116 protein-coding genes and 1 tRNA gene (2 of these 117 running past the window's edge) are annotated in these 111,806 nt (G+C 59.0%); 75 read left to right on the top strand and 42 right to left on the bottom strand.

The window, feature by feature from the left end; translation table 11 throughout:
• Positions 1–1,140 carry the 3' portion of an MFS transporter gene (locus AC2FF8_RS03730; protein WP_170343752.1) on the top strand. It extends 3 nt beyond the left edge of the window, so 1,140 of the gene's 1,143 nt are visible here — the last part of the coding sequence; the start codon falls outside the window, past its left edge; the stop codon is at positions 1,138–1,140.
• A 1-nt stretch (position 1,141) separates the two neighbouring features.
• On the opposite strand, the gene AC2FF8_RS03725 is transcribed toward AC2FF8_RS03730, so the two are convergent.
• From AC2FF8_RS03725 to AC2FF8_RS03715, 3 genes are all read right to left on the bottom strand, one after another.
• On the bottom strand, positions 1,142–2,122 hold the full coding sequence (locus AC2FF8_RS03725) for an ABC transporter permease (protein WP_425078581.1): 981 nt from the start codon (positions 2,120–2,122) through the stop codon (positions 1,142–1,144).
• Positions 2,115–3,122, bottom strand: coding sequence for an ABC transporter permease (locus tag AC2FF8_RS03720; RefSeq protein ID WP_170343754.1), 1,008 nt, complete (start codon positions 3,120–3,122; stop codon positions 2,115–2,117). Before AC2FF8_RS03720 ends, AC2FF8_RS03725 begins: the two co-directional genes overlap by 8 nt.
• Positions 3,123–3,216: 94 nt before the next feature.
• Positions 3,217–4,923, bottom strand: coding sequence for a peptide ABC transporter substrate-binding protein (locus AC2FF8_RS03715; RefSeq protein WP_257599057.1), 1,707 nt, complete (start codon positions 4,921–4,923; stop codon positions 3,217–3,219).
• Between the two features lie 285 nt (positions 4,924–5,208).
• Here AC2FF8_RS03715 and AC2FF8_RS03710 point away from each other — a divergent pair, with 285 nt between their 5' ends.
• Genes AC2FF8_RS03710 through AC2FF8_RS03690 form a run of 5 tightly spaced genes read left to right on the top strand, consistent with a single transcriptional unit; the run spans position 5,209 to position 11,776 of the window.
• Positions 5,209–7,029, top strand: coding sequence for an ABC transporter ATP-binding protein (locus AC2FF8_RS03710; RefSeq protein ID WP_496878942.1), 1,821 nt, complete (start codon positions 5,209–5,211; stop codon positions 7,027–7,029).
• Positions 7,030–7,034: 5 nt separating this feature from the next.
• On the top strand, positions 7,035–8,204 hold the full coding sequence (gene argE, locus AC2FF8_RS03705; RefSeq protein WP_425078578.1) for an acetylornithine deacetylase: 1,170 nt from the start codon (positions 7,035–7,037) through the stop codon (positions 8,202–8,204).
• Between the two features lie 40 nt (positions 8,205–8,244).
• The gene (locus AC2FF8_RS03700) at positions 8,245–9,411 is read left to right on the top strand and encodes a M20 aminoacylase family protein (RefSeq protein ID WP_425078577.1); all 1,167 of its coding nucleotides are present in this window, start codon (positions 8,245–8,247) and stop codon (positions 9,409–9,411) included.
• A gap of 15 nt (positions 9,412–9,426) precedes the next feature.
• Positions 9,427–10,590, top strand: coding sequence for a M20 aminoacylase family protein (locus AC2FF8_RS03695; RefSeq protein WP_496871871.1), 1,164 nt, complete (start codon positions 9,427–9,429; stop codon positions 10,588–10,590).
• Positions 10,591–10,612: 22 nt separating this feature from the next.
• Positions 10,613–11,776, top strand: coding sequence for a M20 aminoacylase family protein (locus tag AC2FF8_RS03690; protein ID WP_170343760.1), 1,164 nt, complete (start codon positions 10,613–10,615; stop codon positions 11,774–11,776).
• Between the two features lie 71 nt (positions 11,777–11,847).
• Here the strand turns inward: AC2FF8_RS03690 and AC2FF8_RS03685 are convergent, their stop codons facing one another.
• Together AC2FF8_RS03685 and moaA are read right to left on the bottom strand one after the other, a co-directional pair.
• Positions 11,848–13,146 (bottom strand): 3-deoxy-D-manno-octulosonic acid transferase, encoded by a 1,299-nt coding sequence (locus AC2FF8_RS03685; RefSeq protein WP_496878941.1) that lies wholly within the window; start codon positions 13,144–13,146, stop codon positions 11,848–11,850.
• Position 13,147: 1 nt separating this feature from the next.
• The gene (moaA, locus tag AC2FF8_RS03680; protein WP_171631101.1) at positions 13,148–14,155 is read right to left on the bottom strand and encodes a GTP 3',8-cyclase MoaA; all 1,008 of its coding nucleotides are present in this window, start codon (positions 14,153–14,155) and stop codon (positions 13,148–13,150) included.
• A 91-nt stretch (positions 14,156–14,246) separates the two neighbouring features.
• On the opposite strand from moaA, the gene AC2FF8_RS03675 reads away from it, so the two are divergent.
• A complete protein-coding gene (locus tag AC2FF8_RS03675; RefSeq protein ID WP_425078574.1) occupies positions 14,247–14,678 on the top strand; it encodes a hypothetical protein in 432 nt (143 codons plus the stop codon).
• Here AC2FF8_RS03675 and AC2FF8_RS03670 read toward each other — a convergent pair.
• From AC2FF8_RS03670 to glmU, 4 genes are read right to left on the bottom strand one after another with little or no spacing between them, the layout of a single operon-like run.
• Positions 14,666–15,352, bottom strand: a complete 687-nt coding sequence (locus AC2FF8_RS03670) for a DNA alkylation repair protein (protein WP_496878940.1) — start codon at positions 15,350–15,352, stop codon at positions 14,666–14,668. The two genes, AC2FF8_RS03675 and AC2FF8_RS03670, sit on opposite strands and share 13 nt — an antisense overlap.
• Before the next feature lie 5 nt (positions 15,353–15,357).
• The gene (locus tag AC2FF8_RS03665) at positions 15,358–15,900 is read right to left on the bottom strand and encodes a pyridoxamine 5'-phosphate oxidase family protein (RefSeq protein ID WP_425078572.1); all 543 of its coding nucleotides are present in this window, start codon (positions 15,898–15,900) and stop codon (positions 15,358–15,360) included.
• Positions 15,901–15,903: 3 nt separating this feature from the next.
• Entirely contained in the window at positions 15,904–17,727 is a 1,824-nt protein-coding gene (gene glmS, locus AC2FF8_RS03660) for a glutamine--fructose-6-phosphate transaminase (isomerizing) (RefSeq protein ID WP_170343765.1), read from the bottom strand.
• A 3-nt stretch (positions 17,728–17,730) separates the two neighbouring features.
• Positions 17,731–19,083, bottom strand: a complete 1,353-nt coding sequence (gene glmU, locus AC2FF8_RS03655; RefSeq protein ID WP_170343766.1) for a bifunctional UDP-N-acetylglucosamine diphosphorylase/glucosamine-1-phosphate N-acetyltransferase GlmU — start codon at positions 19,081–19,083, stop codon at positions 17,731–17,733.
• A 134-nt stretch (positions 19,084–19,217) separates the two neighbouring features.
• Here glmU and AC2FF8_RS03650 point away from each other — a divergent pair, with 134 nt between their 5' ends.
• From AC2FF8_RS03650 to AC2FF8_RS03640, 3 genes are all read left to right on the top strand, one after another.
• Positions 19,218–19,889: an HAD-IA family hydrolase gene (locus AC2FF8_RS03650; RefSeq protein WP_496878939.1), complete on the top strand. Its 672-nt coding sequence runs from the start codon at positions 19,218–19,220 to the stop codon at positions 19,887–19,889.
• A gap of 39 nt (positions 19,890–19,928) precedes the next feature.
• Entirely contained in the window at positions 19,929–21,119 is a 1,191-nt protein-coding gene (locus tag AC2FF8_RS03645; protein WP_496878938.1) for a DegT/DnrJ/EryC1/StrS family aminotransferase, read from the top strand.
• A 163-nt stretch (positions 21,120–21,282) separates the two neighbouring features.
• Positions 21,283–22,446 (top strand): isovaleryl-CoA dehydrogenase, encoded by a 1,164-nt coding sequence (locus AC2FF8_RS03640; RefSeq protein ID WP_170343769.1) that lies wholly within the window; start codon positions 21,283–21,285, stop codon positions 22,444–22,446.
• 52 nt (positions 22,447–22,498) lie between these two features.
• Here AC2FF8_RS03640 and AC2FF8_RS03635 read toward each other — a convergent pair whose 3' ends face one another.
• Positions 22,499–23,101: an OmpW/AlkL family protein gene (locus AC2FF8_RS03635; RefSeq protein ID WP_257599046.1), complete on the bottom strand. Its 603-nt coding sequence runs from the start codon at positions 23,099–23,101 to the stop codon at positions 22,499–22,501.
• Between the two features lie 136 nt (positions 23,102–23,237).
• On the opposite strand from AC2FF8_RS03635, the gene AC2FF8_RS03630 reads away from it, so the two are divergent.
• The 33 genes from AC2FF8_RS03630 (at position 23,238) to AC2FF8_RS03470 (ending at position 52,364) form a co-directional block, all read left to right on the top strand.
• The gene (locus AC2FF8_RS03630) at positions 23,238–24,764 is read left to right on the top strand and encodes an AMP-binding protein (RefSeq protein WP_496878937.1); all 1,527 of its coding nucleotides are present in this window, start codon (positions 23,238–23,240) and stop codon (positions 24,762–24,764) included.
• The gene (locus AC2FF8_RS03625) at positions 24,761–25,237 is read left to right on the top strand and encodes a hypothetical protein (protein ID WP_257599044.1); all 477 of its coding nucleotides are present in this window, start codon (positions 24,761–24,763) and stop codon (positions 25,235–25,237) included. Before AC2FF8_RS03630 ends, AC2FF8_RS03625 begins: the two co-directional genes overlap by 4 nt.
• Positions 25,234–26,838, top strand: coding sequence for a carboxyl transferase domain-containing protein (locus tag AC2FF8_RS03620; protein WP_496878936.1), 1,605 nt, complete (start codon positions 25,234–25,236; stop codon positions 26,836–26,838). Before AC2FF8_RS03625 ends, AC2FF8_RS03620 begins: the two co-directional genes overlap by 4 nt.
• A gap of 1 nt (position 26,839) precedes the next feature.
• Positions 26,840–27,265 carry an ASCH domain-containing protein gene (locus tag AC2FF8_RS03615; RefSeq protein ID WP_170343774.1) on the top strand — a complete coding sequence of 142 codons (426 nt, stop codon included), beginning with the start codon at positions 26,840–26,842 and terminating at the stop codon, positions 27,263–27,265.
• Positions 27,266–27,270: 5 nt separating this feature from the next.
• Positions 27,271–29,205 carry an acetyl/propionyl/methylcrotonyl-CoA carboxylase subunit alpha gene (locus AC2FF8_RS03610; protein ID WP_496878935.1) on the top strand — a complete coding sequence of 645 codons (1,935 nt, stop codon included), beginning with the start codon at positions 27,271–27,273 and terminating at the stop codon, positions 29,203–29,205.
• 78 nt (positions 29,206–29,283) lie between these two features.
• A complete protein-coding gene (locus AC2FF8_RS03605; RefSeq protein WP_170343776.1) occupies positions 29,284–30,135 on the top strand; it encodes a hydroxymethylglutaryl-CoA lyase in 852 nt (283 codons plus the stop codon).
• Position 30,136: 1 nt separating this feature from the next.
• Positions 30,137–30,919 carry a crotonase/enoyl-CoA hydratase family protein gene (locus AC2FF8_RS03600; RefSeq protein WP_171167310.1) on the top strand — a complete coding sequence of 261 codons (783 nt, stop codon included), beginning with the start codon at positions 30,137–30,139 and terminating at the stop codon, positions 30,917–30,919.
• 194 nt (positions 30,920–31,113) lie between these two features.
• Entirely contained in the window at positions 31,114–31,479 is a 366-nt protein-coding gene (locus AC2FF8_RS03595; RefSeq protein WP_050602775.1) for an NADH-quinone oxidoreductase subunit A, read from the top strand.
• On the top strand, positions 31,470–32,003 hold the full coding sequence (locus AC2FF8_RS03590) for a NuoB/complex I 20 kDa subunit family protein (protein WP_010442777.1): 534 nt from the start codon (positions 31,470–31,472) through the stop codon (positions 32,001–32,003). Before AC2FF8_RS03595 ends, AC2FF8_RS03590 begins: the two co-directional genes overlap by 10 nt.
• A gap of 11 nt (positions 32,004–32,014) precedes the next feature.
• Positions 32,015–32,620 (top strand): NADH-quinone oxidoreductase subunit C, encoded by a 606-nt coding sequence (locus AC2FF8_RS03585; protein ID WP_170343779.1) that lies wholly within the window; start codon positions 32,015–32,017, stop codon positions 32,618–32,620.
• Positions 32,620–32,793, top strand: coding sequence for a hypothetical protein (locus AC2FF8_RS03580; RefSeq protein ID WP_496878934.1), 174 nt, complete (start codon positions 32,620–32,622; stop codon positions 32,791–32,793). Before AC2FF8_RS03585 ends, AC2FF8_RS03580 begins: the two co-directional genes overlap by 1 nt.
• A 1-nt stretch (position 32,794) precedes the next feature.
• Positions 32,795–32,917 carry a hypothetical protein gene (locus tag AC2FF8_RS03575; protein ID WP_480683959.1) on the top strand — a complete coding sequence of 41 codons (123 nt, stop codon included), beginning with the start codon at positions 32,795–32,797 and terminating at the stop codon, positions 32,915–32,917.
• Positions 32,917–34,140: an NADH-quinone oxidoreductase subunit D gene (locus AC2FF8_RS03570; RefSeq protein WP_170343780.1), complete on the top strand. Its 1,224-nt coding sequence runs from the start codon at positions 32,917–32,919 to the stop codon at positions 34,138–34,140. The genes AC2FF8_RS03575 and AC2FF8_RS03570 overlap by 1 nt, the downstream gene beginning before the upstream one ends.
• Positions 34,140–35,279 (top strand): NADH-quinone oxidoreductase subunit E, encoded by a 1,140-nt coding sequence (locus tag AC2FF8_RS03565; protein WP_425078563.1) that lies wholly within the window; start codon positions 34,140–34,142, stop codon positions 35,277–35,279. Before AC2FF8_RS03570 ends, AC2FF8_RS03565 begins: the two co-directional genes overlap by 1 nt.
• Positions 35,280–35,309: 30 nt before the next feature.
• Positions 35,310–35,531 carry a DUF5337 domain-containing protein gene (locus tag AC2FF8_RS03560; protein WP_171092174.1) on the top strand — a complete coding sequence of 74 codons (222 nt, stop codon included), beginning with the start codon at positions 35,310–35,312 and terminating at the stop codon, positions 35,529–35,531.
• A 12-nt stretch (positions 35,532–35,543) separates the two neighbouring features.
• Positions 35,544–36,842, top strand: coding sequence for an NADH-quinone oxidoreductase subunit NuoF (nuoF, locus tag AC2FF8_RS03555; RefSeq protein WP_496878933.1), 1,299 nt, complete (start codon positions 35,544–35,546; stop codon positions 36,840–36,842).
• A 5-nt stretch (positions 36,843–36,847) separates the two neighbouring features.
• Positions 36,848–37,264 (top strand): MAPEG family protein, encoded by a 417-nt coding sequence (locus AC2FF8_RS03550; RefSeq protein ID WP_257599037.1) that lies wholly within the window; start codon positions 36,848–36,850, stop codon positions 37,262–37,264.
• Positions 37,265–37,301: 37 nt separating this feature from the next.
• Positions 37,302–37,652 (top strand): hypothetical protein, encoded by a 351-nt coding sequence (locus AC2FF8_RS03545; protein ID WP_425078561.1) that lies wholly within the window; start codon positions 37,302–37,304, stop codon positions 37,650–37,652.
• 98 nt (positions 37,653–37,750) lie between these two features.
• A complete protein-coding gene (locus AC2FF8_RS03540; RefSeq protein ID WP_170343786.1) occupies positions 37,751–38,155 on the top strand; it encodes a DUF5333 domain-containing protein in 405 nt (134 codons plus the stop codon).
• 5 nt (positions 38,156–38,160) lie between these two features.
• On the top strand, positions 38,161–40,182 hold the full coding sequence (gene nuoG / locus AC2FF8_RS03535) for an NADH-quinone oxidoreductase subunit NuoG (RefSeq protein ID WP_496871896.1): 2,022 nt from the start codon (positions 38,161–38,163) through the stop codon (positions 40,180–40,182).
• 207 nt (positions 40,183–40,389) lie between these two features.
• Positions 40,390–41,427, top strand: coding sequence for an NADH-quinone oxidoreductase subunit NuoH (gene nuoH, locus AC2FF8_RS03530; RefSeq protein WP_496878932.1), 1,038 nt, complete (start codon positions 40,390–40,392; stop codon positions 41,425–41,427).
• A 1-nt stretch (position 41,428) separates the two neighbouring features.
• Complete coding sequence (gene nuoI, locus AC2FF8_RS03525) at positions 41,429–41,923, top strand: NADH-quinone oxidoreductase subunit NuoI (protein WP_496878931.1); 495 nt, start codon at positions 41,429–41,431, stop codon at positions 41,921–41,923.
• Positions 41,920–42,189 (top strand): hypothetical protein, encoded by a 270-nt coding sequence (locus AC2FF8_RS03520; protein WP_496878930.1) that lies wholly within the window; start codon positions 41,920–41,922, stop codon positions 42,187–42,189. The genes nuoI and AC2FF8_RS03520 overlap by 4 nt, the downstream gene beginning before the upstream one ends.
• Entirely contained in the window at positions 42,186–42,596 is a 411-nt protein-coding gene (locus tag AC2FF8_RS03515; RefSeq protein ID WP_170545589.1) for a carboxymuconolactone decarboxylase family protein, read from the top strand. The genes AC2FF8_RS03520 and AC2FF8_RS03515 overlap by 4 nt, the downstream gene beginning before the upstream one ends.
• The gene (locus tag AC2FF8_RS03510; protein WP_496878929.1) at positions 42,593–43,195 is read left to right on the top strand and encodes an NADH-quinone oxidoreductase subunit J; all 603 of its coding nucleotides are present in this window, start codon (positions 42,593–42,595) and stop codon (positions 43,193–43,195) included. The genes AC2FF8_RS03515 and AC2FF8_RS03510 overlap by 4 nt, the downstream gene beginning before the upstream one ends.
• An 8-nt stretch (positions 43,196–43,203) precedes the next feature.
• On the top strand, positions 43,204–43,641 hold the full coding sequence (locus AC2FF8_RS03505; protein ID WP_496878928.1) for a hypothetical protein: 438 nt from the start codon (positions 43,204–43,206) through the stop codon (positions 43,639–43,641).
• Positions 43,638–43,943, top strand: a complete 306-nt coding sequence (gene nuoK / locus AC2FF8_RS03500; protein WP_005984024.1) for an NADH-quinone oxidoreductase subunit NuoK — start codon at positions 43,638–43,640, stop codon at positions 43,941–43,943. The genes AC2FF8_RS03505 and nuoK overlap by 4 nt, the downstream gene beginning before the upstream one ends.
• 6 nt (positions 43,944–43,949) lie before the next feature.
• Positions 43,950–46,103, top strand: coding sequence for an NADH-quinone oxidoreductase subunit L (nuoL, locus tag AC2FF8_RS03495; protein ID WP_496878927.1), 2,154 nt, complete (start codon positions 43,950–43,952; stop codon positions 46,101–46,103).
• On the top strand, positions 46,103–47,647 hold the full coding sequence (locus tag AC2FF8_RS03490) for an NADH-quinone oxidoreductase subunit M (RefSeq protein WP_496878926.1): 1,545 nt from the start codon (positions 46,103–46,105) through the stop codon (positions 47,645–47,647). The genes nuoL and AC2FF8_RS03490 overlap by 1 nt, the downstream gene beginning before the upstream one ends.
• Positions 47,648–47,662: 15 nt before the next feature.
• Complete coding sequence (gene nuoN, locus AC2FF8_RS03485) at positions 47,663–49,105, top strand: NADH-quinone oxidoreductase subunit NuoN (RefSeq protein ID WP_117868412.1); 1,443 nt, start codon at positions 47,663–47,665, stop codon at positions 49,103–49,105.
• Positions 49,106–49,159: 54 nt separating this feature from the next.
• Positions 49,160–49,909 carry a biotin--[acetyl-CoA-carboxylase] ligase gene (locus tag AC2FF8_RS03480; protein WP_496878925.1) on the top strand — a complete coding sequence of 250 codons (750 nt, stop codon included), beginning with the start codon at positions 49,160–49,162 and terminating at the stop codon, positions 49,907–49,909.
• 11 nt (positions 49,910–49,920) lie between these two features.
• Positions 49,921–50,700 carry a type III pantothenate kinase gene (locus AC2FF8_RS03475; RefSeq protein ID WP_117868414.1) on the top strand — a complete coding sequence of 260 codons (780 nt, stop codon included), beginning with the start codon at positions 49,921–49,923 and terminating at the stop codon, positions 50,698–50,700.
• Positions 50,697–52,364, top strand: a complete 1,668-nt coding sequence (locus tag AC2FF8_RS03470; protein WP_257599029.1) for a ribonuclease J — start codon at positions 50,697–50,699, stop codon at positions 52,362–52,364. The genes AC2FF8_RS03475 and AC2FF8_RS03470 overlap by 4 nt, the downstream gene beginning before the upstream one ends.
• 10 nt (positions 52,365–52,374) lie before the next feature.
• Here the strand turns inward: AC2FF8_RS03470 and AC2FF8_RS03465 are convergent, their stop codons facing one another.
• Both AC2FF8_RS03465 and AC2FF8_RS03460 read right to left on the bottom strand, forming a co-directional pair.
• The gene (locus AC2FF8_RS03465) at positions 52,375–53,076 is read right to left on the bottom strand and encodes an NUDIX hydrolase (protein ID WP_496878924.1); all 702 of its coding nucleotides are present in this window, start codon (positions 53,074–53,076) and stop codon (positions 52,375–52,377) included.
• 25 nt (positions 53,077–53,101) lie between these two features.
• Positions 53,102–53,500 carry a DUF983 domain-containing protein gene (locus AC2FF8_RS03460; protein ID WP_496878923.1) on the bottom strand — a complete coding sequence of 133 codons (399 nt, stop codon included), beginning with the start codon at positions 53,498–53,500 and terminating at the stop codon, positions 53,102–53,104.
• Positions 53,501–53,718: 218 nt separating this feature from the next.
• On the opposite strand from AC2FF8_RS03460, the gene AC2FF8_RS03455 reads away from it, so the two are divergent.
• From AC2FF8_RS03455 to AC2FF8_RS03440, 4 genes are read left to right on the top strand one after another with little or no spacing between them, the layout of a single operon-like run.
• A complete protein-coding gene (locus tag AC2FF8_RS03455) occupies positions 53,719–54,189 on the top strand; it encodes an EF-hand domain-containing protein (protein ID WP_496878922.1) in 471 nt (156 codons plus the stop codon).
• 6 nt (positions 54,190–54,195) lie between these two features.
• A complete protein-coding gene (locus AC2FF8_RS03450) occupies positions 54,196–54,813 on the top strand; it encodes an RNA polymerase sigma factor (protein ID WP_425078551.1) in 618 nt (205 codons plus the stop codon).
• Positions 54,803–55,156, top strand: a complete 354-nt coding sequence (locus AC2FF8_RS03445; protein ID WP_170343799.1) for a hypothetical protein — start codon at positions 54,803–54,805, stop codon at positions 55,154–55,156. The genes AC2FF8_RS03450 and AC2FF8_RS03445 overlap by 11 nt, the downstream gene beginning before the upstream one ends.
• Positions 55,153–55,626: a periplasmic heavy metal sensor gene (locus tag AC2FF8_RS03440; RefSeq protein ID WP_496878921.1), complete on the top strand. Its 474-nt coding sequence runs from the start codon at positions 55,153–55,155 to the stop codon at positions 55,624–55,626. The genes AC2FF8_RS03445 and AC2FF8_RS03440 overlap by 4 nt, the downstream gene beginning before the upstream one ends.
• A gap of 5 nt (positions 55,627–55,631) precedes the next feature.
• On the opposite strand, the gene AC2FF8_RS03435 is transcribed toward AC2FF8_RS03440, so the two are convergent.
• Positions 55,632–57,032, bottom strand: a complete 1,401-nt coding sequence (locus AC2FF8_RS03435) for a diguanylate cyclase (RefSeq protein ID WP_496878920.1) — start codon at positions 57,030–57,032, stop codon at positions 55,632–55,634.
• Positions 57,033–57,120: 88 nt separating this feature from the next.
• Between AC2FF8_RS03435 and AC2FF8_RS03430 the strand changes: the two genes are divergently transcribed.
• The 5 genes from AC2FF8_RS03430 to AC2FF8_RS03410 all read left to right on the top strand — a co-directional run bounded on the left by AC2FF8_RS03430 (position 57,121) and on the right by AC2FF8_RS03410 (position 61,496).
• Complete coding sequence (locus AC2FF8_RS03430) at positions 57,121–57,405, top strand: DUF3572 domain-containing protein (RefSeq protein WP_170343802.1); 285 nt, start codon at positions 57,121–57,123, stop codon at positions 57,403–57,405.
• A gap of 25 nt (positions 57,406–57,430) precedes the next feature.
• Positions 57,431–58,123, top strand: a complete 693-nt coding sequence (locus AC2FF8_RS03425; RefSeq protein ID WP_496878919.1) for an HAD family hydrolase — start codon at positions 57,431–57,433, stop codon at positions 58,121–58,123.
• 118 nt (positions 58,124–58,241) lie between these two features.
• On the top strand, positions 58,242–59,801 hold the full coding sequence (locus AC2FF8_RS03420; RefSeq protein ID WP_170343804.1) for a trimethylamine methyltransferase family protein: 1,560 nt from the start codon (positions 58,242–58,244) through the stop codon (positions 59,799–59,801).
• A 118-nt stretch (positions 59,802–59,919) separates the two neighbouring features.
• Positions 59,920–60,507: a heme NO-binding domain-containing protein gene (locus tag AC2FF8_RS03415; protein ID WP_496878918.1), complete on the top strand. Its 588-nt coding sequence runs from the start codon at positions 59,920–59,922 to the stop codon at positions 60,505–60,507.
• A complete protein-coding gene (locus tag AC2FF8_RS03410) occupies positions 60,504–61,496 on the top strand; it encodes a diguanylate cyclase domain-containing protein (RefSeq protein ID WP_496878917.1) in 993 nt (330 codons plus the stop codon). Before AC2FF8_RS03415 ends, AC2FF8_RS03410 begins: the two co-directional genes overlap by 4 nt.
• A gap of 38 nt (positions 61,497–61,534) precedes the next feature.
• On the opposite strand, the gene AC2FF8_RS03405 is transcribed toward AC2FF8_RS03410, so the two are convergent.
• The 8 genes from AC2FF8_RS03405 to AC2FF8_RS03370 all read right to left on the bottom strand — a co-directional run bounded on the left by AC2FF8_RS03405 (position 61,535) and on the right by AC2FF8_RS03370 (position 69,108).
• Positions 61,535–62,233 (bottom strand): CbiX/SirB N-terminal domain-containing protein, encoded by a 699-nt coding sequence (locus tag AC2FF8_RS03405; RefSeq protein ID WP_496878916.1) that lies wholly within the window; start codon positions 62,231–62,233, stop codon positions 61,535–61,537.
• A gap of 61 nt (positions 62,234–62,294) precedes the next feature.
• Positions 62,295–63,227: an AEC family transporter gene (locus AC2FF8_RS03400; protein WP_496878915.1), complete on the bottom strand. Its 933-nt coding sequence runs from the start codon at positions 63,225–63,227 to the stop codon at positions 62,295–62,297.
• A gap of 54 nt (positions 63,228–63,281) precedes the next feature.
• Positions 63,282–64,079, bottom strand: a complete 798-nt coding sequence (locus AC2FF8_RS03395) for an MBL fold metallo-hydrolase (protein ID WP_170343809.1) — start codon at positions 64,077–64,079, stop codon at positions 63,282–63,284.
• Positions 64,076–64,882 carry a TatD family hydrolase gene (locus AC2FF8_RS03390; protein ID WP_170343810.1) on the bottom strand — a complete coding sequence of 269 codons (807 nt, stop codon included), beginning with the start codon at positions 64,880–64,882 and terminating at the stop codon, positions 64,076–64,078. Before AC2FF8_RS03390 ends, AC2FF8_RS03395 begins: the two co-directional genes overlap by 4 nt.
• Positions 64,879–66,000 (bottom strand): DNA polymerase III subunit delta', encoded by a 1,122-nt coding sequence (locus AC2FF8_RS03385; RefSeq protein WP_496878914.1) that lies wholly within the window; start codon positions 65,998–66,000, stop codon positions 64,879–64,881. Before AC2FF8_RS03385 ends, AC2FF8_RS03390 begins: the two co-directional genes overlap by 4 nt.
• Before the next feature lie 3 nt (positions 66,001–66,003).
• Positions 66,004–66,630, bottom strand: coding sequence for a dTMP kinase (tmk, locus tag AC2FF8_RS03380; protein WP_496878913.1), 627 nt, complete (start codon positions 66,628–66,630; stop codon positions 66,004–66,006).
• A complete protein-coding gene (locus AC2FF8_RS03375) occupies positions 66,627–67,793 on the bottom strand; it encodes a D-alanyl-D-alanine carboxypeptidase family protein (protein WP_170343813.1) in 1,167 nt (388 codons plus the stop codon). Before AC2FF8_RS03375 ends, tmk begins: the two co-directional genes overlap by 4 nt.
• Before the next feature lie 16 nt (positions 67,794–67,809).
• Positions 67,810–69,108, bottom strand: a complete 1,299-nt coding sequence (locus tag AC2FF8_RS03370; protein ID WP_496878912.1) for an SPOR domain-containing protein — start codon at positions 69,106–69,108, stop codon at positions 67,810–67,812.
• A 202-nt stretch (positions 69,109–69,310) separates the two neighbouring features.
• Here AC2FF8_RS03370 and AC2FF8_RS03365 point away from each other — a divergent pair.
• A tRNA-Ser gene (locus tag AC2FF8_RS03365) sits at positions 69,311–69,400 on the top strand.
• A gap of 659 nt (positions 69,401–70,059) precedes the next feature.
• Here AC2FF8_RS03365 and AC2FF8_RS03360 read toward each other — a convergent pair.
• The 3 genes from AC2FF8_RS03360 to AC2FF8_RS03350 all read right to left on the bottom strand — a co-directional run bounded on the left by AC2FF8_RS03360 (position 70,060) and on the right by AC2FF8_RS03350 (position 72,455).
• Positions 70,060–70,626, bottom strand: coding sequence for a TetR/AcrR family transcriptional regulator (locus tag AC2FF8_RS03360; RefSeq protein WP_170343815.1), 567 nt, complete (start codon positions 70,624–70,626; stop codon positions 70,060–70,062).
• Complete coding sequence (locus tag AC2FF8_RS03355; RefSeq protein WP_496878911.1) at positions 70,617–71,693, bottom strand: flavin monoamine oxidase family protein; 1,077 nt, start codon at positions 71,691–71,693, stop codon at positions 70,617–70,619. The genes AC2FF8_RS03360 and AC2FF8_RS03355 overlap by 10 nt, the downstream gene beginning before the upstream one ends.
• Positions 71,694–71,786: 93 nt before the next feature.
• Positions 71,787–72,455: a cupin domain-containing protein gene (locus AC2FF8_RS03350; RefSeq protein WP_496878910.1), complete on the bottom strand. Its 669-nt coding sequence runs from the start codon at positions 72,453–72,455 to the stop codon at positions 71,787–71,789.
• Between the two features lie 597 nt (positions 72,456–73,052).
• Between AC2FF8_RS03350 and AC2FF8_RS03345 the strand changes: the two genes are divergently transcribed.
• The 4 genes from AC2FF8_RS03345 to AC2FF8_RS03330 all read left to right on the top strand — a co-directional run bounded on the left by AC2FF8_RS03345 (position 73,053) and on the right by AC2FF8_RS03330 (position 77,736).
• The gene (locus tag AC2FF8_RS03345) at positions 73,053–74,003 is read left to right on the top strand and encodes an ABC transporter substrate-binding protein (protein ID WP_257599011.1); all 951 of its coding nucleotides are present in this window, start codon (positions 73,053–73,055) and stop codon (positions 74,001–74,003) included.
• A 78-nt stretch (positions 74,004–74,081) separates the two neighbouring features.
• Positions 74,082–75,119: a quaternary amine ABC transporter ATP-binding protein gene (locus AC2FF8_RS03340; protein WP_496878909.1), complete on the top strand. Its 1,038-nt coding sequence runs from the start codon at positions 74,082–74,084 to the stop codon at positions 75,117–75,119.
• Positions 75,112–76,701, top strand: a complete 1,590-nt coding sequence (locus tag AC2FF8_RS03335) for an ABC transporter permease (RefSeq protein ID WP_496878908.1) — start codon at positions 75,112–75,114, stop codon at positions 76,699–76,701. Before AC2FF8_RS03340 ends, AC2FF8_RS03335 begins: the two co-directional genes overlap by 8 nt.
• A gap of 54 nt (positions 76,702–76,755) precedes the next feature.
• Positions 76,756–77,736 (top strand): arginase family protein, encoded by a 981-nt coding sequence (locus AC2FF8_RS03330; RefSeq protein WP_496878907.1) that lies wholly within the window; start codon positions 76,756–76,758, stop codon positions 77,734–77,736.
• Here AC2FF8_RS03330 and AC2FF8_RS03325 read toward each other — a convergent pair.
• Together AC2FF8_RS03325 and AC2FF8_RS03320 are read right to left on the bottom strand one after the other, a co-directional pair.
• Positions 77,733–78,701, bottom strand: a complete 969-nt coding sequence (locus AC2FF8_RS03325) for an agmatinase (RefSeq protein WP_496878906.1) — start codon at positions 78,699–78,701, stop codon at positions 77,733–77,735. The genes AC2FF8_RS03330 and AC2FF8_RS03325 overlap by 4 nt on opposite strands.
• Positions 78,702–78,774: 73 nt before the next feature.
• Positions 78,775–80,295, bottom strand: coding sequence for a trimethylamine methyltransferase family protein (locus AC2FF8_RS03320; RefSeq protein WP_496878905.1), 1,521 nt, complete (start codon positions 80,293–80,295; stop codon positions 78,775–78,777).
• Between the two features lie 181 nt (positions 80,296–80,476).
• Between AC2FF8_RS03320 and AC2FF8_RS03315 the strand changes: the two genes are divergently transcribed.
• The 5 genes from AC2FF8_RS03315 (at position 80,477) to AC2FF8_RS03295 (ending at position 87,471) form a co-directional block, all read left to right on the top strand.
• Positions 80,477–82,912 (top strand): GcvT family protein, encoded by a 2,436-nt coding sequence (locus AC2FF8_RS03315; protein ID WP_496878904.1) that lies wholly within the window; start codon positions 80,477–80,479, stop codon positions 82,910–82,912.
• A gap of 90 nt (positions 82,913–83,002) precedes the next feature.
• Entirely contained in the window at positions 83,003–83,974 is a 972-nt protein-coding gene (locus tag AC2FF8_RS03310; protein ID WP_170343825.1) for a LysR family transcriptional regulator, read from the top strand.
• A 222-nt stretch (positions 83,975–84,196) separates the two neighbouring features.
• The gene (locus tag AC2FF8_RS03305) at positions 84,197–84,805 is read left to right on the top strand and encodes a carboxymuconolactone decarboxylase family protein (protein WP_496878903.1); all 609 of its coding nucleotides are present in this window, start codon (positions 84,197–84,199) and stop codon (positions 84,803–84,805) included.
• A 264-nt stretch (positions 84,806–85,069) separates the two neighbouring features.
• Positions 85,070–85,993, top strand: a complete 924-nt coding sequence (gene ppk2, locus AC2FF8_RS03300) for a polyphosphate kinase 2 (protein ID WP_170343828.1) — start codon at positions 85,070–85,072, stop codon at positions 85,991–85,993.
• Positions 85,994–86,112: 119 nt separating this feature from the next.
• A complete protein-coding gene (locus AC2FF8_RS03295; RefSeq protein ID WP_496878902.1) occupies positions 86,113–87,471 on the top strand; it encodes an MATE family efflux transporter in 1,359 nt (452 codons plus the stop codon).
• On the opposite strand, the gene AC2FF8_RS03290 is transcribed toward AC2FF8_RS03295, so the two are convergent.
• On the bottom strand, positions 87,468–87,869 hold the full coding sequence (locus tag AC2FF8_RS03290) for a hypothetical protein (RefSeq protein ID WP_257599005.1): 402 nt from the start codon (positions 87,867–87,869) through the stop codon (positions 87,468–87,470). The two genes, AC2FF8_RS03295 and AC2FF8_RS03290, sit on opposite strands and share 4 nt — an antisense overlap.
• Positions 87,870–87,871: 2 nt before the next feature.
• On the bottom strand, positions 87,872–89,074 hold the full coding sequence (locus AC2FF8_RS03285; protein WP_425078509.1) for a pyridoxal phosphate-dependent aminotransferase: 1,203 nt from the start codon (positions 89,072–89,074) through the stop codon (positions 87,872–87,874).
• Positions 89,075–89,166: 92 nt separating this feature from the next.
• Between AC2FF8_RS03285 and AC2FF8_RS03280 the strand changes: the two genes are divergently transcribed.
• From AC2FF8_RS03280 to AC2FF8_RS03270, 3 genes are all read left to right on the top strand, one after another.
• Positions 89,167–89,559, top strand: a complete 393-nt coding sequence (locus AC2FF8_RS03280; protein ID WP_170343832.1) for a helix-turn-helix domain-containing protein — start codon at positions 89,167–89,169, stop codon at positions 89,557–89,559.
• A 29-nt stretch (positions 89,560–89,588) separates the two neighbouring features.
• Entirely contained in the window at positions 89,589–89,813 is a 225-nt protein-coding gene (locus AC2FF8_RS03275) for a succinate dehydrogenase assembly factor 2 (RefSeq protein WP_170344713.1), read from the top strand.
• Between the two features lie 77 nt (positions 89,814–89,890).
• Positions 89,891–90,388 (top strand): MarR family winged helix-turn-helix transcriptional regulator, encoded by a 498-nt coding sequence (locus AC2FF8_RS03270; RefSeq protein WP_371807722.1) that lies wholly within the window; start codon positions 89,891–89,893, stop codon positions 90,386–90,388.
• Positions 90,389–90,505: 117 nt separating this feature from the next.
• Here the strand turns inward: AC2FF8_RS03270 and AC2FF8_RS03265 are convergent, their stop codons facing one another.
• Complete coding sequence (locus AC2FF8_RS03265; RefSeq protein WP_496878901.1) at positions 90,506–91,207, bottom strand: DUF1194 domain-containing protein; 702 nt, start codon at positions 91,205–91,207, stop codon at positions 90,506–90,508.
• Positions 91,204–91,632, bottom strand: a complete 429-nt coding sequence (locus tag AC2FF8_RS03260; RefSeq protein WP_170343834.1) for a VOC family protein — start codon at positions 91,630–91,632, stop codon at positions 91,204–91,206. The genes AC2FF8_RS03265 and AC2FF8_RS03260 overlap by 4 nt, the downstream gene beginning before the upstream one ends.
• Before the next feature lie 175 nt (positions 91,633–91,807).
• Here AC2FF8_RS03260 and thyX point away from each other — a divergent pair, with 175 nt between their 5' ends.
• Positions 91,808–92,716, top strand: coding sequence for an FAD-dependent thymidylate synthase (thyX, locus tag AC2FF8_RS03255; protein ID WP_170343835.1), 909 nt, complete (start codon positions 91,808–91,810; stop codon positions 92,714–92,716).
• 365 nt (positions 92,717–93,081) lie between these two features.
• On the opposite strand, the gene AC2FF8_RS03250 is transcribed toward thyX, so the two are convergent.
• Positions 93,082–93,288, bottom strand: coding sequence for a cold-shock protein (locus AC2FF8_RS03250; protein ID WP_152458488.1), 207 nt, complete (start codon positions 93,286–93,288; stop codon positions 93,082–93,084).
• 214 nt (positions 93,289–93,502) lie between these two features.
• Between AC2FF8_RS03250 and AC2FF8_RS03245 the strand changes: the two genes are divergently transcribed.
• Together AC2FF8_RS03245 and AC2FF8_RS03240 are read left to right on the top strand one after the other, a co-directional pair.
• On the top strand, positions 93,503–93,820 hold the full coding sequence (locus AC2FF8_RS03245; protein ID WP_257599003.1) for an ArsC/Spx/MgsR family protein: 318 nt from the start codon (positions 93,503–93,505) through the stop codon (positions 93,818–93,820).
• Positions 93,821–93,860: 40 nt separating this feature from the next.
• Positions 93,861–94,229 (top strand): hypothetical protein, encoded by a 369-nt coding sequence (locus AC2FF8_RS03240; protein ID WP_170343837.1) that lies wholly within the window; start codon positions 93,861–93,863, stop codon positions 94,227–94,229.
• Position 94,230: 1 nt separating this feature from the next.
• Here the strand turns inward: AC2FF8_RS03240 and AC2FF8_RS03235 are convergent, their stop codons facing one another.
• The 5 genes from AC2FF8_RS03235 to thrS all read right to left on the bottom strand — a co-directional run bounded on the left by AC2FF8_RS03235 (position 94,231) and on the right by thrS (position 98,916).
• Positions 94,231–94,749 (bottom strand): DoxX family protein, encoded by a 519-nt coding sequence (locus AC2FF8_RS03235; protein WP_170343838.1) that lies wholly within the window; start codon positions 94,747–94,749, stop codon positions 94,231–94,233.
• A complete protein-coding gene (locus AC2FF8_RS03230; protein WP_496878900.1) occupies positions 94,746–95,507 on the bottom strand; it encodes an HvfC/BufC family peptide modification chaperone in 762 nt (253 codons plus the stop codon). Before AC2FF8_RS03230 ends, AC2FF8_RS03235 begins: the two co-directional genes overlap by 4 nt.
• Positions 95,504–96,361 (bottom strand): MNIO family bufferin maturase, encoded by an 858-nt coding sequence (gene bufB, locus AC2FF8_RS03225; protein WP_171205527.1) that lies wholly within the window; start codon positions 96,359–96,361, stop codon positions 95,504–95,506. Before bufB ends, AC2FF8_RS03230 begins: the two co-directional genes overlap by 4 nt.
• A 72-nt stretch (positions 96,362–96,433) precedes the next feature.
• On the bottom strand, positions 96,434–96,736 hold the full coding sequence (locus tag AC2FF8_RS03220) for a BufA1 family periplasmic bufferin-type metallophore (protein WP_170343841.1): 303 nt from the start codon (positions 96,734–96,736) through the stop codon (positions 96,434–96,436).
• Between the two features lie 221 nt (positions 96,737–96,957).
• Positions 96,958–98,916, bottom strand: a complete 1,959-nt coding sequence (gene thrS, locus AC2FF8_RS03215) for a threonine--tRNA ligase (protein ID WP_425078505.1) — start codon at positions 98,914–98,916, stop codon at positions 96,958–96,960.
• 212 nt (positions 98,917–99,128) lie between these two features.
• Between thrS and AC2FF8_RS03210 the strand changes: the two genes are divergently transcribed.
• The 4 genes from AC2FF8_RS03210 (at position 99,129) to AC2FF8_RS03195 (ending at position 102,325) form a co-directional block, all read left to right on the top strand.
• Positions 99,129–99,878 carry an alpha/beta fold hydrolase gene (locus tag AC2FF8_RS03210; RefSeq protein WP_496878899.1) on the top strand — a complete coding sequence of 250 codons (750 nt, stop codon included), beginning with the start codon at positions 99,129–99,131 and terminating at the stop codon, positions 99,876–99,878.
• Positions 99,878–100,870, top strand: coding sequence for an alpha/beta hydrolase (locus AC2FF8_RS03205; RefSeq protein ID WP_496878898.1), 993 nt, complete (start codon positions 99,878–99,880; stop codon positions 100,868–100,870). The genes AC2FF8_RS03210 and AC2FF8_RS03205 overlap by 1 nt, the downstream gene beginning before the upstream one ends.
• A gap of 44 nt (positions 100,871–100,914) precedes the next feature.
• Entirely contained in the window at positions 100,915–101,529 is a 615-nt protein-coding gene (locus AC2FF8_RS03200; protein ID WP_496879272.1) for a hypothetical protein, read from the top strand.
• Positions 101,530–101,614: 85 nt separating this feature from the next.
• A complete protein-coding gene (locus tag AC2FF8_RS03195) occupies positions 101,615–102,325 on the top strand; it encodes an alpha/beta fold hydrolase (RefSeq protein WP_480684001.1) in 711 nt (236 codons plus the stop codon).
• On the opposite strand, the gene AC2FF8_RS03190 is transcribed toward AC2FF8_RS03195, so the two are convergent.
• Positions 102,322–102,909 (bottom strand): DUF6151 family protein, encoded by a 588-nt coding sequence (locus AC2FF8_RS03190; protein ID WP_496878897.1) that lies wholly within the window; start codon positions 102,907–102,909, stop codon positions 102,322–102,324. The two genes, AC2FF8_RS03195 and AC2FF8_RS03190, sit on opposite strands and share 4 nt — an antisense overlap.
• A gap of 5 nt (positions 102,910–102,914) precedes the next feature.
• The gene (gene phaZ, locus AC2FF8_RS03185) at positions 102,915–104,186 is read right to left on the bottom strand and encodes a polyhydroxyalkanoate depolymerase (RefSeq protein ID WP_170343846.1); all 1,272 of its coding nucleotides are present in this window, start codon (positions 104,184–104,186) and stop codon (positions 102,915–102,917) included.
• 111 nt (positions 104,187–104,297) lie between these two features.
• On the opposite strand from phaZ, the gene AC2FF8_RS03180 reads away from it, so the two are divergent.
• The 3 genes from AC2FF8_RS03180 to phaR all read left to right on the top strand — a co-directional run bounded on the left by AC2FF8_RS03180 (position 104,298) and on the right by phaR (position 107,364).
• On the top strand, positions 104,298–106,100 hold the full coding sequence (locus AC2FF8_RS03180) for a PHA/PHB synthase family protein (RefSeq protein WP_496878896.1): 1,803 nt from the start codon (positions 104,298–104,300) through the stop codon (positions 106,098–106,100).
• Positions 106,101–106,230: 130 nt separating this feature from the next.
• The gene (locus AC2FF8_RS03175) at positions 106,231–106,677 is read left to right on the top strand and encodes a phasin family protein (RefSeq protein ID WP_496878895.1); all 447 of its coding nucleotides are present in this window, start codon (positions 106,231–106,233) and stop codon (positions 106,675–106,677) included.
• A gap of 135 nt (positions 106,678–106,812) precedes the next feature.
• Positions 106,813–107,364 carry a polyhydroxyalkanoate synthesis repressor PhaR gene (gene phaR / locus AC2FF8_RS03170; RefSeq protein ID WP_152458474.1) on the top strand — a complete coding sequence of 184 codons (552 nt, stop codon included), beginning with the start codon at positions 106,813–106,815 and terminating at the stop codon, positions 107,362–107,364.
• A 64-nt stretch (positions 107,365–107,428) separates the two neighbouring features.
• Here the strand turns inward: phaR and AC2FF8_RS03165 are convergent, their stop codons facing one another.
• From AC2FF8_RS03165 to AC2FF8_RS03150, 4 genes are all read right to left on the bottom strand, one after another.
• Positions 107,429–108,643 (bottom strand): DegT/DnrJ/EryC1/StrS family aminotransferase, encoded by a 1,215-nt coding sequence (locus AC2FF8_RS03165; RefSeq protein WP_496878894.1) that lies wholly within the window; start codon positions 108,641–108,643, stop codon positions 107,429–107,431.
• Positions 108,644–108,755: 112 nt separating this feature from the next.
• On the bottom strand, positions 108,756–110,060 hold the full coding sequence (locus AC2FF8_RS03160; protein ID WP_496878893.1) for an NAD(P)/FAD-dependent oxidoreductase: 1,305 nt from the start codon (positions 110,058–110,060) through the stop codon (positions 108,756–108,758).
• Between the two features lie 8 nt (positions 110,061–110,068).
• Positions 110,069–111,427 carry a glutamine synthetase family protein gene (locus AC2FF8_RS03155; protein ID WP_171228038.1) on the bottom strand — a complete coding sequence of 453 codons (1,359 nt, stop codon included), beginning with the start codon at positions 111,425–111,427 and terminating at the stop codon, positions 110,069–110,071.
• A protein-coding gene (locus AC2FF8_RS03150; RefSeq protein ID WP_257598992.1) for a type 1 glutamine amidotransferase crosses the window boundary here: on the bottom strand, positions 111,427–111,806 show its 3' portion. It continues 301 nt past the right edge of the window; the window shows 380 of its 681 coding nt (coding positions 302–681); the start codon falls outside the window, past its right edge; the stop codon is at positions 111,427–111,429. The genes AC2FF8_RS03155 and AC2FF8_RS03150 overlap by 1 nt, the downstream gene beginning before the upstream one ends.

Below are 111,806 nucleotides of genomic sequence, written 5' to 3'. Positions count from 1 at the left end.
ATAAGCGTAGTTGCAGCATGGCGCGCTGTCGCTGCCATGTTCATTCTGAATGGCGCCCTGTTCGGAATCTGGGCGTCACGCATTCCCGCCATACGTGACAGGTTGGAACTGTCCCATGAGGCACTGGGATTCGGCCTGTTGTTCATGGCGGCGGGGGCTGTCTGCTCTTTCCCGATAACCGGGCGGCTGACGGATCGTTTCGGTGCTGTTGCAATCACCCGGATCATTGCAGTTCTGTACACTGGGTCGCTGATCTTGCTTGCCCTGGCTGATGGGCTTTGGGGGTTGGCTGTGTTCCTGTTTGTCTTTGGCGCCTTCCACGGATCGATGGATGTTGCGATGAATGCATGGGCCGCCGAGGTAGAGCAGGCATATGACAAACCCGTAATGTCCTCGTTCCACGCAATGTGGAGCCTTGGCGCCGGTCTTGGCGCACTCAGCGGGTATGTTGCGGTTCAGATGGGGCTGACGGTTCTTGTGCATTTCCTGCTGGCGGGCGGCGTGGTTGTCGGCCTTGCGCTTGCGTCATCCTGGGTAAGCTGGAGCTCGCGCCGATCCAAAGGGCCTCAGGGTACGGTTTTCGCCTTGCCATCCGGCGCGCTGATACTGGTTGGCATAGCCGCCTTGTGCGGAGCATTGGGCGAAGGGGCCGTCGCGGACTGGAGCGCGATATATCTGCGTGACATCACGGGGGCGACCGAAAGCGTCGCTGCCCTGGGCTATGCGGTGTTTTCAGTGACCATGGTGGCGTTTCGACTTGCCGGTGCCGTTGTTATCACCCGGTTCGGCCCGGTTGTTACGGCCCGGTTCGGCGGTATTTGCGCCGCGTTTGGTGTTTTTACGGTGGTTTCTGCGGCGACGCCTTTGACAGCGTTGCTTGGGTTTGCCTTGATGGGAATTGGCTATGCCGTGATCATGCCGCTGGCATTCAGCCGGGCGGCCAGCGATCCGAATGTGCCACCGGGGCAAGCCATCGCAAGTGTAGCGACATTGGGGTATGGGGGGCTGTTGATCGGTCCGCCGTTGATCGGTCTTCTGGCGGAGTTGTTCGGCCTGCGTTTGGCTTTTGCCGTACTGCTGCCATTGGCCGTTCTGATCGTGCTGTTGGCCGGCGCGCTGAAGCGCGCCGGCTCGGTTTAGTTCAACGACCGCGGATGCGCGGATCCAGCGCGTCGCGCAGACCGTCACCCAGATAGTTGACGCTGAGAACGGTCAGCGAGATTGCCAGACCCGGCCAGAAAACACGCTCGGGGTATTGCTGTAGATAATCGACACCGTCGAACAGCAGGCGACCCCATGTCGGGAAGTCGGGCGGAAAGCCCAGACCCAGGAAGGAAAGCGCGCTTTCGGTGATGATGGCCGTGGCAATGCCCAGCGTCGCCGATACCATGATCGGAGACAACACGTTCGGCAGGATATGCCGCGTGATGATCTGAGTGTTGCTGGTGCCGATGGACCGGGCTGCCAATACGAATTCACGCTCTTTGATGGCCAGCACGTCACCGCGTACGATCCGCGCCGTGGGCATCCACGAGGTGATGCCGATGGCGCAGACGATCAGGATGAAGATCCCGCGCTCCAGCCCGAACGCGGCCGACAGGGGCTCGCGGAACAGCAGCATCATGACCAGCAACAAGGGCAGCAGGGGCAGGGCCAGAAACAGGTCTGTCAGGCGCATAAGCGGACCATCCAGCCGTTTGAAGAACCCGGCCAGAACGCCGATGAACGATCCCAGAAACAGTGCCAGCAGCATCGCGGTGATGCCCACCGATACCGAGGTCTGACCGCCCGACATCATGCGGGCCAGAATATCCCGGCCCAGTTGGTCGGTGCCGAACGGATGCGCCCAGCTTGGCCCCTGATTGCGGGCCCGGATATCGATCTGCGTCGGATCAATGCTCCAGAGATAGGGGCCCAGATACACGCCCGCTACGATGAAGATGAACAGGATCGCCCCGATCATTGCGCCCTTGTGCGTCTTGAACTGATCCCACACATCGCGCCATTGGCTGCGTGGCGGGGTCGTGAGTTCCTCCATCACATCAGCGGTTGGCAGCGCGGTGGATGCCGGGGCCAGACCTTCGTCGGGGATCAGCGTGTCTGATTTGTCGTGATCAGTCATAGCGAATCCTCGGGTCCAGAATGCCATACAGGACGTCGGCGATCAGGTTGAACAGCACGATCAGCACGGCAAAGATGAAGGTCAGGGTTTGCACCATCGGCAGGTCATTGGCCTGGATGGCCCCGATCAGCAACTGACCGATACCATTCACCTTGAAAACCTGCTCGGTGATGATGGCGCCGCCGAAGATGGCCGGGATACCCAGTGCAATGACCGTGACCACCGGGATCATCGAGTTCCTCAGGACGTGGACCATGACCACGGTGTATTCGCTGAGCCCCTTGGCGCGCGCGGTGCGGACGTAATCCTGGTTGAGATTGTCCAGCATCGAGGCGCGCATGAATCGGCTGAGCTGCGCAGTGATCTGCAACGCCAGCACCATGACCGGCATGATCATCTGCTTCAGCTGCACGACGAAGCTGTCCCAGCTGTTGACCACATGCGTGGTGTCATAGATCGACGGGAACCAGCCCAGTTGGACCGAGAAAATCACGATCACCAGAACGCCCGAGAAAAACGGAGGGACCGAGAAGCCGACCATCGACACGAAGGTGCCCATCTGGTCGAACCAGGAATACTGACGATAGGCCGAATAGATGCCGATGGGCAGGGCGATCAGGATGGCGACCACATAGGCGGTGCCGACAACCCACAGAGTCTGCGGGATACGCTGAACAACGATGTCCATGACGGGCGAGCGGGTCTGCCAGGATATCACGCGCAGGTCGCCTTCGGAAAAGGTTGTACCGAACATCGAGTCGATCAGGACCTGCGGTTCGATCCAGAAGAACTGCACGATCCACTTCCAGAACCGGATATGCATCGGCTGGCCAAGGCCAAGCGCCTCGCGCATCTTTTCCTTGACTTCGGGGGGAACGGTGAGCGGAACCTGCGCCATCGGATCGCCGGGTGCGAGTTCGAGGAGCAGGAAGATGACGAGGCTGATGAACAGCAGCGTTGGAACGGCCAGCACCAGTCGTCTGATTGTGAAATTAAGCATTAAGAGGCGCCTTTATATGCGTCTTCTTGTTGGGGTGGGATGCAAATGACCGCGCCCCGATAACGATCGGGGCGCGGTTTTGCAAGGTCAGTGCTTAGGAACCGGTCTTGCGGTACCAGTCCGCAATGTTCCACAGCTCGCTGTCCCAAACGTTCAGGACAACGCCACCCAGGGTGTTTGCGTGCGCCGACAGACGACCACGGTGAACCAGCGGGATCATGCCACCGTTTTCAACCATGATGTCGTTCAGCTTTTTCGCGATCTCGGCACGTTGCTCAAGACCCGCGGTTTCAGCCAGCTGAGCGTGCAGCTTGTCGAACTCTTCGTTGCAGAAGCGGCTGATGTTCTCGCCCTGCCACTGCGTCTCGGGGCGCGGTGCCTTGTCGCACAGGCCGTTGCCCAGATAGGATTGCGGGTCGGTGCCGTTGAAGGTGTTGGCGTACATTTCAACGTCGGCATAGAACTTCTGGAACGTATCGGGCGAGCCCGGGTCACCACCGAAGAAGACCGATGCGTTGATGTTGCGCAGTTCGGTTTCAATGCCGATCTGGCTCCACCATTCCTTGATCAGCGCCTGGAAGTCCTGGCGGACGGCGTTGGTCGAGGTCTGATAGACGATCTTCAGCGGAACGCCGTCCTTCTCGCGGACGCCGTCGCCATCGGTGTCGACGATGCCGGCATCATCCAGCAGTTTCTTGGCGCCTTCGATATCCTGCGTGTCGCAGGTCATCGAGGTCGAGTTGAATGCGGCAGGGGCCGGAACCCAGTTGCAGGTCACTTTACCAGCCTGACCATAGCCGATTTCCACCAGCAGCGGACGGTCGATGGCCATCGACATGGCTTTGTAAACGGCCGGATCCTTCAGGAACGGGTGCGGGTGCTTGGCCGTCGAACGCTCGCCTTCCGGCAGCTCGGGCGACGGGTTGGTCTGGTTCAGCATGATGCGCTCGACCAGCGGGCCGAAGCCTGCAACCGGCGTGCCTTTGCCGCCTTCCTGCATCTGTGCGATCACTTCCGGAGCCAGTTGCAGGTTCCAGGCATAATCAAACTCACCGGTTTCCATGACGGCACGACCAGCAGCTGTCGCGTCACCGCCGCCTTTGAAGGTCACGGTCGCAAAGGCCGGTTTTGCCGGATCACGATAGTTGTCGTTGGCCTTGAATGTAATCACGTCGTTCGGTTTGAACTCGGTGACGACAAAGGGGCCGGTGCCGATCGGGTTGAAGTTCTGGTCGGTGCATTCAGGTGCTTTCGCACCAAGGCAATCGGCGAACTGTGCGGCCTGAATGATCGGGCTTTCACCGCCGACGAACGGGCCATAGGGGAAGGGGGTCGGTGCGTCGAAAGTGACTTTGACGGTCAGGTCATCAACAGCTTCGACCGAGGTGACGCCTTCGAACTTGGTCACCTGCGCGCAGCCACCTTCCGGGTGCATGCAGTAATCAGCGGTGAACTTCACGTCAGCAGCGGTGAACGGAGTGCCGTCCGACCATTTGATTCCCGGCGCGATTTTCCATGTGATCGACGTCAGATCTTCGCTGACACCGCCATTTTCCACGGTCGGGATTTCAGACGCCAGATATGGCACCATGTTGCCGTCCTGGTCGTAGCGGGCAAGCGGCTCGATCACCAGCGAGGCTGATTCCACGTCTTTCGTGCCGCCGGACAGGAACGGGTTCAGGATCGACGGGGCCTGCCAATAGATGATGCTGACATTGCCGTCCGAACCGCGCTCGGCAAAGGCCATCGGGGCCATTGCCGTGCTTGCGATCGCACCTAGCAAAAGGGTTTTGATTTTCATAAGTCACTCCCGAATTGGACACGTTCGTGTCTCGATTATCTCCGCAAGGCCTGCGGGTTTGGCGTTGCCGCTTCGGGGTAAGGTTTTGATCATTCGTGATAATAGCGCTAACGGTTTCCGTCGGCGCTGCCTCCCCAAGGCGGTTACGCTGGGTATCGAAACAGAACTTGAGAAAAATGCAAGTGGTGCCGTCGCGAAAATGTGTAATGGGTTTGACTTTTCCCGGTGGCCCGCCGTAGCGTTCGGCATTCAGAACAAGAACAACGTCGTCAAGGGAGCGCGCACGTGCTGGATCAGCCTATTGCTCAAATCAAAAAACTGCGGGTGGAGTTTCAGACAAAGGACGGTCCCGTTGTTGGTGTTGAGGACGTCTCGTTCGAGGTCAAGCCAGGCGAAACCGTTTGTATCGTTGGCGAATCGGGCTCGGGGAAGTCGGTTTCATCGTTGTCCTTGATGCGCCTGGTCGAGTTCGGTGGCGGCGAAATCGCGGGCGGCGAACTGCTGTTTGATCGTCGCGATGGCGAAAAAATGGACCTGGCCAAGGCCGATCAGGATCTGATGAAGCAGATTCGCGGCAACGAGATCGGGATGATCTTTCAAGAGCCGATGACCGCGCTGAACCCCGTTTTCACCGTGGGCCGCCAGTTGACCGAAGGTCTGCGTATCCACAAGGACATGACGAAAGCGCAGGCAGAAGCGCGGGCGCTTGAATTGTTGCGCCAGGTTCGCATACCTGAACCTGAGCGGCGTCTGAAACAATATCCTCACGAGTTGTCGGGCGGGATGCGCCAACGCGTCGTCATTGCGATGGCGATGGCCTGCGAGCCGCGCCTGTTGATCGCCGACGAACCCACCACAGCGCTGGACGTGACCATTCAGGCCGAGATCCTGGCCTTGATGGACCGCCTGAAGCGGGAAACCGGAACTGCGGTGATGTTCATCACCCACGATATGGCCGTGGTTGCACAGATGGCTGACCGTGTCGTTGTCATGTACCGCGGCAACAAGGTCGAAGAAGGCACCGTCAAGGAAATCTTTGAAAACCCGCAGCACGACTATACCAAGGCGTTGCTGGCCGCAGTGCCGAAACTGGGCGAGATGCAGGGGAAATCTGCGCCCGAGCCGATGAAGCTGCTGGGGGTCGAAGGGCAGAATATTGCACCAATTCCGGGTACGGAAGAGGTTCTGCTGACCGTCAAGAACCTGACGACCCGGTTCCCGGTCAAGGGCGGGCTTTTGCGGCGCACGATCTCGAACGTTCATGCGGTCGAGGATGTCTCGTTCACACTGAACAAAGGTCAGACGCTCAGCCTTGTCGGCGAATCCGGGTGCGGCAAGTCTTCGGCGGGGCGTTCGATCCTGCGGCTGGTTGAGCCTCTGGCGGGCGAGATTGATCTGGACGGTGTCGACATCATGAAGCTTGACCCATCTGGTTTGCGCAAGGCGCGGCTGGACATGCAGATGATTTTCCAGGACCCGTTCGCGTCCTTGAACCCGCAGATGCAGCTGGTCGATCAGGTGGCCGAGCCGATGCGCAACTATGGCGTGGCGTCGGGATCCGAGCTTCAGGACCGCGTGGCACAATTGTTCGACAAGGTGCAATTGCCGCGCAGCTTCATGCGTCGGTTCCCGCATGAAATGTCGGGCGGTCAGCGGCAACGGATTGCCATCGCGCGGGCTCTGGCCCTGAACCCCAAGCTGATCATCGCGGATGAGGCGGTCTCGGCCCTCGACGTGTCGGTGCAAGCGCAGGTTCTGAACCTGATGATGGAATTGCAGTCCGAACTGGGCCTGTCTTATCTGTTCATCAGTCACGATATGGCCGTGGTTGAAAGGGTCAGCCATTATGTCGGGGTCATGTATCTGGGTCGTATTGTCGAACTTGGGCCCCGGGCGCGGGTGTTCGAGAACCCGCAGCATCCCTATACACAGGCGCTGATGAAGGCGGTTCCGATCGCGGACCCGAACAAGCGGAAATCGGAAAAGGATCTGAATTTCAAACCGATCCCTTCTCCGATTCATCCCACTGACTACAGGCCGGAACCTTCGCAATATCGAGAGGTTGAGGCAGGGCACTTCATCCTGACCACCGACAGCGGGTATTGACCCCAATGGCGAAACGCCTGACGCCGCTTGAGATCATGACAAAGCTGATCTCATTTCCGACCGTAAGCCGCGACACCAATCTGCCGCTGGTGGATTGGGTCGAGGAATATCTGCAAGGTCATGGAATCGCGCCCCATCGGTGGCCGGACCCGGATCAACCGCACAAGGCCGCGATCTTTGCGCATGTGGGTCCGCTGGAAGAAGGCGCGGTGGTTTTATCTGGCCACACGGATGTCGTGCCGGTGGACGGTCAGCCGTGGGATACCGATCCTTTCACGGTGACCGAGAAGGACGGCAAATACTTCGGTCGCGGCACCTGCGACATGAAGGGGTTTGACGCCCTGGCGATCTGGGCCCTGGTCGAAGCGCATTACGCTGAAATAAAGCGGCCGCTGCAACTTGCGCTCAGCTTTGACGAAGAGGTCGGATGCACCGGTGCGCCGCCCATGATTGAGGCAATGCAACAGGTTTTGCCCAAGGGATCGGCAGTGATCGTGGGTGAGCCGTCGATGATGCAGGCAGTGACGGGGCACAAGGGCGGGTTCGGCATTGATACACATATTGTCGGGTTCGAAGTGCACAGCTCGATCATGCATACCGGCGTGAATGCGATCATGGCGGCGGCGCCTTTGATCGATTGGGCAAATCATAGAAACGCCGAGAGCATGGCCGCTGAGCCGAGCGAAATCGCGGCTGTTTTTGACCCGCCGTGGACCACCTGTCATGTCGGCATGATCGAAGGCGGGACAGCCCACAACATCACTGCCAAAGACTGCAAGTTCATGATGGATTTCCGCACGGTGCCGGACGAAACGCAGGCTGAATGGCGCGAGGCCTATATCGAACAGGTTCGCCAGGTCGAAGCACGGATGCAGGCCGTTCACCCCGATGCGCGTATCGAACTGTCTGAGCATTTCGCGATCCCGGGGCTGGTGCCTGAACAGGACGGAGAAGCCGAAGCTTTGGTGCGCGCCCTGACCGGGGACAACGCAAGCCACGTCGTCAGCTACGGGACCGAGGCGGGGCAGTTTCAGGAGGCCGGGTATTCAGCCGTGATCTGCGGCCCCGGCGATATCGCGCAGGCGCATCAGCCGAACGAGTTCATATCAATCGCGCAGTTCGATGCGGGGCACAGGTTTATGCAACGACTGGTTGAAAAGCTCGGCGCAGAGTAGCATTCAACACAGCATCAATTGTTCAGAGGAAGGTCTTGAGATGCCTGTCAAAAACAGACTTGCGGAAATGCACGGCGATATTGCCGCGTGGCGCCGCCATCTGCATGCGCATCCTGAATTGATGTATGACGTGCACGAAACCGCTGCTTTCGTTGTCGAGCGCCTCAAGGAGTTTGGTGTTGATGAGATCACTCCGGGAATTGGCAAGACCGGTGTCGTGGCCGTTATCCGGGGGCGGCAGGATACGACCGGGCGCGTGATCGGACTTCGTGCAGATATGGACGCATTGCCGATCGAAGAGGCGACGGGGTTGGATTATGCGTCGACCGTATCGGGCAAGATGCACGCCTGCGGGCATGACGGGCATACCTCGATGCTGCTTGGGGCCGCCCAGTACCTGGCCGAAACGCGAAACTTCGATGGCACTGTGGTTCTGATTTTCCAGCCGGCAGAAGAAGGCGGCGCGGGTGGCTTGGCCATGTGTCAGGATGGTCTGATGGACCGCTGGGGCATTGATGAGGTCTATGGTATGCACAACATGCCGGGCTTGCCGGTGGGCGAATTCGCGATCCGACCCGGCGCATTGCTGGCCTCATCTGATGAATTCGAGATCACGATCACCGGCAAGGGCGGACACGCGGCTGCACCGCATGACGCGGTAGACACCACGCTGGTAGCCTCGCATATCGTTGTGTCGTTGCAATCCGTCGTGTCGCGCAACGTCGATCCGATCAAACGCGTGGTGCTGACTGTGGGCACGTTCGAAACGGACAGCGTCGCGTCGAACGTGATCGCGCATACCGTCCGTTTGCAGGGGACCGTCCGGACACTCGACCCAGAATACCGCGCGATTGCAGAAGAGCGCGTGCGCAGGATCGCCGAGGATACGGCCTCGGCCTTCGGCGCAAAGGCGGATGTCGTCTGGACGCCCGGCTATCCGGTTACGGTCAACTCCGAGGCTGAGACGGCGTACGCTGCCGAGGCGGCCGAGGCCGTAGCGGGCAGGGTCAACGACGGCACTGATCCGATCATGCCCTCGGAAGATTTTGCCTACATGCTTGAAGAACGGCCCGGAGCTTACATCTTTATCGGGAACGGGGACACGGCCATGTGCCATCACCCGGAATACAACTTTGACGACGACGCGATTCCCGCCGGTTGCAGTTGGTTTGCCGAGATTGTGGAACGACGATTGCCGGTCGTATAAATCAGGGAGAGTGCCATGCCGATCAAGAACCGCCTTGCAGAGATGCACGAAGAGATCACAGGCTGGCGGCGTGACATTCACCAACACCCGGAAATTCTGTACGACACGCACCGCACCAGCGCGCTGGTGGCGGAAAAGCTGAAGGAATTCGGCTGTGATGAGGTCGTGACAGGCATCGGTCGCACCGGAGTGGTCGGGGTCATTCGCGGCAAAAGCGACACGCAGGGCCGCGTGATTGGCCTGCGCGCCGACATGGATGCCCTGCCGATGCAGGAACAGACCGGGCTGGACTATGCCTCGAAGACACCTGGCGCGATGCATGCCTGCGGGCATGACGGGCATACCGCCATGGTTTTGGGAGCGGCAAAGTACCTGTCTGAGACGCGCAATTTCGATGGCACTGCAATCGTGATCTTTCAGCCCGCCGAAGAGGGCGGGAATGGTGCCGAGGCCATGTGCAAGGACGGTCTGATGGACCGGTTCGGCATTCAGGAAGTCTATGCGATGCACAACGTACCGGGCCTGCCCACCGGGCAGTTCGCGATCCGTTCGGGCCCATTGCTGGCTGCGGCGGACGAATTTGACATCCATCTTGAAGGGCGCGGAGGTCACGCTGCGAAACCCCATGAGACGGTCGATACGACGGTGATGCTGTCGCAAATGATCGTGGCATTGCAGACGATCGTGTCGCGCAATGCGGATCCGATCCTGCAAGCCGTGCTGTCGGTGACGTCCGTTGAGACGTCTTCGACAGCGTTCAACGTGATCCCGCAATCGGCGCGGATACGCGGCACGGTCCGGACCCATTCCAACCAGATGCGTGATCTGATCGAACAGCGCCTCAAAGAGGTCGCCGAAGGGATTGCTGGAACATTCGGTGGTTCCGTGAACGTCAATTACACGCGTGGCGTTCCGGTGACGATCAACGCCGAAACTCAAACGGGATATGCGGCAGAAGCCGCGGTTTCGGTCGGGGGCAGCTGCATCGAGGCGCCGATGGTCATGGGGGGCGAGGATTTCTCGTTCATGCTGGAGGAACGGCCCGGAGCCTTCATCGTTCTGGGCAACGGTGACAGCGCCGGGTTGCACCACCCTGAATACAACTTCAACGACGAGATCATCCCGATCGGATGCTCGTGGTTTGCAGAAATGGTCGAGCGCCGAATGCCGGCGGCTTGAACTGAATTAGGAGAGAGAAGACATGCCAGTCAAAAACCGCTTTGCCGAGTTGCAGGATGAGATCACCGCCTGGCGACGGGATCTGCACGAAAACCCGGAAATCCTGTTCGAAACGCACCGCACCAGCGCAATGGTGGCCGAGAAACTGCAGGAGTTCGGTTGCGATGAGGTCGTCACCGGCATCGGGCGCACCGGCGTTGTTGGCGTGATCAAGGGCAAATCGGACAGCAGCGGCAAGGTGATCGGTCTGCGGGCGGATATGGACGCGTTGCCGATTCATGAGGCGACGGGATTGGACTATGCCTCGAAAACACCGGGCGCGATGCATGCCTGCGGCCATGATGGCCACACGGCGATGCTTTTGGGTGCTGCGAAATACCTGTCGGAAACCCGAAACTTCGATGGCACGGTCGTTGTGATCTTCCAGCCTGCCGAAGAGGGCGGCGGCGGTGGTCGTGAAATGTGTGAAGATGGCATGATGGACCGCTGGAATATTCAGGAAGTCTACGGCATGCACAACTGGCCGGGACAACCTGTGGGCAAGTTCGCCATCCGTCCCGGTTCCTTCTTTGCCGCAACCGATCAGTTCGACATCACTTTTGAAGGGCGGGGTGGTCATGCGGCCAAGCCGCATGAAACAGTAGATACCACGGTTCTGGCTGCGCAGGCGGTGTTGGCGCTTCAGACCATTTCCTCGCGCAATGCCGATCCGATCGATCAGGTCGTGGTGTCGGTGACGTCGTTCGAGACCTCGTCGAAAGCGTTCAACGTGATCCCGCAAACCGTTCAGATCAAAGGAACCGTACGCACCATGAGCAAGGACATGCGGGATCTGGCCGAAAAGCGGATCAATGAGATCTGCAATGGAATCGCGGCCACGTTCGGAGGCACGGCAAACGTGACCTACATCCGCGGGTACCCGGTGATGGTGAACAGTGAAGAACAGACCGAGTTCGCCGCAGCTGTTGCCCGGTCGGTATCCGGCGATTGCGACGATGCGCCTTTGGTCATGGGAGGCGAGGACTTTGCCTTCATGCTGGAGGAACGTCCCGGGGCCTATATTCTAGTGGGTAACGGCGATACGGCCATGGTTCACCACCCGGAGTACAACTTCAACGATGAGGCGATTCCCGCCGGGTGCAGTTGGTGGGCAGAGATCGTTGAGCAGCGGATGCCGGCGGCCTGATCGGACGAGTGGGGGCTCTGCCCCCACACCCCCGGGATATTTTCGGCCAGATGAAGAGGGATCCTGCACTGTCAAGTCAGGTTGAGCGAGCTGCACAGTGTTTCCACGACGGAGTCCAGCGCGTTGCTTTGGGTCTTGACGCAGGATTGGGCGGCGTTGCGGGCCTGGGTCAGGGCTTGGTCGTCTGAAAGCCAATGCTCGACCGCCGCAGAGAGATCCTTTTCGGTTCGAACCTCGATGGCGCCACCGGTTTTGATCAGCGGTGCGAACGTTTCTGCAAAATTGAAGTATCCGGGGCCGGTAACCACGGCGGCTCCGGCCTGTGCCGGTTCGAATGGGTTGTGACCGCCGATGTCTTTCAGGGAGCCGCCCAGGAACACGATGGGACACAGCGCGTACCATGTGCCGGTCTCGCCCAATGTATCTGCAACATATACCTGGGTTTCGGTTTTGATAGGGGAAGTTTCGGATCGGAACGCGGCGTTGAGATCGGAGGCTTCCAGTAGTTTGGCGATATCGCCGCGTCGCTCGGGGTGGCGCGGGATCAGCAACAGCAGCAGATCGGGCCAGCGTTCCAGAAGTGATTGGTGCGCGGCCAGAACGGTTTCCTCTTCACCGGCATGGGTTGAACTGGCGATCCACACAGGTCTGCCGGAAATCTGAGAACCGATGTCATCCAGCGTGCCGTGGTCTATGGGAAGGGGGTCTGACATGGCCTTGAGATTGGTGCCGGGCCGGACGCGGCCGGCAGGGGCACCCATGGCTGTCAGGTTGGCTGCGGTTTTGTCGTTCTGCGTCAGGAACAAGTTGAATTTGTTCAGAATGAACCGCGCCGTTTCGGGGCGTTTTTTCCAACCGGCAACAGACTTGTCCGACAGTCGTGCATTCAGAATGGCCAGCGGAATGCCCCGTTTGGCGCTTTCGACGATCAACCGGGGCCAGATTTCGCTTTCGACGAAAACCCCGCCTTCTGGTTGCCAATGGTTCAGAAAGCGTCGGACCGGACCTGCCGTGTCAAGCGGCGGGTATTGATGCCGTGTGCGGGGCGGCAGGCGTTTTTCGATCAGAGCCGCTGAGGTCGGGGTGCCGGAGGTGATCAGAAACTCGGCTTCGGGCAGGCGGTCTGCGAGCCGTCTGATCAGGCTGAGGACCGAAAGGCTTTCGCCGACGCTGGCGGCATGGAACCAGATCAAACGCCCATTTGGCCTGGGCAGGCTGGCATGGCCAAGGCGTTCTTGTTGTCGCTTGACAGGTACGTTTGCTGCCCGCAGCTTGTTCCGCACGACCCGCCATACCAGGGGCGCGGCAAGAGACGTGAGGGCGCAGTACGCATGGTACAACGCCGTGGGGCGGCCGTCGTGATCCGGCATATCAGCCGCCTGTGTGACTCATGTGACGGCTCATCCGGCCATCGACGGCTTGGCGGGAATAGTCGAAGTCATGCCCTTTGGGCTTGAGATTTATGGCGGACCGGATCGCGTCTTCAAGTGGCTGTTCGGTATCGGGATGATCGCGCAGGGCGCCGCGCAGGTCGGCCATGTCTTCCTGACCCAGGCACATGTAAAGTTCGCCCGTGCAGGTCAGCCGGACCCTGTTGCAGCTTTCACAGAAATTGTGCGACAGCGGCGTTATGAAGCCGATTTTCTGGCCGGTTTCCTCGAGCCGCACGTAACGGGCCGGGCCACCGCTGCGTTCGGCCAGATCGGTGACCGAATAGTGGTTTTCGTATTCTTTCCGCACGTCTTTGAGTGACCAGTACTGATCCAGGCGGTCTTCGTTGCCGATATCACCCATCGGCATGACTTCGATCCAGGTCAGATCCATATCCCGCTGGGCGCACCATTCCGTGATTTTCGGAAGTTCGGGTTCATTGAACCCTTTCAGGGCGACGGCGTTTATCTTGATCCGCAGTCCAGCCTTTTGCGCGGCGTCAATTCCGTTCAAAACCTGTTTCAGGCGCCCCCAGCGTGTGACCTTGGCGAACTTGTCATCATCCAGAGTGTCCAGCGAGACATTCACCCGGCGCACACCGGCCGCATACAGATCATCGGAAAATCGGTGCAGTTGCGACCCATTGGTTGTCAGCGTCAGTTCCTTCAATGCACCGCTGTCCAGGTGGCGTGTCATCGAGTTGAAGAACGTCATGATGTTGCGACGCACCAACGGCTCACCACCCGTAATGCGCAGCTTTTCGACCCCCATCCTGACGAAGGTCGAACACATCCGGTCCAGTTCCTCCAATGTCAGCAGGTCTTTTTTGGGCAGAAAGGTCATGTTCTCGGACATGCAATACACGCAGCGGAAGTCGCAGCGGTCCGTGACGGAGACGCGGAGATATGTGATGGCGCGGGCAAACGGGTCGATAAGCGGAGCTGTCATGATGCAATAAGTAAAGCTGGAACATGGCCGCGACAAGGGCGAACTGTGCTTTGCGCTGGAACAGGTGGGCGCGGGGCTGTAGGTTTCCGGCATGAAGAAAATACTTGTTTTGACATGCGCAATGACGGCCGGATGCGACGCCGTGCAGTCAACGACTGACCGAGTGTTCGGCGGGGGCGACACGCCCGTCCAGACGGTGCCTGACGCGGAAACTGGCACCGCAGTTGCCGAAGAGGTGCTGCAACCCGAACCGGTTTCCGCGCGCCCGAACTGGGTTGGAGCGAAAACCACCATCGCCGGGCTCGGGGATCCGACCACTCCGGGGCGCTGGATGCAGACTCCGCTGGTGGACAGCGAAGTTACGGCGCGTGTCGTCGTGCCGCGAACTGGGGCGCAGGCCTATATCACATTGGTCCCGGTTTCCGGTCCGGACAGCAGCGGCAGTCGCTTGTCTCTGGACGCCATGAGGGCCCTGCTGGTGCCCCTCGACGAACTTGTCGAGCTTGAGGTCTATATGGACTGATTTTTCAGGTATTTGCCTGCCTCGCGGCGGGCAAATGGCTTCATGGCATCACCGTGCTGTTTCAGAAAGGCGATCACGCGTTCCGGGTCATGTTTGGACAGTTCGCGGAGCCACCAGGCGATGGATTTCTGAATGAACCAGTTGCGGTCCGGAACATATCCGGCAGCCCAGCCAAGGATGCGGTCACGGCGGCGCAGGTCGTCAGGCTTGGGGTGGTTCTGTTTGGTCCAGGGCAGGGTTGCGACCAAGGCTGCGCGCCGGGTCCACATGTGATCGGACCGGGTCCAATGCTCTACCTGATCCAGTCGGTCAGGATCTGCTGAAAGTCGCTTTTGCATCGCCATGCACGCGTGATCCGCAACGGCCCACGCATCGAAATCCGGCAGCCAGCTTTGAAGCAAGTCCCAAACCGCCGCGTCTGGTCTGATGCGCGCCTGAGTCAAAAGCTTGGATGCAGCAAGACGCCCTTCGTGGATGTTCGTTTTCCATAATGCGTCCGCCAATGCGATCCGCGCCGGCACATCCAGTTCTTGCCGCCACGCCTTGGTCAGGTCGTTGAGAACCGGGTTCGCGACGCCCAGATAGATGCGATCCGCCTTGTGGTAACTGGCCATCTGGGTCGCCCGTTCGGGGTCACCATGCGCGTTGATCTGATCGAGATATCCACTCAGCATCGGACTCACATCGGTACGCCGGTTGGCTTTCCATCAATTGTCTGGCCGTTCCTTTCCACCCAGTAGGTACGGATTTCCTCGTCTGATTTTCCATCCACCCATTTCTGCATCGTGTCGCGGTCGGATTGGAATTCCATGAAAGGCACGGCATAGCCGCAAGAGGTCTGCACCATGTCGATCGACTGGTCATAGATTTGTCGTGCGCTTCGGTGATTTGGGAACAGGCCGGCAAGGTCGTTCCATCCATCATCCCCGACATGCAGGCAACGTGCCGTGCCATAGGTGCGCAGGATCATCGGACGTGTGGTGAAGGAACACCACATCAGCGTCATCCTGTTGACCTGCAAAAGATGCCCCGCCGTTTCATTGCCACTGCCGGTCAGGTTCATCCAGACGATGCGGTTCGGCCCCAGTACCCGCAGCGAATCCATTCCCTTGGGGGAAATATTGACCCGACCTTCGGCCCCGGCGGTGCCGACGAAGAACATATGCTGGTCTTCGATGAACCTTTGATGCGCTTCATCAAGCTGCGGGAACTGCTTGGCCATAAATCACTCCACCGTGACCGACTTTGCCAGATTGCGCGGCTGATCCACATCCGTGCCCTTGGCAACAGCCGTGTGATAGGCCAGCAATTGCGCGGGAATCGAGTAGAGGATCGGTGCAAGGCTGGTGTGAACATGTGGCATGCGGATGCTGCTCCAGACACCGTCGCCGGCCTCGTCAATGCCATCATCATCAGAGACAAGGATCACTTTGCCCTTGCGCGCCATCACTTCCTGCATGTTCGAGACGGTCTTGTCGAAAACCGTGTCACGCGGGGCCATGACGACCACAGGCATATGCTTGTCGATCAGGGCGATGGGGCCGTGTTTCAACTCTCCCGACGCGTATCCTTCAGCGTGGATATAGCTGATTTCCTTCAGCTTCAGCGCGCCTTCCATTGCCAGCGGATACATCAGACCACGGCCCAGAAACAGGACGTCGCGCGCCTCCGACAGGCGTTGGGCGGCCTTGCGGATCGCCCGGTTCTGATCGAGTGCCGCGTTCAGTACAGTCGGCAACCCACGCAGCGCGGCGGCATGATCGGCGATGTCCTCATCCGTCAGCGTGCCCCGGTCTGCGGCAGCCTTGAGCGCCAGCATCAGCAGCACGCTCAACTGGCAGGTGAAGGCCTTGGTCGAGGCGACACCGATCTCGACACCGGCATGGATCGGCAAGGCGATATCGCTTTCTCGTGCAATCGAGCTTTCGGGCACGTTGACGACCGAAACGATCTTGTCTGCCTTGCCCTCGCAATAGCGCAACGCGGCCAGCGTGTCGGCGGTTTCGCCCGACTGGCTGACGAACAGCGCCAGTGTTCGGTCGGTGATCGGCGGTTCGCGATAGCGGAACTCGCTGGCGATATCGACTTCAACGGGCATCTTCGCCAGTTGCTCGAACCAGTATTTCGCGGTCAGGCAAGCGTAAAACGCGGTGCCGCAGGCCACCATGGTCAGACGGTCCAGTTTGCTGAAATCCAGATCCGTGTCCGGCAGGACCACGCGGTCGCCGCCCGTGGGCAGGTAGGACCGGATCGCCTCTGCCACGACAATGGGCTGTTCAGCGATTTCCTTGGCCATGAAATGCTTGTGCTCGCCCTTGTCCGCGCGTGCGTGATCCAGCTTGATCTTGCGCTTTTCCCGGTTTGCCAGCTCACCGGCCTCGTTGCGGATTTCAAGTGACGTCCGGGTCAGAACCGCGCGGTCGCCTTCTTCCAGATATGTAATCTGATTGGTCAGCGGGGCCAGCGCAATGGCATCAGAACCCACATACATCTCACCATCCCCATGGCCGATGGCCAGTGGTGATCCCTTGCGGGCCGCCACGATCAGGTCGTCCTCTCCGTCGAACAGAAAGGCCAGTGCAAACGCGCCTTCCAACTGGTCGATCGTCCTGAACGCGGCCTCAACCGGGGACAGGCCCGAGTTCAGGTGGTGTTCCGTCATGAGGGCAACCGTTTCCGTGTCGGTTTCGGTCTGGAAATCAACACCATGTTCGGCCAGTTCGGCCCTCAGGTCGCGATAGTTTTCGACGATGCCGTTATGAACGACGGCCACAGGGCCCGCCTTGTGCGGATGTGCATTGTTGACCGACGGGGCACCATGTGTGGCCCAGCGGGTGTGGCCAATGCCCGATTTTCCGGGAAGAGGATCATGCACCAGAAGGTCGCTGAGATTGACCAGCTTGCCAACCGCGCGCCGCCGGCCCAATGCGCCGTCGTTGACGGTCGCAATCCCGGCGCTGTCATAGCCGCGATATTCCAGCCGTTTCAGGGCTTCTACCAGAATGGGGGCGGCCTCGTGCTGCCCCAAAACACCTACTATTCCACACATATCTCAGGCCTTTTTATCGCGGCGAGCCTTCTTCGCCTTCAACATGTCAAACAATTTACGCGCATATCCGGGCTTGTTTTCCTGCTTGGCGCGGGCCACGGCCAATGCCTCGGGGTCCACATCCCTGGTCACGACGGTGCCCGTCGCGGTCATCGCGCCGTCGCCCACAGTGACCGGGGCCACCAGCATGGTGTTCGAGCCGACAAAGACGTTCGCACCAATCGTGGTTTTATGCTTCATCACGCCGTCATAGTTGCAGGTGATCGTCCCCGCGCCGATGTTGGTCGCAGCGCCAACCGAAGCGTCTCCGATATAGCTGAGGTGATTGACCTTCGCGCCTTCGGCGATTTCGGCATTCTTGATCTCGACGAAATTGCCGACCCGCGTGTTTTCAGCGAGTTCGGCGCCGGGGCGCAGGCGCGCGTAGGGGCCGACGACAGCGCCCCGGCTGACATGGCAGCCCTCAAGATGCGAAAAGGCCCGGATCGTCGCGCCGCTTTCAACGGTGACGCCCGGTCCGAACACCACATTCGGTTCGATCACCGTATCGCGCCCGACCACCGTATCCGCAGCCAGGTACACCGTCTCTGGGGCCATCAATGTGACGCCCAGGTCAAGAAGCTCAGCTCGCGCGCGCGCCTGAAACACGGCATCTGCGGCGGCCAGATCAGCGCGAGAGTTCACGCCCAGCGTCTGCGCCTCGTCGCACGCGACAGCGGTCACGTTCAGCCCACGGCGGCGCGCAATTTCAACCACGTCGGTCAGATAGTACTCGCCCGCAGCGTTGTCGTTTCCGACCTCGTCGATCAACGAGAACAGCAGCTGCGCATTGCAGGCCAAAAGCCCTGAATTGCAGAAAGTTATGGATCGTTCTTCATCTGACGCATCTTTGAACTCGACAATGCGTTCCAGCACATCGCCATTCATGACCAGCCGGCCATAACGGGCAGGGTCGACCGCTTCAAAGCCAAGAATGACCAAGTCATTCCCGGACCGCGCCTCGATCATCCTTTCCAGCGTGTCGGGCTGCAAGAACGGGGTGTCGCCGTAAAGAACAACCACATCGCCATCGAAGCCGTTCAATGCGTTCCGGGCCTGGGCGACCGCATGGGCCGTACCCAACTGGTCTTCCTGAACGGCGATTTGCACATCTTCATCCTCGGCCATTGCGGCCTTTGCCACAGCTTCGGACCCGTGGCCGGTAACGATCACAGTACGTTCGGGCGACAGGACAGATCCGGCGCGCATCGCATGGATCAGCATCGGAACCTGAGCGATGGGATGCAGGACTTTGGGAAGATCCGAATTCATCCTGGTGCCTTTTCCGGCGGCAAGGATGACAAGGGCATTGCTCATGAAATCGTTTTCTCTTTGTGTTTTGTTGCCGTCCGTTTTATCCGCTGAGGTCAAAGGCGCAAGCCGTTCGGCCATCAAACAAGATTGCCGATTGAAACAGGACACGGCGAAAACCTGCCGAGCAAGGGGGCGAAATGCGCACCGTCATCTTCGATCTGGATGGTACTTTGGCGGATACATCCGGCGATTTGCTGGCTGCCGCGAACCATTGTTTCCGCGAGATGGGGCACGGGGATGTCCTGGTCCACGGTGCAGATTCAGGTATAGCGCTGCGAGGCGGACGCATGATGCTGACCCACGGGTTGAAACGTGTCGGGGCCTATGACGAGGATACGGTCCAGGCCTACTATCCGGTTCTGCTTGAAGCTTATGCTCGGGACATCGACACCCACACCAGTTTCTACCCCGGTGCACTACAGGCGGTCGAGATGCTGAGTGACGCGGGTTACGGTGTGGGCATTTGCACGAACAAACCGGAACATCTGGCAGAATTGTTGCTGACGCGCATGGGGGTGCGGGACCGTTTTGCATCTTTGGTCGGGGCCGATACGCTGCCGGTCCGTAAACCGGACCCGGCGCCGCTGCGGGAAGCTGCGCGTCGTGCCGGGGGCGATCCGGACTGTTGCGTGCTGGTCGGAGATTCGGATACCGACCGCAACACCGCCAGGGCGGCGGGCGTTCCTTCGGTGCTGGTTACCTTCGGACCATCGGGGGATGACATGGCGGCTTTGGAACCCGACGCCCTGCTGCATCATTTTGATGATTTGCCCGACCTCGTGCCTGATCTGATCGGTGCGGCAGCCTGAAACCTTGACCGGACCCTTTCGGAGCCTCAGAACAAGATCATGACCGACATATTCTCTGGCAGCTTTACGCAGCAGGAACCCCTTCCGGAAGATGCAATCGAAGCGGCATTGGCCGTTCTGCGCCATGGGCGTCTGCATCGTTACAATGTCGTCCCCGGAGAGTTGGGGGAAACAGCCCTGCTGGAGCAGGAATTTGCGGCGCAGATGGGGGCAAAATACTGTCTGGCGGTTTCGTCTGGCGGTTACGCTCTGGCCACGGCCCTGCGTGCGGTTGGCGTGCAGCCCGGTGACCCGGTTTTGACAAATGCGTTTACGCTGGCGCCGGTCCCGGGGTCGATTGCCTCGGTCGGAGGGCGGGCAATTTTTGTCGGAGTGACGGAAGACCTGACCATTGATCTGGATGATCTTGAGGCCAAGCTGGATCAGGCGCGTGTGTTGATGCTCAGCCATATGCGCGGACATCTGTGTGATATGGACCGGCTGATGCAGATGTGTGACGCAGCCGGGGTGATCGTGATCGAGGATTGCGCGCACACGATGGGTGCAGCCTGGCGCGGTCAGTTGTCGGGGCGGCAGGGCGCGATCGGGTGTTATTCCTGTCAGACCTACAAGCATGTCAATTCGGGCGAAGGGGGCTTGCTGGTCACCGATGACGAGGAACTGGCGGCCAAGGCCACGATGTTGTCGGGATCCTACATGTTGTATGAACGCCATCTTGCGGCGCCGGGGCCGGACGTGTTCGAACGGATCAAATATACCACGCCCAACGTCTCGGGCCGGATGGACAATTTGCGCGCGGCGATCCTGCGCCCGCAATTGCGGGATCTTGACCGGCAGGTGGCCCGGTGGAACGAGCGCTATCGCGAGATCGAAACCGGGTTGCGCGGCACTCCGGGTCTGACGATCGTCGAGCGGCCCGAGGCGGAAACCTATGTCGGGTCTTCGATTCAGTTCCTGCTGCTGGATTGGTCGCCTGAACGGATAGCCGAAGTCATCAGCCGTTGCGCGGCGCGTGGGGTTGAGCTGAAGTGGTTCGGCGGTGCCGAACCGACAGGTTTCACGTCGCGCTATGACAGTTGGCGGTATTTTGAAAGCGAGCGGATGCCGGAAAGTGACCGCGTTCTGGCCGGCGTGATGGATATGCGCGTGCCTTTGACGTTTTCCCTGGAGGATTGTCGATTGATCGCACGGATCATCCGGGCCGAAGTGAGCGCGGTTTATCAGTCTTGACCAAGCGGAGTGCGCCTGCGGCGCACGCTCGATCTTTTGAAACGCCGCCCTTTTGGGGCGGCGTTTTCCGTTTCGGACGCGCTGTCACAAAGATTGACCGGCAGCAGATTCGCTGCTAGAGATTTATTGAACACTTGTTCATTAAAGCGGAGGGAAGACGCAGATGTTCATGGCCACGATGAAGTTTGATCTGGGTGAGGATGTGAATGCCCTGCGCGAGATGGTGCATCGCTGGGCGCAGGAGCGTGTCAAGCCGATGGCGGCCGAGATCGACGCCACGAATGCCTTTCCGAACGAGCTGTGGAAAGAAATGGGAGAGCTTGGTCTGTTGGGTGTCACCGTGCCGGAAGAGTACGGCGGTGCAGGCATGTCTTATCTGGCGCATACGATCGCCGTGGAAGAGGTTGCGCGTGCGTCGGCCTCGGTTTCCTTGTCATACGGGGCGCATTCCAACCTGTGCGTGAACCAGATCAAGCTGAACGGCAATGAAGAGCAGAAGCAGAAATACCTGCCGCGCCTGGTTTCCGGTGAGCATGTAGGGGCGCTGGCCATGTCAGAGCCCTCGGCCGGCTCGGATGTGGTGTCGATGAAGCTGCGCGCCGAAAAGCGGAACGATCATTACCGCTTGAACGGCAATAAATACTGGATCACCAACGGGCCGGACGCGGATACTCTGGTGGTTTATGCCAAGACGGACCCCGATGCCGGATCGAAGGGCATTACCGCATTCCTGATCGAAAAAGAGATGAAGGGTTTTTCGACCTCGCCCCATTTCGACAAGTTGGGTATGCGCGGGTCGAACACGGCTGAGCTTATCTTTGAAGACGTCGAGGTGCCGTTCGAGAACGTGTTGGGCGAAGAGGGCAAGGGTGTTGCCGTGCTCATGTCCGGGCTGGATTATGAACGTGTCGTACTGGCAGGCATCGGGACCGGCATCATGGCCGCTTGCCTGGACGAAGTGATGCCTTATGTGGCTGAGCGCAAGCAGTTCGGCAAACCCATCGGTAGCTTTCAGTTGATGCAAGGCAAGATTGCCGACATGTACACCGCGATGAACTCGGCGCGGGCCTATGTCTATGAAGTCGCCAAAGCCTGTGACCGCGGTGACGTGACCCGGCAGGATGCGGCGGCGTGCTGCCTTTACGCGTCGGAACAGGCGATGGTTCAGGCCCATCAGGCGGTTCAGGCGCTGGGCGGGGCGGGCTTCCTGTCGGATGCGCCGGTCAGCCGGATTTTCCGGGATGCCAAGTTGATGGAAATCGGCGCAGGCACCAGCGAGATTCGCCGGATGCTGATCGGCCGCGAAATGATGAATGAAATGCTCTGAAAGAAAGAACGCCCTGCGGACGAGGAAACCGCAGGGCGTTTTGGAAACGGGATCAGAACCGATGGACGTAGGAAACACCGACCAGCCAGGGATCGATTTCCGCGGTGCCGATGGGGGCGCCGTTGAGCGAGACGTCCGAGTCGATGTCGAACCAGCGCACGTTCAGGCGGATCGCCCCGTTGTCGGTGACCATGTAATCCAGACCGGCCTGCAACGAGACGCCGAAGGAGTCATCGACCTTGATATTGCCCAGGGGCGATTGCTCGTCGAAGAAGATCGTATAGTTGAGACCGGCGCCGACATAGGGTTTCCAGGCGCTGTTGGTCGGGAAGTGATAGTTCAGCGACAGGGTGGGCGGCAGGTGCTTGACCGTGGCCGCGTCCGTACCGCCAAGGGAAACGGTGTGTTTGAACGGGGTCGCCGCCAGAAGCTCGATACCCAGGTTGTCGCGAATAAAGTACTCTGCGGTGAAGATCGGGCGGGTGTCCGCGTCGATCGTCGCTGCCGCACCGGCCAGCGTACCGTTGTCGGATTTCGGATCCAGATAGCCAACACCGATACCCAGCGTCCAATCCCCTTGCGACTGGGCCAAAGCCGGAGCCGCCAGTGCGACCAACGCGGTAGACAGTGTCAAAGCGGCGAGTTTCTTTGTCATATTCTTGCCTTTGGTTATGTTGATGCTCTTGGTTTTGCAAAGGCGGTGTCCGGCCACTCTGATCTGCATCAAGTTTGCGTGATGTGTCCGCCCAAGGTCAGGTCGCGAAGCATCAGGAAAACAAGGGGAATTCGCGTTGCTGCACGCTGAGCGCATACCGGGTTTGCTCTCAGGACGAGGCTGGGACATACCGGACCGGCTGAACATGGCGCAGCAATGTCTGAACCATCCGGGTGAACAGGTGGCGCTTGTTGATCTGACCGGATCAGGGCGGCGGCTGATAACCTATGGGCAACTGGCACAGATGGCTGATGGGATCGCCCGCGCCCTGCTGGCCCGCGTCCAGCCCGGTGATCGGGTCGGAGTGCTGCTGAGCCAGTCTCCCTGGTGTGCGGCAGCTCATTTGGCGATCTGGAAGATCGGCGCGATTTCGGTGCCCTTGTTCAAGTTGTTCAAGCAGGATGCGCTGCGATCGCGGGCGGGCGATGCAGGCGTTCAGATTGTGCTGACCGATGCCGAAGGGGTGGATTTGCTGGGCGATCTGGCTGAACCTCTGATCGCATCCGAAATTGGCGTGGCGGGTCCTGCTCTGCCCTATGCCGCGACCGGGCCCGAGGATCCTGCCGTATTGATCTACACCTCTGGTACAACCGGCAGCCCGAAAGGCGCACTGCACGGGCACCGGGTTCTGACCGGGCATTTGCCGGGCGTCTCGATCAGCCACAATCACCTGCGCGACGGAGACTGCCTGTGGACCCCGGCGGATTGGGCGTGGATCGGTGGGTTGTTCGATGTGCTGATGCCGGGCCTTGCGCTGGGCATCCCGGTTGTCGCGGCACGGCTTGAGAAGTTCTCTCCCGAAGCCTGCGCCGAGATCATTGCGCGGGGCGGGGTGCGGAATGTCTTCTTCCCACCAACAGCGCTGCGGATGCTCAAGGCTTCGGATCAGGCGATCCCCGGGCTGCGCTCGGTGGCGTCCGGCGGCGAGCCGCTGGGGGCCGAGATGCTGGCCTGGGGACAGCAAGCGTTTGGCCTGACGATCAACGAGTTCTACGGCCAGACCGAATGCAATATGGTCGTATCCTCCTGCGCCGAGGATTTCCCCGTTCAACCCGGCTGCATCGGCAAGCCGGTGCCCGGGCATGAAGTCGCGGTTATCGACTATGACGGCAACCCGACCAGCGAGGAAGGCGATGTCGCCATCCGGCGCGGCTCGGCCTCGATGCTGCTGGAATACTGGAACAATCCGCAAGCGACGGCTGAGAAGTTCCGGGGTGACTGGCTGATCACCGGCGATCGCGGCGTGTGGGAGGGCGACTATCTGCGCTTTGTCGGTCGTGATGACGACGTGATTACCTCCGCCGGATACCGGATCGGCCCGGCTGAGATTGAGGACTGCCTGCTGACCCACCCGGCGGTGGCAACGGTAGGTGTGGTCGGAAAGCCTGATCCTTTGCGAACCGAGATCGTGAAGGCCTATGTCGTGCTGAAACCGGGAGCCGAGGCTTTGGAGGCCGAGTTACAGGAGTGGGTCAAGGACCGTCTGGCGCAGTATTCCTATCCGCGCGAGGTGGCGTTTCTGGAGGAGTTGCCGATGACGGTGACGGGGAAGGTGATCCGGAAGGAATTGAAGGCGCGGGCGGCGGGGGAGGTACATGAATGAAGCGACTGCTGACACTGTGTGTATTGACCTTTGGTGCTACCGCTCCGCTAGCTGCTGAGGAAACGATAGAAACGCTGGATGTCCCTACTTGGTTTGACGGTTGCACAGCGCTGTCCGGCACCCTCATAGCTAACGAAATGGATACTCGATGTATGTCTTCGGCATATGACTACTGCGAACTTGGACATCCGCCCGTGGAAAGGCGCGTTTGTATTGAGAAATTGAACGCTCATCTTCTGGCAAAAACCAAAGAAATCGCAGAGGGCTTGCCTGATCAAGTGGCAGGTTTGAGCGGCTTTGAGAAATGGTCTTACCCGCGTCGTTTGGAGAAATTCAGAAATGACGAATTCGATCCAGACTGTTCTCAAATGACAGAATTTATGTGTGAAACTTTCAATATCATAGTGCGATGGAGCGCCGCCAGAGATCTTGAACGATTGTCAAATGCGCCTAGAGGATCAGACGAAGAATGAAACTCACATCCAAAGCCATGCCCGCCTCCGAGGGCTTCAAACAAAACCGCACCGCCCATCTCGACGCGCTGGCGCAAATCTCTGCTGCTGCCGAAGCCGCCCGCATGGGCGGTGGCGAGAAATCCCGCGCGCGGCATGAATCCCGTGGCAAGATGTTGCCTCGGCGCAGGGTGGCGAATTTGCTGGACCCGGGGTCTCCGTTACTTGAAATCGGGGCGACGGCGGCGCATGGGATGTATGGCGATGCCGCGCCTTGTGCCGGCGTCATCGCGGGCATTGGCCGGGTGCAGGGGCGCGAGGTCATGGTGGTGTGCAATGACGCCACCGTGAAGGGCGGCACTTACTATCCGATGACCGTCAAGAAGCACCTGCGCGCGCAGGAGATCGCCGAGGAAAACCATCTGCCCTGCATCTATCTGGTGGACAGCGGTGGCGCGAACCTGCCCAATCAGGATGAGGTTTTCCCCGACCGCGACCACTTTGGCCGCATTTTCTACAACCAGGCGCGGATGAGCGCGAAGGGTATCCCTCAGATCGCTGTGGTCATGGGCTCCTGCACGGCCGGTGGCGCCTATGTGCCGGCGATGTCGGATGTGACGATCATCGTCAAGGAACAGGGCACCATCTTTCTGGCCGGGCCGCCTCTGGTCAAGGCCGCGACCGGAGAAGTGGTCAGCGCCGAAGATCTGGGCGGCGGCGACGTGCACACCCGCCTGTCCGGCGTGGCGGATTATCTGGCCGAGGATGACGCCCACGCGCTGGCCTTGGCGCGACGGGCTGTGGGCTCGCTGAACCTGCGCACACCGCAGACGGTCGATTGGGCCAGCCCCGAGGACCCGGCCTATGACCCCGAGGAAATTCTGGGCGTTGTTCCCGCGGATCTGCGCACGCCCTATGACATCCGTGAGGTGATTGCGCGTCTGGTCGATGGCTCGCGCTTTGACGAATTCAAGCCCCGTTTCGGGGAAACACTGGTGACCGGCTTTGCCCATGTCAAAGGCTGTCCGGTTGGCATTATTGCCAATAACGGCGTGCTGTTTTCCGAGGCGGCGCAGAAGGGCGCCCATTTCGTCGAGCTGTGTTCGCAACGCAAAATCCCGCTTGTGTTCCTGCAAAACATCACCGGGTTCATGGTCGGCAGGAAATACGAAAACGAAGGTATTGCGCGGCACGGGGCCAAGATGGTGACGGCGGTGGCGACCACCTCGGTGCCCAAGATCACGATGCTGGTCGGCGGCTCGTTTGGTGCTGGAAACTATGGCATGGCCGGTCGCGCCTATCAGCCGCGATTCCTGTGGACCTGGCCGAACTCGCGGATTTCGGTAATGGGTGGAGAGCAGGCCGCTGGCGTTCTGGCCACCGTCAAACGCGACGGGATAGAACGGCAGGGTGGAACTTGGTCGGCCGAAGAAGAGGCCGAGTTCAAACGCCCGACGCTGGATATGTTCGAGGAACAGTCGCATCCGCTCTATGCCTCGGCCCGTCTGTGGGATGACGGCATCATCGACCCACGCAAAAGCCGCGACGTGCTGGCGCTGTCGTTGAACGCCGCGCTGAACGCTCCGATCGAGGAGACACGCTTCGGCGTGTTCAGGATGTAAAATGAGCGTGACTTTGAAAGACCTTATGGCCCGCTATCCAGGTGCGCAAACCTTCAAATTCGGCGACAACCCGGTGCTGAGTGCAGAGCTTCTGGCTTTGGTCCGTTCTGGCCGTAAAACAGCGACCTGCGATGCGCTCGGCAACTATCCGGACGGCAGCCCTGAAATGCCGAAGCCCGGTCGACGCGATATTGCGCTGAACTGGGATGACACACCGGCTTTGGTCATTGAAACCGTCGGTGTCTCGATCCAGCGCTATTGTGATGTGACCGAGGAATTCGCTTTGGCTGAAGGTGAGAATGAAACGCTTGAAGGATGGCGGGAAGATCATCGCCGTTATTTCCAACGAAACGGCGGCTTTGATCCTGAGATGAAACTCGTGTGCGAACGGTTCCGTCTCGTCGAAGATCTGGCAGTGGAAGGGTGAAAGACATGTTCAACAAAATCCTGATTGCCAACCGGGGCGAGATCGCCTGCCGGGTCATGGAAACGGCCCAGTCCATGGGCGTGTCCTGCGTTGCTGTCTATTCCGATGCGGACGCGGCGGCCAAACACGTTCAGATGGCGGACGAGGCGGTTCATATTGGCGGCCCCGCCCCGGCGGACAGCTATTTGAAGGGCGACGTCATCATTCAGGCCGCGCTGGATACCGGTGCACAGGCGATCCATCCGGGGTATGGCTTTCTGTCCGAGAACCCCGGTTTCGTGGATGCCGTGCAGGCGGCGGGGCTGACGTTCATCGGCCCTTCGGCGGATGCGATCCGCAAGATGGGCCTCAAGGACGCGGCGAAGGTTCTGATGGAGAAGGCCGGCGTTCCGGTCGTACCCGGCTATCACGGCGACAATCAGGACCCCGAGCATCTGGCCGGTGCGGCGGATGCGATCGGCTATCCGGTTCTGATCAAGGCCGTTGCGGGCGGCGGCGGCAAGGGGATGCGCCTTGTTGAACGCCCTGAGGATTTCGCGACCGCGCTCGACAGCGCGCGGGGCGAGGCCCGGACCGCCTTCGGCAATGATGCCGTACTGGTCGAAAAATTCGTGACCAAACCCCGCCATATCGAAGTGCAGGTGTTCGGCGATGGTACTCATGCCGTGCATCTGTTCGAACGCGACTGCTCGTTGCAGCGCCGCCATCAGAAGGTGATCGAAGAAGCCCCCGCCCCGGGCATGACGTCTGAGATGCGCGAGGCCATGGGTCAGGCCGGCGTGCGCGCCGCCGAGGCGATCGGCTATAAGGGCGCGGGCACGGTCGAGTTCATCGTCGATGCCTCTGACGGGCTGCGCCCCGACAGGTTCTGGTTCATGGAAATGAACACGCGCCTTCAGGTGGAGCACCCGGTGACAGAGGCCATCACGGGGATCGATCTGGTCGAGTGGCAGCTTCGCGTGGCCGCAGGCGAGAGCCTTCCCAAGAAGCAGGATGATCTTGCGATCTCGGGCCATGCGTTTGAGGCCCGGCTTTACGCCGAGGACGTTCCGAAAGGGTTCCTGCCCGCGACGGGAACGCTGACTCATCTGGTTTTCCCAGCCAATTGTCGCGCCGATAGCGGCGTTCGCGCCGGGGACACGATCAGCCCGTGGTACGACCCCATGATCGCCAAGGTGGTGGTGCATGGTTCGACACGTGCCGTTGCACTTGAGACGTTGAACCGGGTGCTGCAACAGACTGAAGTTGCGGGTACCGTTACCAATCTGGCTTTTCTCGGTGCGTTGACGCGTCACAAAGGATTTGCCTCGGGCGATGTCGATACGGGTCTGATCGGGCGGGACCTTGAAACGTTGGTACAGGAAGCCGAGCCGTCGGATGTTACCGCGGTTGCGGCGGCGATGTCGGCACTGGACCTGGTGGATCTCGATCCGGAAACCGGGTTTTCGCTGTGGGCGCCGCTGCATCGCGCCGTGCAATTGTCCCGCCGTGACGAGGTGCTGGATCTGGACGTGCAGGTCGACGGGTCGGATCGCCAGATTTGGCAGATTGGCGAAAACCGCGTCGTTGCGGAACGCACCGCCGGGCGCTGGAAGTTGAACGGCGCGCCGATGCCTCGCGTTGCCGCACATAACGGGACCCTGACGGTTTTCACCGATTACGGTCAGAGCTTCGACGTCATCGACCCGCTGGACCGGGATGCCAGCGCGACCGGCGACACCAATGTGATCGAGGCGCCTATGCCCGGTCTGGTCAAGGCCGTCTTTGCCACAGCGGGACAAACCGTGCAGAAAGGCGATCGTCTGGCCATTTTGGAAGCGATGAAGATGGAGCATTCGCTGCTTGCGGCGCGGGACGGGATCGTTGCCGAAGTGCTGGTCGAGGATGGTTCGCAGGTCGAAGCCGGGGCTGCCCTGGTGAGGTTGGAGGAAGAAGCTTGACCTGTACCCGCGCAACGCGGCGTGCCAAGGTCAGACGATCTTTGCTTGAAACGACAACAATCCAGAAGAGGGGCGGACATGGGTGAGCTGGTCGAAATCTACGAGGTCGGGCCGCGCGACGGGCTGCAAAACGAAAAGCGCGAAATACCGGTCGCGGACAAGATCGCCTTGATCGACTGTCTCAGCCGTGCGGGGTTTCGCCGGATCGAAGTTGCAAGCTTCGTGTCCCCGAAATGGGTGCCGCAGATGGCGGGATCGGCTCAGGTGCTGGGCGGAATCACCCGAGTGGATGGGGTGCGCTATGCCGCGCTGACGCCGAACATGCATGGCTATGGTGACGCGCTGGCAGCCAAGGCGGACGAGATTGCCGTGTTCGCCTCGGCCTCCGAAGGATTCTCGAAAGCCAATATCAATGCCTCCATCGCCGAGTCGATCGAGCGGTTCACGCCGATTCTGGAGGCGGCGCGCCATATCGATCTGCCGGTTCGTGGCTATGTCTCATGCGTGACGGATTGCCCGTATGACGGTCCGACGCCGCCGGAAAAAGTTGCTGAGGTTGCTGATCGGCTTTTTGCGCTGGGCTGTTACGAGGTTTCGCTGGGCGACACGATTGGGCAGGGAACTCCGGACAAGGTCGCGCATATGCTTCTGGCGGTGCGCGAAAGGGTTCCGGTGACGCGGCTGGCGGGGCATTTCCATGACACCAACGGGCGCGCGATCGACAATATCGATGCGGCATTGGCGCTGGGCGTTCGGGTGTTCGACGCGGCCGTGGGCGGGTTGGGCGGTTGCCCCTACGCACCGGGTGCGGCCGGAAACGTGGCCACCGAGGACGTTGCGGCACATTTGCAGCGGCTGGGATACGAAACCGGGCTGGATATCGACGTCATTGAAGAGGCCGCGCAGATGGCCAGGGCTTTGAGGGGCTGACATGTTTGAAACGATCACGATCTCGACGGATATGCGTGGTGTCGCGACGCTCACCCTGAACCGGCCGGAAAAACACAATGCCATGTCGGGGCAGATGATCACGGAATTGACCGAGGCCGCATCGCAACTTGGTCAGGATGACGCGGTCCGGGCGGTCGTTCTGGCCGCGGCGGGCAAGACGTTCTGTGCCGGCGGCGATCTGGGGTGGATGCAGGACCAGATGGCAGCCGACAAAAAGACGCGTTTTGTCGAGGCGCGCAAGCTGGCCGAGATGTTGCAGGCTCTGAACACGATGCCGAAGCCTCTGATCGGGGCGTTGCAGGGCAATGCCTTTGGGGGCGGGGTAGGCATGGCGGCCGTGTGCGATGTGGCGATCGGGGTCGACAGTCTGAAGATGGGGCTGACCGAAACGCGCCTGGGGCTGATCCCTGCAACAATTGGCCCCTATGTCATCGCCCGCATGGGCGAAGCCCGCGCGCGCCGGGTGTTCATGTCTGCCCGTTTGTTCGATGCGTCCGAGGCCGTTGATCTGGGCCTGCTGGCGAAAACCGTTTCGGCAGATCGGCTTTTGGACGCGGTTGAGGACGAAATTCGCCCCTATTTGTCTTGCGCGCCCGGGGCGGTTGCCTCTGCCAAGGCGCTGGTACGCGCTCTGGGTCCGCGCATCGACGATGCCGCGATCGATCAGACCATAGGCGAACTGGTCGAACGCTGGGAAACGCAAGAGGCACGCGAAGGGATCGCGGCGTTTTTTGAAAAACGAAAACCTGCATGGAATAAGTAGGTTTTACCAGGGTCCGCCACGCCAATGCCAAACGCCGGTGCTGCGATTCTATGCCGCGCTGTCAAGCGCAGGTTTGATCGCGAAGGGGGCTGTGTTCGGTTGACCCTCTGACCCCGCAGGGATAGAGAATGTCCAGTCAACACGCCAATTGACGGCGCACCCGACAAGATGCGTGCGCAGGAAAGGAGCTATTCGTGGAAGACCTGCTGCGGGAGTACCTCCCGATTCTGGTGTTTCTGGCCGTTGCCGTGGGCCTTGGGATCGTCTTGATCCTGGCCGCCGTCGTACTGGCCGTCCGCAATCCCGACCCCGAAAAGGTCAGCGCATATGAATGTGGTTTCAATGCCTTCGACGATGCGCGGATGAAATTCGACGTCCGATTCTATCTGGTCTCGATTCTATTCATCATCTTCGATCTTGAAATTGCCTTCCTGTTTCCCTGGGCCGTGGGCTTCAAGGACATCAGCGATGTCGGGTTCTGGTCCATGATGGTGTTCCTGGGCGTTCTGACCATCGGCTTTGCCTATGAATGGAAGAAAGGGGCCTTGGAATGGGAGTGATGACGGGTGCCAACACTGCCGGTGTCGACAAGGAGGTCGCCACCCAGGCCCTGAACGCCGAGTTGCAGGACAAAGGTTTTCTGCTGACCTCGACCGAAGACATCATCAACTGGGCGCGCACTGGCTCGTTGCACTGGATGACTTTTGGCCTGGCCTGCTGCGCGGTCGAAATGATGCACACCTCGATGCCACGTTATGATGCGGAACGGTTCGGCATCGCACCCCGGGCGTCCCCGCGCCAGTCTGATGTGATGATCGTGGCGGGAACACTGACCAACAAGATGGCCCCGGCGTTGCGGAAGGTGTATGATCAGATGCCCGAGCCGCGCTATGTGATCTCGATGGGGTCCTGCGCGAATGGCGGTGGGTATTACCACTATTCCTATTCCGTCGTGCGTGGCTGTGACCGGGTTGTTCCGGTGGACATCTACGTGCCCGGCTGCCCTCCGACTGCTGAGGCATTGCTTTACGGGCTGATGCAGTTGCAACGCAAAATCCGCCGTACCGGCACAATTGTCCGCTGAGGAGAGATCTGATGAGCGAAGAACTCAAGGAACTCGGCACGCAGTTGGAGCTGAAACGGACTGATTGCGTCCTGTCATGGGACGTGACCCACGGCGAACTGAACGTGGACGTGGCTCCGTCGAATCTTGTGGAATTCGTCGAATTCCTGAAATCTGATCGCAGCTGCCAGTTTTCGACGCTGGTGGATATCACCGGCGTGGATTACCCCGAACGCGCCAAAAGGTTCGATGTGGTGTATCACTTCCTGTCGATGTACCAAAACCAGCGTATCCGGCTGCGGGTCTCGATCCGTGAAGAAGACATGGTACCGTCGATCGTTGACGTGCATCCCTCGGCCAACTGGTTCGAGCGTGAGGTGTTCGACATGTTCGGCATCCTGTTCTCGGGCCATCCGGACCTGCGCCGCATCCTGACCGACTATGGGTTCCGCGGGTATCCGCTGCGCAAGGATTTCCCGACTACAGGTTATACCGAGGTCCGCTATGACGAGGCGCAGAAACGCGTGGTCTACGAACCCGTCAGCCTGGTGCAGGAATACCGTCAGTTCGATTTCATGTCCCCGTGGGAGGGTGCGAACTACATTCTGCCGGGGGATGAGAAACAGGGGACAGAATAATGGGTGGCATCTGGTGGTTGATCCTGTCTGCGCTGACCATCATTCCGATGGTGAAGATTTTGCCGTTCTTCGGGATCAACAAAAACTGGTGCCTGCTGTGTCTGGTTCCCTTTGGCACGATCGCCCTGCTGTGGTGGGTCGGGCTGAAACTGCAAGAGTTGGAGCGCCGCTGAGATGATGGGTGAGTTGATCATTCTGGGCGCGTTGGGGGTCCTGCTGGCGGGGGCCGCAGCCAAAGCGCTTGAGGCGGAAAAGGTCCGGGTTCGGGCCGAAGCGAAAAAGAAACGAGGGCGTTGATGGACGGCTCAAGATACGATGACGGCAGCACGGACGCGCTGAGCGGAGAACAGAAGATCCGCAATTTCAACATTAACTTCGGCCCGCAACACCCTGCGGCGCACGGGGTTCTGCGCCTTGTGCTTGAGTTGGACGGGGAGATCGTCGAGCGTTGCGATCCGCATATCGGCCTGCTGCACCGTGGCACCGAAAAGTTGATGGAAAGCCGGACCTATCTGCAGAACCTTCCGTATTTCGACCGTCTGGATTACGTGGCGCCGATGAACCAGGAACATGCCTGGTGCCTGGCCATCGAAAAGCTGACCGGTGTGGAAGTGCCGCGCCGGGGCTCGCTGATCCGGGTTCTGTATTCCGAAATCGGGCGCATCCTGAACCACCTGCTGAACGTGACCACGCAGGCGATGGATGTGGGCGCGCTGACCCCGCCGCTCTGGGGTTTTGAAGAGCGTGAAAAGCTGATGGTGTTCTATGAGCGCGCCTGTGGTGCCCGCCTGCACGCGGCGTACTTCCGTCCCGGTGGCGTTCATCAGGACCTTCCGCCCGAACTGCTGGATGATATCGAGGCGTGGAGCCACGAATTCCCCGCCGTTCTCGACGATATTGATGGTCTGCTGACCGAAAACCGCATCTTCAAACAGCGTAACGCCGATATTGGCGTCGTGACCGAGGATGACATCCAGAAATACGGCTTCTCTGGTGTGATGGTGCGCGGTTCGGGCCTTGCATGGGACCTGCGCCGCGCGCAGCCCTATGAGTGCTATGACGAGTTCGAATTTCAGATCCCCGTCGGCAAGAACGGTGACTGCTATGACCGCTATCTCGTCCGCATGGAAGAGATGCGCCAGTCGCTGCTGATCATCCGTCAGGCCATCGCCAAAATCCGCGACTGCCCCGGTGACGTTCTGGCAAGGGGCAAGATCACCCCGCCGAAACGATCCGATATGAAGACCTCGATGGAGAGCCTGATCCATCACTTCAAACTATACACCGAAGGCTTCCACGTCCCCGCGGGCGAAGTTTACGCCGCCGTCGAAGCCCCCAAGGGCGAGTTCGGCGTCTATCTGGTTGCCGACGGCACCAACAAACCCTACCGCGCCAAACTGCGCGCACCCGGTTTCCTGCACCTGCAAGCCATGGACCACGTCGCCAAGGGCCACCAACTGGCCGACGTCGCCGCCATCATCGGCACCATGGATGTCGTATTTGGAGAGATTGACCGCTAATGCTCCGCCGTCTTCACCCCGAACAACCCGATAGTTTCGCCTTCACCGCTGCCAACCGGCAATGGGCCGAAGCGCAGATCACCAAATACCCCGAAGGGCGTCAGGCCAGCGCGGTCATTCCGCTGCTGTGGCGTGCGCAGGAACAAGAGGGCTGGCTATCCCGTCCAGCAATTGAATCCGTCGCCGACATGCTGGGCATGGCCTATATCCGTGTGCTTGAGGTCGCATCCTTCTATTTCATGTTCCAACTGCAACCGGTTGGCTCGGTGGCGCATATTCAGGTCTGCGGTACGACGTCCTGCATGATCTGCGGCGCAGAAGACCTGATCGCGGTCTGCAAGGAAAAGATCGCCGCGAAACCGCATGAACTTTCTGCCGATGGCAAGCTGAGCTGGGAAGAGGTCGAATGCCTCGGGTCCTGCACCAACGCGCCGATGGCGCAGATCGGCAAGGATTACTACGAGGATCTGACCGCCGAGAGCTTTGGCAGGATCCTCGATGATCTGGTGGCGGGCAAGGTGCCGACGCCCGGCCCTCAGAACGGGCGTTACGCGGCCGAGCCGTTGAAAGGGCTTTCCAGCCTGTCCGAATATGAAGCCGGCAAGCCGAAATACAACGCAAGCGTCGAACTGGCGACCGATCTGGGCGACACGGTCAAGCGCATCGACGGGACCGAAGTTCCGATCCTGACACCGTGGCTTGGCAAGGATGGCAAGCAGGCGGGTGCGTCGGCTGCTGCGAAACCTCCGAAGGCGCCTGAGGCTCCGAAACCGGCTGTGAAACAAGCGGCCGAGGCGAAAGCCAAACCAGTTGCGAAAGACGTTGAAGCCAAACCCGCGGACGTCAAAGAGGATCAGCCAGAGACCCTGACCGCTGCACGCGACGGCAAGGCAGATGACCTGAAGCTGTTGAAAGGCGTCGGTCCCAAGCTGGAGCAGACGCTGAACGAGCTGGGTTTCTATCACTACGACCAGATCGCTGCCTGGACGCCGGAACAGGTGGCCTGGGTCGATGCGCGTTTGAAATTCAAGGGCCGGATCGAGCGCGATGATTGGATCGAGCAGGCGGCCAAGCTTGCGGCGGGTGAGGAAACCGAATTCGCCAAACGTGCCAAATCCGAGGGCACGTACGAAGACTAGACGGATGCCCGTCCGGGGTATCAGGGAAAGATGGACAAGGACAAGGAACAGGCCATAGCCCGCAAGGGCCGACATATCGGGGTGGTCATCGCCGTGACCATGCTGATCTGGCTTGCGATGAACCTGTTCATTGGCCCCGCGCTGGGTTTGACGACCCGGCACGCTCTGCTGTTTGATCTCGCTGCTCTGGCGGGGTTCATCTATGCGGGGATCAACATATTTCAACTCTGGCGCATGCGTCAGGACAGCTGAAGGTAACACGCGATGCTGAAGGATCAGGACCGGATCTTTACCAACATCTACGGGATGCATGAGCGCACGCTGAAAGGTGCGCAGGCCCGCGGGCATTGGGACGGCACTGCTGGCCTGATTGAAAAAGGTCGCGACTGGATTATCCAGACGATGAAAGACTCGGGCCTGCGTGGTCGCGGCGGCGCGGGCTTTCCAACCGGTCTGAAATGGTCGTTCATGCCCAAGGAAAGCGACGGACGCCCGTCCTATCTGGTGGTCAACGCGGACGAATCCGAACCCGGCACCTGCAAAGACCGCGAGATCATGCGCCATGATCCGCATACGCTGATCGAGGGCTGCCTGATCGCGTCTTTCGCCATGAACGCCCACACCTGCTATATCTACCTGCGTGGTGAGTACATCCGCGAACGCGAGGCGTTGCAGGCCGCGATTGACGAGGCCTATGACGCGGGTCTGCTGGGCAAGAACGCTGCCGGTTCGGGCTGGGATTTCGATATCTTGCTGCACCACGGGGCAGGCGCCTATATCTGTGGTGAGGAAACCGCGCTGATTGAAAGCCTCGAAGGTAAAAAGGGCATGCCGCGGATGAAGCCGCCGTTCCCCGCAGGTGCGGGGTTGTATGGCTGCCCGACGACCGTGAACAACGTCGAATCCATCGCTGTCGTGCCCACGATCCTGCGTCGTGGGGCGGATTGGTTCGCTGGCTTCGGTCGCCAGAACAACGCGGGCACCAAGCTGTTTGCAATTTCAGGCCATGTGAACTCCCCCTGCGTCGTGGAAGAGGCGATGTCGATTTCCTTCGAGGAGCTGATCGAGACCCATTGCGGCGGCATTCGCGGCGGCTGGGACAATCTGCTGGCGGTGATCCCCGGTGGATCCTCGGTTCCGTGTGTGCGCGGTGAGAACATGCGCGATGCGATCATGGATTTCGATTATCTGCGCAACGATCTGGGCTCCGGCCTTGGAACGGCGGCGGTGATCGTGATGGACAAGTCAACCGACATCATCAAGGCGATCTGGCGCCTGTCGAAATTCTACAAACACGAAAGCTGCGGCCAGTGCACGCCCTGCCGCGAAGGCACCGGCTGGATGATGCGGGTCATGGACCGTCTGGTGCGCGGCGAAGCTGAACTGGAAGAGATCGACATGCTGTTTGACGTGACAAAACAGGTCGAGGGTCACACGATCTGCGCGCTTGGCGATGCGGCAGCCTGGCCGATTCAGGGCTTGATCCGCAATTTCCGAGAAGAAATCGAAGACCGCATCAAGGCTCAGAAATCGGGCCGTTTGGGTGCGATGGCGGCGGAGTGAACGGGATGGACATGTTTGCAGAATACAGCCACGCGATTTCATCGGTTGTGCTTTTCACACTGGTGGTTCTGTTCCTGGCCCCGTTTTCAGCTTTGGCCAAGCAGGGCAAGGGCCTCGCGCCGGGGGCGACCCCTGAGCAGGATTATTCTGACAAGGCCTATCGTCTGAACCGGGCCTATCTGAACGGAACGGAAACGCTTCCGGCGTTTGTGGCCGTTGTGACCGCGGCGGTTTTGCTGGGCGTCAGCCCGTTCTGGGTCAATCTGCTGGCGTCTGTCGCTTTGGTTGCGCGGTTGGTGATGCTGGTGGTGCACATCAATGGCATAGGTAAGCCAAACAGTGGCTTGCGGTCCGTGCTGTATGTATTGGGCTGGGCCTGCATGTTGGTGATTGGGCTTATGGCATTGGTGGCGGCGTTCTGATGGCGACCCGGCAGACGAGAACACTAAGAGGGATAGTATGACGGCCCCAAAAACCCTTGTAGTCCTGCTGGCACTGGCAAGCGTGTCCGCCTGCGGCATCATCAAGCCGTCGGAAGATCGTCTTCTGTTCGATGGAAAGTCGTTCAAGGCGAAGGCGAAGCCGGTCGACAAGAAAGCATCGCCTACGGACTTTACCGTTGTGGTGAAAGGCGCGTCTGCGTCCTTGGACGGCGCGCGTGAAGCCGGGCGTCATGAAGGGACCAAGTTCTGTGTGCAGAATTTCGGGTCTTCGCGGATCGATTGGAAAGTGGGGCCGGATACCGAACCGCAAAACCTGCGCATCAGTGATGATCAATTGACCTTCGCGGGAAAATGCCAACGGCCATGACGCGCGGTTTTGCATATCACGACATGGATCGCGGGCCGCTATTGCCTAGCAAGACCGGACCAGTTCGTTTTGGAACTTCCAAAACGAAAGGAAAACCCATGTCTTTTGCAAAGACACTCACCCTGGCCGCCTTGATCACGTTTCCTGCCGTCGCAGAAGCAAAGCCGCCCTTGAGGGATGTCAAAGAGATCGACGACGAACTCTATTACATCGCCATCGCAAATGAAATTTCGGAATATTGCCCCTCGATCAGCGGGCGGCGATTGAAAGCGATCAGTGTGATGTGGGGGCTGCGCTCCAAAGCGAACAAACTGGGGTATTCGGACAGTGAAATCCGCTCATATGTCGACTCGGATACCGAGAAAGACCGGATGCGCGCCAAGGGCGAGGCGTATCTGGCTTCGAATGGCGTGACCTATGACAACCCCAACACATTCTGCACTCTGGGGCAGAAAGAAATCCAAAGAAACAGCGCCATTGGCGTTTATTTGAGGGCGAATTGAGAGCCATGTCTGACCTCCGCAAGATCAATATCGACGGACAGGAAATCGAAGTCGATGGCGCGATGACCCTGATCCAGGCTTGTGAACAAGCCGGGGTCGAAGTGCCGCGCTTTTGTTATCACGAGCGTCTGTCGATTGCTGGCAATTGCCGGATGTGCCTGGTCGAGGTCGTCGGCGGACCGCCGAAACCCGCGGCGTCGTGCGCGATGCAGGTGCGTGATCTGCGTCCGGGGCCTGAAGGGCAACCCCCGGAGGTCAAGACGAACTCTCCCATGGTCAAAAAGGCCCGCGAAGGCGTGATGGAGTTCCTGCTGATCAACCACCCTCTGGATTGCCCGATCTGCGATCAGGGTGGTGAATGCGACCTTCAGGATCAGGCGATGGCGTATGGCATGTCCGGATCCCGTTTCAAGGAAGCAAAGCGGGCAGTCGATGACCTGGATCTTGGCCCGCTTGTGGGCACGGCGATGACCCGCTGCATCAGCTGCACACGCTGCGTGCGCTTCACCACCGAAGTTGCCGGGATAACTCAGATGGGTCAGACCGGTCGCGGTGAGGATGCCGAGATCACCTCGTATCTCAACCAGACGCTGGATTCGAACTTGCAGGGCAACATCATCGATCTGTGCCCGGTCGGGGCGCTGACCTCCAAGCCGTATGCCTTCACCGCGCGTCCGTGGGAGTTGACCAAAACCGAAAGCATCGATGTGATGGATGCGTTGGGATCGAACATACGCGTCGATACCAAAGGCCGTGAAGTTATGCGGTTCCTGCCGCGCAATCATGACGGCGTGAACGAGGAATGGATCAGCGACAAGACCCGTTTCGTCTGGGATGGCCTGCGCCGTCAGCGTTTGGACAAGCCCTATGTCCGTGAAAACGGCAGGCTGCGCCCGGCCTCATGGCCCGAGGCGCTGACCAGGGCCGCAGAGGCGCTGAAAGGCGCCGAGAAACCTGCCGGTATCGTGGGCGATTTGGTGCCGGTCGAGGCAGCGTTTGCGCTGAAACAGATGATCGAAGGGCAGGGCGGTGTCGTCGAATGCCGCACCGATGGTGCCAAGCTTCCGGCGGGCAACCGAGGCGCTTACGCCGGAACCGCCGCGATTGAGGACATCGATACTGCGGAACGGATCCTGCTGATCGGAACCAACCCACGTGACGAAGCGCCTGTCCTGAACGCGCGCATTCGCAAGGCGTGGGCGCATGGGGCCGAAGTCGCTTTGGTCGGTCCTGCGGTGGATCTGACATATGAGTACCACCATGTTGGCGATGATCGAACAGCCCTGCAAAAGGTCATCGACATGGGCGGCGACGATGAGATCAGGAACAAACGTTCGTTGGTCATCATCGGGCAGGGCGCTTTGCAGGAAGCGGACGGTGCCGCCGTGCTGGCTGCTGCGCAAGCCATCGCGGCCAATACAGAAAGCGGTCTGATCGTTTTGCACACCGCAGCATCGCGCGTAGGTGCGATGGATGTGGACGCCACGAACGAAGGCGGAATGGACGCGATCAGCGCAGCGGATGTGATCTATAACCTAGGCGCGGACGAGGTCGAGATCGGCGAAGGCGCCTTTGTGATCTATCAGGGCAGCCATGGTGATCGTGGCGCGCACCGCGCGGATGTGATCCTGCCAGGCGCGGCCTATACCGAAGAAAACGGCCTGTTCGTAAATACCGAAGGCCGACCGCAACTGGCGATGCGGGCCGGGTTTGCTCCGGGTGAGGCGAAAGAAAACTGGGCTATCCTGCGCGCCTTGTCCGCCGAATTGAACGCAACGCTACCGTATGACACGCTGGCACAGTTGCGCACGGCGTTGATCGAGGCGGTTCCGCATCTGGCCCGCATCGACGAAGTGATCGAGAACGACGTGAAAGCTCTCGATGCCGGTACTTTGGGCAACGCAACTTTCCGCTATGCGATCAAGGACTTCTACCTGACCAACCCGATCGCACGGGCTTCACAGCTTATGGCCGAGTTGTCGGCACTGGCACAGGCCCGCAAATCCGAGAAGATCGCGGCGGAATGACCCAGACGTTTTTCATATCGCAGATCGGCGCATCCGGTGCCGGGCGGCAGTTGGCCGCGCCTTGTTTGCGTGTGAAACCGAATATTAAGGGTGGCGCAATGGCGGCAGATGCTGTTTACACCAACGCGCCGACCCAGCCGCAGTTTGCGCAGGCTTCTGGCCTTTGCATCGCGCGCGGAAAACGGAATACCCACGGTGTGAGGACCAATGGCTGAATTCTTTAACACCCCAGGCGGAATAGCCATCATCATTCTGGCGCAAGTGCTTGCCGTTGTTGCCTTTGTGATGATTTCACTGTTGTTCCTTGTTTACGGAGACCGCAAGATCTGGGCCGCTGTCCAGATGCGCCGCGGCCCCAACGTGGTTGGCGTCTACGGCCTGCTGCAATCGGTGGCGGATGCCCTGAAATATGTGGTGAAAGAGGTCGTCATTCCCGCGGGCGCCGACCGGACGGTCTTTATCCTCGCGCCGCTGACATCCTTCGTTCTGGCCATGATCGCCTGGGCGGTGATCCCGTTCAACGATGGCTGGGTTCTGTCGGATATCAACGTCGCGATCCTCTATGTATTCGCGGTGTCCTCTCTTGAGGTTTATGGCGTGATCATGGGCGGTTGGGCGTCGAACTCAAAGTACCCGTTCCTGGGCTCGCTGCGCTCGGCCGCGCAGATGATCTCCTACGAGGTTTCGATCGGCCTGATCATCATCGGCGTGATCATCTCGACCGGGTCGATGAATTTCGGTGACATCGTGCGCGCTCAGGATGGGCCGTTCGGGTTCTTCAGCTGGTATTGGCTGCCGCATTTCCCGATGGTGTTCCTGTTCTTCATCTCGGCCCTGGCCGAAACCAACCGACCCCCGTTTGACCTGCCCGAGGCGGAATCGGAACTGGTCGCCGGTTACCAGGTCGAATACTCGGCCACGCCTTTCCTGCTGTTCATGGCAGGCGAATACATCGCCATCTTCCTGATGTGCGCGCTGACTTCACTGCTGTTCTTCGGCGGCTGGCTGTCGCCGATTCCGGGCCTGCCCGATGGCGTGCTTTGGATGGTTGCCAAGATGGCGTTCTTCTTCTTCATCTTCGCAATGGTCAAGGCGATCACGCCCCGCTACCGCTATGACCAGCTGATGCGGCTGGGCTGGAAGGTCTTCCTGCCGTTCTCGCTGGCTTGGGTGGTTTTCGTGGCCTTTGCGGCGAAATTCGACTGGTTCTGGGGCGCGTTTGCGCGTTGGAGCGTAGGAGGCTGATATGACCCAAATCGACTATACCCGCGCTGCCAAATACTTCCTTCTGCAAGACTTCTGGGTCGGCATGAAACTGGGGTTGAAGTACTTCTTCGCGCCGAAGGCGACCCTCAACTACCCGCACGAAAAGGGCCCACTGTCGCCGCGGTTTCGCGGTGAACATGCCCTGCGTCGCTATCCTAACGGCGAAGAACGTTGCATTGCCTGCAAACTGTGCGAGGCGATTTGCCCGGCGCAGGCCATCACCATCGACGCCGAACCGCGCGACGACGGCAGCCGCCGCACCACACGCTATGACATCGACATGACCAAATGCATCTATTGCGGTTTCTGCCAGGAGGCCTGCCCGGTCGATGCCATCGTCGAAGGCCCGAATTTCGAATTCGCAACGGAAACCCGGGAAGAGCTGTTCTATGACAAGGAAAAGCTGCTGGATAACGGCGAGCGCTGGGAAGCCGAGATTGCCCGCAATCTGGAAATGGACGCGCCGTACAGATGAGCAAGAAGCTGACACTTGTTAGAGATCATTTCTGGTTGCTCCTGCTATTTGTTGGAGCTCCTACAGTCAAATGGTGGATTGATCCGGAAAAAACGTTCGTGCAGGTATTCGCTCCCTATGCGGTTGTTCTGGCGTTCTTTGGGTGGTTCGCCATTGCCTATAAAACGATCACTAAAATCAAAAATCCTGTGTTGGGTTGGTCCATGGTAGTTATTGGAATCTCCGCTCTTCTCTATTCATTTAGATGGTTGGAGTTCGTGGCATGACTGACAGCCCGACAAACCCGTTCGAGCTGATGATGAAGCAGGCTCAGGACATGGCCAAGGCGATGAACCCGGCGATGGAAAATTTCTCGCCCAAAGGGTTCGAGGCGCTGTGGCCGACCATGCCCAAAGAGGTCATGGAGATGATGTTTGGCAATACCGTCAACAAGGACGGGCTGGATGCCAAGACCCGCCTGCTGCTGACGCTGGCCGGGCTGACCTGTCAGGGCGCTCAGGCGGACTCGGCTGTACGGCAGACTGTGCGCCACGCGCTTGAGGCCGGGGCCAAGAAACAAGAGATCGTGGAAACGATCGGTCAGATGTCGGTCTTTGCCGGCATCCCGGCCATGACCCGCGCGCTGGATCTGGCGCAAGAGGTCATGGGCGACAACGAGGATGAGGATCAATGACCGTCTTTGCCTTCTACCTGTTTGCCATCAGCGCCATCACCGGCGGGCTGTTCACGGTGATCAGCCGCCAGCCGGTGCACTCGGTGCTGTGGCTGATCCTGTCTTTCCTGTCCTCGGCGGGGCTGTTCGTGTTGCTGGGGGCCGAGTTCGTGGCGATGCTGCTGATTATCGTCTATGTCGGCGCGGTCGCGGTGCTGTTCCTGTTTGTGGTGATGATGCTGGACGTAGACTTTGCCGAGCTCAAGGCCGAGATGGCGCGCTATATGCCGCTGGCCCTGCTGATCGGTCTGGTGATCCTGATGCAGTTTGTCATGGCCTTCGGCGCATGGGACAGCGCGCAAGGTGCGGCGACCAACCTGGCACAGCCGGTGCCAGTGGATCGCCACAACACCGAGGCGCTTGGCGTCATCCTTTACGATCAATACTTCCTTCTGTTCCAGCTTGCGGGCCTGATCCTGCTGGTCGCCATGATCGGAGCCATCGTGTTGACCCTGCGCCACCGTCAGGACATCAAGCGTCAGGACATCGTCGGCCAGATGATGCGCGACCCAGCCAAGGCGATGGAGTTGAAGGACGTGAAACCGGGGCAGGGGTTGTGAGACACACATTGCTTCTTCCTTCTCTCGTAATTTGTGGTGCGGCGGTGCATGCGGGAACCAACGCTCCACAGCTTGAGTTGCCGTGCCATGGCTTCGATGGATCGTATGATGTCGAAGTCCCGGGTATTGCCGATTGGTGGTTTGTTGACGAGGCGGGGTGTCCGAATCCAGGGGCGTCTTGGACGGTCGTTTCATGCACCTCGGGTGAAACTTTGGATGTTCGGATCAGCGGACAGAGATCAGACGGACAGTGGATTGATCTAAGGGCCTATGTGGATGCGCTTAGAGAAGAATATGCCAATCTCGACACACCTCCGAAGCTGACAAAAATTATCTCCGACCTTGAGGCTATCGGTGCTGAACCAATTGTACGCTCTGAGCCACTTGATCCCGAGAATTTTTGCAAAATGGGAACTGTCTCAAATGAAGGCGAGGCGAAGCTATGATCGGACTTGAACACTATCTTACGGTCGCGGCGACGCTGTTCGTCATCGGCATCTTCGGTCTCTTCCTGAACCGCAAGAACGTCATCATCCTGCTGATGAGCATCGAACTGATGCTGCTGGCGGTGAATATCAACCTCGTGGCGTTTTCCAGTTTCCTCGGCGATCTGGTCGGGCAGGTGTTTACGCTGTTCGTGCTGACCGTTGCGGCGGCCGAGGCGGCGATTGGTCTGGCCATTCTGGTCTGCTTCTTCCGCAACCGCGGCACCATCGCGGTTGAAGACGTCAATATGATGAAGGGGTAAGGGATCATGGAAACCACAATCCTCTTTGCCCCGCTCGTGGGCGCGCTGATCTGCGGCTTTGGCTGGAAGTTCATAGGCGAGAAAGCGGCCATGTGGACGGCCACGGGCCTGCTGTTTCTGGCCTGTCTGCTGTCGTGGATCGTGTTCTTCACCTTCGACGGGCACACACAACAGATCGAGATCATGCGCTGGATCGAAAGCGGATCGCTCTCGACCTCGTGGGCCATTCGTCTGGACCGGCTGACCGCCATCATGCTGATCGTGGTCACCACGGTTTCGGCGCTCGTGCATCTCTACAGCTTCGGCTACATGGATCACGACCCGCAATGGCGCGAAGGCGAAAGCTATAAGCCGCGCTTCTTTGCCTATCTGTCCTTCTTTACCTTCGCCATGCTGATGCTGGTGACGGCGGACAACCTGGTGCAGATGTTCTTTGGCTGGGAGGGCGTGGGTGTCGCATCCTACCTGCTGATCGGCTTCTACTATCGCAAGCCGTCGGCAAATGCGGCGGCGATGAAGGCCTTCATCGTGAACCGTGTGGGTGACTTTGGCTTTGCGCTGGGCATCTTTGCGCTGTTCTTCCTGACCGACAGCATCAATTTCTCGGACATCTTTGCCTCGGCGCCTGCGTTGGCAGAAGAAAAGCTGCATTTCCTGTGGGGCGAATGGACCGCCGTCGAAGTCATCTGTGTTCTGTTGTTCATCGGCGCGATGGGTAAATCGGCGCAGCTGATCCTGCACACCTGGTTGCCCGACGCGATGGAAGGTCCGACGCCCGTGTCGGCCCTGATCCACGCCGCGACCATGGTGACGGCGGGCGTGTTCCTCGTCTGCCGCATGTCTCCGCTGATGGAATTCGCGCCGGGCGCGACCGGGTTCATCACCTTCCTTGGGGCTTCGACAGCGTTCTTTGCGGCAACCGTGGGTCTGGTACAGACCGATATCAAGCGCGTCATTGCGTATTCGACCTGTTCCCAGCTGGGATACATGTTCGTTGCCGCCGGTGTCGGCATGTACTCGGCGGCCATGTTCCACCTGCTGACGCACGCTTTCTTCAAGGCGCTGTTGTTCCTTGGCGCGGGGTCGGTGATCCACGCCATGCATCACGAGCAGGAGATGACGGAGTACGGCGGTCTGCGCAAAAAGATCCCCTATACCTTCTGGGCGATGATGATCGGTACGCTGGCCATCACGGGTGTCGGCATTCCGCTTACCACGATCGGTTTTGCCGGGTTCCTGTCGAAGGACGCGATTATCGAAAGCGCCTATGCTGGCGGCACTGGCTATGCCTTCTGGATGCTGGTGATCGCGGCGATGTTCACCTCGTTCTACAGCTGGCGTCTGATCTTCCTGACCTTCTACGGCAAACCGCGTGGGGACAAGCACACCCACGACCACGCACATGAAAGCCCGATGACCATGTTGGTGCCTTTGGGCGTGTTGTCACTGGGTGCGGTGTTTGCCGGAATGATCTGGTATGGCAATTTCTTCGGCCATGCGGACAAGGTCGGCAAGTTCTACGGTATTCCGGTGGCAGAAGCGTCAGAACATGCCGAGGCCGGTGATCATGCTGCGGCGGATGCTTCGCACGGTGAAGACAGCCATGCCGATGAAAGCCACGCGGCTGACAGCCATGCCGACAATGCAGAACATGGCGAGAAAGACGCGCATGGCGGTGACCATCATTATGTGTTCGCGGGCAAGCCGGGTGAGGGTGCTCTCTATATGGCACCAGACAACCATGTTCTGGACGACGCGCACGCCGCGCCGAAATGGGTCAAGTTTTCGCCGTTCGCTGCCATGTTGCTTGGCTTTGTGGTCGCGTACTGGTTCTACATCGTGAATACGTCGCTACCGGCACGTCTGGCCGCCAACCAGCGTCCTCTGTACCTGTTCCTGCTGAACAAATGGTACTTTGACGAGATTTACGATGCGATCTTCGTCAAACCCACCGTCGCGCTTGGCCGCTTCCTGTGGAAACGCGGTGACGGCAATACAATCGATGGCTTCCTGAACGGAGTAGCAATGGGCGTTGTTCCCTTCTTCACCCGCCTCGCCGGCAAGGCGCAGACCGGGTACATCTTTACCTATGCCTTCTGGATGGTGCTGGGCATCGCGGCCCTTGTGACCTGGATGTCGATCGGCGGAGGGGCCCACTAATGGACTATATCCTTTCGATCGTCACGTTTATCCCCGCCTTCGCCGCAGGCATTCTGGCCTTGTTCCTACAGGGTGACGATGCAGCGGCACAGCGGAACGCCAAGTGGACTGCTCTGCTGGCCACCACTGTGACCTTCCTGGTTTCCATCGGCATCTATACAGGCTTTGACCCGTCGAACCCCGGCTTCCAGATGGTGGAAGAGGGTGAGTGGCTGATGGGCCTCAAGTACAAGATGGGTGTTGATGGCATCAGTGTTCTGTTCGTCCTGCTGACCACCTTCATCATGCCGCTGACCATCCTGGCCAGCTGGAATGTCACGGATCGCGTCAAGGAATATATGGTTGCCTTCCTGCTGCTGGAAACGCTGATGCTGGGCGTCTTCATGGCGCTTGATCTGGTGCTGTTCTACCTGTTCTTCGAAGCGGGCCTGATCCCGATGTTCCTGATCATCGGGATCTGGGGTGGCAAGGATCGGATCTACGCCAGCTTCAAGTTCTTCCTCTACACCTTCCTTGGCTCGGTCCTGATGCTGGTGGCCATGGTTGCAATGTATGCCGATGCAGGCACCACGGACATAGCCGCGCTCATGGCGCACCAGTTCTCGTCCGAGGGCTTCAGCGTGCTGGGTATCTATGTTGTCGGCGGCATGCAGACCCTGATGTTCCTGGCCTTCTTTGCCTCTTTCGCGGTGAAAATGCCGATGTGGCCGGTGCATACCTGGTTGCCGGACGCCCACGTTCAGGCGCCCACGGCGGGCTCGGTCGTACTGGCGGCGATCCTTCTGAAGATGGGCGGCTATGGCTTCCTGCGGTTCAGCCTGCCGATGTTCCCGGTGGGTTCGGCCGTGATGACCGATCTGGTGCTGTGGATGTCTGCCATCGCGGTTGTCTATACCTCGCTGGTGGCGCTAGTGCAGGAGGATATGAAAAAGCTGATCGCGTATTCCTCGGTCGCGCATATGGGCTTTGTGACCATGGGCATCTTTGCTGCGAACCAGCAGGGCATTGACGGAGCGATCTTCCAGATGCTCAGCCACGGGTTCATCTCGGCCGCGCTCTTCCTCTGTGTCGGCGTGATCTATGACCGGATGCACACCCGCGACATCGAGGCTTATGGCGGTCTGGTGATCCGGATGCCTGCATACGCGCTGGTCTTCATGCTGTTTACCATGGCCAATGTCGGCCTGCCGGGCACATCGGGCTTCATCGGCGAATTCCTGACCCTGATGGGCGCGTTCCAGGTCAACACCTGGGTAACGGCGGTGGCCGCGACCGGTGTGATCTTCTCGGCGGCTTATGCGCTGTGGCTCTACCGCCGGGTCGTGTTTGGCGATCTGATCAAGGAAAGCCTCAAGGCGATGACCGACATGAGCACGCGCGAGCGGTTGATCTTCGCCCCGCTGATCGTGATGACCATCCTGCTGGGTGTCTACCCGTCGCTGGTGACCGATGTGATCGGGCAATCCACAGCGGCGCTGATTTCGAACTATGACACGGCTCTGGCCGCGGCTGAGGCTGCGACCCAGACAGCCGCTTCGCATTAAGGGAGCTTTGGAGACATGATCCAGGCTGATCTGACAATTATCCTGCCGGAAATCGTTCTGGCGCTTTATGCGATGGCGGCGCTGCTGGGGGCTGTCTATACGACAAAGGACGGGCTGGCGCCTCTGCTGGTCTGGACCACGGCAGGTCTTATGGCCCTTCTGGCAATCTGGATTGCAACTCAGGGTGAGGGTACAAACGTCGCCTTCAACGGCATGTTCGTCGATGACGGCTTTGCCCGCTTTGCCAAGGTTGCCATCCTGCTGTCGGCGGGTGCCGTTCTGGTCATGAGCCAGGAATACATGGCGCGCCGTGATCTGCTGCGATTTGAATACCCGTTGCTGGTGGCACTGGCCGCCGTGGGTATGATGATGATGGTCAGCGCGGGGGATCTGATGTCCCTGTATATGGGCCTCGAGCTGCAATCGCTGTCTCTCTATGTCGTGGCGGCACTGCGTCGTGACAGTGCAAAATCGACCGAGGCAGGTCTGAAGTATTTCGTGCTGGGTGCGCTGAGCTCGGGTCTGCTGCTTTATGGTGCGTCGCTGGTCTATGGCTTCACCGGTACAACGTTGTTCTCGGGCATCATCCAGACAGTTCACCACGGCGATGTTTCGCTGGGTCTGCTGTTTGGCCTGATCTTCCTGATCTCGGGTCTGGCCTTCAAGGTCTCGGCTGTTCCGTTTCATATGTGGACACCGGACGTTTACGAAGGTTCGCCTACGCCGATCACGGCCTTCTTTGCCACGGCGCCCAAGGTTGCGGCGATGGCGTTGTTCGCGCGCCTGTTGCATGACGCGTTCGGCGGCATTGTCAAAGACTGGCAGCAAGTGATTGTCCTGCTATCTGTCCTGTCGATGTTGCTGGGTGCCGTGGCCGCGATCGGGCAGCGCGATATCAAGCGTCTGATGGCGTTTTCGTCCATCGCCCATATGGGCTATGCGCTGATTGGCCTGGCCGCCGGCACCGAGCTGGGTATCAAGGCGATGCTGATGTATCTGGCCATCTACGTGACCATGAATATCGGCACCTTCGCCTTCATTCTGATGATGGAACGTGACGGTAAACCCATCACCGACATTGACGCTCTGCGCCAGTATTCAAAGCGTGATCCGGGCAAGGCGCTGGCGGTGCTGATCCTGATGTTCAGCCTTGCGGGCGTACCTCCGATGCTTGGTTTCTTTGCGAAATTCGGCGTCTGGCAGGCCGGTGTCAGTGCTGGTTTGACCGGGCTTGTGATCGTCTCGGCCATCGCTTCGGTCATCGGGGCCTTCTATTACCTGCGGATCGTGTTCTACATGTATTTTGGGGCCGAGAACGAAGAGCCGATCGAAACCCGGTCGACCCCTGTTCTGTGGGTGGCATTGATGGGGTCTGCGGCCCTGATGCTGATCGGTATCTTCTATCAGTTCGGCGTCGAGGGCGCGGCAGCAGCCGCGGCGGCCACGCTTGTCAACTGATCGTATTGCACAACCGGAAAGAGGGGCTCGGTCGCGCGACCGGGCCTTTTTGATATGACAAAATGGCCCCAAGGCTATGGCCTGCACGAGGTGCAGGAAGTCGACAGTACGCTGAACGAAGCGGCGCGGATTGCTCCGAATGCGCGTGGTCCCGTCTGGATCATGGCGCATCATCAGACGGCCGCGCGTGGGCGGCGCGGACGAAGCTGGGCCAACCCGATGGGCAACCTGGCGGCGACCTTGCTGATGCGTCCTCAGGGCGTGCCGGAACAGGCGGCCTTGCGCAGTTTCGTGGCGGCGCTGGCACTTTTTGACGCGTGTGTCGCCGTTACCGGGCGGGCTGCCGGACTGTCGCTGAAATGGCCCAATGACGTGCTGCTGAACGGTGGCAAGCTTGCCGGTATCCTTTTGGAAAGCACGGGGCAGGGGCGTGGTGTCGCGCATCTGTCCATCGGCATCGGAGTAAATCTGGCCAATGCCCCGGATGCCGACGCGGTAGAGCCCGGCGCGCTCCGCCCCGTTTCACTTTTGTCGGAAACCGGTGCGCATGTCTCGCCCGAGGACTTTTTGACTGAACTGGCCGCGGCCTACGCCAACTACGAAACCCAATTCGTTACCTATGGGTTCGAACCGATCCGCACCGCCTGGCTGTCCCGCGCGGCCCGGTTGGGCGAGGTCATCACCGCGCGGACCGGAACGTCAGAAACGGTTGGGACCTTCGAAACGGTGGACGCAAGCGGTAACCTTGTCTTAAACACCGCCAAGGGCCGCGTGAGCATTCCTGCGGCGGATGTCTTTTTCTGAGAGGGGCGCAGATGCTTCTGGCCATCGATTGCGGCAATACCAATACCGTTTTCTCGATCTGGGACGGTGAGGAATTCCTGTGCACCCTGCGCACCTCGACCCACCATGCGCGCACGGCAGACGCGTATTTCACCTGGTATTCGACGCTGGTGAAGCATTACGGGATCGAAGCGGACATCACCGACGTGATCATCGCCTCGACCGTGCCGCGTGTGGTGTTCAACCTGCGCATCTTCGCCGATCGTTTTTTCGGTTGCCGACCATTGGTCGTGGGTAAACCCGATTGCCTGTTGCCTGTCCCGCCGCGTGTGGATGAAGGCACGGTGCCCGGTCCGGATCGACTGGCCAATGCGGTTGGCGCTTTTGATCGTCATGGCGGCAATGTGGTTGTCGTGGATTTCGGCACTGCAACGAATTTCGACGTCGTCGCTGCCGATGGTGCCTATGTGGGTGGCATAATCGCCCCGGGCGTAAACCTGAGCCTTGAGGCCCTGCACCAGGGCGCGGCAGCACTGCCGCATATCGATATCACCCGACCGGACAAGGTGATCGGAACGAATACGGTTGGTTGTATCCAGTCGGGCGTGTATTGGGGATATTCCGGTCTGATCGAGGGGCTGATCGCCCGGATCAAGGACGAATACGGAATGCCGATGAAAGTCGTTGGCACCGGAGGGCTGGCCCCCTTGTTCGATCAGGCCGACGTGGGGTTCGACGCAATCGAAGATGATCTGACGATGCACGGGCTGACCGTGATCCATCGCTACAACAAGGATAATGGCTCCATATGAGCAGTGAAAGATTGATCTACCTGCCGCTGGGTGGCGCGGGCGAAATTGGCATGAATGCCTATGTCTATGGCTATGGTGAACCGGGGAAGGAACGCCTGATCCTTGTGGATCTGGGGGTGACGTTTCCCGATATGGATACAACGCCGGGCGTTGACCTTATCTATGCCGATATCTCATGGCTGAAAGAGCGTGCCGACCGGCTGGACGGTGTTTTCATCACGCACGCCCATGAAGACCATGTCGGCGCCGTAGCCCATTGTTACGAAGCCTTGGGTGCGCCGGTCTATGCGCGTGCCTTCACGGCCAATATCGCGCGCCGCAAGATGGAAGAACACGCGCACCCGACCGAGGCGGTGACGACCGTTTCCGCCTGGCCTGAACAGGTGTCCGTCGGGCCGTTCACCGTCGGCTTCCTTCCGGTTTCGCACTCGATTCCCGAAAGTGCCGCATTGGTCATCGATACACCCGCGGGGCGTGTCGTGCATTCGGGCGACTTCAAGCTCGATGCAGCACCGGTCGTTGGAGAGGCTTTTGATCCTGACCTGTGGGCCGAGGTCGCCAAGCCCGGCGTCAAGGCGCTGGTCTGTGACAGTACGAACGTGTTTTCGACCCATCCGGGACGTTCAGAATCCGAAGTTGGCCCCGAGATCGTCAAGCTGGTCGAAGGCGCGGAAGGCATGGTCGTGGCAACCACCTTTGCCTCAAACGTCGCGCGGGTCAAAACGCTGGCCGAAGCGGGTGCACAGGCCGGGCGTTCCGTCGTTCTGCTGGGTCGCGCGATGCGCAGGATGATCGAAGCCGCGACCGAAACCGGTATTCTTGCGGATTTCCCAAAGGTGATCAGCGCCGAGGAAGCTCTGGACCTTCCGCGTCAGAACCTGATGCTGATCGTGACCGGCAGCCAGGGGGAACGCCGTGCTGCCAGCGCCCAACTGGCCCGTGGCAAATACCGCGGTCTGGAACTGGCCGAGGGCGATCTGTTCCTGTTTTCCTCGAAAACCATTCCCGGTAACGAGCGGGGCGTGATCTTCATCATGAACCAGCTCAGCGAAAAGGGTGTGGATGTCGTCGATGACAGTTCGGGTCTGTATCACGTCTCGGGCCATGCCAACCGGCCTGATCTTGAGAAAGTGCACGCACTGACCGACCCGCAAATTGTTATCCCGATGCATGGTGAGCACCGCCATCTGCGCGAACACGTCAAACTGGCTGAGCAAGGCGGCAGAACCGGAGTGCTGGCGGTGAACGGCACCATGCTGGATCTCAGCGGCAATGCGCCTGTGGTCGTCGACTATGTCGAAACCGGTCGCACATATCTGGACGGCACCGTGAAGATCGGTGCCCTTGACGGCGTTGTGCGGGATCGTATCCGCATGGCTTTGAACGGCCATGTTACGGTGACGGTGGTTCTGGACGAAGAAGACGAACCGCTGGGCGAGCCGTGGTGCGACACCATGGGGCTGCCCGAAACCGGCACGTCCCGTGCGGCGTTGGTCGAAGTGCTGGAAGAGGATCTGAACCAGTTCCTGATGCGGGCCGCTGCCAAGACCCTGCGCGATGACGACAAGCTGGAAGAAGAAATGCGGCGCATAGTGCGGCAGACAGCCAAAGCCGAAATTGGCAAAAAGCCCGAAGTGACGGTGGTGGTCAGCCGGATGCGGTGAAACCGATCCGTCAGTCGTGGGTTGGCATCGGATAGCCCCTGAGACGCAGGAACAGGTTGGCTTCTTCGTTGTTTTTGTAGAATGGAACCGACGATGGCGGCTCGGGGGACGTAACCCGGGCCGCTATTTCCGCCAGAACGACCTCGGTGATAAACGGCAGATCCAGATCCCGTGCGCGATCCAGTTGCACCCATTGCAGGTGCGACAGTTCATCCGAGGCGTGACTGAAATCATCCACATCACCTTGCAGGGCTTCGGCGTCGACCAGAAAGAACCGCGCATCGAACCGGCGGGGACGGCCCGGTGGAGTTACGGCGCGAAAGACGAACTGAAGCGCAGCCGCAGTTGGCAGGTAACCCAACGCGGCAAAGCTCTGCCAATCGTCAGGAACATGACCGGGCCATGTGCCCGGCTGACCGAGAACAAGGCCAGTTTCTTCCCAAAGTTCACGTATGGCGGCAGCGGCGAGGGCGCGTTGAATCCCCGGCTCGGCCTGTTCGCCCAAACGTTCAAAGCACAGATCCGGCAAGTCCGTTGCCAATGGAACATCCGCGTCAGCCGGATCAACCGCGCCACCGGGAAAGACGAACTTGTTCGGCATGAACGCCGCTTTGGACCCGCGTTGCCCCATAAGGATCGAGGGGTTTGTCCATCTGTCCCGCAGCACGATAACCGTCGCTGCGTCCCGGATGGCGGTTTTGTCGGGTGTCATGTCCAAACTGATCAACTGGTTCGGTTCACGCGGATTTTTCAAAGCCATGCATGCGACGCGCCCACTGATACGCCACCACGGCACCTTTCAGGCGCGGCAACAGGAACAGGGACAGGGCAACGCAGGCGATGGAGAAGCCAATGGCCATCGTCCACGGATCGGGCCGCCAATGCACGTACGACACGTGCAGAGCCGGCGCCAGCAGATGGCCGACCAGCAGGATTGTCAGGTAGGCAGGCCCGTCATCAGCGCGATGATGAAACAGTTCCTGCCCGCAGTTCGAGCAGGAGTCATTGACCTTGAGATAGCTGTGCAACAGTTTGCCTTCCCCGCAGTTGGGGCATTTGCAGCGAAAACCCTTGACCAGGGCGGGCCATGTCTCACGCTCATTTTCAGAGGTCGTCTCGATCGTCTGATCCGTCATAATGTAACTCGCGCATTAATCTTTTGCGGATAATGGGCCTGATCGTGAAATTTTAAAAGGGGGGTGCGTCGCTTTGCAACGTCTGCCCGACACGTCGAATTGGGGCGATTCCGAAACTTTCAAAATAATATCGACTTCAGCGACGGAATTCCTGGCGCAGCCCGTTTGAATGGGTATGAGCGGCGGCACTCGGGCCGCGTCAACAAAAGGAAACGGAAATGAAAAACGTTACATTCATCTCGGCCATTGTCATGTCGGCGGTTGCGATTACCGGTACTTCTGTTCTGGCCGCTGGTCCGGGTGGCCGCGAGCCGGTGTCCTTTCAGGAACTGGACGCCAATGGCGATGGTCAGGTGACGCAACAGGAGATGGAGGCGCACCGCACCGCGCGTTTCACCGAGTCAGACACAAATGGGGATGGACAGCTGAGCCAGGAAGAGATGCAGGCCGCTGCCCAAAAGAAAGCAAGCGATCGGGTTTCCAGGATGTTCGAAAACAACGACGCGAACAAAGATGGCTTCCTCAGCCAGGATGAGTTGCCGAAACCGCGCCGGGCTGCCAAGATGTTTGATCGGATGGATGCGGACAACAGTGGCGGAATCTCGGAACAGGAATTTGCCGATGCCAAGGACCGGATGGGACGGCACCAAAAGAAAAAGCATCACAAGTCGAACGCAAGCGATAACTGATGCAGGATGGAGGACCTGACCTCCCACCCACAAGACGCTCGCGGTGCGGATTGCGCCGCGAGCACTCTCAGCGACGATGCGTTGCTGAGGCAATTCGCCGACGGCGAGGCGGGGGCTGCGCGCATCCTGACCGATCGTTTGGGGCCACGCTGTTATTCGGTTGCATTGCGCATGTTGGGTAATCGCGCCGAGGCGGAAGACGTGACGCAGGATGCGATGATGCGGTTGTGGCAGATGGCGCCGAATTGGGTGTCGGGTCAGGCCAAGGTTTCGACCTGGCTGTACCGGGTGACGTTGAACCTGTGTGTGGACATCAGGCGCAAGAAGACACCCGACAGGTTGTCGGACGTTCCCGAACCTGAAGACGGCAAGGCCAGCGTGGTTGACCGTATGCAGGATGAGGCGCGCAAGGATGCCTTGCAGTCGGCTCTGGCCGAGCTGCCCGAGCGGCAGCGACAAGCGGTCGTGCTGCGCCATATTGAAGAGCTGCCCAACCCCGAAATTGCCGGGATCATGGGCATTTCGGTAGAAGCAGTTGAAAGCCTGACCGCAAGAGGCAAGCGCAGCCTGACCGCGATTTTGGCCGGACGACGTGAAGAACTGGGGTATGAAAATGGCGGATGAAGACCTGCAACTGGATCATTTGTTTGCACGGGCACAGCGGCAGCGACCGGCACTGCCGGACGATCTTGCCGTGCGAATCCAGATGGATGCTGAAACTGTTCGCCTCGGTCGCCTTGCGCCTGCGCCGCGCCCGATGCCTTCGATATGGAACAGGTTGATAAGCAGTGTAGGGGGATGGCAGGGCCTTGGCGGGCTTGTCGCCGCAAGTGCTGCGGGTGTCTGGATCGGGTTTTCCGCACCAGCCTTTCTGCCGGACCCGGCCAACCTGTTGGCGTCGGAGGAGACATCCTTCCTCGTGGCCGACCTTGGATTTGACTCGAGTTTTCTGGAGAGCACGGAATGAACGCTGATCCCAAGCCCAAACGCAGGTGGGTTCCTGTCGTCCTGGTCCTGTCACTGGCGCTGAACCTGCTGGTTGTCGGTGTCGCTGTTGGAACGGTATTGCGCCTCAAAGGTGGGGATCATGCCAAATCACCGCCCGGCTTCGGCCCCGCGTTGTACCGGGCCCTGCCCAAGGATGATCGAAAGGCGATGCGGGGCGAGCTGACGGGCCTGCACAAAAAAGGGTCCAAGGTTCGCGCTCAGGATTTTGAAGCGCTCAGTCAGGCTTTGCGCGCAACGCCCTTCGACCCGGTCGCCGTTCAGGTTCTGTTGCAACAACAAGCGCAGGCCACCGCCGATTTACAGCAGGCTTTGCAAACGCAATGGCTGGCACGTGTGACCGCCATGAGTGATGATGAACGGCAGGCCTATGCAGACCGCTTACAGGAGGTCGTCAAACGCGGGCCGCATGGGCACAAGAAAAGAGACTGAACAGATCAGGCGGCACTTTGCCTGATACTCACCTGATTGCGCCCTGCTTTCTTCGCAGCATAAAGCGCTTTATCCGCGGACTTGATCAGGTTTTCCACGCTTTCGGCCGCACAGTCTTGCCGGGTAAAACTGGCCTGAGACAGTTTCAACCCGATACTGACCGTCACATCAACCTGTGCCCCATGGTCCGGTAACAGGAACGGGGACTGACAAATGCTGTCACAAACGGTTTCGGCCAGGTTCAACGCCTGTTTGGGCGACACATCCGGCACCCCGATCATGAACTCTTCACCGCCGATGCGAGCGACAAAGCCACGGGACCCCAAGGCATTTTGCATTCGTTCCGCTGCTTGCGTCAAAACGTAATCGCCGCTTGCATGGCCATGGCCATCATTGATTGCCTTGAAGTGATCCAGATCGGCCAGCATGATGGCAAAACTGCGCCCCGTTCTGGCGGATTGGCGCGCGATCTGATCCAGCGCGCGCATGGCGTAGCGGCGATTGTGCAGCCCGGTCAACGGGTCGATCCAAGATTCCGCGATGCCCCTTTTGAGAGAGACCCGCATCTGATCCAGCCGCGTCTTGCGGGCAATCTGGTTTTCAAGCCGCAGCAGGATCTCCTGCGCGCAGAACCCGCCGAGACAGACGGCATCGGCCCCTCGGTCCAGAGCTTCCGAAGCCTGTCCGGCGTCTTCGTCTTTCAGCACCCCGATCAAAACTGTGTGCCGGGTCACGCCGCGTGATCTCAGGTCGGCAAGGATATTCAGGCCGGCCGGGTTCGACCCCAGCTCAACCACGATCGCATCAGGAACAGACCCGGACAATACACCACGCAGGTTTGACTGAAGATGCCAGTTCAGATCAAATTGACGTTGATCATTCAGGGCCTTTTGCCAAAGGGCGCCGGTTCGGGCCGTGTGGGTCAGAATATCAACCCGCGCCGCTTTGGAGGGTCTGATGATCGTCGGGGCCGGCTCTGCGAAGCCGATCGGTTGCGATCCGTTGCTGACCTGCAAATCCTGAGTGACCGCACGGGCACGCAAAAGGCTGCGAATGCGCGCCAACAATAAAGTGTCTTTGAACGGGTGCGTCAACACATCATCCAGCCCGTCCTTCAACGCCCGCAGCCGGGCGTCCCGGTCATTTTGCGCGGCAATCGCCACGACCGGAACGTCGTCAAGGCCGGGTTCCTTCACGATCGCCTTCTTCACATCCGCAGCGGTTCCATCCGGTAACGTCTGGGCCGTCAGAACCAGATCCGGTTGCGTACGCCGCACCAGTGCGGGCAAACCTTCAAGCTTTTCACCCTGCACCACGTGATACCAGGCCGCCGTCAGCTGAACCTTCAGCATGATGCGATTGGTCGATACCCCGTCGAGGACAAGGATGGTTCCCTGCACAGACATAGTTGTTCACCGTTGATTGCATGCGTGAACAAAGTGTTTATGACTCTGGTTAACAAACCCTTTCCAAGACCGAATCTGACCCAAGTTTATGCCGATATCCTCTGATTCCGCCGAAACTCTTGCACTGACGGCCCTGGCCTGGCTGGTCGGCAATGACGAGCTTTTGCCTGTTTTTCTGGGCTCCACGGGGGCATCGATCGAGGATGTGCGCGATCGGGCAGGCGATCCCGAGTTTCTGGCGTCGGTTCTTGATTTTCTGGTGCTTGACGATTCGTGGGTCATGGCGTTTTGTGACGCTAATTCACTCGCCTATGATCTTCCCGCCCAGGCAAGGGCGGTATTGTCCGGCGGCGCTGAGGTACACTGGACATAACCCTATTTTTCCGCAGGAGCACCGGATGCCGATAGATGCGATCATCTTTGACAAAGATGGCACGCTGTTTGACTTTGCAAACACGTGGGGAGGGTTCGGACGCTCCATGCTGTTGCGCCTGTCCAACGGGGACGAAGATCGCGCGACCGAGCTTGGCCGTGTCATCGGATATGATTTCGAGCAAGGGAAGTATACCGAAGACAGCATTGTAATCGCCGCCACGGTCGAGGAAATCGCAGAGGTTCTGATTGCCCATGTCGATGGCGTGATCTTGCAGGAGATCATCGATTTGATGAACTCCGAGGCCGCCTCGGCCCCGCAGGTGCCCGCGGTGCCATTGGTTCCTTTCCTGGAAGGTCTGCAAAATGCCGGAATAAAGCTGGGCGTTGCGACGAATGACAGTGAGCATCCCGCTTTGCAGCATCTCGAATCTGTCGGGATAAGGGGGCATTTCGATTTCGTCGCCGGGTATGACAGCGGTCACGGGTTCAAGCCGGGACCGGGCCAGTTGCTGGCCTTTGCCGCCCATATCGGGGTCGAGCCATCTCGTATCGCGATGGTGGGTGACAGCCTTCATGATTTGCAGGCCGGGCGTGCGGCGGGGATGACCACCGTAGGCGTTCTGACCGGTTTGGCCGAGGCCGATGCATTGGCTCCGATGGCGGATGTGATTTTGCCGGATATCGGACATATTCCCGAATGGTTGACCAAAAGTTGATTGTCAAACCCGGGTTTCGACGGAATGGAATGAAAAACCGACAAATTCTGTCGCAGACGGAGCGGCCATAGGCGTCTCTTCGGGGCTTGCTTGACGAAAGCAAGAACAGGAGGCACCGATGGCCGAGACCAAAACACGCAAGCGCCGCGGAGGAGGGCGTGCAGGGGCGGCTGCGCGCAGAGGCAGTGCAGCGATTGACCAGATGCCCTGGGATCCGCCGGTCAACATCGATCGACCTACGGAACCTTTGGATCAGGCCGGCATCGAAGCGATCCATGAAGGGGCGATGCGGATCCTCGAAGAGATCGGGATCGAGTTTTACAACGAAGAGGCAATAGGCATCCTGCGCGAAGCCGGTTGTACCATCGACGGCGACAATGTCCGCATGGGGCGGGACTTTGTCATGGAGATGATCGCCAAGGCTCCCAGCCGGTTTTCGATCACCCCTCGCAATCTGGATCGCAAGATCGAAATCGGGGGGAAGAACATCCTGTTCGGCAACGTCTCTTCCCCGCCGAACTACTGGGACATGGAGATCGGGAAAAAAGTGCCGGGCAATCGCGAGATGTGCCGGAATCTTCTGAAGCTGACGCAATATTTCAACTGCATCCATTTCGCCGGCGGATACCCGGTCGAGCCGGTCGATATCCACGCCAGCGTCCGCCATCTGGACGTGCTGTACGACAAGCTGACCCTGACCGACAAGGCGATGCACGCCTATTCGCTGGGCAAGGAACGTGTCGAAGATGTCATGGAAATGGTGCGCATTGCAGGCGGTTTGAGCCACGAAGAGTTCGAAGCCGCGCCGCGCATGTACACCAATATCAACTCAACCTCGCCGCTGAAACACGATCACCCGATGATAGACGGATGCTTGCGCCTGGCACGGCGGGGACAAGCGATTGTAGTCACACCCTTTACGCTTGCCGGGGCCATGGCACCCGTAACCATGGCAGGCGCAGTGGCGCAGTCCCTGGCCGAAGCGCTGTGTGCCATTGCGCTGTTCCAATATGTGCGCCCGGGTATCCCTTGTGTGATCGGTACCTTCACGTCGAATGTGGACATGAAGTCCGGCGCGCCGGCCTTTGGAACACCGGAATACATGCGTTCGACCCAGATGACCGGCCAGATGGCGCGGTTCTATGGTTTGCCCATGCGGTCTTCGGGTGTTTGTGCTGCCAATGTGCCGGACGGCCAGTCGGTGTGGGAGACTTCGAACTCGCTTTGGGCAGCCGTGCAATCGGGCACCAATATGGTCTACCACGCAGCCGGTTGGCTTGAGGGCGGTCTGATCGCCAGCCCGGAAAAGTTCATCATGGACTGCGAAATCCTACAGCAAATTCAACGCTATATGAACCCCGAGTTGACCGCCACAGGGCCGGACGAGATTGCCCTGGATGCGATCAGGGCAGTCGGCAATGACGGCCATTTCTTCGGCATTCAGCATACGCAGGATCGCTATACCACGGCGTTCTATCAACCCTTCCTGAGTGACTGGAAAAACTATGAAGGATGGGAGGTCGCCGGCGGTATCTGGACCGCAGAACGCGCGCATCACATGTTCAAGGAGATCATCTCAAGTTTTGAAGCCCCCCCGATGGATGAAGGTATTCGCGAGGAACTGGCCGCTTTTGTCGAACGCCGCAAAGCGGAAGGCGGCGCGCCCACGGATTTCTGACCGGACGGGTGGTATCGAGTTGATACTCGGTTGAATTCGCTACAACTCAGGGTGGATTTTGGCTATTTGTTAAGGTTTTTCCGGCCACAGTGCACAGGACACAAATCTGGGGCATCTGATGCATGGTCTGATCAATCGGGCGATACAGTCCTTTGTCTGTGCGACCTACGGGCGATCCTGCTGGTTGCGCGTGACCGACGCCGCGCGGCTGGGGTTTGTCGAGTTTGAAGCCATGCTCGTCTATGACGATGACATGACGTCCAAGGTAATGGAGGCGCTGAGCGCCGACCTCGACCGGCCGCAAGCCGAAGTCTTTGAGGACTTGGGAACGTATCTCGTGTCTCACCCGAATATGGAAGGGCTGCGCCGCCTTCTCAGGTTTGGCGGCGTCAGCTATGTCGAGTTTCTTCATTCGCTCGACGATCTGGCGGACCGCGTACGGCTGGCGGTGTCTGATTTGACCCTGCCGACCTTGGAACTGAAAGAGCTGTCAGCCACGGAATTTCAACTGAGTTGTTCCCCGGGCCTGCCCGGGTACTCCAATGTCATGGTTGGGGTCCTGCGCGCAATGGCGGATGACTATGGTGCGCTGGTGATGCTGTCACACGAGGGGCAGCAGCAAGGGAGTGACGTCATTTCCATCATGTTGGTTGAAAGCGCATTTGCTGAGGGGCGGCATTTTGATCTGGGGGCTCGGAACGGATGACAGATACCCAAGAACTGGCTGGTCTGCTGGAAACGCTTTGCCCGATGTTCCTGTTGGTGGACCAAAACGGGCATATTCAACAAGCTGGTCCGACCCTGCAAAAGTTGCGACCTGAATTGCCGCTGGTGGGGCAGGGTTTTCTGGATGTATTTGAACTGATCCGCCCCAGAACGATCACAACCGTTCCCGCCCTGATGTCAATGGCGGGGGCGAAGCTGCACCTGAGGTTCCATGATGAACCCCGTACAACCCTCAAAGGCCTGGTTGCTCCTTTGCCGCATTCAGGTGGTGCGGTCATCAATCTGTCATTTGGTATCTCGATCTTGGATGCGGTACGGGACTATGCGCTGACTAGTGCTGATTTCTCGGGCACGGATCTGGCGATCGAGCTGTTGTATCTGGTCGAAGCCAAATCCGCCGCGATGGAGGCATCCCGCTCTCTCAACCTTCGGCTACAGGGTGCGATGCTTGCAGCCGAAGAGCAGGCCTATACCGACACGTTGACCGGACTGAAGAACCGCAGGGCAATGGATCACTTGCTCGAGCATTTGATCTCGGGAAATTCCACCTTCGCGCTCATGCATCTGGATCTGGATTTTTTCAAAGCCGTGAATGACAAGCTGGGTCATGCGGCTGGTGATTTCGTCTTGCAGCAGGCCGCCCGCATCATGCAGGAGGAAACACGAAGCAACGACACTGTGGCCCGGGTCGGCGGGGATGAATTCGTTATTGTTTTCAAAGATCTGACTCGGAAAGATACTCTGGCCTGCATTGCTGGGCGTCTGATATCAAAGTTGAATGAACCGATGACGTTTCAGAATCAAAGCTGTACGATCTCGGCCAGTATTGGCACCGCCTTGTCCACGCAGTTCGACTGCCCCAACGCCGCCGACATTCTTCACGCAGCAGATTTGGCCCTTTATCAGGCCAAACGTGACGGCCGGTCATGCCACCGCATGTATTCAGCGTTGAGCAAGGCGCAAACCTGAATTCGCCCGGGAAACACGATGGGCAACGTATCGGGGCTTCAGGCTGAATCGAATGCCTCATTTATCTTCTTGGCTATCTGTTGCCGGATCGGAGGCAACTCTCCCACCACCGGCAGGACCACGCCTGAAAACCCCGCGCGATCCAGCTCTTGCGGGACGTCTTCCTGCACGTGCCCTCCGGCACAGGCAAAGAACGGAAGGCACAGCGCCTGATCTTCGGTGCCGTTGGCGGCGTCAGATATGGAAGGTGGCTCTTCGACGAAACCGACGCGAACAGATTTGAAAGCCACCAATCCCGCAAGCTGTTTCGCAAACTGCAACGCCACGGACGACGGGTTCCGGCTGCGCCCGGAACCATGCGCGGCAATGACTAGATCGGTGGACCCAGCGGCCCAGTGTTTGTCGGACAATTCCGATTGCAGGGCCTCTGCGGTCAGCGCCGGCAGGTCCGGGTCAATTCCAAGCGGGTCCAAAATCTTTGCCGGATGGTGCCCAAGCCGTTTGGGTAACGCGCTGGTGACAAACCACCCCTTTGCCATGAAAAGTGGATAGATGACCGAATTTTCGGGCGCGCGGTCCAGCTTCGCCTCCAACGCGCCCGGCGCGGCCAGAGTGGCCGAATGCACCGCCACATGCTGGGTCAGCGCGTTGACCTTGGCTGCGAATGCAGCAAGTGCAGCTTCCGCCGGTTCCGGATCAGACGGTTGGCCATGAGCGACGATAATTGCATGTGACATTCGGATCTCCTGCTGCGTTGCGCGATAGGTGTTTCACGTCGACCTGAAGTCAACACCACAGTTAGCCCAGAAGTGTCAGCCATAGCCAGACGGTCAGAATGGACGAGGCTGTTCCGATAAGTACGGCCGACGCTGCGACCCGTTTTGCGCGACCATACATATTGGCGAAAATATAGGCGTTGAAACCCGGAGCCATGGCGGCATTCAATACGCCCGACCGAAACAGGTCCTGCGGCAGGCCCACGGATTTGCCGAACATCCACACCAGGCTGGGATGCAGCATCAACGAGATACAGCAAACATATGCGATGGTGCGCAGGTCGCCCTCGGGCTTGTATTTGACCAGCACTCCGCCCAAGGCAAACAACGCCCCGGGCAGGGCAGCACGGGTGATCAACCCCAGCGCTTCGTCGACCACGGCAGGGATCGCCAGATCGGACAGGTTGACCAGAAACCCAAGGGCAATACCAAGGATCAGCGCGTTCTTGAACATTGCGGACAAAACAGACCGTGCCATGCGGATGCCTCCATGACCGCGACTTCGCACGACCTCCATCACCGTGATCCCGACGCCGTAACAAAACGGAGAATGGAAGGCGATGATCGCGTAGTTGCCCGTCAGGTTCTCGGGCCCATATGCGCGTTCGGTAATCGGCAAGCCCAAGAGGACAGAGTTCGAGAACAGGCAACAAAACCCGATGGCGACGCAATCCTCCCAGTCGCGCCCGAAAATGATGCGTGCGCCGAACAGACCTGCCGTGAAACACAGGGCGGCAGCGGAATAGAAACTGGCCAATAGACGGGGGTCGAAACTGGCGCCGAGGTCCAGATGCGCGATGGCCAGGAACAAAAGGCAGGGAATCGCAAAGCCTTGGGTGAACTTCATCAGCCCATCGACATGCGCTTGTTTGAAGTACCCCGTGCGGGTTGCCGTATACCCGGCCCCGATTACAAGGAAAACCGGAAGAATGACGTCGATCAGGCTTTGCAGCATGTGACCCTCCCGCGACGGACCTGCTGCGATATTTTGCGGGCGGCGGGCAGCGGTCTACTGTGCCTGATGGATCACCATCCCGTCGAAGGCGGGGGTGATGTGGTCGGGGGTTTCGGCGTCGACGGTCGCGTAGTCGAGGTCGATATGCATGTTGGTCAATACCGCGCGCTTCGGTTGCAGCTTTTCGATCCACCCAAGCGTCTTTTCCAGATGCGCGTGCGTCGGATGAGGCGAGCGGCGCAGGGCGTCGATGACAAGGCAGTCCAGCCCTTTCATTTCGGGCCAGGCGTCGTCGTAGATCTCGGCGACATCCGGCAGATAGGCGAGTTGCCCAATGCGGAAGCCAAGGGAATCGATCGAACCGTGATTCACTTTGAAAGGACGAAACGGAATCGGGCCGCCGGGGCCGTCGATTTCGAATGGACCGTCGATAGACTTGAGCTCGAGGATCGGAGGATAAGGGGAGCCCTCGGGCTGAATGAACGCGTATCCAAACCGCCCCAACAAAGCGTTCTGGGTGTCGCCATCCGCCCACACAGGAACACGGGTTTTCATGTTGAACACGATCATGCGCAAATCATCGATTCCATGCACATGGTCTGCGTGGGAATGCGTATAGACGACCCCGTCCAACCGCCCTGTACCTGTATCCAGCAACTGGCTGCGCATATCAGGCGTGGTGTCGATCAGAACCGAGGTTGTGCCATCTGGCCCGTCGCGTTCGACCAGCATCGAACAGCGGCGCCGGACGTTCCTGGGGTTCGCAGGGTCACAATCGCCCCATTGACCGCCCAATCGCGGCACGCCGCCAGAGGATCCGCAGCCCAGAATTGTAAATCGGAAGCCGGTCATGCGGCGGCCTTGTATGATGCCGCTTTGGTGAACAGCCGGTCGAAGTTTGCCTGTGTCTGGTCAGCAAAAGCGGCATAGTCCATGCCAAAGATTTCGGCCCCCTTTTGGGCCGTGTGCACAGTATAGGCCGGCTCGTTTCGTTTGCCGCGATAGGGCGGCGGGGCCAGATAGGGCGCGTCGGTTTCCACCAAAATGCGATCCACCGGGGCGCTTGCGAAAATGTCCCGCAATTCCTGGCTCTTGGGGAAGGCGGCTATGCCGGACATGGACAGGTAAAAACCTAAATCCAAGGCGGCCTTGGCCAGTTCAGCAGAGGAGGAGAAGCAGTGCATGACGCAGGAATAGGGCGCGTTGCGATATTCTTCGGCCAGAATGCCGGCCATATCTTCATCAGCTGCGCGGGCGTGAATGATCAGGGGCAACCCGGTGCGCTGGGCTGCTTCGATATGGATGCGCAGGGACTGTTTCTGAACTTCCGCGCTATCTGCGGTATAGTGATAGTCCAGGCCGGTTTCACCGATACCGACGAATTTCGGATGCTGTGCCAGGGCGACCAGATCATCGACCGAGGCCAATGGCTCGTCCGCGGCGCTCATCGGGTGTGTGCCGGCGGCATAGAAGACCGGCGCGTGGGCTTCGGCAATCGCACGGACAGCGGGTTCGTTGCGCAGTTTGGTGCAGATCGTCACCATCCGGGTCACGCCAGCCTGGGCTGCACGCGCGATGATGTCGTCCAACTGGCCTTCGAAATCCGGGAAGTCCAGATGGCAGTGGCTGTCGGTAATCTGGGGGGTGTCGCTCATCTGTTCTGACCGGCGGTTTCCTGTATCTTGAACACCGTATCTAGGACCAGAGCGGCAGGGTCAAGGTTGACAGCCTGACCATGTCGCGCCCGGGCTGTGATCGTCGCGGCGACCTCGGCCCAGCGACGGGCTTGATCCGGCGATGCTGACAGACGCGCCAGTGTTTCACCCTCGTTGGGGGCGGCTTCAGGAACCAGGGGCGTGCCTGTTGCCCCGGTCAGGGCCAGCCGTGACAGAGCAACGTCGATCAATGTCAGCAAAAGTTCAAACCGGTCTGCCGCGCCGCGCTGCGCTGCCGCTTCGGCCAAAGCCAGCGCGCGCTGGCGGTCCATGCGGGGCAGGGTGCCCAGAATGGCGATCAGTTCGGCATAGATGTCCAGACCACCCAGATTGATCAAACGCACGGCGTCTCCGACTGAACCTGCCGCAAGTGCGGCGAGGTGTTCTGTCTGCGCGGGAGTTTCGGTTTCCGTTTGTGACAGGGCGGCCTGCATGTCTTGCGCGTTCAGCGGGCCGAGGCGCAGCGTGCGACAGCGTGAACGGATGGTTGGCAACAGGCGTGAGGGTTGATGCGATACCAGCAAAAGGGTGGTGCGGGCAGGCGGCTCTTCCAGCATCTTCAGCAACGCGTTGGCGGCGCTGACGTTCATTTCGTCTGCTGAATCCACGATCACGACGCGGCGGCCGCCGTCGGCAGAGGACAGGCCAAAAAACTTCCCAAGCTTGCGGATGTCATCTACGACGATCTCACCGCGCAGCCGTCCCTGATCGTTCAGCGACCGGGTTATCGCCGCCAAACCCGGTTCTGCCCCCGCCTGAATGCGATGGGCCACCGGGTGGTCGGGATCGATGTCGAGCGTCTTGGGCGGAGGCGGCGCGCTGAACAACCCGTCATCCTCTGCCGGCGGCGTGGCCAGCAGAAACCGTGCAATTCGCCAGGCCAGTGTCGCCTTGCCGACACCGCGTGGCCCTGTCAGCAGCCAACCGTGATGCAAACGGTCTGACGTGTAAGCGGACAGAAATGTCTGTTCCGCCGCGTCCTGGCCAAAAAGCCGACCGGTTTCGCGCGGATGTGGTGCGCCCGGCACCTGATCCGGAGAAGGGATATCGTCGCTCATCGTCTACCGCAGTGCTGCCTGGACGAGTTTTGTCACATCCTGCGCAACGCTGTCCATGTCCCTGTTGCCATCCACGATGTGAAACCTGTCCGGGAACTCATCGGCCAGCGCCAGAAAGCCGGCGCGCATCTTCTTCTGCAATTCCGGGCCAAAGTCCTCGAACCGTTCTTCGGTGCCTTGTCGCCCCTTGGCGCGTGCCAGGCCCGTTTCAGGGTCCATGTCGATCAGCAGCGTCATGTCCGGTTCGCGCCCGATCATCAGGCTGTGCAACTGATCCACCAGATTTCGCAGGTCGCCCCGGGACAGGCCCTGATACATACGTGTGCTGTCAGCAAAGCGGTCGCAGATCACCACCTTCCCTGCTGCCAGTGCAGGTTCGATGGTGCGCTCCAGATGGTCGCGGCGGGCCGCGGTGAACAGCAGAATCTCGGTCTCGGCCGACCAGCGATCCGGGTCGCCCTCCAAAACCAGTCTGCGAATTTCCTCGGCCCCCGCAGAGCCGCCGGGCTCGCGCGTCAGTACCACCTCGTGACCCTGCGCACGCAGATGTTCCGCCAGCATCCGCGCCTGTGTTGACTTGCCTGAACCGTCAATGCCTTCGAAGGTCAGAAAAAACCCCGCTTTCGTCACATCGACTCCAGCGGGTTGTTGATCACGTCTTTCAATACGATACCGCCGACGGTCAGCATGCGCACCACAAACCCGCCAATCGCAACATCTTCGGCTGCCACCAGAGGCCGCCGGATTTCCGGCAACCCTTCGGGCTTGATCACCAGTTCGGCCAGTTGCTGACCTTTCTTGACGGGCGCGTTGATCGGGCCCTCATAGACCACTTCGGCCTCGACATTCTGGGTGCCCAGAACCGGGAACAGCACATTCAGATCACCTTCGGGAACAAGCCCCACGGTCTTTTTCTCGCCCATCCACAGCTTGGCTTCGGCTATCGGCGTTTCCGCGGTGGCAACTGTCCTCTCGACAAAATTTCGAAACGACCAGTTAACCACGGCCTCAGCCTCCTCTGCCCGCTGGCCGGTGCTGTCGAGACCCGTCAGCACAAAGATCACCCGCCTGTCGCCTTGTTTGGCGGACCCGACAAGGCCATAGCCCGCTTCTTGCGTATGGCCGGTTTTCAGGCCATCTGCACCGATATCCAGCCGCAGCAACGGGTTGCGGTTGCGGGCGTTCGAGGGTGCGCGGCCATCGAATTCGAAAACCTCTTCGGCGAAAAGGGGGTAGTATTCTGGAAAGTCCGAGATCAGCCGATCCGCAAGAACGGCCAGATCATGAACCGACATCATATGCCCGGCGGCGGGCCAGCCGTTTGAATTTGCGAAGTTCGAATTGTTCATGCCCATCTGCTTGGCCCGCTGGGTCATGTATCGCGCAAATCCTGCTTCGGTGCCATCCGGGCTGAGCGCTTCGGCGATGACCACGCAGGCGTCATTGCCCGACAAAACGATTATGCCGCGCAGCAGGTCTTCGACACGTACGCGATCCTGCGTGTTCAGGAACATTGTCGAGCCGCCATAGCTCATCGCGTGTTCCGAAACAGGCAGGGTTTCGTCCAGCGTCAAGCGCCCGTCCCGCAATGCTTCGAATGCAACATAAAGCGTCATGAGCTTGGACATCGACGCAGGCGGCAATGGTTGGTCGGCTTCTTTCGACAGCAGCACGGTACCGGTGGTTTGGTCGATCACATAAGCCGCGCGGGCGGATGTATCAAAAGCCTGGGCAGGTATCGCCAGAACGGCAAGCCCAAGAGCCAGAACGGATGTTCGTATTGAGGATAGCATGTTACGCCTCCCTTAATCAGTCGGTTACCGTGAACGCGTCTTTGAAGCCAAGGTCTTTCACGTCCTTTTGAAAGGCTTTGCGCTCGGCCCGGGTTGCGGCGGGGCCAACCAGCACGCGCCAGACAGTACTATTTGCTGTTTTCAGTTCCCGTACAACTGTGGGCATGCCGTTCCGACGCACCTTTTGGGCGGCTGACTTGGCGTTCGCCTCGACGCTGAAGGTTCCGATCTGAACAAACGGTTTGCTCAGAGATGTCGCCGACGTTGTGGCGGCTGCGACAGGAGTGGCTTCTGACGCATCAATTGCGGCTGCGGCCCCCTCTACCGGGTCCAGTGGCGTTTCGGTGATCGCGGCGGGGTCTTTCTTTTGCCACCATTTCCGCTTGGCAGGTTGCTCGGCGGGGGGCGTGACCGGTGCATCCGACAAAGAGGGGGACGCCACGGCTTCGGCGGCTTCGGCGGCTACGTCTGCGCTGTCAGTCGCCGTATCTGCCGCGGCCACGGCAGTTCCCGCAGCCGCAGCTGCGGGGGCTTTCTTCTGCCACCATTTCCGCTTGGCTGGTTTTTCGGCAGATGCTTCGACCTGATCGTCCGCAGAAGTGGCCGTCTCGGCGTCTTCGCTTGCGGGCTCGACGTCTTCAGCCGTTTCATCCGATGCACTGGCCGCACCCGCGGCAACCGCAGCCGTACCCGCCGCGGCGGCGGCTGTTTCCTTTTTCTGCCACCACTTCCGTTTGGCCGGTTTTTCCGGCTCTGTGGACGCTTGAGTGCCGGCAGCTTCATCGGCACCTGCGGCCGTGGTTTCGGCTGCCGTTTCTTCTGCCTCCGGCGCATCCTCCGACGACGGTTCTTCGATCTTTTCACGGCGCAGTGCGACGACGCTGACTTTTGTCGGCGCGCCCGCAAGCATTCCCAGCTCTTTCGCGGCAGCGGACGAGACCTGAAGCGCGGGTCCGGGCAGGTTGCGCTCGCGCCGGAACAGGGCGCCGGTCACGGATTTGTTGTTGGACGTGTTTCTGATCACGACACGTTCAGGTTGGGACGCATCCGGGTGCGCAACCCATATCCCGCCAAGAGACGGCCGGCCATCCCAAAGCCCTGCTTCGGTTGTCTGAAAAACTTCAGGGGCTTCGACATCACGCTGAGAGCCGGTGGCCACCTCGGGCAGAAGTTCCGTCTTCCCCGAATTGTCTTCCGGTTTCTCAGCCGATTCAGAAGTTGATAAAGCCTCTTCACATCCGGCCAGTATCGTCAAAGTCAACGCCAGATACGCCAGCCGTTTCGGCCCCGGGCGTGTCTCGATCGCTCGCTTCATCTGCTTATCCCTTGCCTGAAGGGGTTTCGTTTTCCGAACCCCGCTGCCGGTCTGCTGGTTCTGTATGCCAGCCTGTTGCGGTCTTTCGTGCGGATCATAACGTGGCTGAAGTGTCATGGAAAGACCGCTGCACAGGCTTCGGCAAGATTTCCCGATTTCGACTTGCCTCTGGTCGAACTTCGCCTTAGACCCTGCTGTCGACGGGGAGGTGGCAGAGTGGTCGAATGCGGCGGTCTTGAAAACCGTTGGGCGTGAGAGCGTCCCCAGGGTTCGAATCCCTGTCTCCCCGCCATAAAATGGCAAATTCGACCACACGCTGACCGTCTCTTGTTATTTTCCGAACCAACGGTTTTCCCGGAAGATTCCCATGTTCGGTTCCTGTTCTGGTCCCGCTTGGGCCGAGCCTGCTTTGCGAGTCGCATTTGGCCGGTACCTGCCGAGTATTCTAGAACCATAGAGAGGCTTTTGTGACCTGCGATGGCCGCAATCTGGAGGTGAGTACATCCGGCCTCGGCCAATTCGCTTGCTGCGCTGTATCGCAGGCAATATCGACATCTACAAAGACCACACCAGGATGATCCCCCGAAATGGGTTGGGGCAGGGGGGGCGGCCAATCGGCTCGGCAAAGTGCCGCCGGGACGCCCCGAAGGTTGCCGGGAAGGGTTCGCCAATATTTATGACGAAGCAGCCGAAGCCATTCCGGAGTGCAGAAACGGAAGTTCGCCTGACGCGTCTGCGGTCTATCCAACGGTCCAAGATGGGTTTGAGGGCGTCCGGTTCGTAACCGCATGCGCGCAAAGCTCGGCCAGAAACTCGGCCTGGGTCAAGCTGGAGTGTGGTTTTCAGCCTTGCGGGTTGAATTGCTGGCCTCGCATGAAAAAAACCGGGTTGAGGCGGGCAGGCGCCTCAACAATCGACGCGGCCATTCTGGGCGCGCAAGTTTGGGTCGTGTCACAAACATCGCGCTGTTAGCACTTCCACGGCGTCATCAAAGGTTTGTACGCTGCTCTCGGCCCGAGCCGTCAGATGAGCGCCTTCCAGCAAGGCCAATGCCGCGCGTGCTTCTGCTTTCGGATCCGCAACACCCGTGATCGACAGATCCGTTTTGCCAAGCGCAAAGACATTCTCGATCCACCGGGTCATCATGCGCCGGAACGCGCGGATTTTGTCGGTGACCTCATTCGACAAGCTTTCCCGGCTGATGATCAGTGACACACATAGGCACAGGGTTTTCCCGTCGTTCAAAGCCGCGCGATAAAGCGCGATCAGTGCGCGCATGCGCGCACCCGCCGTGTCACAAGTTTCCTCGATTTCGGCGCAGCGCCCGGTAAGCTCGGTATGGTAGCGGTCCATCAAAGCTGCTGACAGCGCGGCTTTGGTTGGGAAGTGATAGTGGATCGATGCCTTGCGGATGCCTACATCATTGGCAAGGTCGGCATAGCTGAACCCGTCGAAGCCTTTGCTGCGCACGGCCAATTCGGCAGAATTGAGCAGAGCGGTCTTTGTGTCTATTTCCATGCCGCGTTCATCCTTAATGCGCTCAACAATGCTGCGGTGGTCTCTGCTGCTTCCAATGCACCTTCAAGATATCCCCCAAATTGCGCGGCTGTTTCAGTGCCGCTGAGAATGATCCGGTCTTCCCAGATCCGCGTCATGGCCTTCGGCAAGCCGTATTGCGGATGGGCATATACGGGCTGAAGATCCAGATCGGTCGCTGTGAAGCGGTCGAAGGCCCAGTCTTTTAGGAAAAGCGTGCTGGGGCTGACCGCCTTGCGCCCGAACAATCGCCCCAGCTGCGCCAGAACCTGCTGCCGCAACACCCCTTCATCCCGGCGAGCTTGCGCAGGGATGCCGATGAAACCGAACAGCGCGAAGAGACCACCGCTGGCAGGTGACGCGTCGTGGATTTCCACCATGGGGCCGCGTCGGCTCATGGCATCGCCAGACAGTCCGTCGTCACGCCAGAACGGAGTGTCATAGACCGCAAGCGCCTTGGCCTGACCTGCCATCCATGTCGGGATTTCCCGCATGGCTGATAACGTGCCATCGGGCAGGGTGGGCTCAAAGATCAACTCGGCCGCGATACGTGGGGGTATGGCAAGCACAACATGCCTCGCCCAAATATGCCGCCCAGATTGCGTGGTGACCCGAACCCCACCTTCGGTTCGCGCCAAGGCCGTGATCTGCGTTGACAGGTGGATTGCCCCATCCGGCAAGAGTGCCGACAGCGCATCCGTCAAAGCAGCGAGCCCCCCGATCAGACGATAAGACCCTTCCATGGATGAAAACCCGCGGCCGCGCTCAACACGGCCTCGTTCATCTTCGAAACTCAGCGCGCCGGAGCTGAATTGGTCAAACCTGTGCAGGCCCAGCCGTTCGATCAGCGCGGCAATCCGTGGTTGGCCGGGCCAGAACCAGGCCGGACCCATGTCGAAACGGCCGTCGCTCAGAGCCTCGGTCAGAATGCGCCCGCCCAGACGATTGCGCGCCTCGACGATCAGCACTTCCTGACCTTGATCCACAAGCTGTGTCGCAAGGCTGAGCCCTGAAAGCCCCCCGCCGATGATGAGCGTATCCGTGCGCATGGTTCAGAACCCCTCACTTGAAGAGCGCAGGTTCAGCTTTTGGGGCCCGCTCGACCTGGGGTGTTGCGCCAGGGGTTTTTGGTCACCCATCGGTTACACCGCCGGCGGTTGGGCAAAAGGCAGGTGGCCTGTCTTCATCCAGATCCTGGCCCCGTCCGGCCCCGCAACGGCCATCAGGCTGTGGCCTTCAGGCAGGCGCAGCCAATCGTTTTTGACCAGTTCATCCCCGCCTTCGGTGACCGACCCGTCGATGATCAGAACCTCGATCCCGCCAGGGGCGTCCGAGCGCAGCGTCGCACCCGCGTCTAGGTGGGAGTAGGTCACGACCTCGCGCGCATCCTCATGCAGGATTGCGGTGGCGATACCATTTGCGGGCGCGCCCAGCTCATCCACCATGCTTTTGCGAAACTGGGTTCGGTCGTCCATGTCGAACTGCCAGAGCTTCACGAATATCGTGCAGCCCGGTTCCGACCCCGGCGTGTGTTGCGTGGTGGGCGGATTGCGGACATAGGTCCCCGCAGGATAGTCGCCATGCTCATCCTGAAACACACCATCAAGGACAATGAATTCCTCACCGCCAGTATGGGTGTGTGCAGAGAAATGACTGCCCGGCGCATAACGCACGATTGTGGTGGCCCGGGCGACCTCGCCTCCGATCCTGTCCAACATCCTGCGATCCACACCCTTCATGGGAGAGGCCTGCCACTCCAGCTGGTCTGAGTGAACGACGACGCGGTCAGAGAAGTCCGAATTGATTTCCATGGGGTCAGTTCTCTTTGATGGTTACGACATGGGAACTATCTACCAGTAGGTAGGCAAATGCCAGCTTCAAAGTTCGATTAAGCGCCACTTTTCACAGAGTGTTGAACCTGGTCTTGTCAGAAGGACCTCGTTGAAGTGGGTGGACAAAAACTGAGAGGAGGCTCCACGCCGCCTTTACGGACAGAGCGCGCGCAAACCAAAGAACCAGACGCAACCAGTGTTTGCTGAAAGGGGCCTTAGCGTACTGAAAAGGAAACCTGCCCGACCGCGTTGAGACTGGTGCGCTTTCTGCCCGGGCAATTCTTGTGCTCATTATACCTGAGGGTGCTTCCGGCTTTGGAGATGTCGGACGCACCGCCTTGAATCGCAAAAAGTCGAAACCATGTTGCGATAATTCCGCATTCAAGGGGTAATAAAACGTATCTCTTGAAGGCCCACGCATCCACGTGCTTCACTTTTGGAGCCATGTAAGCCTGTGATTTTGCTGGCCCCAAAAAACCCGAAAGGCACGGCCTTTCAAGACCTGAACCAGAGCGCACCACGGCCCGAGAGGGTGAGAAAAACAAACGCGGAAGCTACCCAACACGGAGATATCAGATGAAAAAAACTGCAACGCTACTTGGAAGCGCGTCCTTCGCGATTGCCGGGCCGGTCATGGCCGCGGATATCGTGATCGGTGTGCCCAACTGGGCCTCGGTGAACGCCACGGCACATATTCTTGAAGTCGTGATCGAAGAAAACCTCGGCCTGGACGTGGAATTGCAAAACGGCACGAACCCGATTGTGTTTGAAGCCATGGACAGCGGTTCGATGCATGTCCATCCTGAAGTGTGGATGCCCAATCAGCAGAACCTGCACGATACCTATGTCAAGGAAAACGGCACCGTCGTCATGAACCAAAACCCGGTTCAGGCCGAGCAGGGCATGTGCGTGCCGACCTATATCGCGGAACAATATGACATCAAGTCGATCGATGATCTGAGCGACCCCGACAAGGTTGCGATCTTTGATACCGATGGCAACGGAACACCCGAGGTATGGATCGGTGCGCCGGGTTGGGCGTCGACCGTCGTCGAGAAGATCCGGGCCAAGTCCTATGGCTATGACCAGATCTTCGAACTGACGGAATACGAGGAAACCATTGCCTATGCCAATTTGGCGAACGCGACAAAGGCGGGCGATCCGTGGATCGGGTTTTGCTACAGCCCGCACTATATCTTCGTGACACAGGATCTGACGGTTCTGGAAGAACCGCCCCACGACCCGGCCACCTGGACAATCGTTCAGCCCACGGATGATCCTGATTGGCTGTCCAAGTCCGAGGCGTCCTCGGCCTGGAACGGGGCAACGCTTCACCTGCACTATGCCAAGGAACTGGAAGAGAGCTATCCCGAAGTGGCCGCCCTGTTCAGCAACTATCAGATGACAGGCGACGATCTGAGCGCGATGGGCAAGGCGCTGGCCGTCGACAACATCGAAGCCGCTGAGTTCGCCAAGGAATGGGTGGCTGCGAATGAAGACACCGTCATCGGCTGGCTGACCAACTAAACAATCACTCTTTGGGCCGTCGCGCAAAACCGCGGCGGCCTTTTTCTGTCGGGCAGGGCTTCGCCCTGTGGGGGATAAATGGACGAACCTGTCGTAAAATTAGAAAACGTTTGGAAGATCTTTGGCTCGCGTGCTGAAGAGGCAATGGAAGCGGTCAGAAACGAAGGCATAGGCAAGCCGGAAGTTCTGGAGCGGTTCAACTGTGTTGTCGGCGTTCAGGGCGCCACGTTCGAAGTGCCGAGGGGTGAGATTTTCTGTATCATGGGGCTGTCCGGCTCGGGCAAGTCCACATTGGTGCGCCACGTGAATCGATTGATCGAACCGACGGCGGGTCGGATCGAAATTCTGGGTCACGATGTTTCGAAACTGTCGGAAGCCGAGTTGCGCCGCATTCGCGCCCAGCAAATCGGTATGGTCTTTCAGCACATGGCGCTGATGCCGCATCGTTCCGTGCGTGATAATGTGGCCTATCCATTGGAGATCCGAAAGGTTTCCAAGTCAAAGCGCTGGGCCGTCTCGGATCACGCGCTGAGCCTGGTGAATCTGACAGGTTACGAGGACCGTCTGCCCAAAGAGCTTTCGGGCGGGATGCAGCAACGCGTGGGGATCGCGCGGGCGCTGGCTTCGGACCCGGAAATCCTGTTGATGGATGAACCGTTCTCGGCCCTCGATCCGCTGATCCGTCTGCAATTGCAGGACCAGTTCAAAGCACTTGTGGCACAGCTGAAGAAGACCACGCTGTTCATCACCCACGATCTGGACGAAGCCATTCGGATCGGCCACCGGATTGCGATCATGAAGGACGGCGTCATCGTGCAGATCGGAACACCCGAAGACATCGTCATGAACCCGTCCGACGATTACGTGCGCGAATTCGTTCAGGGCATCTCAAAACTCAAACTGGTCAAGGCGCATTCCATCATGGAGCCGGTGGGCAGTTATTCAGGGCCGCTCGACGGTGCGCCCCGAGCGGACGAGGGCGCGGATCTGGATCAACTGATCGACCTGGCCGTGAATTCTGATCTGCCGGTCGTCATCACGGATGCGGGCGTTGATGTGGGCGTCGTGACCAAGCCGCGCCTGTTGCGCGGTATCCAGGGGGGCAAAAATGACTGATGCTGCAACAGAGATGAAAGTAACCGCCGCCTCTGATATCGAGGTCGATCGCGAGGCCCTGGACCTTTCCATCAAAGAGTTCGCGGGTCCGAACGGTGACTACTATGTCAACGCATTCCACAAGATTCATGATGCGACCAGCGCGATTCCCAACACATTCAACAAGTGGGCCGCGTTGCTGGGGCCATTCTGGTCTGCGTCACGCGCCATTTGGGGCATGTTCTGGACCTTTCTGATCCTTGAGATCATCGCGTGGGTTCAGATCGGCAGGGGCGCGTGGGGTAATCCCGGCGCCGATTTCGCGGACCGCGCCGCCCGTCAGCAGGAACGCGCGGCCGAACTGTTGGCGCGCGCAGCGGATGCCACGGAACAGGCCGATATCGACCGTTTCACCAAACTGGCCGAGAACATACAGAAAGCCGCGACCACAAGCCTGGAAAGGGCCGCCGCCGCCCAGTCCGAGGCGGCAGGCATCCTGATTACCGGGTTGTTGATGTTGCTGGTGTTCAAGTTGGTTCAAGGGTTCTACGCCGACCGCGTCTACGAAAAACAGTACTCGAACTGGCGGATCGATCCGGACAGCACGGAAAGTGGGCGTTCGACCCGTAATATCGTCATGGGTGCGATCCTTGTCGCAGCAATCGGACCATTGATCGTGTACAAGTTCACCGTGAACGCATCCCTTCCATTGTTGGACGCGTTCCCGGAACAGCAAGTGTCTGCGATGTTTCTTGGCGAGGGCAACGGCACGCTGTTCTCGAGCCTGGCAAACTGGATGGAGGCCAGGATTGATGCTGCGGCGGCAGCTGGAGGCGACGTATTCGACGGGATCGTGGCGGGTGTCCGGTCGGTGCTTGATGCGCTGACGATTGCACTGATCGGGTCACCCTGGCCGGTGGTCATGCTGGTCATCTGTGTGACGGCCTGGCGTGCGGCGGGACCAAGGGTTGCCATCTTCACCGCATCTTCCCTGGCCTATATCGCGTTGCTGGGGTACTGGGACGTGGCGATGGAAACGGTTGCTCTGGTCGGTGCGGCGGTGTTGCTGTGCGTCGTTTTCGGCATTCCGCTGGGTATCTGGTTCGGCAAATCGCAGCGCGCCTATCGCGCGGCGGAACCGGTTCTGGACCTGATGCAGACGCTTCCCGCCTTCGTCTACCTTATCCCGATCATCGCCTTTTTCGGCACCGGCAACCCGCCGGGAATTCTGGCCACCATCATCTTTGGCATGCCGCCGGTGATCCGCCTGACGGCGCTGGGCATGCAAGGGGTTCCGGAAAGCATCAAGGAGGCTGCGGTCGCCTTTGGCGCGTCGAAATGGCAACTGTTGAAGGATGTTGAAATCCCTCTGGCGCTGCCATCGATCATGACGGGTGTAAACCAGACAATCCTGATGTGCCTGTCCATGGTCGTGATCATCTCGCTGATCGGCGGGGGCGGCCTGGGCAAGGAAATCCTTGAGGCGCTGCAATACGCCGCCAAGGGGCCGGGCCTGCTGGGTGGCTTTGCGATCCTGTTCCTTGCCATGGTCATGGACCGGATCGTACAGGGCGCGTTCCGGCGAGAAGACGAAAAACTCTGAACGCAGACGCCCCCGGTTCCGATCGGGGGCGCTTTTCTTTGAACCGGGGAAGCCATGACAGATCCCTATGAACAGTCGATGATGGACAACCTGTATTGGTGGGGCGTGCCTACATTGTTCCGGTGTCCCCATGTCGGGCCGGAAGGGCAGGATATCGCGCTGGCGGGCGTGCCGCATTCAACCGGCAACGGCACGACCGAAAGGGACCAGCACCTGGGGCCTCGCGCGTTGCGGCATGTCTCGGCCGTACAACGCAGGGTGCATTCGGTCTTTGAAATTGATCCCTGGCAGAGTGCGCGGATCGCCGATGTTGGTGATGTGCCTTTTCCAAAGGCCAACGACAACGAAGACTGCATCGAACGCATCACTGAATTCTACAAGACCATAGACACGGCCGGAGCGCGCCCCGTTTCCGTCGGAGGCGACCATTCCATCACCGGTGGCATTGTTCAGGCCCTGGGTTGCGGCAAACTTGCGGGCGGACAGCCGGTCAGCTTTCTGCATCTGGACGCGCATACGGATGTGTTCACCAAGGTCGATCACTTTCTGGGGGCCAAGAAATCCGCGGCTCACTGGGGGGCCTATCTGGCCGATCAGGGGCAGGTGGATCCAACCCGGTCGATGCAGATCGGTCTGCGGGGCCATCCACGCAGCCTGGACTGGCTGCAACCGTCGTACGATTACGGGTACAACATCGTCACCATGCGAGAGTTCCGACAACGCGGGTTGGCCGATGTGGTCGCGCAGACCAAAGAGGTTTTGGGTGACCGCCCGGTTTACATCACCTTCGATCTGGACTGTCTTGACCCAACCGTCGCGCCTGCCGTGTCCAATCTGGAACCGGGCGAGAAGGGGTTTGACATCGATGAGGCGGTCGGCATCCTGCGCGCGGCGCGCGGTTTGAACATCGTCGGCGGCGACGTGGTCTGCATGATGCCGACCAAGGACAGCCCCAACAACATCACCGCACTGACGGCGGCGGCGGTGATGTTCGAGATGATTTCGATGATCGCCGAGAACGTCGCGCGGGCCTAGCGCCGCGCGTCGATCGCCTGTGCCAGAACGCAAAGCAGTTCGAACATCAGCGAGATGCCAAGCCACGCCGTTCCACCGTCGGGGTCGAATGGCGGTGACACTTCGACAAGATCGGCGCCGACAAGGTTCAGACCGGACATCCTGCGAATGACCTGCTGGGCCTGAAAGCTGTTGGGTCCGCCGATTTCAGGTGTTCCCGTACCGGGGGCGTAAGTTGGATCAACAAAGTCGATGTCAAAGGTGCAGTAGGTCGGCTGCATGCCAACGATCTCGCGCACTTCGTTCATGACGTCGTCTATGCCCCGGTCGAACAGCTCTTCGATACGGATGATGCGGATGCCCTGCGCCTCGCCCCATTCGATATCATCAGTGTTGTAGGCCGTGCCACGGATTCCGACTTGTACGAAACGCTTGGGGTCCACCAACCCTTCCTCGACAGCGCGGCGGAACGGGGTGCCGTGGGTGAACTTGTGACCTCCGAAATAGGTATCGAACAAGTCCGTGTGACTGTCGAACTGGATCAGGCCAACCGGACCCGAAGCGGCCAGGGCACGAAGGACGGGCAGGGTGGTCAGGTGATCCCCTCCGGCCGTCAATGGCGTGATGTTGCGGGCTTGAAGATCCGTGTAGAAACGCGTGACCCGATGCAGCGTGTCTTCTATGTCGACGGGATTGGGGGCAACGTCTCCTAGATCTGCGCAGTTCACCATTGCAAACGGTGCCACTCCCGTAACCGGGTTCATCGCCCTGATCATCGTGGAATAGTCCCTCAGTTGCCGTGGGCCATGTCGTGCGCCGGGGCGATTTGTGGTTCCGCCGTCCCAAGGGATACCCACGAGGCCCAGTTCGACCTCCGAGATCCGTTCGTGCGCCAGATCCAGAATAGGCAGGCGCATGAATGCGGGAATGCCGGCAAATCGGGCCAGTTCCATGGCGGATACCGGTTGAAAAAATGAATCGGCCATGATGCCCCATCCTATGCAAGTTTCTCCAGTGACCCTAACGGTTCGGCAACGTGCTGGGAATGCCCGCCGTCATTCAGGGCAGGATACGAAAACGTCGGCGAATTTCGGCGTCTTGTTCTGAGGTGAGGTATTCAGGGTGATGCGTGCTCAACACCTCTTGAGCGACTTGCCGTGCGGATGACCATGCATCCAGTGCACCGTCTGTTTGCCACGTGCGAGGCTCCTGGCGATCGGCGAGTTTCGGATAGAAGTAATCTCGTTCCATGGCTTCATAGGTTTGTTCGCTGCCCAGAAAATGCCCCTCGCCCAGAACCGAATGGCAGATGGCGTCAAAGCCAAGGTTCGCTTCGGTGACCTCGATCCCGCGCAGGATGCGATACGTGTGCGAGTGCATTTCGTTGTCCAGAACAAAGGCCTCGAAGCTGACCCCAAGCAGAGATGCCGTCATCCCCGAACTTTCATAAATCAGATTGCCGCCTGCCAGCGCTGCCGCCAGCGATGTGATGCCTTTTTCAGCCCCGTGTTGGGCGTCGATGGCCTTGGCATCGGCCATCGAAGCGGCCACACCCGATGGCAAACCCAGCCAGTTCGTGATTTGCGCTGACGCTGCATTCAGGATTGCGGTCTCACCGCTGCCACCTGCGAAAGAGCCGGTCCTGAGATCCACGATGAAAGGCCAGTTGGAAAAGACCATCGGAAAGCCGGGTTTGATCGCATTGACCATCACGAGGCTGGCCAGCGTTTCGGCCAGTGACTGCGCCAGAAATCCGGCCAGAGTTGCCGGGGCGGTTGCGCCCGCTTGCGCGGCCGTGATGCAGGACATCGGTATGTTATGGGCGACGCATTCATAGACAACATCCACGGCATCCTCGCCATATCGCATTGGCGAAATGATCGGGCTTATATGTGCTTTCAGGAAGGGGCGTTTGGCGAATTCCCCCGCCCCTCCGGCGACGATGTCCAGCATCTCGACGATCGGGCCGACATGTTCCGCCAACGTGAAGGACGTTGCTATTGGTTTGGTTGTGTTCCGTACCAAAGCATAAACCGTGTTGACGTCCAGATCGAACACATCGGGGACGTCGGTCGCCACGCAGCACCGGGTGAACCAACTGACATTGGCCAGCGTGTCCTGTAGCCGGGTGAAATCATGCAGATCCGCCAGGGTAGACGGGCGATAAAGCCCACTGTTGATATCAAGTGTCTGAACCGCAGCACCGCCGGTGCCAAAATACACGCGGTCGCCACCCACCTCGATGGACCGGTTTTCATCCCGGCCATGAAAGGTGAAGCTCTTCGCGGCCGAGGCGATGGCCTGTTCGACCATTGAACGGGGAAAAACCAGCCGGTTCTGTTCCCGGTCCTGAGCCCCCGCTGCCCTGAGGTCGATGGCCAGCCTGTCCGGCACGTCTCCCATCCCCAGTTCTTCCAGCAGACGCAGCGCGGTGTCGTAAATTTTCTCGATTTCCGATAGGTCCAAGGGCCTGAATGCCCCGCCTTTTTGGCCGGGCGGGCAAGGGTCAAAAACGGGCTTGGCCGCACGCTGTGCGTGCCGTGCCTTTCGACCGCTTCTTTTGACGCTCTTCGATGGCATTCGTTTACGTTACCTTGCGTTTTCCTGCACCCTAGGACCCAACTTGTCCCGGTATCAAAGAAGAAGTGCCGTTTTCAGAATTCGAAATCGCGGTTTCGATTTTCCGGCACCCGCATCTGCCCTGTTGTATGCCCATCCCGTTATTCAGCAAGACTGGTGCCGAAGATTAAGGAGCAATGCCATGAAGTCGCGTACCAGAGCCGTTGTGATAGGGGGCGGGATCGCCGGGTGTTCGACGCTCTACCACCTGACCCAGGAAGGGTGGACAGATGTGGTTTTGGTCGAACGGAATGAACTGACCTCGGGCACGACATGGCATTCGGCGGCGCAGGTCACCAATTTCGGCATGAACCAGACGATGGTCGGCCTGAAATCCCATTCGATCCGTCTGTACAAGGAACTGGCCGACGATCCGGATTATCCTATCAACTATCACCACGCAGACGGTGGGATACGTCTGGCGAACACCGAAGGGCAGATGCAAGGCTATCGTCACTTCGCGTCCATGGCGCGGGGGATGGACGTGCATTTCGAGGTGATCGACGCGGATGAATGTGCCCGGCGACACCCGTTGATTTCGACCGACAATCTCATCGGCGGGCTTTGGGATCCGCTGGACGGCGACATCGATCCGGCGCAATTGTGCCAGGCCCTTGCGCGCCGGGCACGCAAGGCGGGTGCCGAGGTGTATCGAAATACGCCGGTGACCGCGCTGACACAGCACAGCGATGACACCTGGACGGTGCATACCGAGCACGGGGATATCGACTGTGATGTCGTCGTCAACGCCTGTGGTTACAGGGTCAACGAAGTCGGCGCCATGATGGGTGTGCATCATCCTGTGTCGTCCATGGAACATCAGTATTTCCTGTCCGAAGAGATTGAGGCTATCCGGGATGCCGGTCATCGGATGCCGCTGCTGCGCTGCCCGATCAGCGACTATTATTGCCGACAGGAAAAGAACGGGCTGCTGCTTGGGTTCTACGAGCAGGGATGCAAAACCTGGGGTATGGACGGTATTGATCCGAACTTCGTGAACGCGCTGTGCCCGGATGATCTGGACCGTGTAACCGATGTTCTGGAAGGGGCCTTTGCGCGCATGCCCGCCTTGATGGAGGTTGGCATTCACACCGTGGTCAACGGGCCGATCACCTACACAATTGACGGGGCGCCTCTGGTCGGTCCGATCCCGGGCAAGCGCAACGCGTACTGCATCATTGGCCTGCGGGCCGGGCTGGGTGAAGGTGGCGGTCACGGGTGGTTGCTGGCGCAGCAGATCGTACATGGCGAGGCGTGCTATGACATGTGGTGCCTCGACCCGCGGAGGTTTTCGGGTCACGCAAATGTGGAACTCACCGCGCTCAAGGCGATCGAGGATTATCAGAACGAATTCAGGTTTCATTTTCCGCATGAACACCGCCCCGCGGGCCGACCCGCCAAGACGACCCCTCTGACGCCTGTTCTGGCATCCGAAGGGGCCGAGTTCACTGTGGTCAACGGGTGGGAAAGGGTGGACTATTTCAAACCCGATCCCGATTTCTCGCCATCGCTCAGTTTCGATTTTGACGAAACCTTCGATGTGGTGGCCGCCGAAGTCGAAAACACTCGAACCGGCGTCGGGCTTGCCGAGGTCAACGGGTTCAACCGCATCGAGATCACGGGATCCGACAGGCACGCATTCCTGGACCGGTTGTTTTGCGGGCTTGTTCCTCGGCGTGAGGGGCGTGTCGGGTTGGGATACCTGTTGAATGACCACGGTATGATCAAGTCAGAAGCGACGATTGCCAATCTGCCCGCCAGCGACCGGGGACCGGCCCGCGTTTGGTATGGCTCTGCCGCGGCAAGCGAGTTTCACGACATGGATTGGTTGCGCCTGCATCTGCGCAGCGATGAGGACGTTCAGTTGCGCAGCCTGACGAACGATCAGACCATTCTGGTTCTGGCTGGCCCGAAGTCGCGTTCTGTCCTGTCAGCCTGCACCAGAGGAGATTGGTCGGCAGATGCGTTCCCGTGGCTCAGCGTGCGCGAGTGTTTTGTCGGTATTGCTCCGGCCACGGTCATGAACCTGAGTTACTCGGGCGAGCTGGCCTATGAAATCCATGTTCCCAACGCCTCGCTCTATGCGGCCTATCTTGCCTTGCGCGAGGCCGGCGAAACGCACGGGCTGAAACTGTTCGGTGCCAGGGCCGTTGAATCCATGCGCATGGAGAAGAGCTTTTTGCACTGGAAAGCCGATCTGATCACCGAATTTGATCCTTTTGAAACCGGCCTGGATCGGTTCGTCCGGTTGGACAAGGGCGCCTTCGTGGGGCGTGATGCCCTGTTGAAACGGAAATCGGAAGGACCGCGACGCAAGCTGGTCCCCTTGCGCATCGATTCAACCCATGGCCCGGCGCATCCCGGCGCATCACTGATGCAGGATGATACCGTCGTTGGTACTGTCACGTCGGGCGAATGGGGGCATCGCACGAAGCTGAATCTGGCGCACGCTTTCATCCATCCGTCCCTGACGCAGGTTGGCCGTGAAATGAAACTGGACAGTTGCGGGAAACGGATCGGTGCGACGGTTATCAGCCCAAGCCCGTACGACCCGGATTTTGTGCGGATGAAAGCCTAGAAACGACCCTTTCGATCAACTTCTTCATTGCCGCAGGGGCAAAACTTTGCTTCGCTAGTTTCGAACAAATCGAAACAATGGTTGGTTGCCGTGTCCAAATCTCTGAGTCTTCGATGGCTGGAAGTGTTTCAGCTGATCGCCAAATCCGGATCGATTCAGCAGGTCGCATCAGAAACAGATTTGTCGATCAGCACGGTTTCGAACCACCTGCGCAGCCTTGAACGCGCGTTGGGGATTGATTTGGTCGACCATGGGCGCCGCCCCATGGGCCTGACGCCGGCGGGCGAGGTATTTGCCCGCTATGTGCGTGATGGTCTGACTGTGCTGAAGCGTGGTGAGGCCGAAATTCGAACGGGAAACTGGCAGCATGCGACGGACTTGCGACTGGCTTTGGTCGATGATTTTGACAATCAGATCGCGCCCGATCTTGTTCGTTTTCTGGCACAGGCTCTGCCACGGTGCAATTTCCGCCATTTCACGCGTCCCAGCCACGAAATTCTTGCAAAACTCCAGGAACACAAGCTTGACGTGGGCGTCGCCACGCGACCGCTGGGTCGCACCGAAGGGCTGATCGAATACCCGCTGATGAGAGACCCCTTCATCGTCGTGGTTCCCAACAAGTTTGAAGGGTCTCCGGATGAGCTGTTCAACCCGGATGCCGAATTACCGTTGTTGAGGTATTCGCGCGACTATGTGATCGGCAAGCAGATCGAAACTCAACTGGCCCGGAGCAAATACAGCCTGCCCAACCGGTTTGAGCTGGAGTGCAATCAATCCATCATCGGCCTGGTTGCGCAGGGCAGCGGCTGGGCAATCACGACCGCCGCGTGCTTTCACCGAACGCAGAGGTTTCACAACAGCGTAAAGGCCATGCCATTTCCCGGCAGCAACTTCGTTCGCACAGTGTCGCTGTTTACAACCGAAGTATATCCGGCAACGACGTCGGTTCTGATCCAGAAGGCCATGAGCAAGTTGATACGTCAGCATTTCACAAGACCGATGTGTGCCCGGCACAATTGGCTGAAGAATGAGTTCCGCACCATGGAGATAGATAGCGTCTAGCCCAATCTGACCGGGTTGCCGAACGACTTGTGGCTGAGGGCGGATGCTCGCTGGGCTTTGAATGGACATGCCATGTTGGTGCTTGGGGAAACCGGACCGACATTCGAATTGCGGTCTGCGCTGGTCCGGGTTCTTTTTGACAAGGTGGCGAATTCGTCTCGCCTCGGGCTCAATGCGCTTCTAGTCTCTGAACAACAGGCAATCACGTTAACAGGAAGCCAAATGAGCTGGATCAGAACCATCCCATTCGAGCAGGCCACGGGCAGGCTGAAGAAACTCTATGACCGCGTCACGGGCCCGGACAACAATGTGGACAATATCATGATGGCGCATTCGTTGCGTCCGCATTCGATGGAAGGGCACATGGCGATCTACAAGGCGGTGCTGCATCACTCGGGCAACAAGATACCGAAATGGTTTCTCGAGGTGCTGGGCGTGTGGGTCAGCTCGCTGAACCGATGCGGATATTGCGTCGAACACCATTTCGCAGGGTTGCAGCGGTTGCTGGGCGATGAAGAACGGGGAAATGCGATCCGGGCGGCGATCGAAGCGCGCGATCCGGCGGCTGCGCCATTGGATGCAGCGCAGGTGGCGGCCATGACCTATGCACGCAAGCTGACCGAGGATCCGGGCAATCTGGTCGAAGCGGATGTGATCGCTCTGCGTGACGCGGGGTGGGACGATGGAGAAATCCTCGAGATCAATCAGGTCTGTTCCTACTTTTCGTATGCGAACCGGACAGTTCTGGGGCTGGGATGTTCGACGGAAGGCGACGAATTGGGTCTGTCGCCCAACAACTCGGACAACCCTGACGATTGGGGGCATCGATAAAGCCTGAAGCAAGGGGTATCGGCAGATCCGGTGCGCTATACGGGCGCCAGATTTGGCCATGTTGACCGAGGGCGGTTCAAAAAGATGTCATTGAGGATTCAGGCAAGGTCCGCTTGGGCACAGCTTGAAAAACGGCGTTTGCATCGGAACCTCGGATCCGGTTTGGAATTTATGGGTTTTTGAGGCATCAATTTGACCCCAATCAAAGCGCATCCTTGGCCTTTCTGCTAGCTCACTTTCGGGACAACAGAAAAGGAAAAATTTATGGATGCCATTGCTCGGGTCAAAGTAGATTCAACTCAGACCAAGACTGGGCCGACCCCGGTTGCAGAGGTCGCAGAGCCCAGCCCGGAAAAGATCCGGCAGGCGTTTGAAAGCGGCAAGTACCCTTACGGCCGCAAGATGGCGCGGTCGGTGTACGAAGAACAGAAGGCCAAGCTTCAGGCAGAGTTGCTGAAGGTTCAGCTGTGGGCGCAGGAAACCGGGCAGCGTTTCGTTCTGCTGTTCGAAGGGCGCGATGCTGCTGGCAAGGGCGGTACGATAAAGCGGTTCATGGAGCACCTCAATCCGCGTCAGGCCCGGGTCGTGGCCTTGAATAAACCCACTTGGGAAGAAAAGGGGCAATGGTATTATCAGCGCTATATTCAGGAACTGCCTACAGTTGGCGAAATGGTGTTCTATGACCGGTCCTGGTACAACCGCGCGGGTGTCGAGCGGGTGATGGGCTTCTGCTCTCCCAATGAATATCTAGAGTTCATGCGGCAGACGCCGGAGTTAGAGCGGATGCTGGTGCGGTCGGGCATCCAGCTTTACAAATACTGGTTCTCGGTCACGCAGGAAGAACAGCAGCGTCGTTTCAAAAGTCGCGAGACGGATCCTCTGAAACAGTGGAAATTGTCACCGATTGACAAGGCCAGCCTCAGCAAGTGGGACGATTACACCGAAGCAAAAGAGGCCATGTTCTTTTACACCGATACCGCGGACGCGCCGTGGACGATCATCAAATCGAATGACAAGAAACGCGCGCGCCTGAATTGCATGCGCCATTTCCTGTCGACGCTGGACTATCCGGGCAAGGATCACGACATTGTGGGTGAACCCGATCCGTTGATCGTGGGGCAGGCGCATCACGTCATCCACCGGTCCGAGCATATTTTGGGTACAGCATTGCACCCGGACGCCCGTTAACCGCCACGGTGCCTGCTCTTGTCGTGTGAGCAGGCACCGGAGTCTCATATTGAAATTTTAGTGATCTTCTCTTGTCCCGCGCCAAGCCCGCGCATATGGCTGGTGCAATGACAAAAGTGATGACATATCCGGCCCACTTTCGGGCGATTGCCGTGCTTGGCCTGCCGTTGGTCGGTGGCCACCTGGCGCAGTTTGCCATTGGCCTGACCGACACTATCATGCTGGGCTGGTACGGGGTCGAGGCGCTGGCAGCCGTTACCTTGGCCAGCAGCTATTACTTCGTTTTGTTTTTGTTTGGCGCGGGGTTCGGCTGGGCCGTCATGCCGATGGTTGCCACTGCGGCGGCAGAAGGGGACGAAACCAGCATTCGCCGCTCGACCCGCATGGGGCTGTGGTTGTCGCTGCTGTATGCTGCGGTGGTCATGCCGTTGTTGTGGTGGTCCTATCCGATCCTGATCGCCATGAAACAAGAGCCGCATATCGCTGAAACCGCGTCGGAATATCTGCGCATTGCTGGTTGGGGGTTGTTTCCGGCGCTCATCGTGATGGTGTTGAAATCCTACCTTGCGGCTCTGGAGCGAACTCAGATCGTGCTTTGGATCACGGTTGCGGCGGCGGTTGTGAACGGGTTTACCAACTATGCGCTGATCTTTGGCAACTGGGGCGCCCCTGAGCTGGGCGTGATGGGCGCAGCGATCGCGTCGATCGCGACGCAGGTCGTTTCGCTGGTCGCGGTTGTCGTCTATGTGGTTCGGACCTTGCCGGAACACAGCCTCTTTCAGCGCTTCTGGCGCCCGGATTGGGAAATGTTCATCAGCGTGTGGAAACTGGGCGTTCCCATTGGTCTGACCACCCTGGCCGAGGTGTCGCTGTTTGCAACATCAGCCGTGATGATGGGCTGGCTGGGTCAGGTCCCGCTGGCCGCGCACGGAATCGCCCTGAATCTGGCGTCGGCCACCTTCATGGTACATCTGGGGCTGTCCAATGCGGCCACCATCCGGGCCGGCAACGCGTTGGGCCGCCGGGACAAGGCGCACCTGGAGAAAGGTGCGATTGCCGTGACGGGCATGTCGCTGGTCATGTCCGTCGTGACCGTCATCCTGTTCCTGACATATGCCGAGCCGCTGATTTCCCTGTTTATGGAGGCCGATGATCCGCAGCGCGGACAAATCCTGGCTATCGGGACCGGATTACTGGCCATGGCTGCCCTGTTCCAACTGGTCGACGGGGCGCAGGTGATTGCGCTGGGTCTGCTGCGCGGGTTGCAGGATGCCAAGATTCCCATGGTTATGGCGGCGCTCAGCTATTGGGTCGTGGGAATCCCGGCGTCGTATTATTTCGGCTTCGTCCGTCAGATGGACGGCATCGGTGTCTGGCTGGGATTGGTGCTTGGTCTGGCCTTCGCGGCGGTGTTGCTGATGGCCCGGTTCTGGATGCATTCGGTGCGGCAGATGCAGGCACCGGCGGAACCGGCCTAGTCTTTGCTCAACCGGTCGGCCTTTTTCCGAACCAGAACCGTGCGCAGATCGTGCATCGCCATCAGCAACCTGTCGGTCACATCCTCAAGCTGTTCGTCGCTTGCCTTGGACTGCGCCCATTGCGTTGTCAGGTTCAGATAGTCGACAGCGCGGTGAATATCGTCAATGTCGCGCTGGGCCAGTACGGCCCGGCGCTCTTGCATCCATTGGGCGATCTCGGCCTGATCCCTTTCGGACAACGTCCGTTGCCCGTGCGGCTTGACCTCGCCGTTGCGGATGTTGACGACGGCAATCTGATCCATCTCGATCCGGCGTTGGCGGTTTTCCGTATCGATCCGAAACACGGCAGCCCCGTTTTCACGGATGCGAAAGTAGTATTCGGGAAGGTCGGCAGACATGTTCACCTCAGAGATGCACAAAAGCGCTGTATTCGACCGCAGGCTTCGGTCAGGGCTGCATCGGACGTAGCATAGCTGACCCGGAAGTTGGGTGACAGGCCAAAGGCCGCGCCAAACACGACGGCGACATCCGCCTCTTCCAACAGGGCCGTGGCAAAGGCTTCATCGTTTTCGATGACGGTTCCCGCGGGTGTTGTTTTGCCAATCAGCCCGGCGATCGAAGGGTAGACATAAAACGCGCCCTCAGGTGTCGGGCAGGTTACACCGTCAATCTCGTTCAACATGCGCACCACCAGATCACGGCGGCGTTTGAACGTTTCATTGTTCGGGGCCAGAAAATCCTGTGTTCCGTTCAGCGCTTCTACCGCCGCCCACTGGCTGATCGAGCAGGGGTTCGAAGTGGATTGCGACTGGATCTTGCGCATCGCCGAGATGAGTTCGACCGGACCGGCCGCATAACCGATGCGCCAGCCTGTCATGGCATAGGCCTTCGAAACACCGTTGCAGGTGAGCGTCCTGTCATACAGACCGGGTTCCACCTCGGCTGGCGTGCAGAATTCAAAGCCGTCATAGGCCAGGTGTTCGTACATGTCGTCCGACATGATCCAGACATGCGGATGGCGCATCAGAACATCGGTGAGGGCCTTGAGCTCATCCCGGCTGTACCCTGCGCCTGTCGGGTTGGAAGGCGAGTTGAAGATGAACCATTTCGTCCTGGGGGTGATTGCGGCTTCCAGTTGTTCTGCCGTCAGCTTGAAGCTGTTGGCCAGCGTCGTTTCAACAACAACCGGCGTTCCACCCGCCAGCAAAACCATGTCGGGGTAGCTTACCCAATAAGGCGCGGGGATGATCACCTCGTCACCGTCATTCATTGTTGCCATCAAGGCGTTGTACAGCGTCTGCTTGCCGCCCGTTCCAACTGAGATCTGCGCGGGCGTGTACTCAAGCCCGTGATCGCGCTTCATCTTGGCGCAAACCGCCTGCTTCAGTTCCGGAATGCCGTCTGGAGCAGTGTATTTTGTTTTACCCGCTGCAATCGCTGCAACAGCAGCGTCTTTGATGTTTTGGGGGGTGTCGAAATCCGGCTCACCCGCGCTCAGGCCGATGACGTCGCGCCCGGCGGCTTTCAACTCGGCGGCCTTGGCTGTCATAGCGATTGTGGGCGAGGGTTTGACGCGTGACAGTGTCGCAGACAGGAAACTCATGGATGGCCTCGGTTTGTATGTTCAACCCGACTGTCATAGGGTGCGTCGGAATGACGATCAAGCCGTATGGACACTGTGAATTGGAGACCCGAATGAATGATGAAAAAGACTGGTATGGACCGGACTCTGCGACATTCGGGGACCGTTTGGCAGGCGCTCGCGAAGCGGCCGGAATGACCCAGGCCGAGTTGGCGCGCCGCCTTGGTGTCAAGAAGACGACGATCGTCGATTGGGAAAACGATCTGTCCGAGCCGCGCGCGAACCGATTGTCGATGATGGCGGGGCTGGTCAATGTCTCGATCATGTGGCTGCTGACCGGCGAGGGGGACGGCATGGATGCCCCGGTGGAAGAGGGTGAAGGCGGTATGGAACTGTCAACCGCCGTGGCTGAACTACGCGCCATTCGGGGCGAGATGCGGGTTTGTGCCGAACGTGCGGCGCGGCTGGAAAAGAAAATGCGTCTGATGCTGGAGCAGAAGAATTGAGTGAACCCAGGGACGTACGCATCAAGCGAATGAAAATGCGATCCATGCGGCGCGGGATCAAAGAGATGGACATTATCCTGTCCGCTTATGCCGATCGCAACCTGGCCGATATGGATGCGGCCGGGCTTGATGTCTTTGACGCGCTGCTGCACGAAAACGATCAGGACCTCTATCAATGGGTCACAGGTCAGGTGCAGCCACCGGCGCAGTTTGCCAGTTTGATTTCAAACATCGCGCAGACCTTTCAGAAATAAGAAAAAACCGGCTTAACCGATTTTTCGGACTTTCAAGTCATCGTGTCTCAAACAGCACGACTGAATCGGAGGGTCGGATGAGTATGGAAATGCAGGTCTCCGGGCTGGAAGCCAAGGGGTTCATGACCAGCTATCTTGAGGCGCTGGCCCTGGTGGAACGGCTGCACCGGTTGCTGCTGGACGTCATCAAGGATGAATTCGAGCGCGTTGGCGTGCTGGAAATCAACGCGGTTCAGGCGCTGCTGCTGTTCAATATCGGCGATCACGAAGTGACGGCGGGTGAGCTGAAAAGCCGCGGCTACTATCAGGGCAGCAATGTCAGCTACAACCTCAAGAAACTGGTTGAGATGGGGTATATGCACCACCAGAGATGCGAGATAGACCGCCGCTCTGTTCGCGTGCGTCTGACACCAAGAGGCAGGGAAATCCGCAATATCGTGTCCGACCTGTTTGCGCGTCACGCCGAAGGATTGCAAAGCAGGGGCGTGTTGGAGTTGGAAGGTATCGAAGACATCACCACGTCGCTGCGCCGCGTGGAGCGGTATTGGACGGACCAGATCCGATACATCTACTGACCGGGGTTGTGCGTCGGGCAGAACCTAATCCGTCCTGCACTGATGCACAGGCCTGGCGGCCTTGTTCAAATGCCGGTCCAGAGAACTGGCCCGTAAAAGCAGCACTCAGGCGCGGATTTATTGCGGGTCTTCATCGAGCGCACCAATCTGCAAACCGCTCAATTCCCGTTTCAGCTTTTTCCGCATGGCCCGCTCGAAATCCTCGAACCCCTGAGCGACTTCCAAAAAGGCGCCAGGACCATGCAGGACATTGTTTTCAAAAAAGGGGATCAGAAAAAGTTCGCCTTCAAAATCCGCCGCGTTGATCACGAGGCCATTGACCACCACATTCTGAAAAGCGAAGTGCCGATAGGCTATCCGTGGTCCATAGCCATCATTGTTGGAACCATCTCCGGACAGGTCAATCGTTTGAAACAAGCACTGGGGTGCCTGGCTCATCAAGGTTGACCCGAACGCCAAGGCATGGCCCATGGCGGTTGCTGATCCTGTATCTGACCGAACAGAGGCACTTATCTGACCAGAGGCGAAAAGCAGATCGGAAACATCTTCGATCAGCAACCAATTCAAAATGATGTGCTGCGTGGAACGGCCGCTCCATTCGTAAACAGCCAAAGCAACCGGCATAGGAGAGGAAAAAAAGGCCTCCTGCACTTCGGGTGCGATCAGCGCAGCAGCCAAACCCTGCCGTTGCAGCAAGTCCTCGGCCTCATCGACCGAAACTGAAATGTCCATGGCCAGTGCAAGGGCCAGACGACACGGCTCGGCCTTGATCGGGCTGGCCAGCACGGCCAGCCCAAGTGTTATGACCCACCGGATCACCAGTGGCCAACGCTTTCCATGCTGGCCCAGGGTTCCTTCGGCTCCAGAGCATCGCCGTTTTGCAAAAGCTCGATCGAGATATTGTCGGGCGAGCGTACAAAGGCCATGCGACCGTCACGCGGAGGGCGATTGATCGTAACACCATTGTCCTGAAGGTGCTGGCAAACCTCGTAGATGTTGTCGACGCCGTAGGCGAGGTGACCGAAATGGCGGCTGTCGCTGGGAAGGCCGTCATCACCGTCCCAGTTGTAGGTCAGCTCGATCGGCGCATCCTCCTGCCCCGGAGGCGCCATGAAAATCAGTGAAAACCGCCCGGCTTCGCTGTCATAGCGGCGTGTTTCCTTCAGGCCCAGAAGCTTGTAAAACGCCATGGATTTTTCCAGATCCTTCACGCGGACCATGGTGTGAAGATATGTCAGCGCCATTTTGGTCATCCTTTTCGACTCAGTTTGCAAAGAGCTTAGCGCCCCGACCCAGTGTGTCGAGACCGCCGGGTCTGGCGAACTGAATTTTGCGTGGGTTGCGGCATATATCGCGGTTTCGATGTTGCGATTGGCGAGATATAGTAGGGGGCGACTCATTGCCAGAAAGGAAAACTTGATGCCGCTGTCCGCTGACCAACAGGCCGAGATCGAAGCGCAACGTGCCCAATCGCATCCCACTCGTCGCGTCGTTTCAGCGGGAATGGAAGATCACCTTTATACCGCGCATCAGGTTCTGGATCACGGATTTGTTCGCGTCATCGACTACATGGGCGATGACGCCGCTATCTGTCAGGCCGCACGTGTGTCTTACGGCAAAGGAACCAAATCGGTTCAGAATGACGAAGGTCTGATCCGGTATCTGATGCGGCACTGGCATTCGACCCCTTTTGAAATGTGCGAGGTCAAACTGCATGTGAAGCTGCCGGTCTTCGTGGCGCGGCAGTGGATTCGGCACCGTACGGCCAATGTGAATGAATACTCGGCACGGTATTCGATTCTGGATCGTGAGTTCTATATTCCCGCACCCGAACATGTGGCCGCCCAATCAGAGGTGAACAATCAAGGCCGTGGATCCGCCCTGGAAGGCGAAGAGGCCGCGCGTGTTCTGGACATCCTGAGGGCAGACAGCGCCCGGTGCTATGACAATTACGAGTCGATGATCAGCCAGGACGGGCAGCAGGGGCTGGCACGAGAATTGGCGCGGATGAACCTGCCCGCAAACATCTATACGCAGTGGTACTGGAAGGTCGATCTGCACAACCTGTTCCATTTTTTGCGCCTGCGCGCTGACCCTCATGCTCAATATGAGATCCGCGTTTACGCTGATACGATGTGCAAGATCGTCGCCGACTGGGTGCCCTTTGCCTACAAAGCATTCGAGGATTACCGTCTTGGGGCCGTCAACCTGTCCGCTCAGATGGTCGAAAGCCTGCGACGCATGCTGGCAGGTGAGGACGTCACGCAGGAAAGCTCGGGCATGACGGCTCGGGAGTGGCGTGAGTTCGAAGAGATCATTCGCAAATAGTATTCGAATTTGCCCGGCGCCAATGTGTTCGGATTGTCATGCCAAGCGGCCCATCGCTTGGGCAGTGTGTGGGGTTTTGCGACGTATGCATGATGACCTGAAATCGGAACGACAAGCGTCGCAACGTGCCAGCGTTGCCCCGAGCAACCAATGAAAGCCTGCTGAATCCGGCATGAGGGCCGGGCTGAGGGCTGGCCGCAGGAACCCGGGGTATCCGACACCATTGCAACGGATACACATCATTGACGTCGCGCAAATGAACCATCCGCGCGCGGGTAATGGAACAGGCCCGGTAGGGGGTGGTTGACGGCCGGAAATTGGCCGCCATCCTTAATGGATTAATCCCGCGATCAGCGGCGATGTCGTTACAACGGCTTCAATTCCGCAGCCATTTGTCGGCCGTCGCGTCCGTCCTGCAACTCGTACGAGACTTTCTGATTGTCTGCGAGTCCGGTGAGGCCGGACCGTTCTACGGCCGAGATATGTACAAACACATCTTTGCCCCCTTCATCAGGGGCAATAAAACCATAACCTTTAGTGGTATTGAACCATTTCACGGTGCCGGTTGGCATGTCCCGTGTCTCCTTCTACTTGCGCATTGTCCCACAAATTGGTGGGGGCTGTGGTCAGCGTCACCACAAAAACGACTGTTTGGCAGTTCCTGAACAGTCCAATTCGTGTGTTTCGCCTTTTTCAACATTGCACGGTGAAGTAAAAAATCAAGAATAACCGCCTGAAAGTGGCAAGTTTGCCCAAAATGCGATCAAATGCAGGAGCAGAAAAAACATGCGCCTTTACGGACTGAAAACTTGTGACACCTGTCGCAAGGCATTGAAAACGTTGCCAGACGCAGAGTTCGTGGATGTCCGCAGCGAAGGTGTGCCGAATGCTGTGCTGTCGCAGGCTCTTGCCACCTTCGGCGACGCTTTGCTCAACACCAGGTCCACAACATGGCGCGGATTGGATGACAACCAGCGCGCGAAAGCACCTTTGGAACTGTTGAAAGAGCATCCCACCCTGATGAAGCGCCCGTTGATCGAGAAAGATGGAGAGCTGTTTCTTGGCTGGACCGCGGAAACACGCATGCAGCTTGGTATTTCTTAAGAAATGCTTATGTGCCTGCAAGCAACAGTGAGGACCTTCAATGCGTAATGCCGCCATGATCCTGGGCGTGATTGCCGGGCTGATCGGGATGATCGTCGGGTTTTTCGGATATGCGAAAGTGGTCGTGATCGATCACGTCGGCGAGATAGACGGCGTTCTGAGGCAGGTAGACAACCCTGATCTGATTCAGGCCGTGTCGATCATCGCGCCTTTGTTGGCTATTGTCGGGGGGGCGATGGCGCCCGCGCGCGCCCTTGTTGCCGGGATCCTGCTGCTGATTTCAGCGGGGGCGATGTATTATGCATTCGGATTTGGTGTCTTCACCATGTTCCCGATCGCATTTGCCGGGGTTGCCGGGGTGCTTGGGCTGGCGGCGGGTAAACCGGACCAGCCCAAAGCGCATTTCTAGGTCATTTCAGACGCAGAATCCGATCAAGTGAGATGGGCCCCGCACCGTTGATCACGATCACCAGCATCAGGAACGTCCACATCGTGCGCTGATCCATAATGGATGGCGCTGCGTCGAACAGGCTGCCCAGTTTCACGCCATGGCCAGTAACATCGACCAGAGTCTGCACCCAGATGAAACCAATCATGCCCAAGGCCGCCAGGCGGGTGAACAGACCGACAAGCAGCAGCGCAGGAAGGACGAATTCTGCAACCGTGCCCAAGAAAATGACGATACGTTGGAAGAACGTCATTTGGGATACGTCGTAAAGGACGGCTTCGGCGGCTTTGGGGAAAATCTGACCGAAGGCACCTGCCGAAGGTGAAAAGATCGAACCGTCGATCTTCAGCATCGCCGAGTTCCAGTAATAGACCAGAAGGACAGCGACAAAGACCAGCCGCGCCAGCGTCGGTGTAAGCCAGTTGGACGCAAGGTCCACCTTTCCCAGAACGTTGTTGTGAAGTGAGATCAGGGCAGTCATGTCTCCAGCCTTTCGATAGTCACAGAAGTTATTGCACCGCCCTGCAAAAGCAGTGCCAGAGTGGTTCCAAGGTCAAATTCAGGTTGCTCCGCCGCTGTTTTCTCAAACGCTTCGTCGATCATGTCGCCACCTTGCATATAGGCGATCCAATCGGCGCCGCCGGTGGGCAGCAATTGGGCAACCGGGTCGAATTCCGGGCGTGTGATCAATACATCCTCGGCTTGGGCAACCGGTTTCGGCGCGTCGGATTCGGTGTTGAAGCGCCAGATCGCGTGAATGGGCCAATCCGAGCGCACCACCCGCATGGCCGGGGCAAAACGCAGCCGGGCCCGCATGACCTGTTCGGGGTCTGCGGCCAGTGCGTCTGCCGGGGCGGGTTGGCTGTCGGCGGCGTGGTACGACTTGCGCAACGCAAGTTCCAGCCGCGCCACATCCGGCAGGTACCCAAGATGCGAAAGCTGCTGCATTCCAGCCAGAAAATCGGGAAAGGCTTCACCATAGAACATCATCAGAGGTGATGATGGCGGGTGCTGGCGCAGAAATATCCCGGCCAGCCCATCCATGTTCTGCGGCCCCAGCAACTTGGTGATGACTGGAAACGCCTGATGCATCGCCTCGGTCAAGGACACGGCGATATTGTTGCGATAGACGCTGAACCGACGACCTGCTGGCTGCGCCTCGGCGTCCAGCAAACCTTCGGGGACAGGGGCTGACGCATCCATCATGGCTGCGCGAAACTCGGATTGCGAAACGCTCATGCCGGGATCCGTTCCAGGGCGGTCTGCGCGCGAACGGCCTCTTCTCGCAAAACGGGCCAGTCGGGGACGTCGGTGTCCCATTCGACCAGGACGGGTTTCGGCCCCGTGCGTTCCAGCACGTAATCCAACAGCGCCCAAACCGGGTCGACCACTTCACGCCCGTGGCTGTCGATCAGCAGCGGATGGCCATGATCGTCTTCATCTTCGTCATGGCCGCCAAGGTGAATTTCCCCCACTTTTTCAAGTGGGTAGGCATCGATGTAACCCTGAGGAGAGAAATCCAGATTGGTGGCAGAGACAAAGACGTTGTTGACATCCAGCAACAAGCCACATCCGGTACGACGTGCAATTTCGCGCAGGAAGTCGGGCTCGGACCAGGTGCTTTCCTCAAAAGCCAAATAGCTTGAGGGGTTTTCCAACAGCATCTGCCGTCCGACGGTGTCCTGAACCTGATCGATATGATCGCAAACGCGTGTCAGTGTTGCGTCGGTATAGGGCAGGGGCAGCAGGTCGTTGTAGAAATGGGTGTCATGGGTGGACCAGGCCAGGTGTTCGGAAAAGCTGGCGGGGTTCAGCCAGCCTACCAGATGTTTCAGCCGGGCCAGGTGATCAGGGTCCAGCGCGCCTTCGCCGCCGATGGACAGGCCAACGCCATGGACCGAGATCGGGAATTGTTCGGAAAGATGGCGCAGCTGCGCCAGAGGCCGCCCGCCATCGCCCATATAGTTCTCCGCATGAATTTCCAGCCATGCGACGGGTTGCGCGTGTTCAAGTATCTGAGCGAAGTGTTGCGGCTTGTAACCTACGCCCGGAGCTGCGGGCAGGCGGTTCGACCTGTGGGCATCATCCAACATGGGCCAGTTCCTTGATCACGAAAGGGAAGGGGCGGGCGATGGTGCCCGCCCCCTGAATTCGTCAGGCCGTTCTTATGCCGGCAGGTCGCGATCCTGAGCTTCCAGCGAGCCTTTGCGCGGGGTGCCGTCTGCCTGTGCGGGCAGTTCGATATCCGCGCAGGTGCCTGCATCGACCAGGGTCCATGCGTTGCCCTGATAATCAACGGTCGAGGTGCCCGCGCAGGTGGTGCCGGGGCCAGCGGCGCAGTCGTTCTGACCGGCCAGCGATACGCCATAGCATTTTTCTTTTGCCTGAGCGGATGCAGTGGTTGCGGCGCCCGATACGGCGGCTGCGACTGCGGTTGCGATAACCAGGGACTTGGCTGTGTTCGACATCTCGGTAATCCTCTTGATGACTGGGTATGTCTGCTTGTGACAATGACAAAGGTAGTAGCTTGGTGGACAGAGTTGAATTCACGAGCCCGTGTCTCACAAGCACGTCAGGGGGCGGCGTGTCCTCTTGCAGCGTAATGCATTGTTTTTGATGAAGAAAGGGGGGAATGTTTCAATCTGGCCCCAAATTGGGGGCCAGATTTCTTGCGATTTCCTGCCGATTGTTACAGCAAATCCGGCGGGGTGGCTGCCCGCGACAGCTCGTTTGTTACAACGTCAAGCGGTTGTACCTGCGTCTGTTTTTCACCCAGACGCCGGACACTGACAGTGCGGTCTTCGACTTCGCGATGGCCGACGGCCAGAATGACCGGAACCTTGCCGACCGAGTGTTCACGAACCTTGTAGTTGATCTTTTCGTTGCGAATGTCGGCTTCGGCCCGAACGCCGGCAGCACGCAGGGTTTCGACCACTTCGGCGACATAGTCATCCGCCTCGGAGGTAATGGAGGCGACCACAACCTGACGCGGGGCAAGCCAGAAGGGCAGCTTGCCTGCGTGTTCTTCGATCAGGATACCGATGAAACGCTCGAACGAACCCAAGGTTGCGCGATGCAGCATAACGGGACGGTGTTTGCCGCCGTCGGCGCCGATATAGGTGGCATCCAGCCGTTCGGGCAGCACGAAGTCAACCTGGTGCGTGCCGCATTGCCAATCGCGACCGATCGCGTCGGTCAGAACAAACTCCAGCTTGGGGCCGTAAAAGGCGCCTTCGCCGGGGTTGAGCTCCGGCTCGATCCCGGCAGCACGTGTCGCGCTGAGCAACGCGGCTTCGGCCTTGTCCCAGACTTCATCCGACCCCGACCGTTTCTCGGGGCGATCCGAGAATTTCACCGAGAAGTTCTCGAATCCCAGATCCTTGTAGATCCGGGACAGGAACCGGATGAACTCTGCGGTTTCTGACTCGATCTGGTCTTCGGTGCAGAAGATGTGCCCATCGTCTTGGGTAAAGCCGCGCACGCGCATGATACCGTGCAGCGCACCTGACGGTTCATAGCGGTTGCAAGACCCGAATTCGGCCATGCGCAGCGGCAGGTCGCGATAGGACTTCAGGCCCTGATTGAAGATCTGCACATGGCAGGGGCAGTTCATCGGTTTCAGCGCGTTGATTGCCTTTTCACGTGCGTGTTCCTCGTCCACTTCGACGATGAACATGTTTTCCTGATACTTGTCCCAATGGCCCGAAGCTTCCCACAGTTTGCGGTCCACAACCTGCGGTGTGTTGACCTCGACATAGCCGCCGTTGCGCTGCTGGCGGCGCATGTAGTCCTGCAACTGGGTGTAGATCGTCCAGCCGTTGGGGTGCCAGAAAATCTGACCGGGGGCCTCTTCCTGCATGTGGAACAGGTCCATCTCGCGGCCCAGCTTGCGGTGGTCGCGCTTGGCGGCCTCCTCCAGCATATGCAGGTGTGCTTTCAGCTTTTCCTTGCCGGTGAAGGCCACGCCATAGATACGCTGCAACATCGCGCGGTCGCTGTCGCCACGCCAATAGGCGCCCGCGATGGACATCAGCTTGAACGCATCCCCCGGAACCTGACCGGTGTGTTGCAGGTGCGGACCACGGCACAGATCCTGCCAGTGGCCGTGCCAGTACATACGCAGCGGCTCGTCGCCGGGAATGGCTTCGATCAGCTCGACCTTGTAGGGTTCGTTGTTGGCCTTGTAGAACTCGATCGCGCGCTCACGGTCCCAGACCTCGGTGGTGACGGGATCACGCTTGTTGATGATCTCTTTCATCTTCTTCTCGATGAGGCCGAGATCCTCCGGCGTGAACGGTTCTTCACGGTCGAAGTCATAATACCAGCCGTTTTCGATGACAGGGCCGATGGTGACCTTGGTGGCGGGCCAGATCTCCTGAACTGCGCGGGCCATGATATGGGCCAGATCGTGGCGGATCAGCTCGTTGGCCTGGGCCTCATCCTTCATGGTGTGGATGGCGATCTGCGCGTCGGATTCGATGGGCCATTGCAGGTCCCAGTGCTTGCCGTCAACGGTGGCCGAGATGGCCTTTTTGGCCAGCGAGGTTGAGATGTCGGCAGCCACCTGCGCGGGCGTGACGCCTGCGGCGTAGGTGCGTGCATTGCCATCGGGAAAGGTGAGAGAGACGGATTGAGAATCCAGGGCCATATCGGCTCTCCTCGTCGGTTTGGCGCCCACTGAACGCCCGGTTGCGGGTTATGTGTGTTCGGCTCATGTGGCAGGTGGATGTGCCTGAGTCAAGAGTGGGGGGCGAGGGGCCGGCCCCTCGCGCTCCCCGGAGTATTTGGAAAAAGATGAAGTGGGCGGAATTGCACTCGGGGGTGGGGCGTGCATGATGCAATAAAAGGAAAGAAGGTGTCATGGCAGCGACGAATTTTCTGGAGACGCCGCAGGGGCGGCGACTGGCTTATCACAAGACCGAAGGGGCAGGGCCGACCATCGTTTTTCTGGGCGGGCTCAAATCGGACATGCAAGGCACCAAAGCCGTGCATCTGGAAGCCTGGGCGCAGGCGCGGGGGCAATCGTTCTTGCGGTTCGATTATTCCGGCCACGGCGAAAGCTCGGGCGCGTTTACCGAGGGCTGTATTGGCGACTGGCATCAGGACACATTGGCAGCGGTAAGGGCATTGACGGACGGACCCTTGGTCGTTGTCGGTTCGTCGATGGGGGGATGGCAGGCATTGCTGCTGGCCAAGGTCATGCCCGAGCGAATCGCAGGCATGGTCACAATCGCTGCCGCGCCTGATTTCACGGAAGACGGTTACTGGGCTTCGTTCAGCGACGAACAAAAAGCTGCGCTGGACACTGTCGGCCATGTCGAGCTGCCGTCCGACTATATGGAACCCTACATCATCACCAAGCGCATGATCGAAGACGGACGCCAGAATCTGGTTCTGAGGGGCGCTCTGGATCTGCCGTTCCCGGTTCGTTTCCTGCAAGGCACCGCAGACACGGCAGTTTCAACTGAAACAGCCGTGCGGCTGCTGGAACATGCTGCGGGTTCCGACATGCGGCTGCTGTTGGTCAAGGGGGCCGATCATCGGTTCTCGGACGAGAAGTGCCTGGGTTTGATCGAGACCGCGGTTCTTGATGTGTTGGGAGAAGCCTGATGCGGCGCTTTGGTTGGTTTCTGGGGCGCGCGCTTCTGGCGCTGGTTGTTCTTGGCGGCCTGGTCTACTGGTTCGGCCCGCGCGAGGAAGTGAACCTGCACCCGACTTTTGAGTCTCGGAAATTTGGTGAAGGTGTTCAGGTTTATTTTGAAAGTACCGAATCTGCCTATGATGACATCGTTCCGGGTGTAGAAAAGCACGTGGTCTGGCAGGACGGGTTCAAGGAACAGCGCACGCCGTATTCTGTTTTGTACATCCACGGTTTTTCAGCAAGTTCCGAGGAAATCCGCCCCGTGCCTGACCTGGTGGCTGACGCTTTGGGTGCCAATCTGGTCTACACGCGGTTGCAAGGTCACGGTCGGGATGGGCCGGCGATGGCCGAAGGCACCGCCTCGGGCTGGATGCAGGACACTGCCGAAGGGCTGGCAGCGGCGCGCGCGGTCGGGGAAAAGGTGATCGTGATTTCCACCTCGACCGGAGGAACGCTGGCGGCGGCCGCTGCGTTGGATGCCGCCCTCAGCCAGGACGTTGTTGGCATGGTCTTCGTCTCGCCGAACTTCGGTGTGAATACCGTCGCGGCGTGGGTGCCTTCGTTGCCTTGGGCAAGAAGTTGGCTGCCCGTTCTCATGGGGCCGGAACGCGATGTGTCAGGGCCGGACCCCGAGAAGAACAGGTACTGGACGTCGGTCTACCCGTGGGAAGCCGTCGTGCCGATGTCCGTGCTGGTGGATACGGTCTATGCGCTGGATTTCTCCGAGGCCCTGATACCTGCGTTGTTCTGGTTTTCGGATGATGATCAGGTTGTGCGGCCGGACCGGACACACAAAGTGGCCGAGGCCTGGGGCGCTCCGGCAACGGTCGAACTGGTGACGATGGGGCCGGGTGATGATCCGTCTTCACATGTTGTCGCGGGGCGGTTGATGTCGCCGGGTCAAACCGATGCCACCGTTGCTGGTATTCTGGAGTGGCTCAAGGGCTTGGGGGTGGAATAAACCCCGATCGGGAAAAAGGATGCAAGATGCGTAAGCCGGGCAGCATGTGGAGCCTTGAGACCCTGGGTCGCGTCCGCCTGTCCCGGCATTTCTTCATGCGCGATTTTCTGTATTCGGAAATCGGGAATTTCCACCAAGTGCAGAATATTCCGGACAACCCGGATCTGGCGATCGAAACAGGCCGCGCGTTCTGCGAAACCCTTCTTGACCCTTTGGAAGAGACATTTGGCCGGGTCGCGGTCAGGTCGGGCTACCGCTCATCGTCCTTGAACCGATTTGGCAATGAAAACAAACTGAACTGCGCCCGAAACGACAATCCGTTGGAATGCCATATCTGGGATCGCGGGGAAGGGGATGCGCGGATCGCCGGGGCATCCATCGTCATCCCGTGGTTCGCGGATCAATATGCGCGGGGCAGGGATTGGCGGGATCTGGCGTGGTGGATGCACGATCATCTGGAGTATTCCGAAATCTGGTTCTTCCCCAAGCTATGCGCGTTCAACCTTGTGTGGCGGCCCAGACCGCATCGTCGGATCGACAGCTATATTGCTCCGCGTGGATGTCTGTTGAAGCCCGGCGCTGAACCCGGTGAAGACCTTGCGGCCCGGCAATCCCGTTACGCCGATTTCCCGGCATTTCGAGCAATCGCCTACCCGTGAAGTTTTCCTTGCCCGGTTGCGGCAAAGCTTTCATCCTGACAACAACTGGAAGGACTCGGAAAACCGAGCAGATGGAGACCCCCGCGTGATCGAGCCGCTGGTGTTGTTGCCTGGATTGATGTGTGATGCCCGGCTGTTTCGGCCTCAGATCGAGGTGCTGTCACGGGTACGGCCTGTCACTGTTGCTCCTGTTTCCGGAGGCGAACGAATTGAAGAGATCGCCTCGGGGTTGTTGGATCAGCTTCCCCATCGGTTTGCCCTGGTCGGCCTGAGCATGGGCGGTGTTGTGGCGTTGGAGCTGATCCGGCGGGCACCGGAACGGGTGTCGCGCCTGTGCCTGATGTCGACGGACGCTCAGGCGGATACACCTCAGATCGCGGCCAGTCGCGAGGACCTGATCATTGGCGCCCTGGGTGGGCGGCTGGAAGAGGTCATGCGCCAACTGGTCGGCACCGATACATTGGCACCGGGGCCCAGGCGAATCCCAATTCTGAATGATCTTTTGACAATGGCGAATGACATGGGCGCCGAGGCATTCGTGCGTCAAATGCGTGCCTTGCAGCGCCGGCCCGACCAACAGGGAACGTTGCGCCGCATCAAGGTTCCCACTTTGATCATGTGCGGCGCCCATGACACGCTTACCCCGGTCAGACGGCATTCTTTCATGTCAGACCTGATACCGGAGGCAGCGTTGGAGGTCGTCGAAAATGCCGGACATCTTCTGCCGCTTGAAGCGCCCGATGCCGTGAACAAAGCCTTGGAAACCTGGCTGAACATCCCGCAAAGGTTTGTCTAGGGGTAAAGCGCCGCCCGTTCGTCTTTCGAAATGACTTTCGGTACGACCGCGGGCTTGCCGGTTTCAGGGTCGAAAAACGGCGTATTCTTCCAGCGTCCTGACAGGCGCGATTGCAAGGTGCGGCGCAAAAGGCCAAACGCCGCAAACCTGACCTTGTCGTGTTTCTGTTTGCCATCGGGCCGAGGGACAAACCCACGGGTCGTGACCGGCCCCAATGCGGAAACATCACCGGCAATCCTGCCGACAATAAATCCTGCAAAAGGTAAACGTGCGGTCTGTGGCGTCGTTGCCAGCGGGGCGTTGCAGCAGCTGGCATACCATCGCAGCATGCCGTTTGGGCCAAGCTTCATGGCTGAAAGGAATTGGCCTCCGGCGGTGATTTCGATTTCATCCGGTGCCATCTGGAAGATGTCAACCGGGCCGGGGGCCGGGTCGGGCTGCCTGAAATACAGCTGCGCCGCGCGGCAGTCATGACAAAAGCACTCGACATGGGTTCCAAGCCGAACGCCCCGGTCCGAGATGTGACCCTTCAACTGGCCGCAAATGCAGGAAAAGGCGAGACCAACATGTGTCGGCCCGCCCATGTTCTTCAGGCGACCTTGTTGCTGTTCGCTGCGCGGCGGCGTTTCTTGCGGCTGTTTTCGTTCATGAAATCAATCACAAGCGGGCGAATGTTGTCGCGCCAGCTGCGGCCCGCGAAAATGCCGTAATGGCCCGCGCCCGGTTCTACGTGGCTGGCCTTTTTGCTGTCTGGCAAACCGGTGCACAGGTCCAGTGCAGCAATGCATTGACCGGGCGCCGAGATATCGTCATTCGCACCTTCGACCGATTTCACGGCAACATCCGTGATCTTGCCGATATCCACCTTGTGGCCGGCGACAACAAATTCGTTGCGTGCGATCTCGCGGTTCTTGAAGACGCGTTCGACCGTCGACAGATAGAATTCGGCCGTCATGTCCATGACCGCAAGATATTCATCATAGAACCGGTTATGGGCATCCAGATCCGAAGCTTCGTCGCGGATAACACGCTGAATCTGATCCGAAAACGCCTTGGAGTGGCGATCAGCGTTCATCGACATGAACGAGGCCAGTTGCAGCAGGCCGGGATACACCATACGCCCGACGCCTTTGTACTTGAAGCCGACCCGTTGAATCATGGTCTCTTCCAGCTGACCCATCGTGACACGTCGTCCAAAGTCGGTAACGTCAGTCGGAGTCGCATCCGGGTCCACCGGCCCGCCAATCAGCGTCAGGGTACTGGGTTGAGCCTTGGGCTCCACCTCGGCCAGATAGGCAGTGGCCGCCAAAGTCAGCGGGGCGGGCTGACAAACCGCCACGACATGCGTGTCCGGCCCCAGTTCCTTCATGAAATCCACAAGGTAGAGTGTATAATCTTCGACATCGAACTTGCCGGCAGACACAGGAATATCGCGCGCGTTATGCCAATCAGTGATGTAAACTTCGCAATTGACCAGCAGGCTTTTGACGGTCGAGCGCAGCAAGGTGGCGTAATGGCCGGACATGGGCGCAACCAGCAGAACCTTGCGCGGTTGTTCTTCCCGTCCATTGACGCGGAAATGAACCAGATCGCCAAAGGGGCGTTCCAGAACCGTCGTGATCTCGACCAGATGATCCTTGCCGTCTTCGCAGGTGAAGGTTCGAATGCCCCAGTCAGGTTTGACAACCATTCGCTGGAAGGTCCGTTCGGTCACTTCGCCCCATGCGGCCATCCAGCTGAACGCCGGGTTGGGTGTCATGGAAAACAGAGGGTAGGACGCCATCGCGCTTGCGGTTGCACCAAGCCACTGGTTGGTGTTACGCATGGACTCCATCAGGTCGTAGGTCATCATATAGCGCATAAATGGGGCCTCCTGAGTGTCAGTCTGGTAATTCGGACCATTCGTCGCTTTGCCCCCCAGCACCCACGACGTTATTCTGCATAGCAGCGAGGTTAGGGTGGAATTGTTAAAATGACAACTAGCGAAGGCCAAATGCCAGACGTGTCCGAAGAACATATTGAACGCATTAAAGAAAATATGGAAAAGGTCGAGCAGCTCTCGAAGCGCCTGATCGAGATTATGGCGTCGAAAAAGCCTCACACCCCCGCGCTGGATGGCCCGAATCAAGAGCTTTTCGCACGAGCAGCAACGGCGTATTGGGCCGAGGCATGGCAAAATCCCGCCAAGCTGTTGGAACAACAGATAGAATTCTGGGGCAAGTCGGTTCTCAACTTTGCCGAAGCGCAGAAAGCGCTGACGACAAGTGAGTTGGAAACCGAGGAAACCAAGCCCGGCGACAAGCGGTTCTCCAATCCCCTTTGGGAGACAAACCCTTACTTCCGACTGATCCGGCAGCAATACCAGACAAACGCGGAGGCGATTGCGCAGGCTGTCTCGTCGGTCGATGATCTGGATGCCAAAGACAAACGACGCCTACAGTATTTCTCGCAGCAGATCATCGACATGATGGCGCCCACGAATTTTCTGGCGACCAACCCGGATGCCCTGCAAAAGGCGGTCGAGACCGAAGGCCAATCGCTGATCAAAGGGTTGGAGAATCTCGTTTCAGACCTCGAGGCCAATGATGGCGAGTTGGTCGTCAAACTGGCGGATGAAAACGCGTTCGAGGTTGGCGGAAACCTGGCGACAACGCCGGGCGAGGTTGTTTTTCGCAACCGGATGATGGAGCTGATTCAATACAAGCCGGTGACCGAAACGGTTTACGAAACACCCATCGTTCTGTTCCCGCCCTGGATCAACAAATTTTATATTCTGGATCTGAAAGCCCAGAACAGCATGATCAAATGGATCACCGAACAGGGCTATACCCTGTTTGTCGTAAGCTGGGTGAACCCGGATGAAAGCTATGCCGAAACCGGCATGGAAGACTATATTCAGGACGGTTTCCTGACCGCAATCGAAACGGCCAAGAAGATCTGCAAGGTCAAACAGGTCAACGCTGTGGGCTATTGCATCGCAGGCACGACGCTGAGTCTGACCTTGTCCCTGCTGAAACAGCGTGGCGACAAGTCGGTCAAATCCGCGACTCTGTTCACGGCACTGACGGATTTCTCCGATCAGGGTGAGTTTACGCCATTCCTGCAAAACGACTTCATCGACGGGATCGAAGAAGAAGTAAAAAAGGAGGGCGTTCTGCGGTCGTGGATCATGGCGCGCACCATGTCGTTCCTGCGATCACGCGACCTGATTTATGGTCCGGCCATTCGCAGCTATATGATGGGGGAAGTACCTCCGGCCTTTGATCTGCTCTACTGGAACGGCGATGGTGCAAACCTGCCAGCAAAAATGGCCGTGGAATATTTGCGAGGTCTCTGCCAGCGCAACGAGTTCGCCACCGACGGTATTGAGTTGATGGGGCACAAGCTGAAACTCGAAGACGTGGATGTGCCGCTGATGGCCATAACCTGTGAAACCGATCACATCGCGGCATGGAAAGACTGTTACCGCGGCGTGCAGAAAATGGGCTCGCGGTCCAAAACCTTCGTGGTTTCAGAATCGGGCCATATTGCGGGCATCGTGAACCCGCCCAGCAAGAAGAAGTATGGCCACTACACCAACCCGGATATGAAACCCGACGCCAACACCTGGCTGAAAGAAGCGGATTATCACGAAGGATCCTGGTGGCCCATGTGGGACGCGTGGTTGAAGAAGCGGTCCGGCAAGCAGGTTCCGGCCCGTGAACCGGGTGATTCGAAGCACCCGAGCCTTGCACCCGCACCCGGAACTTATGTTGTGGCGAAACCAAACGCCTGATTTCATTTTGAAACTAAAAAATTCTGCGCCGCAGCAAGAAAAAACTTGCAATGCTGCGGTGCAGCAATCATATTGTCCTCAAGCTGATGAAACCCGGGGTGGGCCCGGACCGGCTAAAAGGATTAGGACAATGGCAAAGACCCAAGACTTTACCGCGATCATGAAAGACATGATGGGTGCATTTCCGGTGGACACCACCGCAATGGAAGGTGCATTCAAATCGACCGCTTCGCTGAACGAGAAGCTGTCGGGCGTTGCTCTGGAAGCTGCTGAGAAATCGGCCGAGATCTCGAACAAATGGACCAAGGACACCCTGGCCAAGCTGAGCGAGATGTCCAAAGCCAAGGCAGAGCCTGCTGATTATGCAAAAGCCGCAACCGACTTCGCAAGCGCGTCGGCTGAAGTTGCAGCTGAAAACCTGGCCGCTTTCGCTGAAATCGCGAAAAAAGTTCAGACCGAAACTGTCGAGCTGCTGATGGCTGCCGGCAAAGACGTCGCGGAAGAAACAACCGCCGCCGTGAAAAAGGCGACCAACGAGGTCACCACCGCAGCCAAGAAAGCTGCAACTGCAAAGTAAGAAACGTCCGCGAAACGCACCCAACCCTCCCATTAGGTGCAATCGCGTTGGGCAGGTCCATTGACCTGCCCTTTCTTTTTGTGCTGCACTCGCATAACCTGTGCTGCAACGCATCATCCTTGGGGAGGGAACCGGGTGTCGGACCAAGAAAAACCGCTGCTGATCAAGCGCTATGCCAGCCGTCGGCTGTATAACACCGAGACCAGCGATTACGTGACGCTCGAAGACATCGCGGGGTTCATCCGCGACGGGCGCGAAGTGCAGATCATTGATCTGAAAACCGGCGATGACCTGACTCGCCAGTATCTTCTGCAAATCATTGCCGAACATGAAAGCCGGGGTGAAAACGTGCTGCCGGTGAATGTACTGAATGATCTGGTGCGCAGCTACATGCTGCCGGGCGGGGGAATGATGCCCCAGTTTCTGCAAAGCTCGTTCGAGATGCTGCGCGAAAGCCAAAACAAGATGATGGAAAACATGAGCGCGATGAATCCGATGTCTCAGATGCCGGGTTTTGACGCGTTGCAGGCGCAGCAACAGGCTTTCCTGAAGGCGATGACCAGTGGGCTGTCCAGCGGATGGTCCAGCCCGGAAAAGGAAGAGGACAAGTCCGAACCGAAAGAGGATCTGGACGACATCAAGAAACAGCTGGCCGAGTTGCAGCAAAAACTGTCCAAGCTGAACTGATCCGTTCCGAACAAAGAAACAGGCCCGCATCGTGCGGGCCTTTCTTGTTCAAAGTGCCGTCGTTTTACGTGCCGTAAACCGGCATCGGGCCGGTCACTTCGCCAACCGATGCCAGCAGGATGTCGGCAATCACGTCCAGCTCTTCGCGGGTCAGTCGGACGGGCAGGCGCACGTCACAGGCCTTCATCAGCATGTCGCGCGTCTTGGGCAGGTCGAAAGATTCCGGAAGGAATTGCCAGTTCCAGAAGGCGCGGGCGTTGTCTTCGCTCAGACCAAAAACCTGAACCTTGACGCCGCGCGCCTCGGACGCTGCGGCAAAGGCGCGGATCTCATGTTCCTGCATTCCGACAAGATTGAACTGAATCGAGTCCGGCGCACGCTGCTCGGGGGGGAGCGGGGCGGGGACCTCGATATGAGGCGAGGTGTTCAGGCGGCCGGCCACGTAATCGTGGTTCGCCAGGCCATCGCGGACGCGGCGCGCCAGTTCCGGAAGCTGCGGACGGATCACGGCGGCGCTGAGGTTGCTCAGGCGAAGGTTGTACAGCGGCAGCTTGTTCTGCCAGCGGGCAAAGGCCTCTTGCAGTTCGGGTGAGTTGTCGCCCTGCGGACCTTTGTGCTTCTTCCAATTGTGTTCATACGCGCCCGACATGATGACGGCCCGCGCGACCAGATCTGCATCGTTCGTGATCAGGATGCCACCTTCGCCGGCATTGATCATCTTGTAGGATTGGAACGAGAAACATCCGGCCTTTCCGATCGTACCGATATTGCGGCCATGCCATGTGGTGCCCAGCGAATGCGCGGCATCCTCGATCACTGGAATATTTCGTGCGTCGCACAAGGCCATGATCGCATCCATGTCGGATGTATGCCCGCGCATGTGGCTGATGATGACAGCCTGAACGTTGTCCAGCTTGGCTTCGAAATCGGCCATGTCGATGCGATAGTTTTCACCCACTTCGCACAGAACCGGAATGCAGTCGGCGTGGACGACCGACGACGGTACGGCAGCGAAGGTGAAGCCCGGGATAAGAACCCGCGCGTCACGGGGCAGGCCCAGAGCTTTGAGCGACAGAAACAGCGCGGCCGAGCAGGAAGACACCGCCAAGGCGTACTTCGTGCCCAACAATTCCGCGAACTCTGCCTCAAGCAAGGCCACAGGGGCATCCTGCGGTGCTGTATATCGGAACAGATCACCTGACTGCATCAGGGCCTCGATCGCGTCCTTGGCGGCGACAGGGATGGGCTCGGCGTCGTGAACGTTGGGGGGCAGCGTCATATTTGGAATTCCCGAATTCTATCTTTGGAAAAGATAAAGATAATCGGGAGGCAATCCAAGTCCCAATCGCCGGGCAGGCGAAAATTCACCAATCTGTCGCAATTTACGTGGATCAGATTCCAAGCCGGTCGCGCAGTGCGAACCACGTCATGGCCAGCACAAGCAACGGATTGCGCAGGGCAGGGCCGCCAGGGAAAGACAGGGCGGGCACCCGTGCCATCGTGTCAAACCCTTCGGCCTGACCCTGAATGGCCATCGCCATGAGTTGTCCGGCATGGGTCGCAGTGCCGACACCGTGACCGGAATATCCCGAAGCCGAAAGGATATTGGGTGCAACACAGGCCAGATACGGCATCCGCCGCATGGTAATGGCCAGCGTTCCGCCCCAGGCATAGTCGATCTTCACATCCCGCAAATGCGGGAAAATTTCCGTCATGGGTTTGCGGACCTTGGCGGCGACATCCGATGGAAAGCGATAGCCATAGCTTTCGCCGCCTCCGAACAAGAGGCGGCTATCGGCGCTGAGGCGAAAGTAGTTCACCACGAATTTCGTATCCGCAACCGCCACATCCCGGGTCAAAACCCGCGCGGCGTCCTTTCCTAGGGGCTCGGTGGCCGCGATGAAATTGTTGATGGGCATGACCCTGGCGGCGACGGAACGATTGAGATCGCCCAGATACCCGTTGCAGGCCAGAATGACGTGCTTGGCCCGAACGTTGCCGTGTGCAGTTCGGATCACTGCCGTCTGGCCCTCGTCGATCCCGGTCACTTCGGTGCTTTCATGGATGCGAACGCCCGCTTTGGCCGCGGCTTGCGCCAATCCCAACGCAAAGTTCAAAGGGTGCAGATGCGCCGCACCCGTATCCAGATACCCCCCGTGATAGGCTGGTGACGGGCACAGCGAATGACCCGCGTTTTCGTCCAGCAGCTCGATCTGGTCGTATCCATACCGCTCGGAAAGATGGCCGGCGTGGTCATGCAGCTCTTTCTGCTCGGATTTGCTCAGGCCCAGAACGGCGACACCGGGTTTCAGGTCACACGCGATCCGGTGTTTTGCAATCAGGGATTTGACCAGATCCTTGGCGTCTTCGGCCAGTTCCCACAGCCTGGCGGCGTCGGCATCGCCAACAAGACGCTCGAGGTCTTCCTGGTCCATCCGCTGCGCGCTGCCCAACTGGCCGCCGTTTCGGCCCGACGCGCCAAAGCCGACGCGGTGCGCTTCAAGCAGCACGACGTCGAACCCGGCTTCGGCCAGATGAAGAGCCGCGGACAGCCCCGTATAGCCGCCACCGACAACGCACACATCCGCCTTGGTGTCGTCTGACAACGCGGGAAAACGATCCATCGGATGTGCCGTTGCGGCATACCAGCTGTCAGGGTACTGGCCCTTGCGGTCATTGGAATAAAGCAGGTTCACGGAAGGTCTCAGACGTTGATCAGCAGATGTTCACGTTCCCACGGAGAGATGACCTGTAGGAACTCCTCGTACTCGGCCCGTTTGACGATGCCGTAAACGCGGGCGAATTCGGGGCCCAGAACCTCGTGCAGGGCGGTGGCCTCGTCGAACAGGTCCAGTGCTTCGCCCATGACCTGCGGGATATCGCCCTCGCCTTCATAAGCGTCGCCATAGAACTGACGACGTGGGCGTTCCTGCTCGACCAGGCCGAGATAGCCGCAGGCCAGCGACAGCGCGATGCCCAGATACGGGTTGCAGTCCATCCCGGCGATGCGGTTCTCGACGCGTCGCGATTCCGGGCCGGACAGGGGCACGCGAATACCGGTGGTGCGGTTGTCACGGGCCCATTCCAGATTGATCGGTGCCGCGTGATCTTTCACATAGCGCCGGTAGGAATTCACATAGGGCGCCATGACGGCCAGGCCGGCGGGCAGGTGGTTCTGCAAACCGGCGATGAAGTGATAAAACGCGTCCGTCTCACCCCCTTGAGGACCAGAAAAGATGTTCTGACCGGTTTCCATATCGATGATCGAGTGATGGATATGCATGGCCGAGCCCGGCTCTTCCTCGATCGGTTTGGCCATGAAGGTGGCAAAACAATTGTGGCGCAGGGCGGCCTCGCGGATCAGACGTTTGAAATAGAAGACTTCATCGGCCAGTTTCACCGGATTGCCGTGACGCAGGTTGATTTCCAACTGCCCGGCGCCGCCTTCCTGCGTGATGCCGTCGATCTCGAACCCCTGATGCTCGGCGAAATCATAGATGTCGTCGATCACCGGGCCAAACTCGTCCACGGCCGTCATGGAATAGGCCTGCCGCGCCGCGGCCGGGCGACCGGAACGCCCCATCATGGGCTTGATGCCCTGCGCCGGATCCACGTTGGGGGCAACCAGAAAGAATTCCATCTCTGGCGCAACAACCGGCTTCCACCCCTTGTCATGATAAAGCTGCACAACACGCTTGAGCACGTTGCGCGGGCTGTAGGGGATCGGATTGTCATCCCGGTCGTACGCATCGTGGATCACCTGCAATGTCCAATCCCCCGTCCACGGTGCAGCGGAGGTGGTCGAGAAGTCGGGCTTCAGGATCATGTCCTTTTCGATGAACCCGTCATCGCCGGCGGCTTCGCCCCAGCCCCCCGTGATGGTCTGGTAGAAGATGCTGTCGGGCAGGTGGAAATAGGATTGCTTTGCGAATTTTGTTGCAGGCACCGCCTTGCCGCGCGCAATACCCGGCAGGTCCGAAATGATGCATTCAACTTCGTCCAGTCGTTGCCCGTGGAAATACGCCTTTGCGGCTTCCGGCAGTTTATCGGTCCAATCAGCCATCAGGCTCTCTCTTTCTTTAGAAACTCGGCCATGTGGCGCGCGATTTTGGCGTTGTCGTCCGGCGCGGTTTCGCGATTTGCGGCTTCGCGCATCAGATCCTCCGGGACGACGCCCTTGCCCCGTGTCCGCATCAGGCCTGCCACGAAGCCATTGGTGAATTCCGGGTGGGCCTGAACCGTCCAGATTGTGTCCCCATAAGCCAGCATCGCGTTTTCGCAGAAGGCATTCCGGCCCAGAACCCGCGCTTCTTTCGGCAATTCAACAACCTGATCCTGATGCCAGGCATTCAGCCATAATTTGTTGCCGTCATACTCGTATTCAGTACGACCTACGGCCCAACCTCCAGCGAACTTCTCGACCTTGCCACCCAGGGCCTGAG

Source organism: Ruegeria sp. YTSA144, assembly GCF_059610125.1.
The sequence above is the reverse complement of the archived record's forward strand: the minus strand, read 5'-3'. Positions and strand labels throughout refer to the sequence as shown.

Coding starts and splice junctions, on each gene's coding strand:
- AC2FF8_RS03155 (WP_171228038.1), bottom strand. CDS start 111,427: ATGGCTGATTGGACCGATAAACTGCCGGAAGCCGCAAAGGCGTATTTC.
- AC2FF8_RS03400 (WP_496878915.1), bottom strand. CDS start 63,227: ATGCTGCAAAGCCTGATCGACGTCATTCTTCCGGTTTTCCTTGTAATC.
- AC2FF8_RS03290 (WP_257599005.1), bottom strand. CDS start 87,869: ATGTCTGCCGACCTTCCCGAATACTACTTTCGCATCCGTGAAAACGGG.
- AC2FF8_RS03415 (WP_496878918.1), top strand. CDS start 59,920: ATGCATGGTCTGATCAATCGGGCGATACAGTCCTTTGTCTGTGCGACC.
- argE (WP_425078578.1), top strand. CDS start 7,035: ATGGCGAAACGCCTGACGCCGCTTGAGATCATGACAAAGCTGATCTCA.
- AC2FF8_RS03550 (WP_257599037.1), top strand. CDS start 36,848: ATGGACATGTTTGCAGAATACAGCCACGCGATTTCATCGGTTGTGCTT.
- AC2FF8_RS03450 (WP_425078551.1), top strand. CDS start 54,196: ATGGAGGACCTGACCTCCCACCCACAAGACGCTCGCGGTGCGGATTGC.
- AC2FF8_RS03375 (WP_170343813.1), bottom strand. CDS start 67,793: ATGCTATCCTCAATACGAACATCCGTTCTGGCTCTTGGGCTTGCCGTT.
- AC2FF8_RS03540 (WP_170343786.1), top strand. CDS start 37,751: ATGTCTTTTGCAAAGACACTCACCCTGGCCGCCTTGATCACGTTTCCT.
- AC2FF8_RS03695 (WP_496871871.1), top strand. CDS start 9,427: ATGCCGATCAAGAACCGCCTTGCAGAGATGCACGAAGAGATCACAGGC.
- AC2FF8_RS03465 (WP_496878924.1), bottom strand. CDS start 53,076: ATGACACCCGACAAAACCGCCATCCGGGACGCAGCGACGGTTATCGTG.
- AC2FF8_RS03585 (WP_170343779.1), top strand. CDS start 32,015: ATGAGCGAAGAACTCAAGGAACTCGGCACGCAGTTGGAGCTGAAACGG.
- AC2FF8_RS03205 (WP_496878898.1), top strand. CDS start 99,878: ATGCGGCGCTTTGGTTGGTTTCTGGGGCGCGCGCTTCTGGCGCTGGTT.
- AC2FF8_RS03315 (WP_496878904.1), top strand. CDS start 80,477: ATGAAGTCGCGTACCAGAGCCGTTGTGATAGGGGGCGGGATCGCCGGG.
- AC2FF8_RS03230 (WP_496878900.1), bottom strand. CDS start 95,507: ATGAGCGTTTCGCAATCCGAGTTTCGCGCAGCCATGATGGATGCGTCA.
- AC2FF8_RS03250 (WP_152458488.1), bottom strand. CDS start 93,288: ATGCCAACCGGCACCGTGAAATGGTTCAATACCACTAAAGGTTATGGT.
- AC2FF8_RS03305 (WP_496878903.1), top strand. CDS start 84,197: ATGAGCTGGATCAGAACCATCCCATTCGAGCAGGCCACGGGCAGGCTG.
- AC2FF8_RS03515 (WP_170545589.1), top strand. CDS start 42,186: ATGACTGACAGCCCGACAAACCCGTTCGAGCTGATGATGAAGCAGGCT.
- phaZ (WP_170343846.1), bottom strand. CDS start 104,186: ATGCGCTATATGATGACCTACGACCTGATGGAGTCCATGCGTAACACC.
- AC2FF8_RS03390 (WP_170343810.1), bottom strand. CDS start 64,882: ATGAGCGACACCCCCCAGATTACCGACAGCCACTGCCATCTGGACTTC.
- glmS (WP_170343765.1), bottom strand. CDS start 17,727: ATGTGTGGAATAGTAGGTGTTTTGGGGCAGCACGAGGCCGCCCCCATT.
- nuoI (WP_496878931.1), top strand. CDS start 41,429: ATGACCCAAATCGACTATACCCGCGCTGCCAAATACTTCCTTCTGCAA.
- AC2FF8_RS03470 (WP_257599029.1), top strand. CDS start 50,697: ATGAGCAGTGAAAGATTGATCTACCTGCCGCTGGGTGGCGCGGGCGAA.
- nuoG (WP_496871896.1), top strand. CDS start 38,161: ATGTCTGACCTCCGCAAGATCAATATCGACGGACAGGAAATCGAAGTC.
- AC2FF8_RS03490 (WP_496878926.1), top strand. CDS start 46,103: ATGGACTATATCCTTTCGATCGTCACGTTTATCCCCGCCTTCGCCGCA.
- AC2FF8_RS03670 (WP_496878940.1), bottom strand. CDS start 15,352: ATGCTGAGTGGATATCTCGATCAGATCAACGCGCATGGTGACCCCGAA.
- AC2FF8_RS03335 (WP_496878908.1), top strand. CDS start 75,112: ATGACTGATGCTGCAACAGAGATGAAAGTAACCGCCGCCTCTGATATC.
- AC2FF8_RS03350 (WP_496878910.1), bottom strand. CDS start 72,455: ATGGAAATCAATTCGGACTTCTCTGACCGCGTCGTCGTTCACTCAGAC.
- AC2FF8_RS03275 (WP_170344713.1), top strand. CDS start 89,589: ATGAAAATGCGATCCATGCGGCGCGGGATCAAAGAGATGGACATTATC.
- bufB (WP_171205527.1), bottom strand. CDS start 96,361: ATGTTGGATGATGCCCACAGGTCGAACCGCCTGCCCGCAGCTCCGGGC.
- AC2FF8_RS03175 (WP_496878895.1), top strand. CDS start 106,231: ATGGCAAAGACCCAAGACTTTACCGCGATCATGAAAGACATGATGGGT.
- AC2FF8_RS03330 (WP_496878907.1), top strand. CDS start 76,756: ATGACAGATCCCTATGAACAGTCGATGATGGACAACCTGTATTGGTGG.
- AC2FF8_RS03245 (WP_257599003.1), top strand. CDS start 93,503: ATGCGCCTTTACGGACTGAAAACTTGTGACACCTGTCGCAAGGCATTG.
- AC2FF8_RS03395 (WP_170343809.1), bottom strand. CDS start 64,079: ATGACCGGCTTCCGATTTACAATTCTGGGCTGCGGATCCTCTGGCGGC.
- AC2FF8_RS03425 (WP_496878919.1), top strand. CDS start 57,431: ATGCCGATAGATGCGATCATCTTTGACAAAGATGGCACGCTGTTTGAC.
- AC2FF8_RS03610 (WP_496878935.1), top strand. CDS start 27,271: ATGTTCAACAAAATCCTGATTGCCAACCGGGGCGAGATCGCCTGCCGG.
- AC2FF8_RS03565 (WP_425078563.1), top strand. CDS start 34,140: ATGCTCCGCCGTCTTCACCCCGAACAACCCGATAGTTTCGCCTTCACC.
- AC2FF8_RS03600 (WP_171167310.1), top strand. CDS start 30,137: ATGTTTGAAACGATCACGATCTCGACGGATATGCGTGGTGTCGCGACG.
- AC2FF8_RS03475 (WP_117868414.1), top strand. CDS start 49,921: ATGCTTCTGGCCATCGATTGCGGCAATACCAATACCGTTTTCTCGATC.
- nuoK (WP_005984024.1), top strand. CDS start 43,638: ATGATCGGACTTGAACACTATCTTACGGTCGCGGCGACGCTGTTCGTC.
- AC2FF8_RS03420 (WP_170343804.1), top strand. CDS start 58,242: ATGGCCGAGACCAAAACACGCAAGCGCCGCGGAGGAGGGCGTGCAGGG.
- AC2FF8_RS03560 (WP_171092174.1), top strand. CDS start 35,310: ATGGACAAGGACAAGGAACAGGCCATAGCCCGCAAGGGCCGACATATC.
- AC2FF8_RS03360 (WP_170343815.1), bottom strand. CDS start 70,626: ATGGAAATAGACACAAAGACCGCTCTGCTCAATTCTGCCGAATTGGCC.
- AC2FF8_RS03405 (WP_496878916.1), bottom strand. CDS start 62,233: ATGTCACATGCAATTATCGTCGCTCATGGCCAACCGTCTGATCCGGAA.
- nuoF (WP_496878933.1), top strand. CDS start 35,544: ATGCTGAAGGATCAGGACCGGATCTTTACCAACATCTACGGGATGCAT.
- AC2FF8_RS03455 (WP_496878922.1), top strand. CDS start 53,719: ATGAAAAACGTTACATTCATCTCGGCCATTGTCATGTCGGCGGTTGCG.
- AC2FF8_RS03715 (WP_257599057.1), bottom strand. CDS start 4,923: ATGAAAATCAAAACCCTTTTGCTAGGTGCGATCGCAAGCACGGCAATG.
- AC2FF8_RS03210 (WP_496878899.1), top strand. CDS start 99,129: ATGGCAGCGACGAATTTTCTGGAGACGCCGCAGGGGCGGCGACTGGCT.
- glmU (WP_170343766.1), bottom strand. CDS start 19,083: ATGAGCAATGCCCTTGTCATCCTTGCCGCCGGAAAAGGCACCAGGATG.
- AC2FF8_RS03685 (WP_496878941.1), bottom strand. CDS start 13,146: ATGCCGGATCACGACGGCCGCCCCACGGCGTTGTACCATGCGTACTGC.
- AC2FF8_RS03640 (WP_170343769.1), top strand. CDS start 21,283: ATGTTCATGGCCACGATGAAGTTTGATCTGGGTGAGGATGTGAATGCC.
- AC2FF8_RS03575 (WP_480683959.1), top strand. CDS start 32,795: ATGATGGGTGAGTTGATCATTCTGGGCGCGTTGGGGGTCCTGCTGGCG.
- AC2FF8_RS03635 (WP_257599046.1), bottom strand. CDS start 23,101: ATGACAAAGAAACTCGCCGCTTTGACACTGTCTACCGCGTTGGTCGCA.
- nuoN (WP_117868412.1), top strand. CDS start 47,663: ATGATCCAGGCTGATCTGACAATTATCCTGCCGGAAATCGTTCTGGCG.
- AC2FF8_RS03480 (WP_496878925.1), top strand. CDS start 49,160: ATGACAAAATGGCCCCAAGGCTATGGCCTGCACGAGGTGCAGGAAGTC.
- AC2FF8_RS03355 (WP_496878911.1), bottom strand. CDS start 71,693: ATGCGCACGGATACGCTCATCATCGGCGGGGGGCTTTCAGGGCTCAGC.
- AC2FF8_RS03440 (WP_496878921.1), top strand. CDS start 55,153: ATGAACGCTGATCCCAAGCCCAAACGCAGGTGGGTTCCTGTCGTCCTG.
- AC2FF8_RS03260 (WP_170343834.1), bottom strand. CDS start 91,632: ATGGCGCTGACATATCTTCACACCATGGTCCGCGTGAAGGATCTGGAA.
- AC2FF8_RS03675 (WP_425078574.1), top strand. CDS start 14,247: ATGAAGAAAATACTTGTTTTGACATGCGCAATGACGGCCGGATGCGAC.
- AC2FF8_RS03345 (WP_257599011.1), top strand. CDS start 73,053: ATGAAAAAAACTGCAACGCTACTTGGAAGCGCGTCCTTCGCGATTGCC.
- AC2FF8_RS03285 (WP_425078509.1), bottom strand. CDS start 89,074: ATGAGTTTCCTGTCTGCGACACTGTCACGCGTCAAACCCTCGCCCACA.
- thrS (WP_425078505.1), bottom strand. CDS start 98,916: ATGGCCCTGGATTCTCAATCCGTCTCTCTCACCTTTCCCGATGGCAAT.
- AC2FF8_RS03220 (WP_170343841.1), bottom strand. CDS start 96,736: ATGTCGAACACAGCCAAGTCCCTGGTTATCGCAACCGCAGTCGCAGCC.
- AC2FF8_RS03645 (WP_496878938.1), top strand. CDS start 19,929: ATGACCGACATATTCTCTGGCAGCTTTACGCAGCAGGAACCCCTTCCG.
- AC2FF8_RS03460 (WP_496878923.1), bottom strand. CDS start 53,500: ATGACGGATCAGACGATCGAGACGACCTCTGAAAATGAGCGTGAGACA.
- AC2FF8_RS03445 (WP_170343799.1), top strand. CDS start 54,803: ATGGCGGATGAAGACCTGCAACTGGATCATTTGTTTGCACGGGCACAG.
- AC2FF8_RS03665 (WP_425078572.1), bottom strand. CDS start 15,900: ATGGCCAAGCAGTTCCCGCAGCTTGATGAAGCGCATCAAAGGTTCATC.
- AC2FF8_RS03570 (WP_170343780.1), top strand. CDS start 32,917: ATGGACGGCTCAAGATACGATGACGGCAGCACGGACGCGCTGAGCGGA.
- moaA (WP_171631101.1), bottom strand. CDS start 14,155: ATGACAGCTCCGCTTATCGACCCGTTTGCCCGCGCCATCACATATCTC.
- nuoL (WP_496878927.1), top strand. CDS start 43,950: ATGGAAACCACAATCCTCTTTGCCCCGCTCGTGGGCGCGCTGATCTGC.
- AC2FF8_RS03725 (WP_425078581.1), bottom strand. CDS start 2,122: ATGACTGATCACGACAAATCAGACACGCTGATCCCCGACGAAGGTCTG.
- AC2FF8_RS03320 (WP_496878905.1), bottom strand. CDS start 80,295: ATGCCATCGAAGAGCGTCAAAAGAAGCGGTCGAAAGGCACGGCACGCA.
- nuoH (WP_496878932.1), top strand. CDS start 40,390: ATGGCTGAATTCTTTAACACCCCAGGCGGAATAGCCATCATCATTCTG.
- AC2FF8_RS03325 (WP_496878906.1), bottom strand. CDS start 78,701: ATGGCCGATTCATTTTTTCAACCGGTATCCGCCATGGAACTGGCCCGA.
- AC2FF8_RS03385 (WP_496878914.1), bottom strand. CDS start 66,000: ATGAGCGACGATATCCCTTCTCCGGATCAGGTGCCGGGCGCACCACAT.
- AC2FF8_RS03605 (WP_170343776.1), top strand. CDS start 29,284: ATGGGTGAGCTGGTCGAAATCTACGAGGTCGGGCCGCGCGACGGGCTG.
- AC2FF8_RS03690 (WP_170343760.1), top strand. CDS start 10,613: ATGCCAGTCAAAAACCGCTTTGCCGAGTTGCAGGATGAGATCACCGCC.
- AC2FF8_RS03200 (WP_496879272.1), top strand. CDS start 100,915: ATGTGGAGCCTTGAGACCCTGGGTCGCGTCCGCCTGTCCCGGCATTTC.
- AC2FF8_RS03370 (WP_496878912.1), bottom strand. CDS start 69,108: ATGAAGCGAGCGATCGAGACACGCCCGGGGCCGAAACGGCTGGCGTAT.
- AC2FF8_RS03620 (WP_496878936.1), top strand. CDS start 25,234: ATGAAACTCACATCCAAAGCCATGCCCGCCTCCGAGGGCTTCAAACAA.
- AC2FF8_RS03235 (WP_170343838.1), bottom strand. CDS start 94,749: ATGACTGCCCTGATCTCACTTCACAACAACGTTCTGGGAAAGGTGGAC.
- AC2FF8_RS03510 (WP_496878929.1), top strand. CDS start 42,593: ATGACCGTCTTTGCCTTCTACCTGTTTGCCATCAGCGCCATCACCGGC.
- AC2FF8_RS03700 (WP_425078577.1), top strand. CDS start 8,245: ATGCCTGTCAAAAACAGACTTGCGGAAATGCACGGCGATATTGCCGCG.
- AC2FF8_RS03165 (WP_496878894.1), bottom strand. CDS start 108,643: ATGACGCTGCCCCCCAACGTTCACGACGCCGAGCCCATCCCTGTCGCC.
- AC2FF8_RS03625 (WP_257599044.1), top strand. CDS start 24,761: ATGAAGCGACTGCTGACACTGTGTGTATTGACCTTTGGTGCTACCGCT.
- ppk2 (WP_170343828.1), top strand. CDS start 85,070: ATGGATGCCATTGCTCGGGTCAAAGTAGATTCAACTCAGACCAAGACT.
- AC2FF8_RS03295 (WP_496878902.1), top strand. CDS start 86,113: ATGACATATCCGGCCCACTTTCGGGCGATTGCCGTGCTTGGCCTGCCG.
- AC2FF8_RS03340 (WP_496878909.1), top strand. CDS start 74,082: ATGGACGAACCTGTCGTAAAATTAGAAAACGTTTGGAAGATCTTTGGC.
- AC2FF8_RS03545 (WP_425078561.1), top strand. CDS start 37,302: ATGACGGCCCCAAAAACCCTTGTAGTCCTGCTGGCACTGGCAAGCGTG.
- AC2FF8_RS03280 (WP_170343832.1), top strand. CDS start 89,167: ATGAATGATGAAAAAGACTGGTATGGACCGGACTCTGCGACATTCGGG.
- AC2FF8_RS03580 (WP_496878934.1), top strand. CDS start 32,620: ATGGGTGGCATCTGGTGGTTGATCCTGTCTGCGCTGACCATCATTCCG.
- AC2FF8_RS03435 (WP_496878920.1), bottom strand. CDS start 57,032: ATGTCTGTGCAGGGAACCATCCTTGTCCTCGACGGGGTATCGACCAAT.
- AC2FF8_RS03650 (WP_496878939.1), top strand. CDS start 19,218: ATGCGCACCGTCATCTTCGATCTGGATGGTACTTTGGCGGATACATCC.
- AC2FF8_RS03615 (WP_170343774.1), top strand. CDS start 26,840: ATGAGCGTGACTTTGAAAGACCTTATGGCCCGCTATCCAGGTGCGCAA.
- AC2FF8_RS03180 (WP_496878896.1), top strand. CDS start 104,298: ATGACAACTAGCGAAGGCCAAATGCCAGACGTGTCCGAAGAACATATT.
- AC2FF8_RS03590 (WP_010442777.1), top strand. CDS start 31,470: ATGGGAGTGATGACGGGTGCCAACACTGCCGGTGTCGACAAGGAGGTC.
- AC2FF8_RS03430 (WP_170343802.1), top strand. CDS start 57,121: ATGCCGATATCCTCTGATTCCGCCGAAACTCTTGCACTGACGGCCCTG.
- AC2FF8_RS03720 (WP_170343754.1), bottom strand. CDS start 3,122: ATGCTTAATTTCACAATCAGACGACTGGTGCTGGCCGTTCCAACGCTG.
- AC2FF8_RS03410 (WP_496878917.1), top strand. CDS start 60,504: ATGACAGATACCCAAGAACTGGCTGGTCTGCTGGAAACGCTTTGCCCG.
- AC2FF8_RS03270 (WP_371807722.1), top strand. CDS start 89,891: ATGAGTATGGAAATGCAGGTCTCCGGGCTGGAAGCCAAGGGGTTCATG.
- AC2FF8_RS03240 (WP_170343837.1), top strand. CDS start 93,861: ATGCGTAATGCCGCCATGATCCTGGGCGTGATTGCCGGGCTGATCGGG.
- thyX (WP_170343835.1), top strand. CDS start 91,808: ATGCCGCTGTCCGCTGACCAACAGGCCGAGATCGAAGCGCAACGTGCC.
- AC2FF8_RS03190 (WP_496878897.1), bottom strand. CDS start 102,909: ATGGGCGGGCCGACACATGTTGGTCTCGCCTTTTCCTGCATTTGCGGC.
- AC2FF8_RS03520 (WP_496878930.1), top strand. CDS start 41,920: ATGAGCAAGAAGCTGACACTTGTTAGAGATCATTTCTGGTTGCTCCTG.